The organism is Pedobacter planticolens (assembly GCF_014172375.1).
Taxonomy (GTDB): domain Bacteria; phylum Bacteroidota; class Bacteroidia; order Sphingobacteriales; family Sphingobacteriaceae; genus Pedobacter; species Pedobacter planticolens.
In genome coordinates, this window is record NZ_WNXD01000001.1 from 1557129 (window position 1) to 1672471 (window position 115343).

Annotated in this window: 73 protein-coding genes (2 of these 73 cut by a window edge); 24 read left to right on the forward strand and 49 right to left on the reverse strand. The window is 35.9% G+C overall.

What is annotated here, in order from left to right; genetic code table 11:
* Both GM921_RS06450 and GM921_RS06455 read right to left on the reverse strand, forming a co-directional pair.
* Positions 1–2670, reverse strand: the 5' portion of a protein-coding gene (locus GM921_RS06450; RefSeq protein WP_182921774.1) for a SusC/RagA family TonB-linked outer membrane protein. The gene continues 444 nt to the left of window position 1, outside the view; 2670 of the gene's 3114 nt are visible here — the first part of the coding sequence; the start codon lies at positions 2668–2670; the stop codon falls past the left edge of the window.
* Between the two features lie 51 nt (positions 2671–2721).
* Positions 2722–3942 (reverse strand): ROK family protein, encoded by a 1221-nt coding sequence (locus tag GM921_RS06455; RefSeq protein ID WP_182921775.1) that lies wholly within the window; start codon positions 3940–3942, stop codon positions 2722–2724.
* 302 nt (positions 3943–4244) lie between these two features.
* Between GM921_RS06455 and GM921_RS06460 the strand changes: the two genes are divergently transcribed.
* The 6 genes from GM921_RS06460 (at position 4245) to GM921_RS06485 (ending at position 12768) form a co-directional block, all read left to right on the forward strand.
* Positions 4245–6695: a TonB-dependent receptor gene (locus tag GM921_RS06460; RefSeq protein WP_182921776.1), complete on the forward strand. Its 2451-nt coding sequence runs from the start codon at positions 4245–4247 to the stop codon at positions 6693–6695.
* A gap of 189 nt (positions 6696–6884) precedes the next feature.
* On the forward strand, positions 6885–7763 hold the full coding sequence (locus tag GM921_RS06465) for an AraC family transcriptional regulator (RefSeq protein ID WP_182921777.1): 879 nt from the start codon (positions 6885–6887) through the stop codon (positions 7761–7763).
* A gap of 70 nt (positions 7764–7833) precedes the next feature.
* On the forward strand, positions 7834–8574 hold the full coding sequence (locus GM921_RS06470; RefSeq protein WP_182921778.1) for a (Fe-S)-binding protein: 741 nt from the start codon (positions 7834–7836) through the stop codon (positions 8572–8574).
* Positions 8571–9950: a lactate utilization protein B gene (locus GM921_RS06475; RefSeq protein ID WP_182921779.1), complete on the forward strand. Its 1380-nt coding sequence runs from the start codon at positions 8571–8573 to the stop codon at positions 9948–9950. The genes GM921_RS06470 and GM921_RS06475 overlap by 4 nt, the downstream gene beginning before the upstream one ends.
* Complete coding sequence (locus GM921_RS06480) at positions 9940–10527, forward strand: LutC/YkgG family protein (RefSeq protein WP_182921780.1); 588 nt, start codon at positions 9940–9942, stop codon at positions 10525–10527. Before GM921_RS06475 ends, GM921_RS06480 begins: the two co-directional genes overlap by 11 nt.
* A gap of 84 nt (positions 10528–10611) precedes the next feature.
* Complete coding sequence (locus GM921_RS06485; RefSeq protein WP_182921781.1) at positions 10612–12768, forward strand: alpha-galactosidase; 2157 nt, start codon at positions 10612–10614, stop codon at positions 12766–12768.
* Between the two features lie 735 nt (positions 12769–13503).
* Here the strand turns inward: GM921_RS06485 and GM921_RS06490 are convergent.
* From GM921_RS06490 to GM921_RS06500, 3 genes are read right to left on the reverse strand one after another with little or no spacing between them, the layout of a single operon-like run.
* Entirely contained in the window at positions 13504–14391 is an 888-nt protein-coding gene (locus GM921_RS06490; RefSeq protein ID WP_182921782.1) for a heparin lyase I family protein, read from the reverse strand.
* Positions 14391–16442 carry a glucosidase family protein gene (locus GM921_RS06495; protein ID WP_182921783.1) on the reverse strand — a complete coding sequence of 684 codons (2052 nt, stop codon included), beginning with the start codon at positions 16440–16442 and terminating at the stop codon, positions 14391–14393. Before GM921_RS06495 ends, GM921_RS06490 begins: the two co-directional genes overlap by 1 nt.
* A gap of 24 nt (positions 16443–16466) precedes the next feature.
* On the reverse strand, positions 16467–17600 hold the full coding sequence (locus GM921_RS06500; RefSeq protein ID WP_182921784.1) for a glycoside hydrolase family 88/105 protein: 1134 nt from the start codon (positions 17598–17600) through the stop codon (positions 16467–16469).
* Positions 17601–17829: 229 nt separating this feature from the next.
* Here GM921_RS06500 and GM921_RS06505 point away from each other — a divergent pair, with 229 nt between their 5' ends.
* Complete coding sequence (locus tag GM921_RS06505; RefSeq protein ID WP_182921785.1) at positions 17830–19347, forward strand: hypothetical protein; 1518 nt, start codon at positions 17830–17832, stop codon at positions 19345–19347.
* 671 nt (positions 19348–20018) lie between these two features.
* Here the strand turns inward: GM921_RS06505 and GM921_RS06510 are convergent.
* The 12 genes from GM921_RS06510 to GM921_RS06565 all read right to left on the reverse strand — a co-directional run bounded on the left by GM921_RS06510 (position 20019) and on the right by GM921_RS06565 (position 42397).
* A complete protein-coding gene (locus tag GM921_RS06510) occupies positions 20019–21455 on the reverse strand; it encodes an alpha-L-fucosidase (RefSeq protein ID WP_182921786.1) in 1437 nt (478 codons plus the stop codon).
* 111 nt (positions 21456–21566) lie between these two features.
* Positions 21567–22763, reverse strand: a complete 1197-nt coding sequence (locus tag GM921_RS06515; RefSeq protein ID WP_182921787.1) for a glycoside hydrolase family 88 protein — start codon at positions 22761–22763, stop codon at positions 21567–21569.
* A gap of 3 nt (positions 22764–22766) precedes the next feature.
* Complete coding sequence (locus GM921_RS06520; protein WP_182921788.1) at positions 22767–24632, reverse strand: alpha-L-fucosidase; 1866 nt, start codon at positions 24630–24632, stop codon at positions 22767–22769.
* A complete protein-coding gene (locus GM921_RS06525) occupies positions 24632–25807 on the reverse strand; it encodes an alginate lyase family protein (protein WP_182921789.1) in 1176 nt (391 codons plus the stop codon). Before GM921_RS06525 ends, GM921_RS06520 begins: the two co-directional genes overlap by 1 nt.
* Position 25808: 1 nt before the next feature.
* Positions 25809–27956 (reverse strand): glycoside hydrolase family 31 protein, encoded by a 2148-nt coding sequence (locus GM921_RS06530; protein ID WP_182921790.1) that lies wholly within the window; start codon positions 27954–27956, stop codon positions 25809–25811.
* A 726-nt stretch (positions 27957–28682) separates the two neighbouring features.
* Positions 28683–31226, reverse strand: a complete 2544-nt coding sequence (locus tag GM921_RS06535) for a glycoside hydrolase family 95 protein (RefSeq protein WP_182921791.1) — start codon at positions 31224–31226, stop codon at positions 28683–28685.
* Between the two features lie 4 nt (positions 31227–31230).
* Positions 31231–33705 (reverse strand): glycoside hydrolase family 95 protein, encoded by a 2475-nt coding sequence (locus GM921_RS06540; RefSeq protein ID WP_182921792.1) that lies wholly within the window; start codon positions 33703–33705, stop codon positions 31231–31233.
* A gap of 6 nt (positions 33706–33711) precedes the next feature.
* The gene (locus GM921_RS06545) at positions 33712–35994 is read right to left on the reverse strand and encodes a glycosyl hydrolase family 95 catalytic domain-containing protein (protein WP_182921793.1); all 2283 of its coding nucleotides are present in this window, start codon (positions 35992–35994) and stop codon (positions 33712–33714) included.
* Between the two features lie 78 nt (positions 35995–36072).
* Entirely contained in the window at positions 36073–36738 is a 666-nt protein-coding gene (locus GM921_RS06550) for an outer membrane beta-barrel protein (RefSeq protein WP_182921794.1), read from the reverse strand.
* Between the two features lie 27 nt (positions 36739–36765).
* On the reverse strand, positions 36766–37617 hold the full coding sequence (locus GM921_RS06555) for a hypothetical protein (protein ID WP_182921795.1): 852 nt from the start codon (positions 37615–37617) through the stop codon (positions 36766–36768).
* A gap of 87 nt (positions 37618–37704) precedes the next feature.
* Positions 37705–39267, reverse strand: coding sequence for a RagB/SusD family nutrient uptake outer membrane protein (locus GM921_RS06560; protein WP_182921796.1), 1563 nt, complete (start codon positions 39265–39267; stop codon positions 37705–37707).
* Positions 39268–39277: 10 nt separating this feature from the next.
* Complete coding sequence (locus GM921_RS06565; RefSeq protein WP_182921797.1) at positions 39278–42397, reverse strand: SusC/RagA family TonB-linked outer membrane protein; 3120 nt, start codon at positions 42395–42397, stop codon at positions 39278–39280.
* A gap of 639 nt (positions 42398–43036) precedes the next feature.
* On the opposite strand from GM921_RS06565, the gene GM921_RS06570 reads away from it, so the two are divergent.
* Both GM921_RS06570 and GM921_RS06575 read left to right on the forward strand, forming a co-directional pair.
* Complete coding sequence (locus GM921_RS06570) at positions 43037–44332, forward strand: PQQ-dependent sugar dehydrogenase (protein WP_182921798.1); 1296 nt, start codon at positions 43037–43039, stop codon at positions 44330–44332.
* A gap of 3 nt (positions 44333–44335) precedes the next feature.
* Complete coding sequence (locus GM921_RS06575; protein ID WP_182921799.1) at positions 44336–44764, forward strand: c-type cytochrome; 429 nt, start codon at positions 44336–44338, stop codon at positions 44762–44764.
* 45 nt (positions 44765–44809) lie between these two features.
* On the opposite strand, the gene GM921_RS06580 is transcribed toward GM921_RS06575, so the two are convergent.
* The 15 genes from GM921_RS06580 to GM921_RS06650 all read right to left on the reverse strand — a co-directional run bounded on the left by GM921_RS06580 (position 44810) and on the right by GM921_RS06650 (position 70003).
* Complete coding sequence (locus GM921_RS06580; protein ID WP_182921800.1) at positions 44810–46513, reverse strand: glycoside hydrolase family 28 protein; 1704 nt, start codon at positions 46511–46513, stop codon at positions 44810–44812.
* Positions 46514–46522: 9 nt separating this feature from the next.
* On the reverse strand, positions 46523–47500 hold the full coding sequence (locus tag GM921_RS06585) for a glycoside hydrolase family protein (protein ID WP_182921801.1): 978 nt from the start codon (positions 47498–47500) through the stop codon (positions 46523–46525).
* 3 nt (positions 47501–47503) lie between these two features.
* Entirely contained in the window at positions 47504–49300 is a 1797-nt protein-coding gene (locus GM921_RS06590) for an alpha-L-fucosidase (protein ID WP_182921802.1), read from the reverse strand.
* 24 nt (positions 49301–49324) lie between these two features.
* Positions 49325–50554: an SGNH/GDSL hydrolase family protein gene (locus tag GM921_RS06595; protein ID WP_182921803.1), complete on the reverse strand. Its 1230-nt coding sequence runs from the start codon at positions 50552–50554 to the stop codon at positions 49325–49327.
* Positions 50555–52114, reverse strand: a complete 1560-nt coding sequence (locus tag GM921_RS06600; RefSeq protein WP_182921804.1) for a glycoside hydrolase family 28 protein — start codon at positions 52112–52114, stop codon at positions 50555–50557.
* A gap of 851 nt (positions 52115–52965) precedes the next feature.
* Entirely contained in the window at positions 52966–54513 is a 1548-nt protein-coding gene (locus GM921_RS06605) for a putative Ig domain-containing protein (RefSeq protein ID WP_182921805.1), read from the reverse strand.
* Between the two features lie 12 nt (positions 54514–54525).
* Positions 54526–56568, reverse strand: coding sequence for a discoidin domain-containing protein (locus tag GM921_RS06610; protein ID WP_182921806.1), 2043 nt, complete (start codon positions 56566–56568; stop codon positions 54526–54528).
* Positions 56569–57912 carry a polysaccharide lyase 6 family protein gene (locus tag GM921_RS06615; RefSeq protein WP_182921807.1) on the reverse strand — a complete coding sequence of 448 codons (1344 nt, stop codon included), beginning with the start codon at positions 57910–57912 and terminating at the stop codon, positions 56569–56571.
* Between the two features lie 331 nt (positions 57913–58243).
* Positions 58244–60655 (reverse strand): glycoside hydrolase family 3 N-terminal domain-containing protein, encoded by a 2412-nt coding sequence (locus GM921_RS06620; RefSeq protein ID WP_182921808.1) that lies wholly within the window; start codon positions 60653–60655, stop codon positions 58244–58246.
* Positions 60652–63591: an endopygalactorunase gene (locus tag GM921_RS06625; RefSeq protein WP_182921809.1), complete on the reverse strand. Its 2940-nt coding sequence runs from the start codon at positions 63589–63591 to the stop codon at positions 60652–60654. The genes GM921_RS06620 and GM921_RS06625 overlap by 4 nt, the downstream gene beginning before the upstream one ends.
* Positions 63592–63709: 118 nt before the next feature.
* Positions 63710–65221, reverse strand: a complete 1512-nt coding sequence (locus tag GM921_RS06630) for a sulfatase family protein (protein WP_182921810.1) — start codon at positions 65219–65221, stop codon at positions 63710–63712.
* A gap of 136 nt (positions 65222–65357) precedes the next feature.
* Positions 65358–66602, reverse strand: coding sequence for a hypothetical protein (locus GM921_RS06635; protein ID WP_182921811.1), 1245 nt, complete (start codon positions 66600–66602; stop codon positions 65358–65360).
* 119 nt (positions 66603–66721) lie between these two features.
* Complete coding sequence (locus tag GM921_RS06640) at positions 66722–67063, reverse strand: potassium transporter KefB (protein ID WP_182921812.1); 342 nt, start codon at positions 67061–67063, stop codon at positions 66722–66724.
* A gap of 225 nt (positions 67064–67288) precedes the next feature.
* The gene (locus tag GM921_RS06645) at positions 67289–68311 is read right to left on the reverse strand and encodes a zinc-binding alcohol dehydrogenase family protein (RefSeq protein WP_182921813.1); all 1023 of its coding nucleotides are present in this window, start codon (positions 68309–68311) and stop codon (positions 67289–67291) included.
* Positions 68312–68356: 45 nt separating this feature from the next.
* A complete protein-coding gene (locus GM921_RS06650; RefSeq protein ID WP_182921814.1) occupies positions 68357–70003 on the reverse strand; it encodes an alpha-L-fucosidase in 1647 nt (548 codons plus the stop codon).
* Positions 70004–70180: 177 nt separating this feature from the next.
* On the opposite strand from GM921_RS06650, the gene GM921_RS06655 reads away from it, so the two are divergent.
* Positions 70181–71047 carry a helix-turn-helix domain-containing protein gene (locus tag GM921_RS06655; protein ID WP_182921815.1) on the forward strand — a complete coding sequence of 289 codons (867 nt, stop codon included), beginning with the start codon at positions 70181–70183 and terminating at the stop codon, positions 71045–71047.
* A gap of 262 nt (positions 71048–71309) precedes the next feature.
* Here GM921_RS06655 and GM921_RS06660 read toward each other — a convergent pair whose 3' ends face one another.
* The 6 genes from GM921_RS06660 to GM921_RS06685 form a co-directional block, all read right to left on the reverse strand.
* Complete coding sequence (locus GM921_RS06660; RefSeq protein ID WP_182921816.1) at positions 71310–74219, reverse strand: glycoside hydrolase family 43 protein; 2910 nt, start codon at positions 74217–74219, stop codon at positions 71310–71312.
* A 110-nt stretch (positions 74220–74329) separates the two neighbouring features.
* On the reverse strand, positions 74330–76666 hold the full coding sequence (locus tag GM921_RS06665) for a family 20 glycosylhydrolase (RefSeq protein WP_182921817.1): 2337 nt from the start codon (positions 76664–76666) through the stop codon (positions 74330–74332).
* 486 nt (positions 76667–77152) lie between these two features.
* Positions 77153–77938 carry a hypothetical protein gene (locus GM921_RS06670; protein ID WP_182921818.1) on the reverse strand — a complete coding sequence of 262 codons (786 nt, stop codon included), beginning with the start codon at positions 77936–77938 and terminating at the stop codon, positions 77153–77155.
* A gap of 428 nt (positions 77939–78366) precedes the next feature.
* On the reverse strand, positions 78367–80991 hold the full coding sequence (locus GM921_RS06675) for a TonB-dependent receptor domain-containing protein (protein WP_182921819.1): 2625 nt from the start codon (positions 80989–80991) through the stop codon (positions 78367–78369).
* 15 nt (positions 80992–81006) lie between these two features.
* Positions 81007–82029, reverse strand: coding sequence for a FecR family protein (locus GM921_RS06680; RefSeq protein WP_182921820.1), 1023 nt, complete (start codon positions 82027–82029; stop codon positions 81007–81009).
* A gap of 108 nt (positions 82030–82137) precedes the next feature.
* Positions 82138–82761 carry an RNA polymerase sigma-70 factor gene (locus GM921_RS06685; RefSeq protein ID WP_202985634.1) on the reverse strand — a complete coding sequence of 208 codons (624 nt, stop codon included), beginning with the start codon at positions 82759–82761 and terminating at the stop codon, positions 82138–82140.
* A 503-nt stretch (positions 82762–83264) separates the two neighbouring features.
* On the opposite strand from GM921_RS06685, the gene GM921_RS06690 reads away from it, so the two are divergent.
* A complete protein-coding gene (locus tag GM921_RS06690; protein WP_182921821.1) occupies positions 83265–83639 on the forward strand; it encodes a hypothetical protein in 375 nt (124 codons plus the stop codon).
* Between the two features lie 222 nt (positions 83640–83861).
* On the opposite strand, the gene GM921_RS06695 is transcribed toward GM921_RS06690, so the two are convergent.
* Together GM921_RS06695 and GM921_RS06700 are read right to left on the reverse strand one after the other, a co-directional pair.
* On the reverse strand, positions 83862–85040 hold the full coding sequence (locus tag GM921_RS06695) for a hypothetical protein (protein ID WP_182921822.1): 1179 nt from the start codon (positions 85038–85040) through the stop codon (positions 83862–83864).
* 114 nt (positions 85041–85154) lie between these two features.
* Positions 85155–85910 carry a sigma factor-like helix-turn-helix DNA-binding protein gene (locus GM921_RS06700; RefSeq protein ID WP_182921823.1) on the reverse strand — a complete coding sequence of 252 codons (756 nt, stop codon included), beginning with the start codon at positions 85908–85910 and terminating at the stop codon, positions 85155–85157.
* A gap of 1117 nt (positions 85911–87027) precedes the next feature.
* Between GM921_RS06700 and GM921_RS06705 the strand changes: the two genes are divergently transcribed.
* Positions 87028–87309, forward strand: coding sequence for a helix-turn-helix domain-containing protein (locus GM921_RS06705; RefSeq protein ID WP_202985635.1), 282 nt, complete (start codon positions 87028–87030; stop codon positions 87307–87309).
* A gap of 57 nt (positions 87310–87366) precedes the next feature.
* Here GM921_RS06705 and GM921_RS06710 read toward each other — a convergent pair whose 3' ends face one another.
* From GM921_RS06710 to mnmE, 5 genes are all read right to left on the reverse strand, one after another.
* Positions 87367–89481: an AIPR family protein gene (locus GM921_RS06710; RefSeq protein ID WP_182921825.1), complete on the reverse strand. Its 2115-nt coding sequence runs from the start codon at positions 89479–89481 to the stop codon at positions 87367–87369.
* Positions 89482–89586: 105 nt separating this feature from the next.
* Positions 89587–90531: a hypothetical protein gene (locus tag GM921_RS06715; protein ID WP_182921826.1), complete on the reverse strand. Its 945-nt coding sequence runs from the start codon at positions 90529–90531 to the stop codon at positions 89587–89589.
* A 16-nt stretch (positions 90532–90547) separates the two neighbouring features.
* Positions 90548–93883, reverse strand: coding sequence for a type ISP restriction/modification enzyme (locus tag GM921_RS06720; protein WP_182921827.1), 3336 nt, complete (start codon positions 93881–93883; stop codon positions 90548–90550).
* A 197-nt stretch (positions 93884–94080) separates the two neighbouring features.
* Positions 94081–95082, reverse strand: a complete 1002-nt coding sequence (gene rhuM / locus GM921_RS06725) for a RhuM family protein (protein WP_182921828.1) — start codon at positions 95080–95082, stop codon at positions 94081–94083.
* A gap of 6 nt (positions 95083–95088) precedes the next feature.
* Entirely contained in the window at positions 95089–96447 is a 1359-nt protein-coding gene (gene mnmE / locus GM921_RS06730; RefSeq protein WP_182922251.1) for a tRNA uridine-5-carboxymethylaminomethyl(34) synthesis GTPase MnmE, read from the reverse strand.
* A gap of 340 nt (positions 96448–96787) precedes the next feature.
* Between mnmE and GM921_RS06735 the strand changes: the two genes are divergently transcribed.
* Positions 96788–97912 (forward strand): AI-2E family transporter, encoded by a 1125-nt coding sequence (locus GM921_RS06735; protein ID WP_182921829.1) that lies wholly within the window; start codon positions 96788–96790, stop codon positions 97910–97912.
* A gap of 350 nt (positions 97913–98262) precedes the next feature.
* Here GM921_RS06735 and argS read toward each other — a convergent pair whose 3' ends face one another.
* A complete protein-coding gene (gene argS / locus GM921_RS06740) occupies positions 98263–100038 on the reverse strand; it encodes an arginine--tRNA ligase (protein ID WP_182921830.1) in 1776 nt (591 codons plus the stop codon).
* A gap of 194 nt (positions 100039–100232) precedes the next feature.
* On the opposite strand from argS, the gene GM921_RS06745 reads away from it, so the two are divergent.
* From GM921_RS06745 to GM921_RS06790, 10 genes are all read left to right on the forward strand, one after another.
* Complete coding sequence (locus GM921_RS06745) at positions 100233–101675, forward strand: arginine deiminase family protein (RefSeq protein ID WP_182921831.1); 1443 nt, start codon at positions 100233–100235, stop codon at positions 101673–101675.
* A gap of 79 nt (positions 101676–101754) precedes the next feature.
* Entirely contained in the window at positions 101755–102666 is a 912-nt protein-coding gene (ctlX, locus tag GM921_RS06750; RefSeq protein WP_182921832.1) for a citrulline utilization hydrolase CtlX, read from the forward strand.
* 101 nt (positions 102667–102767) lie between these two features.
* Entirely contained in the window at positions 102768–103118 is a 351-nt protein-coding gene (locus GM921_RS06755; RefSeq protein WP_182921833.1) for a hypothetical protein, read from the forward strand.
* A gap of 66 nt (positions 103119–103184) precedes the next feature.
* Positions 103185–103763 (forward strand): PhnA domain-containing protein, encoded by a 579-nt coding sequence (locus GM921_RS06760; RefSeq protein WP_182921834.1) that lies wholly within the window; start codon positions 103185–103187, stop codon positions 103761–103763.
* 450 nt (positions 103764–104213) lie between these two features.
* Positions 104214–105608 (forward strand): arginine decarboxylase, encoded by a 1395-nt coding sequence (locus GM921_RS06765; protein WP_182921835.1) that lies wholly within the window; start codon positions 104214–104216, stop codon positions 105606–105608.
* A 241-nt stretch (positions 105609–105849) separates the two neighbouring features.
* Positions 105850–106563: a 3'-5' exonuclease gene (locus GM921_RS06770; protein WP_182921836.1), complete on the forward strand. Its 714-nt coding sequence runs from the start codon at positions 105850–105852 to the stop codon at positions 106561–106563.
* On the forward strand, positions 106563–108281 hold the full coding sequence (locus GM921_RS06775) for an ABC transporter ATP-binding protein (RefSeq protein WP_182921837.1): 1719 nt from the start codon (positions 106563–106565) through the stop codon (positions 108279–108281). Before GM921_RS06770 ends, GM921_RS06775 begins: the two co-directional genes overlap by 1 nt.
* A 135-nt stretch (positions 108282–108416) precedes the next feature.
* Positions 108417–110558, forward strand: a complete 2142-nt coding sequence (rnr, locus tag GM921_RS06780; RefSeq protein ID WP_182921838.1) for a ribonuclease R — start codon at positions 108417–108419, stop codon at positions 110556–110558.
* Positions 110559–110561: 3 nt separating this feature from the next.
* Positions 110562–111746 (forward strand): carboxypeptidase-like regulatory domain-containing protein, encoded by a 1185-nt coding sequence (locus GM921_RS06785; protein ID WP_182921839.1) that lies wholly within the window; start codon positions 110562–110564, stop codon positions 111744–111746.
* 3 nt (positions 111747–111749) lie between these two features.
* Complete coding sequence (locus GM921_RS06790; protein WP_182921840.1) at positions 111750–112712, forward strand: polyprenyl synthetase family protein; 963 nt, start codon at positions 111750–111752, stop codon at positions 112710–112712.
* A gap of 83 nt (positions 112713–112795) precedes the next feature.
* Here the strand turns inward: GM921_RS06790 and rpmA are convergent, their stop codons facing one another.
* The 3 genes from rpmA to GM921_RS06805 all read right to left on the reverse strand — a co-directional run bounded on the left by rpmA (position 112796) and on the right by GM921_RS06805 (position 114846).
* The gene (gene rpmA, locus GM921_RS06795; RefSeq protein ID WP_182921841.1) at positions 112796–113254 is read right to left on the reverse strand and encodes a 50S ribosomal protein L27; all 459 of its coding nucleotides are present in this window, start codon (positions 113252–113254) and stop codon (positions 112796–112798) included.
* 57 nt (positions 113255–113311) lie between these two features.
* Positions 113312–113623, reverse strand: coding sequence for a 50S ribosomal protein L21 (gene rplU / locus GM921_RS06800; RefSeq protein WP_136840523.1), 312 nt, complete (start codon positions 113621–113623; stop codon positions 113312–113314).
* Positions 113624–113724: 101 nt separating this feature from the next.
* Positions 113725–114846 (reverse strand): acyltransferase family protein, encoded by a 1122-nt coding sequence (locus tag GM921_RS06805; protein WP_182921842.1) that lies wholly within the window; start codon positions 114844–114846, stop codon positions 113725–113727.
* A gap of 204 nt (positions 114847–115050) precedes the next feature.
* Between GM921_RS06805 and GM921_RS06810 the strand changes: the two genes are divergently transcribed.
* Positions 115051–115343, forward strand: partial view of a GLPGLI family protein gene (locus GM921_RS06810; protein ID WP_182921843.1) — the 5' portion only. Its footprint extends 559 nt past the window's final position; only the first 293 of its 852 coding nucleotides appear in the window; the start codon lies at positions 115051–115053; its stop codon lies beyond the right edge, outside the window.

The following is a 115343-nucleotide window of genomic DNA, read 5'->3' on the forward strand; positions in this document are numbered from 1 at the left end:
AAGTGTACCAGAGAATATTTTTCCACCAAAACGAGCATCAACCAAGAAAGATAAACCTACGCCTTTGTAAGAAAATGCATTTGTAACACCTAATAGACCTGTTGCTTGTTGGTTACCTAATTTGATATTTTGAGGATCTTTTTGTGGTAAACCTGTGTTTCTTAAAATAAGTTGACCATTGTATTGGCTGCTTGGATCGTTTACTCTTAGCAAATGAGATCCGTAAATTTCACCATATTTCTGTCCGGCAACTGCCATAATCTGAACATCATCATATCCGCCAAGGGCGTACGTAGTTACATCTTTACTAATTGAGTTTACTACGTTTTTATTTGCTGAATAGTTTACTGTTACATTCCAATTAAATGAGTTTGGATTATTAAGGATGCGGCCATCTAACATGACTTCAATACCTTTGTTTTCGATATCTCCAGCATTTATTTTTTTGGATGTATATCCGCTTAATCCATCCATTGGAAGATTAATTAATTGTTGGGTTGCATTAGATTTGTAGATGGCTAAGTCGAACCCTACACGGCTTTTGAAGAAACGCATTTCTAAACCAGCTTCGTACGATTTGATTAACTCACTTTTTACATTTGGATCAAAAAGTATGTTTCCTCTTCCGGCTGTTGTACTACCTAGTGGATCTTTACCAATTGAAAACGTGTTATATAATTGATAAGGTGATAAATCATTACCTACTGATGCATAAGATGCTCTTAATTTTCCATAGCTAATCCATGATGGTAATGTTTTGTTCATTCTGCTAAACATTTCTGTAAATACATACGAAACACTTACCGATGGATAGAAAAATGAGCGATTTGCTGGACTTAATGTAGATGACCAATCGTTTCTGAAAGTTCCATCAACAAATAAATAGCCATCATAATTTAAACCTACTGAACCATAAACTGAATTAATTGCTTTTTGACTATAACCTTCGGTTACGCTTGGGCTTGATGTACCGTTATTTACTGAGAATAAATCTGGTACGGTTAATGCGCCAACGCTACTTCCGATTGAAGTATTTTTTTGGCTCATTAAATTTCCACCCAATGTTAATACCCCTCCTAGTTTTCCAAAAACATTATCTTTTCTGGCGGTGATTAAAGCGCTATAGTTACTTTCTGAGAAGGTGCTTTTACTTAATCCATATTTACCAGTAGATACTGCAGTTTGACCTGCATAAGTTCTGTTATCTGCATTGGTAGTATAAATATCTGAACCTGCTTTTATTTCAGCATTAAGCCAATCTGTGAATTCATATTTTAACCCTCCGTTTAATAAGAAACGATCTCTAATATCTTGATTAAGGTTGTATTTAGTTCCCCAATATGGATTAACTTCATTGCCGCCGTTGTACCATAACATTTTGTTGTTTTGATCTGTTGCACCTTTAAAATCTGTTAAAGGAAGTGTGCGTGGAAGCAAGTATAATGCATAAAAAGTATTATCGCCTCTTGGTCCGCCTTGCGGTCTGTTTTGCGCATTAGAGTTAATGTATTGAATTTTAGTTTCTAATGTCCAACGGTCATCTTTTCCAAATTTGCTAACCGCCTTTGCCATTAAGTTATTTCTGGTCAGCTTTGCTCCTGGTATCATACTTTTATCATCTAAGCGATTAAATGAAGTATAAACAGATGTTGATTTATATTGTTGTTGGAAAGAGATACCTTGGTTAGAGGTTAATCCTGTACCAAAATAATCGCCAATATTATCAGGAACTGTTAAAGGAGCAGTTGAACCATCCCATTTTGTTACGGATTGCCCGGTTACTTTAGGTCCCCAACTTGTACGAGATTTTGGATCGTAGATATTATTAGAACCCTGAGCATAATCATTTTGCATGTTAGGGTTGGTAAATAAACTTTCGATACCTAAAGATGACGTAATTGTAATACCTAAACCAGCTTGTGCTTTACCAGATTTAGTAGTAATTAAAATTGCACCATTACCTGCTCTTGAACCATAAAGCGCTGCAGCAGATGGACCTTTTAAAACTGTCATTGTTTCAATATCATCGGCATTGATATCTGCCATACCATTACCCATATCTAAAGTTGGGTTATAGTAATCGTTGTTCGTTGCACCTGTAAAGTTATCCAGAGGGATACCATCAACCACAATTAGGGGCTGATTTGATCCTGTTAAGGAATTATTACCACGCAACGTAATTTTAGATGATCCGGCAGGTCCGTTACTTGAGCGTGAGATTTGCAAACCAGCAACTTTACCTGTAAGTGCATTTACCAAGTTTGGTTCTTTAGCCTCTACTAAGGTTTCTCCCTTTACTTCTTGCACAGCATAACCCAAGGATTTTTTCTCTCTTTTAATACCTAACGCTGTTACAACTACTTCTGTAAGGGTGTTGTTTACGTTTGTTAAGGTAATATCCACGGTAGCCGCCGATCCAATTATGGTTTCTTTAGTGCCATACCCTAGATAGGTAAATACCAAGGTGTTGCCTTCTGTTGCAACAATTGAAAACTTTCCATTAGCGTCTGTTTGTGTGGCTTTGGATGTTCCTTTGACGAAAACACTAACTCCAGGTAGTGGGCCAGATGTTTCCCTTACCGTTCCGGTAATGGTTTTTTGTGCAAAAGCTGTTATTGTTAAAAAAGTTAACAACAATATACTTAAACACTTTAAGTACACTTTTTTCATAATTTTCATTTTTAGATTTAGAATTGGGTTTAATTATTTGGATGATTTAGTTTAGGTTGTTTTTATATGGGATAGTGTAGGGTGTTCTTCAAATTGACTATGCTCAATCATTAGGCTGGCTGCTGCTAATAATTCTGCTTCATCCGTAAGTTTTGATAATTTTATAGTAGTTTGTTCGGCAATTCGAGGAATACAAAACTCATTAATAGCTTGTTGAATAGATGGTAATAACATTTTACCTGCTTTGGCTCCTCTACCACTTAGCACAATGCATTGTGGATTTAAAATATGTATCAGCGTAGCTAAGCCTTTACCTAATTGAAATGCAGCTTTTGATAAAATTGAAATAGCTAATGGATCTTGTTGAGTAACCGCATGTAAAAAGTGATCACCAGCATGTATACTTTTGTCTTTAAACAATTCTTTCATACTTGATTCGGCTCCTTCTTTTAGCGCTTTCTCTGATTTTTCGGCCATTACTAACAGTGAAGTATCTACCTCAAGACAACCTCTTTTGCCACATGAGCATAAGTTATTACTTTCTGATAATGGGATGTGACTAAACTCTCCTGCATAACCGCTGTTGCCACGGTATAACTTTCCGTTAATAATCATACCCAAACCCGTTCCCCATCCAATATTCACTACCATTACGTCTTTCATCCCAATTGCCTCGCCAAAATGTAATTCTGCTAGTGCAATTAAACTTGAGTCATTATCTAAAAAAATGGGTAATTCTATTTTCTCTTTTAAGAAACCTTGCAAAGTCTCACCATTGTTCATTTTAAAATAAGAATTGTTAACACCTTCTGCTGCGTTAATAAAACCTGGCATACCAATTCCTACTCCTAATAAATCTTCTTTTTCAATGCCTGATTTGGTGATGCAATCATTTATAAATTGAGCTAATGTTTCGGCGCCATTTGCTTCATTAGAAATATTAAGATCTAAATACTGAATAGGAAATACGATATTCTTAGACAAATCATAAATGGTTAATCGGGTAATTAACTGATCCATTGCAACGGCAACAATGTGTTTTTTATGATTCGGATTTAATAGATACATCGAAGGTCTTCTTCCGCCAGTAGATGGAGCTAAACCTTGTTCTATAACATACCCTTCTATGATTAATAGATTTACTATTGATGTAACCAAAGGCAAACTTTTTCCGGTAAGCTTACTTAATTCAGTTAAGGATAGTACTTTTTTATAATAAAGGCATTTTATGATATCAGCTCGTAGTCGCTGACCCTTTATAATTACAGACATATATTTGGTTATTTAAAACAAACATAATAATTAAATTCAAAACATAGAATATCTTTTTAATTTTTTTTAAAAGTATATACAGTTAATAAAATTTATTAGAAAGTTCTTTTTATAACAAATCGAAACCGTTACTTATTTTTTACGACAAAATACTTCCTTGTACATTTTAGCAGCATTTATTAGACTTCTTTATAGGTTGAGAACAGTAAGAGAATATTATTTAAAATAAGTCTAAATAAAATTTGTGTTTTTAGAAATCGCTTTTATCTTTGCATCAATTTAGAATTAATCCAAATAAATATATGAGTAGACTATTTACAAAAACACTTAGCTTAATTGCTATTTCGATGGCCCTTTTTGGAGCAGTGCAAGCACAAAATAAAGTAGGAACAGTTTCAGGAATAATAAAAACTAGTGATGGTTTGCCTGTTGCTTATGCAAGTGTTGGTTTAAAAAACACCAACAAAACTTCTCAAACTAATGAAAATGGCAGCTTTTTACTAAAAAATGTAGCGCCTGGAAATTATACTATTAAAATTTCTGCAGTAGGTTTGGTTTCTCAAGAGAAATCAATTATTGTAACAGAAGGTGGAGCAACCGATGTGAATTTCTCTATTTCAGAATCAGCTTCTCAATTAGCTGAAGTTGCAGTTACAGGATATAAAACTCCTAATAAAAAACCTGTAAACTTAGGTAAAGTTGCTATCGCTCCTATTGATTTGCCTCAGTCGGTTCAGATTATTGGCAATCAGGTTATTACCGACCAACAAGCTAATCGTTTAAGTGATGTTTTAAAAAACGTAAATGGTGTTGCTTATGGAGAAAATCGTGGTTCGGTAAGTGGAGAAACCTTTTTTGCTAGAGGATACAGTTTAGGCACTAATAACGTATTTAAAAATGGAGCTCGTGCAAATAGTGGTGGTATGCCAGAAACTAGCACATTAGAGTCTGTTGAAGTATTAAAAGGTAGTGCAGCTTTATTATATGGTGGCGTTACTGGTGGTGCCGTTGTAAACTTGGTAACAAAGAAACCAAAATTTGAATACGGTGGTGAAGTGGCTATGCGTAGCGGTAGTTATGATTTATATAAACCAACTGGTGATATTTATGGCCCTATTACAAAAAACTTAGCGTTTCGTGTAATTGGTACTTTTGAAGATGCTGGAAGTTTTAGACAGAATGTAAATGCTAAAAGAACCTATGTAAATCCATCACTTTTATATAAAATAGGCGAAAAAACAGATATTTTACTTCAAGGAGATTACCTTAAAAGTGATTACACTCCAGATTTTGGTATTGGTACCGTAGATAATAAAATTGTTAATATTGGAAGAAGTACTTATTTAAATGCGCCTGGAGCATATAACAAAACCAATACTACTACCACTCAGTTAAATGTAAATCATAAATTTAATGATAACTGGAAACTGAATGTAATTGCTGGGTTACAAGCTTACAATAGAAATTATTATAGTGCTGAGCGTCCTTTTGCAAATGCTGCAGGAGTTGCTGCTAGAAATCTTACTCGCTCTAAAACAGAAGAATTTACTTACAATGAGCAAATTAATGTAAATGGTAATTTTAAAACTGGTAATATTACTCACACATTGTTAGTTGGTGCAGATGCAGATCAATCGAGAGTAACTTCTAATGGTTTTGCTTACCCAGGCGGTGCAGCAGCTTATAATTATGGCAATATCAATTTGCTAGATCCTGCTAGTTTTAACAATACCGGAGCCTTACCAGCAACCACTATGGTTTCTGAAACATTTGCTCCTATTTATCGCATGGGTACTTTTGTACAAGATTTAGTTTCATTAACTGAGCAGTTTAAAGTTTTAGCGGGAGTTCGTTATACTTTCCAAAAAACACCTAGAACAGTAACTACTAATTTAGCTACAGGTGCAAAAACATTAAGTAATAATATTATTGGAAAATCTAAAGTTGAAACGGCTTTTTCTCCAAAATTTGGATTGATTTATCAGCCACTAAAAACAACGTCTATTTATGTAAGTTATGCTAATAATTTCATTTCAAATACTGGAATGGATATTTATAGCGCTCCATTAGATCCTTCGATAGTTGATCAATATGAAGCAGGTATTAAAAACGATTTATTTGGAGGTAGATTATCTGCAAACCTAACTGTTTATAGAATTACCAATGATAAGTTTGCTCAACAAGCATTACTTAAAGCTGATGGCACTCCAAATGGCGACACAAATGTTAAAGAATTAAGCGGAAAAACTGCAAGTGATGGTGTTGAATTTGATTTAACAGGTACCATTGTTAAAGGTTTAAACTTTATTGCAGGTTATAGCTACAATTACATCCGTTATACAGAAACATTAGATAAAACCACTATTACATCGGGTACAACTACCACAACTATTGGTGGTATTGTTGAAGGACAACGTTTGGTGGGTTCTACTAAAAATACCGCGAACGGAACATTGTTTTACACTTTCCAAAACGGAGGTGCTAAAGGTTTAAAGTTGGGTGCATCGGCTTATTATACTGGCAACAGAAATGGCGGATATAATGATAGCAAAACCGGAACTCCAAGTAGATTAATTCCTTTAAGTGATTTTACAACATTCGATTTATCAGCAGGCTATGCGTGGAAAAAGCTTTCTTTATTAGCTAAAGTAGCTAACATTACCAATGAGCTAAATTACTTTGCTCATGAAAACTATAGTATAAATCCTATCCCTCCTCGTCAGTTTGTAACTACACTCTCTTATAAGTTCTAATTGCAACATCAAAAAAAGCCCCGATCATGTAAAAATGGTCGGGGCTTTTTTATTGTAATTAAATTAATACACGCAACAAATCAAATACTTTCTCAAATTGTCCAAATATTCAGCAATATTGGCATTTCCATGCAAGATAATAGAATTATACTGTATATTTAATTGACCAATTATAAACCAAGTATTAACATGAAACCTCAATTATTAAAAGTTTCAACGGGACCTGCACAATCATTTAGTGTAAGAAGAGATTTAGTTCCTTATATGAACAATAAATGGCATTATCATCCAGAAGTAGAGCTTATTCACCTCAAAAAAGGTGTAGGAACTCAATTTATTGGCGATAGCATTAAAGGCTTTCGTTCTGGTGATATTGTATTGGTCGGCGCCCATTTAGCACATTACTGGAGATTTGATGATATCTATTTTAAAGATCAAACGAAAGCTTGTGCCGATGTAAGGGTTGCACATTTTAGCGAAAACTTTTGGGGTGATCAGTTTCTAAATCTCCCAGAAAATAAGGCTATAAAATCATTACTTGAAAATAGTAGAAGAGGTTTACAAGTAAATGGAAAAGTAAAAATAAAAGTGGCCGATTTATTAGAACAAATGTTAACTGCTGAAGGAACTCAGCGTATTGTTTTATTGATAGAAGCGCTTTCACTTATTGCTAACTGTAATCAAACTGTAAAGCTATCATCAATTGGTTTTAAACAAGATTACGATGAATCTGAAAATATCCGCATTAATGCGATTTATGATTATACCTTAAGCAATTTTAGAAGGAAAATCCATTTAGAAGAAATTGCAAATGTGGCCGTAATTAGTCCAAATTCTTTCTGTAGATATTTTAAATCTAAAACGCGTAAAACGTATTCAAGATTTTTAACGGAAATTAAGGTTGGACATGCTTGTAAATTACTAATGGAAAACAAGTTAAATATTAAGCAATTGTGTTATGAGAGTGGTTTTAATAATTTAGCCAGCTTCCACAAATATTTTAAAATTACAACTGGTAAAAGCCCTTTAAACTATCAAAAAGAATTTATTTCACATCATAATAATTAAAACGCAGCACAGTACAGAATGCCTTTTTACATACTAACCCTTAATTTTCCGTCCTAGCTCTAGCCATTTTATGAAGGTTGCCCTATTTATTCCGTGTTATGTTGATCAATTTTATCCCAATGTGGCAATTGCTACGTTAGAGTTATTAGAAAATTTAGGGCTTGATGTTAGCTATCCTACCTCACAAACTTGTTGCGGACAACCAATGGCTAATTCTGGCTTTGAGCATTTAGCTGGTGGATGTAATTCACTTTTTGTTAAAAATTTTAGCGGTTTCGATTATATTGTTGCTCCTTCTGGAAGTTGCGTTTTGCATATTACCGAACATCTTCACGATGATGATCAGCCTGAATTAGCCAAACACATTAAGGAAACAACTTACGAATTAACTTCCTTTTTAACTGATGTATTAAAAATAAATACATTAAATAGCAGTTTCCCTTATAAAGTTGGAATGCATCAGAGTTGTCATGGGCAACGGGGTTTAAAGCTATCCCAGATGACTGAATTAAACGCTCCTGATTTTTCTAAACCTGGACAGCTTTTAAATTTGGTAAAAGATATTGAGGTAGTAGAATTGGATCGTAAAGATGAATGTTGCGGTTTTGGTGGCACTTTCTGTGTAGCTGAAGAAGCTGTTTCTGTTAAAATGGGGAAAGATCGAGTAAATGACCATGCAAAACACAATGTGGAATATATTACAGGAGTAGATATGTCGTGTTTAATGCACATGGAAGGGATTTTAAATCGACAACAAAGTCCTATCAAAATTATTCATATTGCTGAGATTTTAAACGGAGTGAAAGCATGAAAACATTAGACCATGCTGAAAGAGCCGACATCTTTAACGAAGATGAAAAAAGAGTAGATTGGCACGATGAAACCTTGTGGTGGATTAGACAAAAAAGAGATAAATCCGCACATCAAATTCCAGAATGGGAAGATTTACGCGAGACAGCATCGGCTATTAAGTCAAATACACTTTCTAATTTACATGACTATTTACTAGAGTTTGAAAAAAATGCACTTCAAAATGGTGTAATCATACATTGGGCTGCAGACGCCAAAGAACATAACGAAATTGTTTATCGCTTATTAAAAGAAAAAGGTATTGATAAAATGGTAAAAAGTAAGTCGATGTTGACTGAAGAATGCCATTTAAATGAATATTTAGAACACCAAGGAATAGAAGTAATTGATTCTGATTTAGGAGAACGCATTGTACAGTTGGCAAAAGAACCACCTAGTCATATCGTTTTACCTTGTATCCATAAAAAGAAAGAAGAAATTGGCGAATTATTCCACGAACATTTAGGTACGCCAAAAGGAAATGCAGACCCTCAACTATTAACAGAAGCTGCCCGTGTACATTTAAGAGATACTTTTTTAACTCGCAAAGCTGCTCTAACAGGTGTTAATTTTGCCGTAGCAGAAACTGGAGAAATAGTAATCTGCACTAACGAAGGCAATGCTGATATGGGTGCACATTTGGCTGATATCCATATTGCTTGTATGGGAATTGAAAAGATTATCCCAAAACGTGAACATCTTTCTGTATTTCTAAGATTGCTGGCTAGAAGTGCAACTGGACAGCCGATTACCACTTATTCTAGTCATTTCGCTAAACCACGAGATGGGAAAGAATTACATATCATTTTGGTAGATAATGGCAGAACTCGTCAGTTAGGTAGAGAAGAATTTAGAAATTCGTTAAAATGTATTCGTTGTGGTGCTTGCATGAATACCTGCCCTGTTTATAGACGTAGTGGCGGACACAGTTATCACAATGCGATAGCTGGACCAATTGGAGCTATTTTAGCACCGAATTTAGACATGAAACAATATGCAGATTTGCCTTTTGCATCCACTTTGTGCGGTTCATGTTCTAATGTTTGCCCGGTTAAAATTGATATTCATGATCAGCTTTACAAATGGCGACAAGTATTGGTAAAAGAAGGTTATACCACCACAGCTAAGCAAGTTGCAATGAAAACTATGGCAACTACCCTATCTTCGCCTGCACTTTATAAACTAGCTGGAAAAGCTGCAAGAACAACGCTTAAATATGCGCCATTTATGGTGAACAATAAGTTTAATGCTTGGTATTTGCAAAGAGATATGCCCAAAGTACCGCAAAGTTCTTTTGGCGAATGGTATAAAATCAATAGAAAGAAGAATGAACAGTAGAGATCAGATTTTAGCCGCTGTAAAAGCAAATCAACCTGAGTTAACTCCATTGCCTCAACTTGATTCTTTTTTCAAAGGACAAGAAACAGCTTTAATTGAAAAATTCACTCAGGTTTTAAATGGAATTGGAGGAAAAGTAATTGTTGTAGCAAATACAAATGAGATTATCTCCTTATTAAAAGAAAATTATTCATTAGATCAAATCAGAGTGATTTCTCCACTAGCTAGTATGCAAGAAATTGCCAATAATAACATTGATAATCATAATCCGCATGCGTTAGAAAATGTAGAGCTCGCTATTTTACCTGCTCATTTTGCAGTAGCAGAAAATGGAGCTTGTTGGTTAGATGAATCAATTTTACTAGATAGAGTTTTGCCTTTTATTACACAACATTTAATTTTGATAGTGAACAAAGTTAATGTTTTGCCAACCATGCATCATGCCTATGAAAAAATTGGGAATGAGCAGTATGGTTATGGTGCTTTTATCGCCGGACCATCCAAAACTGCCGATATAGAGCAGAGCTTAGTACTTGGCGCACATGGTGCAAGATCGCTTTGGGTGTTTTTGGTTTAATTGCCAAATTGATTGAGAAACTAGCTCATAAAGGCTATTCAAATACCTTTTAGAATTATTTATTTTATATCAGAACCAAATCATATGAATCCGAGAATTATTCTTCTTACCCTTTCTTTGTTTTGCTCGTCTGTTTTATGGGCGCAAAACCGTAATCCGATTGTTATCGAAACTCAAAATACCAGTTTAGTTTTTGCTGGCGATGAAGGTGGGAAATTATACCAACGTTATTTTGGAAAAACATTATCAAAAGATGCCTACGCCAAATTAAGAAATGGTATGGAAGCGTACATTGGCGCTGGTATGGAAGATGTTTTTGAGCCTGCTATTCGTATTGTACATGCTGATGGAAATCCATCATTAGATTTGCGTTTTATTAAAGTAGAAACCAAAAAATTGGATGGCGATATCACTCAAACCGATATCTATTTAAAAGATCCTGTTTATCAAACCGAAGTTATTTTACACTTCAAAGCTGCCTTCAAATCGAATGTATTAAGTAGTTCGACGGAAATCATCAATAAAGAAAAAAATAGTGTTGTTTTAAGTAATTACGCTTCTTCTATGTTACATTTTGATGCTTCAAATTATTTTCTTACTCAATTTCATGGAGATTGGGCTCGTGAAATGGATATGCAAGAAAGCCAATTAACGAGTGGCATTAAGATTATTGATAGCAAATTAGGTAGTAGAGCAAATATGTACCAAAGTCCGGTATTCTTTTTAGCGCCTAATAAAATAGCGACAGAAACAGAGGGCGAAGTAATTGCCGGAACAATTGCATGGACAGGTAATTTTCAGTTTGTATTTGAAGTAGATAGAACGAATAAGCTAAGGGTAATCTCTGGTATTAATCCCTATGCTTCTACCCTTACCTTAAAAGCTGGTGAACATTTTATGACTCCAGAATTTATATTTACATACAGCGCCAATGGTAAAGGTGAAGCGAGTAGGAATTTACATACTTGGGCACGTGTTTATGGAGTTTTAGATGGTTTAAAACCTCGGATGACTTTACTAAACAATTGGGAAGCTACGCATGTAAAGTTTGATCAAGAGAAATTAGTTGAGTTATTTGATGGTTCAAAAAAATTAGGACTTGATTTATTCTTGTTAGATGATGGTTGGTTTGGAAATAAATACCCAAGAAATGATGATAAAGCGGGTTTAGGTGATTGGCAAGAAGATCGTAAAAAGTTACCTGATGGAATTGGTTATTTAGTAAAAGAAGCTACAAAAAAGGGAATTAAGTTTGGAATATGGTTAGAACCAGAAATGGTTAATCCAAAGAGTGAGTTATATGAAAAACATCCAGATTGGGTTTTAAAACTTCCAAATAGAGCTGAGAACTATCAGCGCAATCAGTTGATTTTAGATTTAATTAATCCGAAAGTACAAGATTTTGTGTTTAATCTAATCGATAAAATGATGACTGAAAATCCTGGTTTGGCGTATATCAAATGGGATAATAATCGGTTTATGTCTAATACGTATTCTCCTTATTTAGGAAAAGATCAATCGAGATTATTTATAGATTATACTGAGAGCTTTTATAAAGTGATGCAACGCATTAGGGCTAAATATCCTCATTTAGGTATTATGTTATGCTCTGGTGGAGGTGGAAGAACAGATTATGGCGCACTTAAATATTTCGATTCATTTTGGCCAAGTGATAATACTGATGCTGCAGAACGTGTATTTATTCAATGGGGGTATTCTTATTTCTTCCCATCAAATACTATTTCTAGTCACGTAACTTCTATGGGTAAACAAACCCTTAAGTTTAGAACTGACGTAGCCATGATGGACAAATTGGGTTATGATATTAGTGTAGATAAAATGACACCTGAAGAAATTAGTTTCAGCAGTGCTGCTATTGCAAATTATAATCGATTAAATCCGATTATTTGGTATGGTGATTTGTATCGTTTAGTATCTCCGTATGATGAAGATAGAGCCGTATTGATGTATACAGACTCTACAAAAAATAAAGCTGTTTTATTTAGCTACAATTTGAATTTAAGGAAGAAGGAAATTTTCGGAAAAGTAAAGCTCCAAGGTTTAAATCCTGATAAGGAATACACCATTACAGAAACTAATTTGATACCTGGTGCGGCAGCAGAAAGTCCTGAAAACGGAAAGGTTTATACTGGAAGTTATTTAATGAATATTGGTTTAAATGTTTCTCCTGCTAAATTGAGACCATTGAGTAGTATAGTTTTAGAGATAACAAGTAAGTAAATAAATAGACAATATTGTGCCATTGCGATTGTTTAATTAAAAACACCTTAACTCCACGTTCGTCATTCCCAACTTGATTGGGAATCGTAATGCAATAAGAGGTTCTTTTTACGCATTACGGTTCCCGTTTTCACGGGAATGACGAGCACAACACGCAACTTACTGGCAAACTGCATCATTCTCAACTTGATCCGATAGCTATCTGATGGGAATCGTAATGCAATAAGAGGTTTTTTAGGCATTACGGTTCCCATTTTCACCTATCATGTGGACACAAATATTTAGTTTTATTTTATGCTCTATGCCGCAGGGCATCAAACTTTTGAAGCATCAAAAGTATGCAAAAATGCTTGTCAATCCACCTGATGTGCCTTTTCACACATCCCCTACACATCAAAAAAACAACATCACTGCGTTTTGTTTGTTAGTGATAAATGAAAGCATTTGCAAAATTGAACACAAAACCACTGCGTTTAAGGTTCGGAAGTGATAGTTGTTCTTTTGTGCACCTGTTTTTTTGATTGGCTGGCACTGGGGATTGACGGTCGTTCTTGGCGGAGGACAGTTTTTTTTGAACGGAACCTTGCAAATAGTCAAAGAAAGATGCTTAAAAAGATGTGCTCACAAGATAGCTTTTTGAAGGAATGACGGGAGAATAACTAAGATGGCGAACAAGATTCAGCTTTGCTATAGTATTAAACCAGACATATAGCTTACAACGTAAAACTTATATCTCTATTGGCAAACTGCATCGCCTTCGGCAATGCAAAAGTCAGCAAATCGTACTGCTTCATCTCTTATGTATGATTTATTATTCAAACTACGATATATTCCCCATTTTGGGCGACAAAAGGTTGTACCTGTTCGCCATAAATCGATATTAGCATTAGCGTAACTTAATAATAAAGCACCATCACTTACATTTTTAATGTTAATCTCATAGGTACCATTGGTTCCGTATTTAATTTTCTCGATTACTTCAACCCAATTCCCTTTAAATGGTGCTAGGTTTACTGTTTTTAATTTCCCTAAACTAGTAGCCGAAGTGCCAGCTGTATGAATAATTTCTAACTGATCAGGATTACCATATCTTGGTGTAATCGTAATCAAAGGTGAACCATCATCTCCGTCTCCAGCTTTAATTTGATGAATGTGTGTAAAACTCGGTGAGGGTTTAAATCCTGCATCTAACTTAAATTTCCATCTATAGGTTACCGTTTCTCCGATTGTTCCCTTTACATTATCAGGCGATGGACCGTAGCTTTTAATTTCATTTCGTTGTCTATCTGTCGATCCATTGCAACGATCATCATCGGGTGTAACGTGAATATAAAACTCGAATACATTTTTCTTCAATACATCATCGAACACTTCTGCAATATGGCGACCAAAAGCAGCATGTCCGCAATCTGGAGTTTCTTCGGCTGTGCCACCTAATTTACTGTTAATTAATTCGTATGTATTTCCAGGTCCATCTGCTTGTAGTGTTACACCTAATTTGGGTGCAGTAACAGGTGGTTTTACAACTTCTGGCTCAGGTTTAGCTTGCGCTGCATTATTCTTTTTACAATAGAGCACAGAAAAAGAACCTATAATCGCTATTAAAACTATTTTTCCTTTCATTACAATACTACTTTGCAGGTAGCTCCGTCTTTAATTAAATACGTTTTAGTTTTCTTTCCCGCTTGGTTTATGGTTACTTTTAATTGATTTGAACCTGCTCTTTGTATCGATAAATCAAATTCATTACCAAAAGCATTAATCTTATTTAAAGCCATCTCATTCCAATCTTTTGGTAAACGTGGTGTACAATCAAATGTGTTAAAACCTGTTGGACGCATACCAAACAAACCTTCCGTATAAATGCGGCAATACAATCCGCTTTCGGCCGATAAATGTCTTTGATTTCCCTCTGGATAAGCTTCAACTGCATAAGGTACATGTTCTCCCAACAATCTTCGTTGAGAATAATATTTTAAGAAGTCCATTGCTTTCTCTGTTTCGCCGGCGGCAAACACTCCACGTAAAGCATAAAGCGTAGAGCGATCCCAAAAAGTAATTTTACCCGCTTCGGTAGCCAAACCATCTGCAGTCCATAAGCGTGGAGAAAACAAAGCATCTATTGTTCCTTTTTTCCTATCGAAAATACCAACAGTTAGTGGCATACAAATCCAAGCTCGTAAGGTAGTATTGGTTTCATAATATTTATAGGTATCAAAGCCTTCTACATTAGCGCCGAAATACTTTTCCATATTTGCTTTTAAATCATCTGCTTGTTTGGTGTAGGTATTTGTTTGACTTGCTGGTTTATTTAATAGTTTACCTAGCATTGTTGCAGAGCGAAGTGCATCGTAATACAAACTATTGGTAGATAAATTTGCTTTACCTGCTGGGAATCTATTTTCCAACTCATCTGCATCAGAGTTTACTACTCCTTCTGCATTTAACTTTCTATGACTATATTCTAAACACCATTCTATTAAAGGCCATAATACTTTAGCTGAATCAATGCTTCCATACGTTAAGGCGTATCTCGAAGCACCATAAGCAATCATCGCTTGATCTCCCCTATCACCTGCACCTTTCCAAACGGCATCGCCTTCGGCAACTATTGAACTTGGGATTGGTTTATAATCTGGGTTCATGTATTTTGCAAACCATCGGTACGCATTCATGGCAGATTGATTCCCTACGTTATCTCCCAAGAAGGCAAAAAACGGATTTACATACTCTGCCTGGTCATTAGCCCAAATTGCAGCGTAATATGCTAGTCCACCGGGCCCATGCATATAGCCACCTTTAGTTTTATAAATGCTTTCAGTCGCTCTTATTTTTGCAAAATCGAATGTGGTATTTAAAATTTTATCAGGTGTTACTAGTTGTAGTTTATCCATTAAACTAGCAACACGCTTCATTCTGGCAGTTTCTTCTGCATCAGGGTTTATGTTTAACGATTGACTAGGATTATCTGTAGCCATATAATAAACGGTAAAAGTTACTGATTTACCAGGTGCTACTACTTTACTACCAGCGCCAACGGTACCCGTAACAATACTATGCTGTTTACCTTTGCTTCTAACGCTATCTGTTCTAATTTCCTTTCTCAAGTATTCCATAGAAAAAGTCACGTCTTTATCCGTTACATTGGTAAAAACGAATTTCTCGAACGCCATAGGCTCCTTTACCGAAGGATAAAATTTGCGTTGTATTTGCGCTAAAACTGGAGTTCCAGATTCTGCGTTAACCGTCATCACTCCTTTTTGTGTAATGTCTGTTATTTTATAAGATAAATCTCCCGACTTACCACTCTTAGCCAAGTTTGTTTTAAGTAATCTGTTGTTAATATAGAAGCGTGGCAAATCATTATCGGTAAATGAAAAAGAAATATGGCTTCTTGTTGCATCAGGTAACATCCTAAATGTTGGAAATACAATAGTTCTATTAATAGTTGATTTACCTACACTATCTACCCCATACTCTACCCACATTGACACTTTTTCGCCACTCATTTCTATGTGATCGGTGTGCGGTAATCGTTTATCTAACTTCCAATTTATGCTACCGTCAGGCTGGATAGTCCAACGGTTTTGCTGTGGTAGTAGCTTTACCTGAGCATAAACAGGCGCACAAAAACCTACATAAAAAGCGAGGGAAAGAACAGTTAATAATCTCATTCTAAATTTATATTGGTTGTACACTTAATTCATTAATGCTGCTGCTGTCCATAAAATTGGTGCCTGACCATGTAAATCACCTACTATTCTTTTTCTATCTAAATAGTATTGTTTATCATTTTTCTTGTTTGTGCCTTCGCATACTTCTTTTACATCTGCATTTTCATCAATGTAAGAAACTAATCCTAACCAAGCTTTTCGTGCTGCTGGTGTATATGTTTTTTTATCTAACCAACCTTTCTTAACACCTACCACCATTGCATAGGTAAACATTCCTGTAGATGAGCTTTCTTCCCAAGCTGTTGGTTCATCAATTAATTGTCTCCACAACCCAGATGGTGCTTGATATTTTAATAAGGAAGCCATCATAGTTTTGTAGCCTTTCATGATGCGAGCACGATCAGGATTGTTTTCTGGTAAAGAACTTAAAATCTCGGCCATGCCTGCTGCCATCCATCCATCTCCTCTGCCCCAAAAGAAAGGAACATCTGGTGCATGGTAAAACAATCCGTTAGGTTTTTGTAGTGAATCTAAATACAACACCATTTCTTTTGCCGCTCTGTTAATGTATTTTGCATCGCCAGTAGCTCTATATGCCTGAGTTTGCAATGCAGTAATCATAAACATATCATCTATCCACATGCGGGTATGCCAAGAATATCCTTTCTCAAAGGCTAACATCTGCTCTGGTTTTACTTTTGCTTTTGCTTTCTCATCAGGCGCAGCCCATTGTTTATCTGCAATGCCTTGTCCTAGTTCTAAATATCTTTTATCCTTTGTTTGCATGTACAATTGCAAGGGAACTGAACCGAAAACAGCCCAATCTACATTTGTAACTGGCGGAATTAGCTTAGCTTCAGTGGTAAACATTGGCTCAAATCTTTTAATCAAATCATCTTTCAATGCATCGTTACCAGTAGCTTTTGCAAATTTTAAGGCACCATACCAAGCACAGGTTTCGGGATAAGTAATTACCGAAGGTGGTGTTGGTCGGTTAAAATTGGTATGTGGTGTAGCTACAAACCTAGCGGCAACTCGCTTGCCTACTTCTTGTGGCGATGCACCTTTTGGCCATGTAGTTAAATTTGCTGATTGAGAGAAACTTGTGCTTGAGCAAGCTAATAGTAAACCTAGAATTACAGGCGTAGATCTTTTCATAATTTATTTAATTTGGTTAATGCAATAAACAAAAATTGATGATGCAGATAGTTTATCGGATTGGCTACTGAATCAGCAATTTTAGCATTAAAAGCTTTTCTTTTATTAGAGAACTGTACTTGTGATTGAATTTTATACCTAAAGATAAAATGACTGACTTTATTGCCAATATTTGGTTCACATTTACCCCTCTTTCTCCCTACATTTAGCTTTAACCAATTATATACTGATGAAAAAAATACTCTTATTAAGCACCGCCGTTATACTACTTGTATCGTTTAAACCTGTACTAAAAAAATTATGGGAGTCGAAATATATTAAGGTAAATGCTGATGGTTCTTTGAACTATATTCCTGATGCTAAGGGAAATATTATTCCAGATTTTAGTCGTGTAGGGTATTACCAGGGGGATAAAGAAATTACAACTGTTGCTGTTGTAAAAACTGTTAATGCTAATGAAAATGGTGATAGTGAGGAGCTTTTACAAAGCGCAATTGATGAGGTAGCTAAATTGCCTTTAAGCAAAACTGGATTTAGGGGAGCTATTTTACTTAAAAAAGGAACCTATAAAATAGCAGGTACTATCAATATAACTAAAAGTGGAATTGTTTTAAGAGGCGAAGGAGAAAATGCAACGAAATTGATTGCTACTGGTAAAGGTCAGCGTTCTTTAATCGTTTTTAGTGGTGATGGAAATTTGAAAGAAGTGGCTGGAACTAGGGTACAAATACAAGATAAATTTGTACCTGTTGGTACTTTTTCTTTTACGGTTAGCGATGCTAGTAAATTTAAAGTTGGAGATGACATTGTGGTTTACAGACCCGGAACTGATGAATGGGTTAAAGATTTGCAAATGGATAAAATTGAAGCTAGAGATGGCACTAAACAATGGGAAGCTGCTGGTTATAATTTACAATTTGAAAGGAAGATTACTAAAGTTGAGGGAAATAAAGTTACTATAGATAATCCTATTGTGATGGAAATGGAACAGAAGTATGGTGGTGCCGAAGTTTTTAAAGCTTCTTTTGATGGAAGGATTAATGATGTTGGGATAGAAAATATGCTCATCGAATCGGAATATGCAAGTGATGTTGATGAAGACCATGGTTGGGTTGCGGTAGAGTTTAATAAGGTGCAAAACGCATGGGTAAGAAATATAACGACTAGATATTTTGGTTATGCTGCTGTGAGTATTAAATCGACTTCGAAACAAATTACTGTTAAGGATTCTAAATGTTTAGATGCTAAATCTGTTATTACTGGCGGAAGAAGGTATTCGTTTAACAACGATGGTCAGCTTAATTTATTTATGAACTTAGAATCTACAGATGCTAGACATGATTATGTAACTGGTGCTAAAACCTTAGGTCCGAATGTTTTTTATAATTGCAAGGCGACTAGAACTCATGCAGATATTGGTCCGCATCACCGTTGGGCAGTGGGTACTTTATTTGACAACATTACTACCGATGGAGAAATAAATGTACAGGATAGAGGTAATTGGGGTAGCGGACATGGTTGGGCAGGCGTTACTCAGGTATTATGGAATTGTACAGTTAAGAGAGCTGCTGTGCAAAGCCCTTGGGCTGGTGGTCAAAATTATAGTTTTGGTACGCAGGGTGGAAAATATGAGGGTAGATTAAAGGGTAGACCTGATGGGATTTGGGAGGGAGAAAATGAAAAAGGGATTAATCCGAGTTCATTGTATGTTGCTCAGTTGAAAAATAGGAAACGAAATATGAAATAATATTTTTTTTACCACATAGACACATAGGTTATACACTCGTCCTTCCCGTGAAAACGGGAACTCTAATGCAATAAGAGGCTTTTTTTTATATCAAATAGTGCATCTAACCTACCCGTCATTCCCAACTTGATTGGGAATCGTAATGCAATAAGAGGCTTTTTTTACGCATTACGATTCCCGTTTTCACGGGAATGACGAGCAAATAACTAACACGCTCGTCTTTGAGAAGGAGGTTTTTCACCGACTGCGGCAACCTCCTCCCCGCCAGTAGAAACCTAGCGCCCGCCAGTAGAAACTTAGCATCCGCCAGCAGAAACCTAGCAAACGCCAGTAGAAATCTAGCACCCGCCAGTAGAAACTTAGCATCCGCCAGTAGAAACTTAGCATCCGCCAGCAGAAACCTAGCATCCGCCAGTAGAAACCTAGCATCCGCCAGTAGAAACCTAGCATCCGCCAGTAGAAATCTAGCACCCGCCAGTAGAAACTTAGCATCCGCCAGTAGAAACCTAGCATCCGCCAGTAGAAACCTAGCAAGCGCAACTTTGCAATTCACCTACCCCTAAAATAAACACTCGTGAAAAACGAAGGAGCCCTAGCGGCAGCGAGTTAAAAAAGAAAAGGACGGATTTATAATCCGTCCTTATTAAACTTAACAAATAGGATCGATATCTCTAATCTATAGCTCCGGTTTTCATTTTCTCTTTACTGGCTTCGCCAAACCAAGTGTGCATTTTACCTTTTACTTCTACTTTAATTACGCTGGCAACTTCATTAGGTGCTGTTGTTGGCAATTTAAGTGTTATTTGGTCGGCGGCTTTATTGATGGTTACTTTGTTTCCGTTGTTTAATAATTGAGCTGATACGACTTCATTTGATAAGCCTTTTACTACCAACTCTCCATTTTTAGGCCATTCGAAAACAGATAAATACAAGGTGGTATTACCATTTGCATGGTCTTTTCTGGTTACTCTGCCCCAAGTTTGGGTTGGAATTGGACTGGCTTGTGTTGCATATATTGCTTCACTATATGTTTTCATCCAGGTACCTAAATCTTTTAGGCGTTCTACACTTGCTTCTGGGAAAGAACCATCGGGTTTTGGACCTATATTTAACAGATAGTTCCCTCCTTTTGAGGCAATATCTATTAAATTATGAATTAAGGTTGGTGATGATTTCCATTTGGTATCTGAATTTCTAAAACCCCAAGTTCCATTCATGGTCATACAGGTTTCCCAATCTTTACCGTCTAACTCACTTAGGTTTGGTATTTTTTGCTCTGGGGTTTTGGTATCTCCAGGGAAATTAGGACGTTTTAATCTATCGTTTGTAATGATATTTGGTTGTGATTTTAAGGCGGCTTGTAATTTTAAGGCGGCTGCATCTGTCATATTGGTTGGTGTATCCCACCATAATACGGCAATATCGCCGTAATTGGTCATTAATTCTTTTACTTGTGGCACGGCTACTCTATCTATATATTGATCGAAAGTTGATGTTTCTTGTGCTGGATCCCAATGGCCTTTGTGTGCTTCGGTATAGCTGTTAATTTTAGTGCTATCTGGGTTTGGCCAACCTTCTGCCATTACTTTTCTGGCTACTGCACCGCCCGCATTTCCCCAATCTTGTGCTTGTGAATAGTAAAACCCTAGTTTAATGCCGTATTTTTTGCAGGCTTCTGCTAATGGTTTTAAGATGTCTTTTTTATATGGTGTTGCATCTGCTATATCCCAGTCGCTTGCTTTTGAATTGAATAGTGCAAAACCATCATGGTGTTTAGCGGTGATAATTAGGTATTTCATGCCTGCATCTTTTGCCATTTTAACCCATTGATCTGCATTAAATTTTACTGGATTAAATTGTTTAGCCATTGATTTATACTCGGCAACTGGTACTTTCATTCTGTTCATAATCCACTCTGCGCCACCCCTAGCCTGTTGATGTCCGTTATATTCGCCTGCCATTTGTGCATAGACGCCAAAATGGATAAACATACCGAAACGGGCTTCTCGCCACCATTCCATTTTTTTATCTTGTGGGGTTTGTTGGGCGTTGCTTAGGGTGTAAACGCTACATAATAGTAATGCGAGAAGTAGAGTTTTAAGTTTCATGTGGTTAGGGTTTTAATGTTATTTGGTTATCGGTTTAATGTTGTATCTAGCGCTTTAAGATTGCTTTCCCGAGAAGTCGGGACAGGCTGTGCCTCGCAATGACGAGGTGCTTTAGTTGATTGTTTTATAGTTTTTATATCTTAATAGGGCTTCTAGGTAATAATAATCGGCATAGTTAAGGGGAACATCTACTTCGCTATTTGATGGTTTTGAACCTGTACTGTGCAATAGAATAAAGCCTTTTGCTGTGCCGATTGGAGCAATGTATGCGGTGCTTAAACTGTTTAGTATTTGATTTGCTTTTTTATAGTAATCGCCGCCTTGTTTGCTGTATTTACTTAATTCGTATAAACCTGAAGCTATTACTGCTGCTGCTGATGCATCTCTTGGTTCGTTAGGGATTTGAGGTGCATTAAAATCCCAATATGGCACTAAATCTTTTGGCATATTTGGATTATTGAAGATGAATTTTGCAATGTTTTCTGCTTGTTTTAAGTAAGCTGGGTTTTTGGTGTAGCGGTAACACATGGTGTAACCATATAAGCCCCAAGCTTGTCCGCGTGCCCAAGCTGATGAGTTGCTATAGCCTTGATGTGTTGTTTTCTTTAACACTTCGCCTGTTTTAGGATCATAATCTACTACGTGATATGAGCTAAAATCTGGTCGGAAATGGTTTTTCATTGTGGTATTGGCATGGCTAACTGCAATTTTATAGAATGATGAGTCTCCAGTTAGTTTTGTTGCTTCGAAGAGTAGTTCTAAGTTCATCATGTTATCGATAATTACCGGGTTTACCCATTTATCTCTGCTATGATCCCAAGATAATATGACGCCAGTTTTAGGGTTGAAACGTGTTGATAAGGTTTTTGCTGCTTCGATAATTACTTCTTTATCGTGTGCGTTTCCTGTTAAGCGGAATGCATTGCCTACACTGCAAAAGACTTTGAAACCCATATCGTGTGTGGTTCCATTGGTTTTTTCTTTTTCCATGTAGGTAGTGAATTTTTGTGCGGTCGATTTCCATTGATCGGTTTTATAATATTCATCTAAATACCACAATACGCCTGGGAAAAAGCCACTTGTCCAATCTCTGGTGGCTACTAGCTTTAGGTTGCCATTTTCTATTGTTCTTGGAGAAATTAGTTCTGGTTTAGCAGGGTTAGCTGATTTCTCTACTTCTGTTAACATTAATTGTGTTTGAGTAGCTGCGTGTTGAAATGCTTTTTTAACGTTTACACTTTGTGCTGAAACAGTAGTTTGTACTGCTAATAAAGCAATTGTGATGATACTATATTTAACTTTCTTCATGGTTTAATTTAAAGGGATTAACTGGACTTCTAAAAGTTTCATTAATTCTGTTTTTAAAATGGTAGTTGGGTTGATGGTGATATGGTGTGTGCCTTTGGCTAATTGTATTTCGCTTATGGTTTGTGTAACGACTTTAGCATCGCCAATTTGTACGTTTTGTTTAATTTCTTGTTGATCTATTTTAAAAGTATAGCTTCCGCCAGCTTCTTTACTTGCTAAATATTTGATAACGATTTTAAATTTTTGTGGCGATGTTGTTCTGAAATCCCATTTAACTTCTTGCTCTTTTTTCTCCCATCCTTCTACATAAAACCGATCTGTTTTTCCGTCGCCAAACTTAAATCCTTTGCTTAAAGTGGCATCGAAAGCTAATAATCTGGTTAAAGGAATGTTTGCACTTACATAACGTGTGTTATCGGTTTTAAGTTGTCCGTTTAAAGGGAGTACAATCACAGTATTTGCGGTATCTGGTGCGTTTTTAGGTAGGTTGATATAGAAATCTCCATCGCCAATAGCTTGTATTGATAGTTTAGTTTTTTTAGAATCGGTTAGGAAATAAGCGTTATCTAGTTTAGATTTTAAACCGCCAACGTATAGTTTTCCGTCTTTAGGCCAATTAAATACGTGTAAGTACAACTTGTTATCACTTTGTGTAGTTACACCCCAACTTTGTAATGGTAGGGTTGTTTTATGGGTTTTGTAAATACCTTCTGAGTTTTTGGTTACCCATTGTTCTATACCGCTTAATATTTTAGAATCCTTTGTATCAAAAGAACCATCGCCTTTTGGACCGATATTTAATAGGAGGTTTCCGTTTCTTGAAGCTGCTTTGGCTAAAAGCTGAATAAAAAAGCCTGGAGATTTATGTGAATCATCGTATTTACTGTAACCATATGATTCGTTTGTGGTTGGAATTGCTTCCCAATCTCCTTCTACAGGATAAAATTCTGCTGGTCGGTCTGCTGTGTTTTTATAATCGCCGAAATTAGCATTGGCGTTTCTTACCAATCTGCCATTTACTACTACATTAGGATCGGTTTCTCTGATGGCTTTTAAAATTCTGATGTTTTCTGAAAGCGGTAATTTTTGTGGTGTATCAAACCATAAGATATCTGGGTGGTATTTCGTCAACAATTCTTTTATCTGCGGAATTGCTTTTTCATCTACATATTTAACTGCTTTTGCTAATAATTCTGGATGTTCTGCATACCAATTTACGCCGCCGTATAAGCCTAAATCTCCACCTGGGTTTTTGTATTCCCAATCATTTCCTGGTGCATCTGGGTGTTCCCAATCGAAAGCATGTGAGTAGTAAAAGCCAAACTTCATTCCATGTTTTTTAGCTGCTGCAGCTAACTCTGCCATTGGGTCTCTTTTGAACGGAGTTTGAGCCATGATATTGAAATCAGACACTTTAGAATCGTACATTGCAAAGCCATCGTGGTGTTTTGCTGTGATGATAAAGTAATTCATGCCTGCTTTTTTAGCATCTAAAATCCATTTATCTGCATTGAAAAGAACTGGATTAAACTGATGAGCAACTTCTAAATAATCTTTTTTAGTTATTTTCTCTTTACGCATTAAATGTTCTGCATAACCGCCTACTTTTTTACCTTTCCATTCTCCGGCAGGTAAAGAATAAATGCCCCAATGCACAAACATGCCGAATTTGGCATCTCTCCACCATTGTATCCGCTGTTCGTGTGTTTTCATGGAAGCTGTCCACCATGTATTTACCGCATCATCAATTGCTTTTTGGTCGCGGGCTTTAGATTGGTTGAACATTTCTTTGTCTTCATCGCCAGTTACCTGACTAAACGCTACGAAATGAACCGATAACAAGATTAAGAGGATAAATATTTTCTTCATTATAGCCATATTAACGGGTTTCTAATAGGTAAGTTTCGTATTACTTCTTCAACTTTTGGTTGATGATCTAGTTTTTTCCAGGTATTTAGCCAAGTTTGGTTTTGAAATTGTTTAGCTCCAAATAGTAAGAAAGGTTGTGCTACTGGCCAGTTATCCCAATACATTACATCTTTTGGAAAAGGCCAAGTAGATTTATCGGCAACAAAAGGATACATGTATTCGATTCCCTTTTTTATGGTTCTTCCGTCGGGTAGTTTGAAAGTCCATAAATCATTCTCTTTGTCTGATAGTATTTGGCAAAGTGTGGTTATTGCATCTAAATTAAACAACGAATAACCATAGGGTTTTGTGCGTTTAAGTTCTCTAGGGAAACTACCATCTGCTGCCATTTGGTTTGGCAAAAACACGGTTTTAAAACGTTCTCTGCAAAAATTAAGCAAGTCTTTGTTTTCTGTAAGTTTAGCGAATGATGCCACTTGCATAGCCCAACAGGTGCCATGATTATTCTCTGCATTCATTTCATCTTTGCCGTATTGATGAGTTGTTAGCCATGTTAAATAGCTGGCAAACCACTTTTTAATTTCTGCAAGTGCAGCTTTATTAGCAGCTTTTGAATGTTGCATTACAAAAACTCCTTGTGCTACTTCCATTAGTTGAATGGTATCGATAATTCCAATACCTCTTCCTGTAAACCGTCCTTGTATGGCTTGTGCAAATAGAAGGTTTGGGTTCATTAATGTTTCTGAATTTACGAACCATGCTTTTAAATGTACAAATGCATGTTTAACGTATTTTTCATCTCCTGTAATTTTATAGGCTGATGCTAATGCTCCTATAATTTTACTGAAACGGATCATTGCTAGGCGATGTGCTACAAAATTATCTGGATTGGTTAATCCGTCTTTTTGAATGTAAGGTCCTTTTGGGTTGCTTGGATCTGGCCACCAATAATCTCCTTCTGAAAAGAAATCGTGTTTAGTGCCTGCACTTCTTGGTGATGTTTGCGCAGTAACTGTTATTGGTGCTTGTGTTAATGCCCAATTTGCTTCTGCTAAGATTTGTTTTCTCAGCACCTTAGTTACTTCAGTGGTGTACTTATTGTTTTTTTCTTGAGCTTTTGCTTGAAAAGCAAACACAAAGCAGAAAAGCAGTAAACAGTTGATTTTTAGCTTCATGTTATTTAGTCATAAATGTGAAACTTACTTTACCAATGGTGTTTGGTTTTCCTTTTTCTGGAGCGCTAATGCTTCCTTTTAATTGTCCGCTTTTTAAGCGTTCTACCTTAATCTTTCTCCATGATAATTGTCCTTTTTCGAAATCAAAGGTTTCTCCATCATCGTCGTATAGGTTATATTCACTTGCTTTTTCTCCGTAATGTCGGATTTCTAGATCTACCTTTTCGCCTAATTTTGGCGCATGTAATAAAGCTGGCATCATTGGGATAATTCCTCCATCTTTAACGTATACTGGTATTTTATCTAAACCAGGTGTAATGGTTATTACTTGTCCATCACCAACAAAAACACCCGTGTAGAAATCGTACCATTTACCTTTTGGTAATATTACTTTCCGTTGTGTTTGCCCTGTAAACATTGGGGCAACTAATAAATACTCGCCTGCCATGTATTGATCTTTTATTTCTTTAGAAACGGCTTCTGCGTAAGGGTTTTCTTCTAAATTAACATTGCCAGCTTCTACTTTTATTTCTTGTTTAAAACCATCTTCTAAGCTCATTGCTCTGAAAGGTGGCGTACCTTCAAAGTGGTATTTTGCAAATTCGGTGTACCAATATGGCATCATTCTCATCCGTAATAATGCATATTCTTTCACTTGTTTTTCTACATCAGGATATGTCCATGGTTTGGTACCACTTGCCCAAGCGTTAATCATCGCCATTGGCGAAAAAACATTAGATTGAAATCTTCTCAACCATTCTTCTCCAGTTTTTGAAGCCCTAACTTCAGGGGTCCACAGTACGCCAGCGAAACCGCTGTTGATGAGTGCTGTGATAAAATCTTCATGATTATAATAATCGTTGTAGATTACATAAGGAAATGAAGTGCCCCCGCCGTTAGATGCTCTTACTAAACCAAAAGTGCGTTTATTGCTATTTTTGAACATCGCTGCAGAGTAACGCTGCATTAAAAGTCCATAAGTCTGTCTCATTTGTTCTGCGCTAATTCCCGATGGGAAAGTTGCTACATCTGGCCATAAATAATGGTCGTAACCATCAACTTCGTCAATTTTATAGCCACTTATACCAATATCTACTTGGTCTTTTTTTAACTGACCGAAGAAAAGGTTTTGTGCTTTAGGCATTGTGAAATCTGGCACAGCCCCTAACCAAACGGTATGTGAGCCAGTTAATGGTCTGATATCTTTGTAAAAAGGTGCATCTGGTGATACATACGGATTGATCCAAAGATTTAAGCGAATGCCTTTTGCTAACATGCTTTTCACAAAGCTAGCAGGCTCTGCAAATCTATTTTTATCCCATGAGAAAGTACCTGGATAGGCTTTACTTTGCCAACCTGGTTCTAAGCCTACAAAATCTAGTGGATATCCTTTTTCTTCAAAACTGTTCACTTCTTTTTCTACATCAGCAGCAGTGGAACGGGTCATTACGCGTTGTGTAAAGCCCAAACCCCATCGTGGTGGTAAATAACCTCCTCCATTAAAAAGGTTGTATCTCTTTATGGCGTCTAAAGGTTTAGGGCCTGCAAACACGTAAAATTCTATTCCGGCAGCAGGAACTAAGATTTCTACTTCATCGCCATTGTTGCGAGACGACCATGTTTTATCGGAGTTTCTATCTTTTGGTGTAGGGAAATTTTTACTGTCTTTTCGCATGGCGGTGCCTGTCCATACTTTGATATATCTGGCAGAGTTGATAAAAACTCCATATCCATTTGAAGAAACATAAAAAGGTGTTGGTGCATGTGTTCGGCCATTATCTTTGCCTCCGTAATGATCTACATGTAATTCTAATATTTTACCACGTTGATGTACGGTTTGAAAATTTAATCCAAAACCATATAACTGTTCTGTTTTATCTAGCGGAATTCTTAAATATGTTTTGCCATCTACTAGTTGTGCTTTAATTGGCTGATCTGCAAATGGAAATGCGGCTGAGCCTAATTTAGTTAATGATTGGTGGTTTGGTGTAGCACCCGATGCTTTTAATAGATCATATGCTTCTGGCGTACCAAATACGCCTTTCCATACGCCAGGTTCTACCTGTGTCCACGCTATTTCTTGTGCGCTTGTGTTAAAAATTGTTGCGAAAAAAAGTATACAGCAGAGTATTACAATTTTAGGTTTCATCACAGGTTTATACATTTGGTTGTGTAACTAAAGATAAGCAAGTAAAGGATTTTTAGGTTCTTTTCATTCCGTCTGCTATACACTTTATTCAACTATATTGGCATTAAATAAAGATGATTTAAAGATAATAGGGGTATATTGTTGAATGGTTAATATGTATGGTTTTGCCATTCTGTTATACGGCTTGTCATCCTGAGCTTGTCGAAGGATCTGTTTTTAGCTCGCCGCCGCACGGGCTTGCCTCGGCTCTTGACAGCCGAAGGGTCAAGTAACTTTTTTCTTGATAAAAAAGTAACCAAAAAATCAAGGCTGTGTATCATCTCTCGGATTAAGCATTAAAACTTTTTTGGCAACAAGCAGCAGGTTCGATGAAGGATCGAACTGGCTCATTGTTTTGGAAGTGGTTTTTGAACGATTGTGGGGGAAGTTTTAATGCTTTCTCCTTCGGGATGCTACAAGGCCGGTCCTCGTTCTTGGCGGTGGGTTGTGGTTTGGGAGAGGTTGTAATGCGGCATTTACAATGGCACAATCGTATAAGCTTTAACTGTAATAAAATCAATTACATAACTTTTATCGATAGGCATGAAAGATTGCTTCGTCCCGATGAAAAATCGGAGACTCGCAATGACGACAGCTTTTATAAAGAGAAAAAATGTGGATAAAGCCGAATTGTTTGCTCTTTTATTCCGTTGGCTGAAGCCAACGGCAATGAAGTGTAAATTTTGTCTACAACGGCACAATTGTGTACGATTTGCCTTTAACCGTACTAAAATCAATTACATAACTTTTAGCAATAGATAAGTCTAATAGTTTTGCATCGCCGTTCTTTTTAAATTCTTCTACTTTTGCTACGCTATTTAGCTGATTTGAGTTAACATCTTTTGCTGTGTGAGCTGTTGTTTCTACCACTTTTACTGGAATGTTAGTTCTTAATCTACAATTACCGCCAATATTAGAAACAATGACTGCTTTAGTTAGTTTATTGTTCTTCCAGCTAATGTTTAATGTAAAATTACCTCTGGCTTTAATACCGCTAATAGCACCGATTGTCCATTCTTTTGGTAAAGCTGGCAACAAATAAAGTTCTCCATTTTGACTTTGTAGTAGCATTTCGGTGATACCTGCTGTTGCACCAAAGTTGCCATCAATTTGAAATGGTGGGTGCGCATCAAATAAATTTGGATAAGTTCCCCCTCCTGTCATGGCTACTTCTGTACTTTTAACAGGATCTATTAAGGTTAAACCTGTTTTTAAAATCTTTAAAGCATGATCTCCATCAAATAATCGAGCCCACCAATTAATTTTCCAAGCCATAGACCAGCCTGTGCTTACATCGCCTCTGTGTAGTAATGACTGTTTAGCAGCAGCTGCCAATTCGGGTGTTTTTAAAGGGTTAATTTGCTGACCAGGATATAAACCGAATAAATGTGATAAATGTCTGTGGGTATCTTTAGGGTTATCTACATCATTAAACCACTCTTGCAATTGTCCGTATTGCCCAATGTGAAAAGGGTATAGTTTTGCTTTTGCTTCGATTAGTTTTTCGGTAAACTCTTTATCTATGTTTAAAGCTTTGGCTGATGCAATGCAATCGGTAAAAAGTTCTTTAATGATACTCATGTCCATAGTAGTGGCCATGCTTATTTCGAAATCTTTTCCGTTTAGATTAAAAACATTTTCGGGAGAAGTTGAAGGATTGGTAACCAAATAACCATTTTTATCTTTTACCAGCCAGTTGAGCATAAATTGGGCAGCGCCTTTCATTAAAGGGTAACCTTTCTCTTTTAAGAAAACTTTATCGCCAGTAAAAAGGTAATGTTCGTATAAATGAGTACTTAACCAAGCACCGCCCATCGGCCATGCCGACCAGCGAGCTGCTGCTTTTGGGTCCCAATCGTACCCACCACTTGGCGATGTTTTAGCCCAAATATCACTGTTGTGATGTACTACCCAGCCATTAGTTATTCCATAATTTACCTTTGCTGTTATTGCTCCATTCTTAGCTAAACGGCCAATAAAATCAAATAATGGCTGATGCAATTCGGACAGATTCGTGTTCTCTGCCAACCAATAATTCATTTGTGTATTGGCATTTACGGTATAATTACTTCCCCAAGGCGGTTGAACAGCATCGTTCCAAATGCCTTGCAAGTTTGTTGCCTGACTGCCTTGTCTGGAACTTGCAATCATTAAATATCTTCCAAATTGATAATACAGCGTTTGTAAACCTTGATCATTTCCTGCTTGTCCTTGTTTTGATAAACGAACATTTGTAGGCAATTTGATTAAATCTGCATTTGCATTTAGGCTAAAATTTACTCGATTAAATAGTTTTTGATAATCTGCCAAGTGCGCAGCTTTGATAGTTGCGAAAGATTTAAGTTCAGCGTTTTTTAGGTTTGCTTTTGCTTCAATAGATGGGTTTACTCCTGCCAAACCAGGCGATTTATCGAAGCCGTTGAAACTGGTTCCATTTGTTAAATAGATGGTAACTGCATTTGCTTTTGAAACTTTGATTTCATTATTTGATGCTGTAACATTTCCACCTTCATTTTTAATTTTAACATGAACTTCGAATGTCATTCCCTCTTTATCATCATACACTATTTGTTGAGGTTCGGTAGCTCTGTGTGCTACGTGTTTAGGTGCTTTTCCTTTTAAAACAAGATAATTTGGTTGAATAGCATTAGTTTGGTAACGCAGTTTACTGGTCAGACTTGTTGTAAAACTGATGGCATTTTTTTGATCGGCAGTAATTCTAATGGCTAGTACACGATCTGGATAACTCACCAAAGTTTCTCTTTTATAGTTTACTCCATTAATTTGATAGGTTACGGTATGAACTGCTGTATTTAAATCTAAGGTTCGGTTATAATTTGTTGTTGTGGAGTCTTTTAATCCAAAATCTAAAAAGAGATCTGCCATGGTTAAATACCTAGCAGAATAAGTTCCCTGCATGTTTTTCCAATAAGTGGCTGCTTGTCCATAATCGCCATCGGTAACTGCCTGACGAACTTTTGGTAAAAACTCTTGTCCTTTAGGATTATTCCCTGCATTAGGATAACCAGACCAAAGTGTTGCGTTATTTAACTGAATTCTTTCTTTATTAACTCGACCAAAAACCATAGCACCAGTTTTTCCATTCCCCAAAGCCAATGCTTCTTCCCAAACTCTTGCGGGTGCAGTATACCATAGTTTGAGCGGGTCTTTCACTTGTGCTGATGCAGAAAGCGTAAAAAATATGAAGGTTAGGAAAAGGTAACGTCTCATCTATTTAAAAATTAAAAGTATACGATTTACCCGCTACAGTTTGTAAATCGTAGTCGGTTGATTTAGGGATAAGCACTTTATTTAGTTTAGCTTCTTTTGAAATTAACGGTGTTTTGATTTGCGGCATTTCATAAAAAGTATTCGAGTTCTTATTCTTCGCTAATTTAAATGGAATTTTACTTTTATCTATTTGAGAATCGTTTAATCTTAATCGACAATTACCTCCCAATTTAGATTTGATTTTTAACTGAGCTATCTTTCCGTTTTTCCAAGCAATCGCAATTTCAAAACCTCCACGAGCAATTAAGCCAGTAATTTCACCATCAGCCCATACATCAGGCAAAGCCGGTAAAATATAAACTGCGCCATCATGAGATTGTAGCAGCATTTCGGCAATACCTGCTGTACAACCAAAATTACCATCAATTTGAAAAGGTGGATGGGCATCTAATAAATTGGGATATGTACCTCCACCCTTTGTGTTTACGGTATCGAGTTTACTACCAACCAATCTTAATTGGTCTGCAATGAGTTTATACGCATGATTTCCATCTAAAAACCGTGCCCATAAATTCACTTTCCAACCCATAGACCAGCCTGTTGCTGGATCACCACGATACAATAAAGAGGTTTTTGCAGCATCGAATAATTCTGGTGTACGGTTTGGCGAAATCTGATTACTTGGATACACTCCATACAAATGGGATACATGACGGTGTTTATCATCAACACGATCTAAATCAGTTAGCCATTCTTGTAGTTGACCATGCTTTCCAATTTGCATGGGTGCTAATCTTGCTATCGTAGCACTTAATTTCTTTCTAAAATTTACATCTAAATTTAGGATTGATGCCGCTTTACTGGTTTTAGTAAACAAGTCAAACAGTAGTTGATTATCCATTGTTGTTCCTGCAGAAATAGAAACTCTTTTGCCTTCTACGTAGGTGTTTTCTGGTGAAACCGAAGGTACTACTACCAACCATTTGTGTGAAGGTTCTTCTTGTAAAACATCTAAATAAAATTCACAAGCGCCTTTTAATACTGGATAATATTGTTTTAAGAAATTTTTATCGCCGGTAAATTGGTAATGATCCCATAAATGTTGACTTAACCAATTTCCTCCCATTGGCCATAAACCTGGAAAAACACGATCAACAGGACCTGTAATTCTAAATAAGTCGGTATTGTGATGTGTAACCCAACCTTTAGCGCCATACATTACTTTCGCTGTTTCTTGTCCAGTGATGGATAAATCTTTTACCATTTTAAATAATGGATCATGCAGTTCGGTTAAATTAGTAACCTCGGCAGGCCAATAATTCATTTCTGTATTGATGTTAATGGTGTATTTGCTATCCCATGGGGGAAGTAATTTATCATTCCATATCCCTTGTAAAGTTGCTGGTTGAGTACCAGGTTGTGAGCTAGAGATTAATAAATACCTTCCATATTGAAAGTAAAGAGCAGCTAAATGCGGATCATTTGATTTGGCAAATTCTAAAATTCGTTGGTCTGTTGGTTTATTTACCGCAGCAGAAACTCCCAATTGTAATTTTACTCTATTAAAATAGTTGCGGTAGAATTGAATGTGTTCTTTTAAAGCTAAGTCGTAGTTTTTGAGCACAGCTTTATCTAAGAATTTCGCTGCTTTTTCTGTTGCATTTCCGCTGAGATCGTTATACTTTTTAAAATTAGTGGCGATGGAAACATAAACAATAGCTGAGTTGGCATTTTTTACTTCGTAGGTGTTTTGTTTAGCTGTAAGTGTACCACCTTGATTAACAACTTTAACTTGCGATTCGAATTTAATCTGACCTTTTTCTCCTTCGTGATCAGATGTGATACCGTTTAAAATTAGTTTTCCTTTATTTATTTTTTGTTCGCTTTTTTGTGGCGAAACCATTGATGTAGTGAAAGATATTTGTCCGGGTTTGCTTGCTGTTAACCTTATAATCATTACCTGATCTATAAATGAAGAAAATATTTCTCTTTTATAGTGTACACCATTCAAATCGTAAGTAACTGTTGCTACTGCTTTTTCGATATTTAAATCACGATAGTAATTAGTAGCTTTTTCATGTCCATTAAAATCAAGAAATAAATCACCTACGGTTTGATAAACCATTCCGCTATTCTTTTTGGGGAACATTTTTACATCTGCAATCGCCTGTGCTTCTTCAAATTTGCCTTCAAAAATCAGTTTTCTCAATTCGGGAATTGCTGCTCCAGACTCGGCAGTAATATTCTGATTAGGACCACCTGACCAAACTGTTTCTTCATTTAACTGCACTTGCTCTTTAGCTGGATTACCAAAAACCATGGCACCCAATCGGCCATTACCAATCGGCAATGCTTCATTCCAATTTGCCGCAGGTGCTGCATACCATAATTTTAAGGTAGCATCATTTTTTTTCTGCTGTGCAAAAATGGAGACAGAAAGGCAAAAGCAGATTATAAAAACTAAGATTTTTTTAAACATGTTGAATTACTTTTGAGTGTGTAAACCCCAATAATTGTTTTTATTATCATTTGCTGCAATGGCATTCATTACAAAAGAAGCGGGTTTAGTTCCAGTATACAAAATCACTTCCTCTCCTTTTTTCAAATCTATTGTAATTACGCCATTATCTTTTGGTGTTACTTTAAATACACGTTTTCCGGTAGCCTTTACTGGAGCAGTCCAATCTGTTTTAACCAAAAGTGGTTGACCAGCTAGGCTTTTAATTTTAACAAATTGTGTTTTACCATTGCTTCTTACTGCACTTACTTCAAATGCTCCTTTTGCTAATAATTTATCGAATGAAGCGGCTTTCCATTCATCTGGCACAGCCGGAAAAACTCTTACTACGCCATTCCAACTTTGCAATAACATTTCGTTCATGGTAGTTACAGCAGATAAAGGAGTTTCTATTACAGGACCAGCTTCCGTGTACATGGTATTAGGTTTAATGCTAAATCGTCCTTTCATCATTTCATTTAAGAGTTGATGCGTTTTATTTCCATTACCCATCATGGCGTAAATTGATCCAGAACCAGTATAAGAATAACCACGCCAAGCGCCGCTATTTTTCTCCCATTGATCTAATGAGCGTTTAATAAGCACTCTATTTTCTAACTGATCCCAGTTGATATCATAAATTGGATATACTTGTAGCAAGTGTGAATAATGGCGATGAGAGAGTGAAAAGTCTGCATCTCTACCTACTCTAAAACCTAATTTATCTTGCGGATATGGCGTTAGATTATCTACAATATCTTGCCATTTTGATGCTAATTGATCCTTTAACTGCAATTCTTTATTCATATAAAGCAGAGTTTTTGCACCCCATTTTAATACAGCCAAATCATAATTTGCATCTCTTGTAATTCCTTTTGGATATTCTGGAGAATAGGTATATGGCAAATGATATTTTCCATCACTTTGTTTATCCATTACGTTGATGTAATAGTTAATTGAGCGTTTTAAGATTGGATATAGTAATTTTAAATTCTCTTTATCCATAGTGTATTCATAAGATTGATAAGCTACATGCAATAACCAAGTTAAATTCCCTAGCTCTAACGATGCTGCACTATTGCCAATGCTATCGTTTCCTTTTACGACTTTTACTCCCCCTGTCATTGCATAAGGACCTGAACGACCAATGGCTGCCGAGTTATGCTGATAAGGTTGTGGTGCATTTTTAGAAAGATTGGACAAATTATCTTTCAGCATAATCAATAATGGTTTCGCTAAATCGACATGGTTGGAACTAAAGAAAGGATAATAGGTTAATTGAATGTTTAAGTTCCACCAGTATTTTGGCCAAGGAGATGTTTTGTACCACGGCCCCATTAAATCTATTGTATAAGCACCAACTCTGGTTGCTGATGCCATTTTATATTGTTGAATCCACCAGAAACTCTGTAAACGACTATCTGGTATAGAAATAAAGCTTTTTTGGTAAAACTGATGCCAGTAATTTCTGTGACTAGCTGTTAAAGTAGTTACGCTTTCTAATTTCAACGGTGTTAAAATAGCTTGCGCTTTTTGTTTTGATGTATTTTGAGGATAGGTATTTGCAATGGTAATTAGTAAAGTTTGGTCGTTAGTATTACCTAATTTTTTCCAAGCTGTAGTATAACTTCCGCCAGCTAACAATGGCTGAATAGTGTAATTGATATTGTTTTGTGTTGATACATTATAAGATGGATTTTCAGGATATTTTGCTGCGCTATCTTTACCTAATGTTAAATATGGGCTAATGGATTTTTCAGGTTTCCAATCCCATTGGTAAATAAGATTTTTAGTTGTAGCATTTGTTTTAAGGATAATTACATCATTTTTTGCTGCAACCAAGCCAGTAAATTGAACTACGCCTTCGGCAGTTGTGATGGTTCCTTTAAGTTCTGCATTCCATAAATCTAATCGAAGATTTACTTTTTGTATTTTACTTTTAAAACGCAAAACAAATTTCCCGATAGGCATTCTTGCTCTTCCAATAGAGGGATTGATTCCTTCACGATGATCTACCACATCGGTTCTACCTAAATCAAAACGAATGGCATTTTCATCTTCTTTGTAAACCATAACGCCCAACAATCCATTCCCTAAAAAAGCACCTTCTTCCCATTTAGTAGAAAGTGAATCAAAAACAAGATCTTGTTTTGCAAAAAAGGTTTTATACTCAATTGCGTTTTTAACTTGTGCAAATGATTGAAAACTGGCGATAATCAGCAAAAAAAGAAGCGTTTTCTTTAATCGGATATTGAAGGATTGATTTTTCATAAATGAAATAAATGTCATGATTGATAGTTAACAAAAAGGCCACCTAAATGGGCGGCCTTTTCTCTAAATATAGTTGACTTAAAAAAGATAGTTTAATGCAAAACCCGCTACTCTATTATGTGATTTGAAGGCATCATTGTTACTAATATTTGCCAAGCCAAAACCATAATTTAGATCAATGCCAATTCCATTTTTCAATCTGAAACCTGCTAAAGCATTAAGGCCATAATCTCCAGACTTTAACTCTGTAGGTTGATCTCCAAATTCTATACTTTCTGCGCTACCTCTTTTAATATAGATATTTCTTTTATCGATAGATCTAATTCTACCTCCAATAGCATACGCACCGTAAAGTCCACCACCTACATGAACAGTTCCTATTTTTACATCTTTATTGTAAAGCAAATTAACAGGAATTTCTAAGTAAGCAAGGTTAATATTACGATCTGTAGTATATGGAACTGGGTAACCGAAAGAAATACTATTATGTTGTTCTACGGATTTATTTCCTTTTACTGAAAAGTTTAAACCCGTTTGTAATGTTGTTGCTTTACCAACAGGAGTGGTTGTAAAAACTCCCAGTAAAAGCTTGGCACTTATTTTATATTCTGAACCTGGGCTAAAACTAGTTCTTGGTTGTAAAGACGGGAAATTTAAACCCGCCTTTACTCCAAATTTAGTCTTTTGAGCCATTAAGCTATTGCTAGCTATTATTATGGTTATGAGGATTAAAAGTTTTTTCATTTGTTTATATTTTATAATTAAAATGAATTATCTAGATGGACGAACTGTAACACCCCAAACATGTATAGTACCATTGGTACATTTGTAGTTAGATGATCTTACGATTAAACCTCCGTTAAAAAACAATTTAGAATCTGCCGTATTGGAAACTTTTAAATTAAACTTTCCTTCTGGATCAAAACCTGTTGGTGCTGTTCCAGTTCCAGTATAATTAAAAGCAAATACTGCTGGCGTACCTGTACTCGCAGTTGTAAAACCAGGAGTAGTTGATGGTGTAACCATATAACCTAATCGCGTTTCTTTAGTGGCAACACTACCTGCCGGAAGTAGCGATTGTATATCTACACCAGCTGGAGGTATATTATCATAATTATAATCTCCTAATCCAATTAAATACAATAGATATTTTCTTACCGTTTCCTTATCGTAATCTTTCCAGCTTTTAGTACCTGCTGAAGTAGTTGGAATTCCAGATGTAGGTGTAGTGAACTTTATAGATCCATCTGGATTTTTAACGATTGTAGGGTAATCAATAAAAAAGCAGTTTGATTGTAAGGTTTGTGAACCATTTACTCTTCTAATAGCCTCATTATGTAGAAAAATATACGTTCTATTTGGTTTTGTATACTCTAACGTATCAATTCCAGAATAGTCAATTGCTTTTTTCATCCATCTAAAAACGGTATCATTTGGATTATTTCCATCAGCTCGTTGTTTTAGATAAGCCCATGCAGTCATGTTTACATTTTCTGGTAAAATTGATTTTTTATAATCGTAATCTTGTTGAAGATCTAAACCAAACACGCTACATCCTGAGATAAATAAACTAATGGCAATCAGTACCAATAGTCCATTAAGTTTTGTTTTTATTTTTTTCATCATTATATGATTTATTTTTAATGGTGATGAAGCTATCATGAGCATTCGAAATTGATATGCTCATGATGGTTTCATGCTATAAATTTCTTAATCTGTATAAGGTGCGTTTTGAGTTAATAAAGAATTTGAGTTTAGCACGTTTCTGTTTAAGGGCCACAGATATTTTCTTTTATCGGTACCAAAACCTGTAGCATCTGCAGGTAATACTCCAGCTCTAACTTGACGAGCTTTGATAATTGGATCCATTATTTGAATTACTCTATCGGTACGCACTAAATCGAACCATCTTTTACCTTCTCCAAAAAGCTCATATTGTCTTTCTTGGATAATTGCATCTTCCAATTTAGTTTCATCTAAAACTCCAGGTGTTACAGAAACTTCTGGACTAGCGGTCGTATAATTAGCTATTCCAGCTCTAGTACGTATGAAGTTTAAATATTTTAAAGAATTTGTTTTATCACCAGTTTTATTTAATAACTCTGCATATAATAAATACATATCAGCTAATCTGTACATCGTAAGTAATACATTCGAAGTGTTAGGATCTCTATCTGCTGCATTTACTATATAACCTGTTGTACCTATAGTTCCAGTTCCTTTATAAAATTTCCAAAGACGATCTCTAGCGTCTGTTTTAGTAATATCATAAGTGGCTCTGAGTCTAATATCATTTGGATATTTTAACGGCCAATCGTAAAAGATACCAAAATCTATAACCAATGGTGTATTATTTGGGCTAGCAGAAACACCTGCCATACATGGACAGCCATTTACAACATTATCCCAATGAATACTCCAAATAGCCTCAATACTATTAGATGGATCGGTAAATATTCTATTCCAATTTGCAGCAGGTTCTAAATCTGTTATTGCAGTACCGCCATAAGTTGCCTTTGCAGGTGCTTTAGTGGCTCCTAATAAGGTAAACCATTTTTTTGCATTTACATAATCTTTACGCCACATATACACATCCATTAAAGCTGCACAAGCTGCTGCTCTTCCCATTTTAAAAACACTGTAATTTGCATTATTAACGTTATTGTAAGCAAATTCTAAATCAGGAATAATTACAGTATCAAAAATTTTGTCAACTGGATCTCTAGCTTGTTTTGCATCTAAATTAGCATCTTCAAAGGGCGCTAATTTAATAGGTGCATCACCCCAAGTTCTCACAATATAAAAGTAAGCCATTGCTCTAAGCGCTCTACTTTGTGCTAAATTATCTGTAATAATTAATGGTGTAACTAATGCTGGGTTAATCTCTGTTTTTGCAATACCAGGTAAATATTTAAGGTTTAAATTCGCAATATTAATTACCTTATACATGCTCGACCAGTCTGAAAATGGATTACCAGCAGTTAATCCATTTAATTGCAATTCTGCATAGGTAGAATTAGAGTTACCCCCTCTTTCATAATTATCCGAACGAGCTTCACCCCACATCGTGTATTTATTGTTAAACTGAGATTCTCCAACCATTGCTTGTTGAAAATTGCCATATAATGAAGCCATCGCACCAGTCATATCCTTAGCAGATTTATAAAATTCTTCTGCTCTAATGGCAGTTACTGGTGGAACTTCTAAAAACTTTTTACAGCTTCCTAACGTAATCAGTACTGTTAAAAAAGCAATACTTAATATCTTTTTCATATTCTAATCTTTATAAGCTAATGTTTATACCAAAACCAAACTCTCTACGCTTAGGGTATTTACCGCCATCGGTTCCTGGTGATAAAGGGTTGTCGTTGCTAAATTCTGGATCAAAGCCCGAGTAATTTGTCCACGTTAACAAGTTAGTTCCGTAAGCAAATACCGAAAGAGTTTTTAATTTAAATTTATTAATCAACGCAGGTTGGAATGAATAATTGATTCTTGCACTCGATAATCTCACAAAAGAGGCATCTTCTAAATAGTAGCTATTTACACCTCGTTTTTGATTTCCGTTATTATCTTTCGTTGGAAAATATGGATAAATCGCGATATCGCCTTCTTTTCTCCAAGCACCATAAATAGCTTCTGGGAATGCAGTTCCATTACTTGACCCAAAGGTTGAGAAGTTTTCTTTAAATGCGTTATATATTTGTCCTCCAATAGTAGCATTTACCATTACGTTTAAAGAAAATCTTTTATAAGAAAACGTATTTGATAAACCAAGATAAAAATCTGGTGTTGCGTTACCAATAATTGAACGATCTGCATCATCAATAAGACCATCTTTATTTACATCTAACCATTCTGTATCTCCACCTTTAAGAAAACCAGCAGGACCGCTCACTTTTTGAACTGTACCATTATAACGTTGTCCATTTAAGGTATAATATTCTGCTGTTTGCCCATCTGCAGCAACATTTACCGGCTCTAATCTTGTCCAATCTGCAGAATAAGCGTTAGATGCAGTCCATCTATAAATGCCTAACTGCTTGTAGCCATAAAAATCTCCCAATCTACCACCTGGGCTAATCAAATATCTAGTACCTGTAATAAATGGTTCATTTTTGAATAAACTTTTAACTCTTCCTTGCTCAAATGAGATATTTGCATTTACAAACCAAGTAAAGTTAGGTTTTGCTACTGGTGTACCAGAAATTGAAAATTCAGCACCATTAGTGTATAAATCACCAGCATTAACACGTACATTTTGGAAACCTGTCTCTTTAGGCAATAAGTTATCCATTAGTAGTTTATTAGTCGCTTTATGATAGTAATCTACTACCAAGAGTAATCTTCCACCAAACATACTAATATCAGTTCCTATATTGGATTGAACTGTACTTTCCCATTGAATTTTTGGATTACCTAATCTATTTGAAATTACAGCACCTGCATCTCCTAAATAACTTACATCTCCAAAACTTACCAAAGTAGCATCTTCATTGTCGCCAATACCATTATTACCTTGTTGACCAATACTTACTCTTATTTTTGCATCGTTTAGTACTTTTCCTTTAGCCCACGCCATGAATTTCTCATCAGATAAGCGCCATGCTAATGAACCAGATAGGAAATTACCCCACTTATTTTCTGGACCAAATTTAGATGAACCATCTCTTCTAAATGTGCTATTAAGAATGTATCGTCCTTTATAATTGTAACCAACACGAGCTAATAATGACGCCAATGAATTGCCACCACCACCAGAGTTACTATTTCTAATATCAATATTACTTAAGTTAAAATTTGTTACTTGCTCATTCACAAATGAACCTGGCAAAGCTTGAAGTTTTAAAGATCTATTGTTGTTTCTTGAAGATTCAACACCTAATGTTGCATTAAATTTATGATCTGTTCCAATTGTTTTATCATAATTAAGGAAAGACTGTAATGTCCAGTTAAAGCTTATTGAAGAACTTTGATTTCCTCTATTCTCATTTCCATTATCATCTAAGAACTCAGGCTGAAAATATTTATTATTGTTATTGTTTAATGATCCACTTGCTACAGTAGTAAACCTCAAATCCTTGTAAATTCTATATTCAAGGTTATTTGTAAAAGCTGCACCATAACCATCTGTTATATTAGTTTCTAACATAGCATTTGCAATCGGATTACGTTTACTAGAAGTATAACTTGTAAAAGTACCATCCGGCAAGTAAAGTCTTAAGTTGTTGGGTCTATCAAATACTGGGTTTAAAGATCCACCTGTACTCCAAGTAGATTTTTTATTCCAATTAAAGGTAATGTTGGTGTTATTTCTAAGCTTAGGACTTACTTGGAAATCAATATTCATTCTTCCTTGTAATCGTTTTGCCCAAGTATTTAAAACACTACCCTTATCGTCTAAATAATTTAAACTCGAATAGTATGTTAAACCTTTCTGTCCACCACTAATACCCAATTTTACATCATTTAAAATAGCAGTATTATCCAATAACAGTTCCTCTAAATAGTTATCTGCATTATAAGCTACGTTTAATGAATCTGTACTACTACCAGAAGTTGTGTTGTTGTTTTGAATTCCTCTCCATAAACGCAAATCTTTTGAGTTTGCTTGTTGTATGGTGTGAGCAATGTTACCTATTTTACGACCGTAAGAAACATCAACTCTAGGTTTTCCTACCTGACCTCTTTTGGTTGTTACTAAAATAACTCCGTTTGCCGCTCTAGATCCATAAATAGAGGTTGAAGCAGCATCTTTTAAAATTTCGATATTTTGAATATCATTCGGGTTAATATTAGAAATCCCATCGCTAATTACACCATCAATAACATATAATGGATTATTACCAGATGAACTAAATGTAGATGCACCACGGATTTGGATACTTCCTTCTGCCCCTGGTTCTCCATTGTCGTTAATTACTAATACTCCAGATGCTTGACCTTGAATCGCATCGTATATATTTGTTGGTTGACGTTCTGCTATTTGAGCAGCATTAATAGAAACAGTAGATCCGGTTAAATCTGATTTTTTTGACGAACCACCATAACCTTGAACTACAACCTCTGTTAATGCGCCCACATTTTCTTGTAAAACAATCGTGAGTACTTTTCTATCGCCTACAAGTTCTTCATAAGGATTATATCCTATATAGCTGAATATTAACCTTGCTTTTTGATCAGGAACTTTAATGGTAAATTTACCATCATTATCCGTTAGTGTAGAAGCGGTGCCTTCTTTAAGCTTAATACCTACTCCCGGAATGGTCTCTCCTTTAGTATCTTTAACAGTACCTGTAACAGTTATTGTTTGGGCTAAAGAAACAAGTGGAGACATAAGCAAAAGGAAAAGCAATGTTTTCCAAATGTTATGATTAATTAGTTTAGTAAATGTCTTGTCCATATAATGAATGTTTGTAATTGGTTAAATTTTGATTTTGTTGAAGTTTATCAAAATTAATTCACGTTGGATAAGGGTTTAACGATGCGATTAAACGCATGTTTGTGCGGTTCGGTGTCATATCTGAATAGTTTATAATTGGTTATACAATAGAAAGAAATTATCGACTTCCTTTAGTGAATGTTTTTAGCGTATTAATCAGTTATTTTGGCATCGCTTAAATAGATTTTAAACTAAACATGCTTAAAAAGTTGATATCTATTTGCTTTAGTCACCAATAATTTGAGGACAGATTTGAAATTTTTAAAAATTAAAATCTATTGATATATAAGCTAATACACTAATATTATCCAATAATTAGCAAAATTTAACCCAACTTAATCACTTGAATTTTAATCGATAAATACTTTATTTTCCATAGTAAAAACCAATCCATCTCTTCAATTGTATTGATAGTTTATCTCCTTTTTATGCCAATTTTATTGTATAAAAAGCCAATTATTGCCAATTATGACTTCTACTATCCATTAGCTTTGAAATAGAGATTTTATACTTTAAACCTTCAACAAAATGCATAATAAATTATCGTTATGCTAAGTTTATATGTATAGATTGATTAAAAATTTATAATTTATTAACCAAATGAGAAAAAATACAATCATCCCAATCTTTATTGCATGCCTGCTATTTATAGGCACATTGTTCTCTTTTATGAATAAGTATGCTAATGAAATTACACCATTTAAAGCCGATGCTGATAACGCTGGTTTAAAATTACCAGATGGCTTTGGTGCAAATAAAATTGCTGATAACCTAGGCAGAGCCAGACATATCATAACTACCAAAGACGGTAGTATTTATATTAAACTGATGAGATTGGTAAACGGGAAAGGAATTCTGTTTCTTCAGGATAATGATAAAGATGGAAAATATGAAACTCAACTAGCATTTGGTGATTATTTAGGAACTGGAATCACAATTAAGAAAGGCTATCTGTATGCCTCATCAGATAAAGAGATTTTTCGTTATAAATTAGATGATGCAGAAAAAGTAATTGATCCACTAAAACCTGAGAAAATCATAACTGGTTTAATAGCAGGAAAGCAGCATCAAACCAAATCTATTGTATTAGATAACGATGATAATGTGTATGTAAATATTGGCTCTCCTTCTAATTCTTGTCAGGAAATGGATCGTGGTTTAGAATCAAAAGGTAGAGCAGGTTGCCCTATTTTAGATTCTGCTGGCGGAATATGGCAGTTTAAAGCAGATAAATTAAATCAAACCTATGTTGATGGAGTTAAATATGCTACTGGATTAAGAAATGTGATGGGTTTAGATTGGAATACCCAAAATAATACATTGTACGTAATGCAACACGGAAGAGATAATTTAAGTTCATCATGGCCTAAATTATACACCGATAAACAATCTGCCGAATTACCTGCCGAAGTAATGTACATGCTAAAAAAAGGAGATAATGCAGGTTGGCCATATACCTATTACGATCCTTTTTTAAACAAAAAAATTCTTGCTCCAGAGTATGGTGGCGATGGTAAAAAAGAAGGTAGTAAAGAATTTATAGATCCAATAGTAGCTTTTCCAGCACACATGGCACCTAATGGATTGTTATTTTATACTGGAAATATGTTTCCAGAAAGATATAAAAATGGTGCTTTTGTAGCATTTCACGGTTCTTGGAATAGAGCACCAGAAAAACAAGCTGGCTATTTTGTAGTCTTTGTTCCATTTAAAGATGGTAAACCTGCTGGTAAATGGGAAGTATTTGCCGATGGCTTTTCTGGAGTTAATGAGGTTATTGTTCCTAAAGAGGCACAACACAGACCATGCGGATTAGCGCAAGGCTCAGATGGCTCTTTATTTGTTACTGATGATGTAAAAGGAGCTGTTTATAGAATTGGATACACTAAAAAATAAGATATGAAGAAAATAATATGCGCCGCAATTTTAATGATTGGATTTATATTGAATTCAACTGCGCAAACAACAAAAAAGACTGTAGCTAAAGCTCCTGTAAGCCCATCAATCGTAAATGGTAAATTGGTTTACACTAAATATTGCATGGTTTGTCATCAGATAGATGGCGGTGGTGTAATGGGGTTAAACCCTCCATTAAGTAAAACGGAATATGTTTTGGGAGATCAAAAAAGATTAATCAATATTGTTTTAAAAGGTTTCAATACAGAAATTGAAATTGATGGCGATACCTATGCTAATCCAATGCCTGGCTTAGGTCATTTAACCGATCAGCAAGTAGCAGATGTGCTAAGTTTCGTTCGTAATAGTTTCGGAAATAAAGCAAGTGTAATTACTCCTGCACAAGTTAAAGTAGTTAGGGCTTCAAAATAAATAATAGCATCTAAAATTTAATCCCCGCTCAAAAACGGGGATTTTTTACGCTCTAATTTTTATAGCTTGAATTGTAGCTCCATTTTCAAAAACAACAGCTTTGGTTGCTTTTCTTAAATCACCCCCATCCAACATTAATCCTTCATTAGTTTTTCCATCTATCTTTAAAAAAGCATTAGCCGGCGTTAATAATCTAGCCGAAGAAATCATTACATCTTTAGAATTTGTAAATCTTACTGTACAATCTGCAGTTTTACTTCCTTTTACAGCTAAACCAGTGATAGTGCAATCCTGTACGTTATCAAATATTAGTGCAGGTCTGGCATCAGCCTGATCAAATTCAAGTCGTACGTTTTGCAATGTTAAGCCTTTCACATTTCGGGCATACATCCCATACGCTGGTGGACCTGATGGCGCTGGATCCCAAACCGTAAAATACTCTTGTGCAGTTTGTGGAATATCCTTTTTTGCTGCCAATTCTTTTGATCCACCACCTGCATAACTTACATGAATATCAGTAAAACTTACGTTTTCAATGTAGTTATTGCCTAAAGCATTTAATGTAATACAGCTAAAATGCTCTCCTGGATATACTTTTACATCAAAAGGAATATCTGGATGATTTACAGGAACAGGAACAACAGTCGCTCTAATTCCATTAAAAATAAGGTTTCTAACAAAAGTTGGTTGTGAAGTTGCTTGTGAGGCATCATTAGCTCCTCTTTTAGATGGGCCACTAAATCCAATTCCGATTGGACCAGTTACATTTCTCATGATAATGTTTGAAAAAGTAAGGTTTTCTAATCGGGCATTACCAGAACTAATTTTTATCGGACAACCATACGTATCGTAAATTAAACAATTTGATATGGCAATATTTTGAGCATCACCACTACCAAATCTAAAAATAGAGCAACGTGTACTAAAAGAGCAATTAGTTACGGTTACAAATTGGTTACTTCCAAATAAAGCACATGCATCATCCTGACAACGAACATCACAATTTACAATGTGCACATATTTGCAATTGTTAAAATGAAAGCCATCGTTGTTTTTGTTTACACGATTATAAATTTTTATCCCGTCGATATTTACCTGCTCACAATTTAAAATTCTAAAACAGTGATAAGCACTTTTGGTATAAAATGAATCACGTAAAAGCAGATTATAACATTTGTAAAAAATCAGTAGGTGCGGTCGATCAAAATATCCTCCACCTTGTGAATTTGGCCCCGTATTATCACCTTGTCCCGTAAAAAATGCTGTTCCATTCCCATCAATTGTTCCCCTACCTTGTATAGATACATTTTCTGCATTGGCAGCATAAATCATTACAATATTTCCATTTCCGGCAGGTACTCCTTTCCCAGCAGAATAATCTTCTTTTTTAGGGCTTCCCAACAACTTACCTTGATTAGAAAGATGTAAGGTTACATTGCTTTTCAGTTCGATAGTACCAATTACAAAATCACCAGCAGGCACCATTACAGTTCCGCCTTTTTCTTGAAAACATAAGTCTATTGCTGCCTGTACTGCCGCTGTATTTAGGGTTTTTCCATCGCCTTTGGCACCAAAATCTTTGATATTGTAAATTTGAGCGCCAAACATTTTTTCATCGGTAGCATTACCTTCTTTTGCTTGTGCCGAATTACCAATAAAACTTGCTCCAATAACTGCAACAGCAGGAACTGAAACACTTTTCAACCATTTTCTTCTCGAAAAAGAGGTTTCATTTTCTATTTGATCCATGTTAGAGATTTATTTGATTTCTTTTGGTACGTATTTATTAACTGGATTCACTTCAATCCACGATTTCTCACTACCATCTTTAGCTTGAGTTAAACAAGCCGTAAAAAATGCCGTTACTTGTTCTTTTTCATTCACAAAAACAAATGGTCTTTCCCTCCTTCTAAACGTTTGCTCAGTTCCATCATCATAAGTTACCGTTTTGGTATAAACAGATTCTTTAGAAACCAATGTGTAATTAATTCCATCTTTAGAAGCATATTGTGCTCCATTTTTACCAGTTCCAGTAGCATCACCTCTAAAATCACTTAATATCACATTGTATTGATTTTTTGCCCACCATATAGTTGGGTCTTCTAATTGATTTTTATCCGGCAGTAAATTATACTGATTGCTAACAAGTGTATAATTTCCGTTAAAAGATGGCGCCTGATATCCTTGAGCGATGCGGATATTATCTACCGATTTTCTACCAAAAACATACACACTACCATCTTTTTTAACTAGCGGAGCAGGATTAGAAAAAGGCATTGCTACTTTATCAGTTCTTGTCCAAGGCCCAGTAATGGATTTACTGTAGGCATAACCAGTTTCGTTTGCCGATGAAATATAATACAACACATATGTATCTCCTGCTTTTACAATTTTCGGATTATGCGCTCTGTCATTATCCCAGAAATCTGGTCTTTTTTGAATAACTACTTCTTGAAATTCATAAGGACCATACAAATTTTTAGAACTTGCTCTAACAATTTCAGAATGAGTTGTCCACCCTCCTAAACCATATTTATCTGGCCAACGAGATGCAAACATGTGATAAGTATCTCCTACCTTTATTACCGATGGACACCATAAAATATAGCCTTCCATTTTAAAGCCTCCCTTTTTAACGGCTGGTTGCATCGCATCTTTCAGCGTTTGCGCTTTGGCTGTATAATTAAACAGCAAGCAAATTAAAAGTGCGGCTGTAATAGTTATTATTTTCTTCATATCTTATTTAACAGGTTCTAGTATAACTGATTTTAACTTAAAAAGCTCTTTTCCATTTTGCAATGGATGAATTGCGATGTGATATATTCCAGGTTTTGAAAAAGTAGTGGTTGCAACAGTATGTTTAATAAATAGTAAAGGTGAACTTTTATCAAATTCTGATGTACGCAAAGTCCTAAACAAAAACTCTTGGTTATTAATACTCAGACTTCCTTCTAACTTCACACTTTCTTGTGGACAACTATACTCGGCTTTAACATGATAATCTCCGGGTTCGGTTACATTAATAGTAAATGTAGCTCGGTCTGTACTATCTTTCATATTAGTAATGCAAGTAGTATGCTTCCAATCGCCATAATAATGGCTATACGTTAAGGATTGAATTTTTGCATTTCCTGTAGTCTGAGCAAAAACAGCATCAACATTGTTTTCATCAAATTGAGAAGAAACTGTAATGGGAGTTTGTAAGCTATAATCGGGCACAGTTCCAGCATACTCAATCACAAACACAGTATTTACAGCATCCTGATTAAACAAAGGCAAATCAATCCATACCTCTTTTCCAATTTTTTTAAACGGTAACTCTTTTTTATCAGTTAGCTCATAAACCTTTTTTACGTTTACATTAAAATCTGGAATTAATAGTTTACCATTTTTTGGTCTAGTTAGTACATGTAAATATTGTTTTCCAGGTTTTGAAGTGCTTACTCCCCAAGGTTGGGCAGCAATTAAACCATAGGTAGTTCCATAAATACTTTCGCCATTTACTTTAAGCCATTTACCTGTTTGTTGCAAAAATTTAACTGAGTATTCCGGTATTTTTCCATCACCATCTGGGCCTACATTTAACATTAAATTACCACCTTTAGAAGCTACATTGGCAAGCAGTTGAATAATTTCTTTACTGCTTTTAAAATTCATATCGTGTTTAATGTAACCCCACGAATCGTTGTGTGTATAAATTGATTCCCAAGCTCCTTTTATTGGTGTACTTGGCACTTCAGAATCTCCAAAATCTTTATAATCGCCTAAACCTTGCCCAACCCTACTACTAAATAAGGTTTTTGGTTGCAATACTCTTAATTCGTTTACAAATGTTTGGGTTTGTTCTTTGGTCATCCCGCCAGGTGTATCGAACCAAACTATACCTAACGGACCATAATTTGTTAATAGCTCTTTTAATTGAGGGATTGCTTTCTCTCTATAATAGGTTTGATAATCTTTTTTCGCTTCATCAAAATCCCAACTATTTCTACCGCCGTTAGGTTCATGCCAATCTTGAAATTGCGAATAATAAAACCCGAATTGGATACCACGTTTGCGATTGGCTTCTGCCAGCGCTTTCATCGGATCTTTTTTATAAGGGGTAGCATCAACAATGTTAAAATTGCTCACTTTAGATTGATACATGGCAAAACCTTCGTGGTGTTTAGCCGTAATCACCATGTATTTGATGCCAGCATCTGCTGCCAACTGCGCCCATTCATCTGCATTAAACCCTGTCGGATTAAAAGTTGAAGCTACCTTATTATAGTCTGCTACTTTAATTTTAGCTTGGTTCATAATCCACTCTCCACTGCCATAATAACGCTTACCATTCCATTCTCCCGCTATTTTCGAATACAATCCCCAATGGATAAACATGCCGAATTTTGCATCCTTAAACCATTGTAAGTTTGGATTTTCTTTACCAGACACATTACTATCCCACATTTGATCCATTGTTTGGGCTGTAACACTTTGGCTAAAAAGAGTTGATATAATAAATAGATTAAGGATAAACCAATGGTTCAATTTCATAATGTGGTTTTTGTTTTTAATGTTTTATTGATCCTTGTTCACTAAAAAATGTACAATTCTACAAGCATTGCCTAGTGATTTATCATTATGATTTGCGGAAATCTTTATAGTCAAAATATGTTCACCTGTCGAGAGTTCATCACCCAATACCAAATACCAGGGCAAATGAAGGCCTTTACTCCACTGCGTAAAAAGATCTATTGTTTTTGGATTTTTTCCATCAATGGTATAGCTAATTATTCCAGCATCTGGCCCTGCTAAAGCAGCAATCCCAACGGCATTACCTTTAAATGAAAACGAGAGTTCTGCACCAGCAGTTGTACCCGATAAAACTGGAACATTTACAAAACCCGGACGAGTGTTTACTTTATCTTGTGGTTTCCAAGAAGGATCCAAAACAAAACCATTTTTCACTATTGCTTTTTCTACGCCAACATAATCACCTTTGGTATACGCAAATTTTTGAAGTGCAGTAGGCAATTTAAAAGCCGTTAATTGTGTAGCTGAATTATCCTTTATGCTTTTTCGAATTAAGGTTTTGATTTCAGAAAAATAGATTTCTTGTCCAAAGGGCGATGGATGAAGATTTTTAAAGTCACCACTCCAAGTAAACTCTCCTGCATCAATGCGTTTACTTACTGCTTCGGCTAAATTGATAAATGGAATTTGATACTGTTTAGCAATATCTTGATGCACTTTTACCTCTATTGGGATTTTGTTTGCTTTATAATCGGCTAGCTTATCTTCATCAGCAAAAGCCATCATGATCATATTCATAGTGGAATTAGCCTGGTAAGCATGTCGCACAATTCCCTCTAATGCTTTTCTTTGCTGTTCTTCTGATGTTCCATTCACATGATCGTTTACAGCCGATTCGATAAATAGTAAATCGATGCGACCTTTATCCAAAACATCATTTTTCAATCGAAATACATGGGGAACACTACCTAATGATGGAATACCAGCATTGATAAAGGTAAAATCTGTTTCAGGATATAATTCTTTTAGATAGGTATAGACTTTATCTCGCCAACCCTTCATATTCGTAATTGATCCACCTAAAAAGGCAACAGTAGCTTTCTTTTCTTTTTTAATGCGATAAGCGATATTATTAAGCTGACCAAATTCATCTATAAAATCTTCGTCCTTTAACTTATTCTGAGGTGCTTTTTGTCCTTCAGAAATTGTAGCCTGCGCAAAAACAGTATGGTTCACCAACAAAAGTAGGACTAAGATTTGAATGTATTTCTTCATCTATTTTATCGTTTCTACTTCTTTTTTAATAGATGGAGCATTATTATTAGCAACAGTAATCGATGCACTTTTTGTTCTTTCCACTCTTACTAAAGCCTGTGCTTCGCCTTTTGCGGTTATTCCATTAACGTTTGCACTCACCACATTTTCTAAACGGATAATAGCTTCTGCACCTTTAGTTTCTGGTAAATTCCAATTACTTACAGTTACATCCTTCCCATCTTCACAAACCAGTGCAGGGCGGACATCGTTACTTCCTAAATTAAATTTCACATTAATTAACTTAAGACTTTTTACATGTCGAGCCCAAACACCATAAGCTGGAATTTTAGGACCAAAAGTTTTTACTTCTGGATATTGATCTATCGCTTCTGGCACCGCCACTCGTGAATCTTCCGCAGTCCCACCTCCAGCTAAAGTAATTTCGATATTCTCTAAAGTTAAATTGGTAATATCATGCCCTGGTACACCTGTAATTAAAATGCCCGATGGTGGCGTTAACTGTGCCTGATCTGCTGCTTTAGCTTTTACATTTCTAATCACTACATTTTCGAAAGTGCCTGTAGGTTTTTTAGTTTCCGTATTTTTTCTGAAAACATTTAATCGTGAACCTAAGCGAAATAACATTGGAGTTCTCACTTCATCCATTGTAATGTCTGAAATTAATACATTTCTAATGTGCGCACCATCAACCGTTAACAATTTAATTCCTCCATTTTTGGTGTCATAAATATGGCAGTTGGTAATTTTAATATTTTCGAAATCAGCAATAGACTCTGTGCCTATCTTTATGCCTGCTTGACTACTTTTCAATCTCAAACCTGATACTTCTATATCTTTACATGCCATTAAACTCGATGTTGTTTTAAACACCAAAGCATCATCGCCACTTACCACGTCACAATCTTTAATGCGTACTTGCTGACAACCATCAATCCCAATTCCATCGTTATGCGCAACACCTACACTTTGAATTTTCACATTTTCAATTAAAATCTGTTTGCTTTGGAAATAGTGTGAAGTCCATGCTCCCGCATATTTTAAGGTTACACCTTTTACAGTAACACCAGTACATCTTACAATACGAACTAAAAACGGTCGTAATCCCCAACGTTTCCCCTCAGGACGGGTATCGGTTAAAATATGCTTTGCTTTTATCGCCGATCCTTGTCCATCTATTGTTCCTTCGCCTTCAATACCGATATTTTTTGCATCAACTGCAACCAATAAAGCCCAACCCACATCAATGCCTAAACCTTCGGTAAATGGATCTAAATTTTGATAGTCTTTTAAATCTATGCTACCCAATAAAACGGCATCTTTTTGTAGATAAAGCGTAACATTATCTTTTATGGCAATAGTACCAGATAAAAACTTACCTGCCGGGATAACCACCTTGCCTCCGCCACTTTTGTAACAGGCATCAATCGCTTTTTGGATAGCTTGAGAATTTAAAGTTGTTCCATCACCAACTGCACCATATTTGGTAATATCAAAATCTGCCGCTTTTACATTGACCAGAACGAATAGGAAAAACAGAAGTGTACCTAATTTCTTCATACAATTTATTCTAAAATTAAAGAATTGAACCGATTGGTGGTTTATATTTGTTTATGCAACTACGTGATAATTCGTTAAGTTTTACGCAGTTGAATTAGCTGTTTATTCAACAATTTTGACATCAAGAGGACTGGTTTTTACTTTTTAACGTATATCCAATTGAAATTATATGCTTCCTTAACTTGTCATTTGCATATAGCGAAGCATGCGGAAATTTCGTTTTTCTCGACGAGAAATGTCAATCTCCTTAAAGTCGAAGAGCATTACCTTAAGAAAAAAGCCCTTCTACTTCGATGCAAAGCCCTTTTACTCCGACGCAAAGCCTTTTTACTCCGACGCAAAGCCCTTCTACTCCGACGCAAAGCCCTTCTACTCCGACGCAAAGCACTTCTACTCCAACGCAAAGCCATTCTACTCCGACGCAAAGCCTTTCGACTTCAACGCAAAGCCCTTCGACTTCAACGCAAAACTCTTTTTCCGTTAGGAAAAACCGACAAATGCAGGGGAAAAACATCTTTCATCTAGTGTTTGGCATCTTACCTATCATCAGAGTTAGGCCTTATTTCGGTAGGCGGAGACACCTGCGGCGGCAAAAAGGGTAAAGCGCTAAGGTTGCCGTCTTTGGGAGGCTTGTTCTTCTCAAGCCGTGGCAATCTCCTATTTGTAATTTACCTTTGTTATTGTTTTAATAGCGTGAAGGAGGTTGCCGCAGTCGGTGAAGGCCTCCTTCGCAATGACGAGCGTTTTATTTAGCGAGTATTTAAATTTCGGCAGGTGGAGACACCAGCCGATAGCTGCAATATTCTTTTCTCTGTGAAAACTCGGCGTTCTCGGTGGTAAAAACCTGATTACTACTTAACAGCTCTTAAACTAATCATTACCACTCCATGTTGCGCCACATCCGCTTTAAACTCTTTATCAAAAATACCTAAATCTTTCTGGCGCCATAAATCGCGAACAATGTATTTTCCTTTGATTTTTAAATCTTCCCATTTCAAAATCACAGGTTGTGTTCCGTTATCAGAAAGATTAAATAGTCCTGCTGCTTTAGTACCATCTTCTAAATCTTTTGCTAGTACGCCTATATCTTCATTTTGTGAAATAATCATAGCTTGTTTACCTAATGGATCTTGATTTACATCCAACACTTCCTGATTAGTTAATAAACTAAACGTAAACTCATCCAGTTTAGAAATATCATTACCTAACAATAAAGGCACCGACATTAAACACCAAGCAGTCATGTGGGTATATTGCTCATCTGCTGTTAGTTTAGATGGCCATTTTTCGGCAGTATTCCATCCCACAACACCTAAAATCATCATATCTGGATCATTCCAATGACCAGGACGAGCATAAGGAGCCCATTTATCCTGCGTAAAAATTCTACTCTTTAAACTTTTCCAATTATCCTTAATATCACCACCAGTACGCCATGCGTTAGACACAGTCGATAAATCTTTTATCGTTGCAAAAGGAGTACTATTCGAAAGACTAAATACTATATCTCTACCACTATTTCTCAATGCATCAAACATGGCCTTTGTTTCAGGCATCTCTATCGGATTCCAATCATATTTTAAATAATCAAAGCCCCATTCAGCAAATTGTTTGGCATCATTATTCCAAAAATGATAAGTTCCAATGGCAAAGGGAATTAGCTTCTTATTTCTGGCAACGGTTTCTTTGGTTCGCTCAAAAGTTCCTTCTGGGTTCATAGCCGATCCACCAACTCTATGCCCATAAGACTCGATCCAAGGTGTTGAATACGTTCCAATCTTTAATCCCAAATCATGTACTTCGTTTACCAAAGCTTGCATATTCGGAAAGCGAGTACTATCAGGCAAAATAGCAAAGTTTTTACCGCCACGTTTACCTTGCCATCCATCATCAATATTCATGTACGACCAGCCATAGTTAATTAAACCTGTACTTGCCATCGCTTTTGCTTGGGTTAGTACTTGTTCTTGCGTAATTCTAGTTCCATAAATATTGTAATGGTTCCATCCCATTGGGGGAGTTAAAGCAATTTCTTCACCCACCACCAATTTAAACTCCTTAGTAGCTTTACCCAATGAGTTACTTGCTTCCAAAACAATCTTGTATGTTCCTTTTTCAGCAACAGATCCAGCTATTTTACCAGTTTTTTGATCTAAAGTAACTCCCTTAGGCAATCCTGTTGCCGAAAACGTCATTGGTCTTTTACCAGATGCAGGTATCGTATATAAAATAGGATGATTTGGTCGCACACCAAAAACCTTTGCACCGTTTATCTTTGGTTCAGTACCAGCCTTTGGCGTTAAAATAGCATCGGCACTTATGCTTTGAGCACTTACCCCTAGTTGAGCAACAACTAACAAAAACCCCGTTAATAAAATTTTAAAAATATTCTTATTCATAATCTACGTATGCTATTTAACAAAGTATAATCCAAAACTCTTTAAAGTCGGATAGTCATTAAACTTACTAATGGTCAATTTTACTTTCCATGCTACTATGCTCGGAAACTTTACCGTTTTATCTGCACCTATTGATGTGCCTTTATCAACCAAAATCCATTTACTATCTAGCTGTACTTCTACCTTGTATTCTTCAATTCTATTACCTAATGCCTCACTCATTTTTAGTGCATTAATTAGTACAGGGCCTTCCATATCTACTTCAAAAGTGGCTTGTTTTAAATCGTCATTAATAGCCCAATACGTTTTATCATTTCCATCTAAAGCTCTTTCTCCTCCAAATTCTCTAGTGGTACCTCGTACGTTATTCGTATTTACAGGGCGTTCAAATGCTAAATTAATACCTAGTTTAGGATCACGATCTGGATTAAATGGTGTTAAGGTTATTGTTTTGTTAGTAAACTCTTTGCTACTATTCGCTTGATAGCCAATATTCTTTAAACTCTTATTCCCTAATCTTTCTTCTAGCTGTGCTAAATATAAACTCTGAATGGTTACAGGCTTACCATGCGAATCAAAAGTTCCATCGGGTATAATTGGACTACCATCAAATAATCTAGCTGTTTGTTCTCTTTGTCCAATACAACCAATTGCCCAGTTTACAGTTCCAGGAGGGTTTTGAATGATATAACTTTTCGCAATACTGTTCCAAGTTACGCCCCAAGCCATACTCCAACCATGTCCAGAACCTGCAATACCTCTATTCAGAAAATCTATATTGCCATCGGCGATGGTACAGTTGTCTACCAATAAACCTGTAGCCCAACGTTGGTGTGGTTGTATGCGACTTCCTATTCCCTTAAACGTAGAATTTAGCACCACATTGGGTCCAGTTATTAAACTCGATGTCCATACAAAATAAGTGTTTCCGCCAGTAGCTTCACATCGGTCTATTAAGTTCATACTGCCCTCTAAACTAAAATCTGCAGGTTTAGATGCACCTAAATTAGCATAGGTATGTTTAATTTTCACCCCTTGCATGGTTATCCTATCCCCTGCTAAAACGGTGGTATTCATGGTTTCCTCAGCAAAAACATTTTTAACCCAACAATCATCACCACCAACCCTAATACCTGCATAAGGAGCATCGCCATAGGCTGATTCTAAAGGTTCACATTGTATATGTAAATCTTCTACACCAACATTAGTTACCCTATTTAGCACTTTAATTTTGGCTACTTTTACCCCCATAGGTAGTAGAAACTTTGCATCATACGAATCTGCCAAGGGCACATCAACTGTTATGAGATTACCAGCAATCGCTTTAATTATTCGTTTAGAAATCTCTTGTCGCCCTGTACCTACCCAAGTTTGTTTTTTACCCTCTCTGTACATATTATCCATTTCCATAAAATGAACCCAAGCATCAGTAGTAGGTCTATAAATAGCAATCGTATCTCCTACTTTAAAGCCTTTTGTAGTAGCAACTTTAAAAGATGTAGCGCCAAACGGAACATAACTATCTACAAAACGAGTAGTTATTTGCTCAACTTGTTCATTATTTTCCACAGCACCTAAAGCTACTTTTGTATTTCCTTTGCCTATTACAATGGCAGTATGCGGTGCACCGCTCATTTTAATTGTAGTTCCAGCTATATCACTTCCTTTACCACGTAAAACGATGCCAGTTTCTGAAATGATAATGGAGTTAGCGCAGTTAAATACCCCTGCCGACAGCTCTACTGCTCCTCTAAAACCATTTCGCAAAGGCATTTTTGCTACTTGATCTATTGCAGTCTGAATTGCTTTGGTATCATCGCCAGTTCCAGCTGGTTTTACTACGATTGTAGTTGCTATTAGTGGTAAAGCTACACCTCCACCTTTATAACCAGCATGTGAAAAATCCATAATCCGATCTCCTGCAGGTGTAGTTTTGTAGGTTAGTTTTCCGTTTTCGTATTTAACCCATTCGCTTTTGCCTTTATTTTGTGCAAATGCTAGGTTACTGGTAGAAAAGATAAAAGTGATAAAGAAACTTAGTTTTAGTTTATTCATTTATGGTTTAGCTAAATAGCCTACTTGACTTGGTAATAAAACAACAGCTTTACTTGCAACCTGTACATCTGGGTACTGACCAATTGTATTGTTAATTAAGGGATTGTTTGCTGGTAATTGATAAATACCCGCAGCATCTTTAACTAACTTAGGGTCTACATTCTGATATGAACCTTGTGGTAAATCACCTGCTCCTGCTGTATTAAAAATAATGTTGCCTTGCCATTTAGCATTTACCATTGGACCAGAAATTTTAGTGGCTTCACCACCGCCTTGTATAATATTATTGGCTACAGTAACGTATGTAGCACCCAATCCGTCTTTTCTAGGGGTTTGTACTATGTTTTCTTTATTGTTTACCAATGTATTAAAAACAATTAAAAGCCTGTCTGGTCTATCGTGAGATACTAAAGGAGCACCATCAGCAACTTCTGCACCACCATTTCCAATAGTAATTGCAGGCTTACAGTCTTCAAAATAATTGCTGAAGACTTTATGGTCATCGCCAAAAATTCTTAGCCCTGGTGTATTTTTAAAATAATTACCATACACCAAGTTTTTGTTACCATGGCGCAAAGTAAACTGTGCCGGGCAATCTCTAATCGTATTATATCTTAAAGTAACGCCGCCAACTTTTACAGAAATGAGTTCGTTTTCGCCTTCACACTTCTCAAATAAGTTATATTCTACAATGCTATTACTCAACGACATACTAAAGCCGCTTAAACCAAACTGAAAGGCTTCTGCTCCGTTTTTACCTCCTTGACTAGCGGCTGTATTGAAATAGTTATGGTGAATGTGTAAGCGTTCGGCAATTTGTTTTCCCTCTCCTCTAATGGCTACAAACCTACCCATGGCATTTTTGTTCTGAAAAGTATTGTAATCTATTTCTTGATCTGAACCTGCAACGGTTAAATCCTCACCATCACCTGGTGTTTCGAAAATATTTTGCGTAAAACGACAAAAACTTGTGCCATTACCTGTTTTAGCTTTCGATGCTAAGTGAGTAAACTTAAATCCTTTAATGATGATGCACTTTGCAGGGCTTACTACATTAAATCCTCCTTTACCTGTAATCTCTGTTGTACCAATCTTCTCTGCTGCAATGGTAATAGGTTGTTGTGCTGTACCTTGTTTATTCACAACAATATCTTCTGTGGTGGTATAAACTCCAGTTTTTAATAAAATAACATCGCCCGGTTGGGCTTTATTTATAGCAGTTTGCAGTTCTGCTATCGAAGCAACGGTTATTGTTTTAGCAAATAGCGTAGCTGAGGTTAGTAATGTGATTAAAAAAGCGCTTAGTATGGCTTTTTTAAAGCTAGGTAGTTGTGTGTGGTTCATCTCTTAAAGTATATTATGTAATGCCTAACCTAGTTATAAAAATATAGAATGTTATATGGAAGTTTAGCTTTTAAATCAGATATTTTGGCGTACAATAATTCTATAATCTAATTGTTGCTCGCATACTTCTTTTTGTCGCTTACATACTTCATTGCCGTTGGCTTCAGCCAACGGAATAAAAAACAAAACCCCAAAAAAAACCTTTATATGTTCCGTCAGCTAAAGCAGACGGCAATAAGCTTAGAATGCCAACCTTAAAAAATTCAAACCTTAAACAAGCTAAACATTATGCTTTCCCCTCTCCAAAGGAGAGGGGTCAGGGGTGAGGATCTTATTTAACCACAAACTCCTTTTTCAGTTTAATATCTTCCGATGAATTACCTATCATTACCTCAAACTTACCAGGTTCTACAGTCCATTTCATGTTCTTATCTAGTAAAGCTAAATCACTAGGTTTTAGCGTGAACTTTACAGTTTTGGTTTCGCCTGGCGCTAAGCTTACCCTTTCAAACCCGCGTAAAACAGACTCGTAAGTAGTTACACTACTCACCACATCTTTAAGATACAATTGTACTACTTGGTCGCCTTTGCGTGTACCTGTGTTTTTAACATCGACAGTTATATTTATATCGCCTTGCGGATGAATTTCTTGCGCACTTAGTTTAAGGTTAGCAAACTCGAAAGTGGTGTAACTTAATCCATAACCGAAAGGATAAAGTGCACCTAGCACTCTTGTTTTACCTGTTCCGTTTGGATCATCGCTTTTACTCTGCCCTGCCTGAGAACCTGGTTTAAAAGGGAAGTTGAGTTCTATTTGACCAATAGATTTTGGGTAAGTCATGGTGAGTTTACCGCCTGGATTGTTATCACCAAACAAAGTTTCGGCAACAACAGTACCTGCAGATGGACCTGGAAAGCCTGCTTGAAGAATTGCTGGGAGATAACGGTTTTCCCAGTTAATAGTTAACGGTCTACCATTTACCATTACCATTACCACAGGTTTGCCTGTTGCATATAATGCTTGTAGTAATAAAAGTTGTCGCCCGGGTAAGTTTAAACTTGTTCTCGATTTACTCTCTCCTACTTGATTATCGGTTTCACCAACTACAGCAATTACTATATCGGCTTTATTTGCCGCAGCTACTGCTTCATTTATTTGAGCTTGTTCTTCGGATGTTAAGGGAGTAGTAATAATTTCACTTTCTGGCCAAGTTGCATCAATTACATCGCAGCCTTTGCTGTAACTTACATTGGCAGATTTACTAGCATAGGCTTTTATTCCATCTAAAATAGAAACAATAGGGTTGTTAGATGGACCGTATCTGCTGGTTGTATAGTTTGTTTCGGCTGCTAATGGACCTGTAACTAAAATATTTTTGTATTGTTTTACATTTAATGGGAGTATATTCTTATCGTTCTTTAACAACACCATTGATTCGCGGTTAAGTTGTACGGCTAGTTCTTCATCTGCTGTGGTATGTACTTTTTTATCAGCTGCTGCTGGATCATTTACATAAGGGCTATCGAATAAACCGAGTTTAAATTTCACTCTCAATACATCCGCCACGCGTTCATCAAGTGTTTTCATAGTTACTTTACCTTCTTTAACCAATTCACGCAGTGGGAGGATAAAGTTTTCGGGCATAGTAAAATGAGTACGCACATTTAGTCCAGCATCAATGGCTTGTTTTATGCCTTCTTTATAATCATTTGCAACGTGGTGCTTGCTTGCAATAAATTCTACAGCTTCACTATCTGATACTACATAGCCTGTAAAACCATATTGTTTGCGTAGGAGTTCTGTTAAGAAATAATGGCTGCTTGTTACGGGTTCGCCATCCCAGTCGTTGTAACTACTCATTACGCCCATGGGTTTAGCTTCCTGTATTACTCTCCTAAAAGGATAAAGGAACATTTGATGTAATTCTCTAGGTGCCACATGTGGGTCGGTACGAGCCTGCCCATCTCTACCTCCTTTTGGTACGCTATATACTGCGTAATGTTTTAAGGTTGCAGCTACGCCTTGGTTCTGAATACCGAGTGTCATTTGCTTGCCTAGCTCGGCAATTAGGAAAGGATCTTCTGCATAACATTCTACTACCCTGCCCCAACGTTGATCTCTTGCTACATCGAGTATGGGTGCATATACATTGGTGTATCCTAAGGCTTTTGCTTCGCGACCAACGGTGCTGCCTGCTCTGTACACTAAATCTTTATTCCAGGTAGTACCGATATTAATTGGTGCTGGAAAAGGTGTTGCTCTATCGTGGCAAAGTCCGTGGATGCCTTCGTTGGTAAAATCGACAGGGATGCCTAAACGTGTTTCTTCTACAAACCACTTTTGCACTGTATTAATGGCATTGGCGTGTTTACTAAAAGGAAATGAATATTGTGTTACTGCTTTCTTGTTATAAGGTAGGCTGTTTAGTTCTTCATCTATGTTAGCAATGCCGTCTTTCCAAATCTGTGTCTTCCATTCGGCTGTTGGCATCTCGTCTTTAAGTACCCTGCCGTAGCCATATAGTGTAGCGGTTTGACAAGTCTTTTCATTTAAGTTCATTTGGCTCAATAGATCTTTTACTCTACTATCTATCGGTTTAGATGCATCTTCAAAGACATCCATTTTACCGTTCTTGTTAAAATCTATCCAACCTTTATGGTAAATTTTATCTTTTTGAGCCTGTGCATTTATTGCTAGTACTATTAAGGCAATAGAAAATGTGATGTTTTTGTACTTAATCATTTGTATTGTTTGGGGTTTTTACCTTTTTCATCGTCGTTGTAAATTATGTTATTGGTTTTAATGCCTGATACGTTCTTTACTCCTATTAATGTTGGGTTATCTGTTGGTTTTACCATCTTCAAGTCTGAAAGCTGTGCGCCTATTACGTCTTCTAAATAAATCACATATCTGCTATCTCTCTTCTCGTAGTTAAATGTACTTTGCTTAACGGTTAAACCCATTACATGGCGAGCCCATAACCCATACGATGGCTGTGTTTTTAAATTGGCAACGTTGTATTGCCCTACACCTAACTCTGGAGATGTTTGTAGGGTATCGGTAACTGGATTACCTCCTTTTACTAGGATATTAACATCTGTAAATGATACGTTTTTGATGTAACCTGTATGTTGTCCGTTTGGTAGTTTGAAGTCTAAACCGCCTTCTACAGTTTCATTATCGGGTAGTTTATAGCCTGCTATGATGGGACTTGATTTGCGTTGTTTGCCATCGTAAGGTTTCCAACGGTTTGTTGCATCTCCATAAGAACTTCCTCCATATACTTCGGCTATATCTACACCGTTGATGATAATATTCTCTACCACACCAATGTTTACATTCTTCACTAATAGTTCGCTATGCTTTTCGCCGTTATCGGTAAAGTTGTATTTGCCTACATCGGCTCCTAAAATTCTTCCACGATTAGAAATGGAGATAAAGAATGGAGTGGTGGTGCGAAACATTTTAGACCGAGAATGCAATGCACCTGTATGACCACAGTTTAAATGGATGTTTTTAATGTGTGCACCATCATTGGTGGAGATAGAGAAACCTGCTTTGTTGGCGCCTAAAACATAAATATTATCTACACAGATATCTGTGATATCATCGGCAGTTTCTGAACCTATTTGAAATAGGTTGCAATTGGTATCGCCTATAATGTTGCGTACTTTATAGTTGTGGGCAGGTCTGGTGAAACCCAATGAGCAATCGGAACCAGGTTTAACGATATCATCTGAGCTTACTTTGCAATAAATATTGGTTACTGTTACTTCGTTACACTCCATAAAGTCGTAAATATCTCGAACGTTTGCTGTACTGTTTTTCCCGAAATAGGTATTGTGTACGTTGATGGAGTCTGTGCCAGTTGCTAACAATGCAAAATGCCCTGCTCTATCTATATTGAGCATGTCTTCGGTGTTATAATTTTTACTACCATCTTTGGCGATATAGTATGGCTCGTCTTTAGTTGGGTCGTACCATAAATCTTCTGTTTTGGGTAAGCCTCCTATTTCTAAGTTAGTGCACAGCTTAAGCGTAAACATTTTATCGGCTCGGTTATCGGCTGTATTGTTCATCACGTTATCGCCATTCACTAAATTGCCATCTCCTGTAATTCTTCCGTTGCCTATAATCTTAATGTTATCTAATCGTTCGCCAAAAAACATGGTGTTGTTAAAATAATGATGCCCTACATCCTGTTTAGTCATGTAGTTTTCTGGATCTGCATAGGGGCCGATGGCTGTTGGGGATAATCCGGAGCGGTATTTTTTATCGCTAAACCAAGTACTTTCGGGTGCATCGGCTCCTTTTATAGCTTTTATGGTAGCGTCTTTATCGATAAACAAATACACGTTGCTTTGCAAATGAACTGTTTTAACTAAATATGTTCCTTTGGTGAAGTGTAATGTTCCACCTCCAATTTTATTTAAATAAGCTAATGCTTCATTAATCTTCTGAGTGTCGTCTAGCTGGTCATCGGCGTTAACACCAAACTTCTTAACGTCCATTTTGCCAGTATAAAACTGCGCTTCGTTAGAGTAACCTTTTTTCTCTCCTTCTTTTACGAGTAATCTAAAACTATACAATAGGTTAGACTTTAGGTTGCTCACTTTAGCTGTACCACTTTTGGCATCTAGTACCGCAACAGCGGATGACCACGTTTTACCATCATTTATAGATGATTGTAATTGGATGTTTTTAGCATCACCAACAAAAGACCATTTAAAGCTTGCAGAAGTATAAGTGCTTGGTGTTTCTTTATACGCCATACTACGATTAACTACACGTACAAAGTTTGAAATAGTTTTGGTAACACTTAAGGTTGTGGTTTCATTCCCTGTGCCTGCACTATTTAAAACACTTGGTTGCGATGTAGTGTAAACTGCTTTAAATGTAACATTGCCTAGCATTTTTAGATTTACATCGTTTATTTTGAGGACTATATCTGCTCCATTGGCGGGTCTGAAATCTAAATGATTAAGGGTTAGTATTGTTCCGCCATTGGGCGATTTAGTAAGCGTAACTGCTCCCACTTTTGAATACGAATAGAGTGAGCCTACTCGACCAATTGATTGGGTGTTTAACTCGCTCAGTTTTACAAAACCTCTGCCAATTACATTTACACTAGTATTGTTTAGTGTAGGTGCTATCCCTATCGGGAAAAACAACTGAACTCTTGCATTAGGACTTCTTTGTCCTGCAGTATATGAAAGCGTAATGCTTTGTGTAGTATTTTGCGTGATTTGATTTTGCGCTAAAGTTAGTTTGCCACTCAGCGCCATTGATTTGAAGGTAATGGTGTATTTCTTTGTGGTTTTGCCATCTTGAGCGGTTACTTGTAACACATCTCCTTCGGCTATAATTCCTGTAGTTTTTAGTGTTCCATTGTTAGCTGTAACCTGATACCGTTGTTTAGAACCATCTGTTGCTACAATTTCGTTGAGTAGCTCTTCAACCGTAGCTTGGGTATTGACTAAGCCTTTATCTTCTGGTGTATCAACCGTAAAACGATACGTTGTTCCACTTACTAAAACCAATTGATTAGCATTGATTTGAGCAATGTGTGAACTTTTATCATTGTAAGTTACCGTTGTATTTGAACTTACAGGCTTTGCAACGGCTGAATACGTAATTAATAAAATTGCAAATAAAAGGAGGACTATCAGTTTATTCATTTTTAAAATTGCAAGGTTAATTAGTCATGCATGTGCATGCCTTTACATTTTAAAGATACTTTATAACTATATACAGGAATTAGCTATTTAATAAATAAAATTAGCATAGCATTGCGTATTATTTTTTCTGTTTGATAACCAATAAAATGTCACTCAATTCTTTCACTTTTAAAGGATATTTCTCTGCTAGATTATTTTTTTCACCAGCATCTTCTTTTAAATTATACAATTGCGGGCTAGGTGAATTACCCGTTTCTATGCCTACTAATTTATCATAAGCTTCTCCTTTGGATGCTGGAATGTATTTCCAACCATCTTTAATTACAGCAAGACCTCCACCCTGTTCAATAAACACTGATCTACCTTTTACAGATTTACCAAGAAATGCATCTAACAAGTTTTCGCTATCAGGTGCATCTCCCTTTGGGATAGGTTGATTAATTAGTTTAGAAAAACTAGCCAACAAATCCATTTGACTAACTAACGCTGATGAAACTTGTGGTTTTACTTTTGTTGGCCAACTTAAAATAAAAGGTACACGAGTACCTGCTTCTAACATGCTATACTTTCCACCGCGAAGATTTCCAGCAGGTGTATGTCCGTTGAGTTTGGTTACTGCTTCATCTTGGTAGCCATCATCTAATACAGGTCCATTATCACTTGTAAAGATAATGATGGTGTTTTTATCAAGATTAAGTGCTTTAAGTTGTTGCATAATTTGACCAACCGTCCAATCTAATTGCAAAATTGCATCTCCGCGTAAACCTAAACCACTTTTACCTCTAAACATAGTTGCTGGCATTCTGGGTACATGTGGTTCTGTTAAAGCGAAATACAAAAAGAAGGGAGATTTTTGATTTGTTGTGATAAATTGCTGCGCCTTGGTTAAAAAAGTAGTCGAGAGTTCTTCATCAACCCAACGAGCAGTTTTACCTCCACTCATATAACCAATGCGACCAATTCCATTTACAATAGTTTGGTTATGCCCCTGACCCGGAGAAGATTGAAGCTTTAATAATTCAGGATGTTCTTTTCCTGTCGGGTCATTTCCAACTTTATTTTTATAATCAACTGCTATTGGATCATTCGCATCCAGCGCAATTACGTTATGGTTTTCTAAAAATACAGTGGGTACTCTATCCGCAGTTGCGGGAAAAATAAAGGAATAATCAAATCCCACTTCATTTGGACCAGGTTTTATTTCTCCGTTCCAGTCTTTTTCTACTTGCTCACCTAAACCTAAGTGCCATTTACCCACTATACCAGTTTGATAACCCGCTCTTTTAAAAAGCTTAGGTAAAGTTGTTTTATCTGTCGGAATAATTAGTGCAGCATCTCCAGGTAATATTCCTGTACCTTGTTTACGCCAAGGATATTGCCCTGTCATTAATGCATAACGTGAGGGAGTGCAGGTAGCTGAAGTTGCATGACCATCTGTAAAACGAATACCTGATGCAGCAAGTTTATCAATATTTGGTGTTTGGATCTTTTTAGCGCCATAACAGCTCAAATCTCCGTAGCCCAAATCATCCGCATAAATATAAATAACGTTTGGTTTTACTGGTTTTTGCGCAAAGCTATAGTGGCAAATAAGTATACATAAAATGGTTAGGGCTTTGACTTTATTCATTTTCGTTAGTTATGCTATAAAACTACTATAAATGAAGATAATATCAATAAGTATGTTGGTTTGATTATATAAAAAATGAGAAACAGTTAGTCTGCTTCTCATTAATTAATTTGTTACTATAAATTATAGATCTGTTTTACTTAAACCCAAATAAGAAAGGGAATACAAAGGTTACAATTATTGCCCATATCAAATAGATGGGTAAATAATAGGCAATGGTTTTACCAACTGCACTTATATTAACTTTTCTTTGAGTTGTTTTAAACAGTTGAACAGTTACCAATAAAAGGTTAATTAATATCAATGCATTGCTACCTAAAACCGCAGCTCTATTAGGTGTAACTCCCCAATTGATAATACGGAATATAATGGCAGAAAATGCAACACCGTTTACTATAATGGTTACTATGGAAAGTAGAAAAAGGATCCATATTTGTGTACTATTTTTAGTTTCCTTACTCGTTTCTGCAACTGAAAAGAAGATAAGCGCCATTACACCGACTAAAAGTGCATTAAAAATAAGTAGGAACTCACGATCATTGTATGGATTTTTAGCTGAGTATATTATCGCTACTAGATAAACAACCAACATCACTAAAACCAGCGGACTGAATAACTTGGCAATTACTGGTGAAATTTTACCTACCAATTGCGGATTGGTTTGAATAAGATAAGTGGCTACTAGTGGTGCAGCACAAAGCCCAAAAATTCCGATGTAATCAAAATAAAACTTCTCAATATGAATACCAATTAATAAAAACAGATTAATGGTTAGGGCTGTCATTATTCCACCAGCTATACCAATTAAGCCAGTCATTACTACTAAATCGCCTAGGTATTTTAAAAAGCCAAGTCGTTTATCCTCGATGTTTTTATAATCACCAACAAATGAAAAGCATAGTATCGAACCTAGAAACAGGACTAAGTGAATGCACGATAAAATTAAGGTATCGCTGGTTTTTACATTAGGTAAATAGTTAATGAAAATTACTCCCGCTAGGGTTGCGCAAGCAATAAAAGCAATTTTACCTGTTGATAGTTTGTTTTTCCAAGCGAAGTAAGCCGTTAATGCTGGAAAAACGATAAAACCAATATTTCTTTGATAGAAAAAATCTTCATTAATGCTTAACAATGCAGGCAACTTTGCAATGAGACCTGCTACGAGGGAAGCAATAATTACAAATACTAATTCTTTACCTGTTCCCCAGTTAACTGCTTCACTTTCGTAATTCAGTCTTTCATCCCAAAAATCTGCTACTGTATTTCCTTTAAGCTCTGGATACAATTCATTAAAAGCTTGCTTAAATTGACTTTTATTAGTTCGGTAAAGTTTTTCGAGGTATTTAGGATCGTTGATGTGGGTTACTATTTGATCTTTCATTGGAGTATAATTTGTTTTTAATGATAATGAAGCTATCATGAGCATTTTATTGCTATTTGTAAGCAGTATGCTCACGATGGTTTCATGAGTTTGTAATTTAAACTGTTAATCTTCAATGATTAATTCCACAATGTACCTGCAAAACCTAATACTGTACCCAGCCAAAGTGAAATTAAAAACCCTATGATGCTAATGATTACTGCTATTATTTTGCTCCAACCACCTTGATAGCCTAAAAGATATTCCATAAAATAAGTACCTAAGCCTCCGCCAGCAGCTGCTAATGGAGTTACTATTAAAGGTCTAATCATCCAAAACTGTCCCCATTCTGGTCTAGCGTGTGTAGTTGCAATTAGAAAAAATGTAACTAAGGCTAAGCCAATTCCTGCTCCTACCAACATTCTGGTGATTAATGAACGGGTATTAATTGGTCGTGATGTAAAGTTGTTTTGTAGTGTCATGATGGTTTGATTTAATAAGTTATGAATTTTTTAAGTACTTCTTTTATTTTTATTTGGCGATCAGGTTCTCCATTTATTTAATCAATGAATAAAAGTGCTTTGCAAAACAAAGTTAAACAAAAGTACTTTGCATTTCAAAGTAAAATGATAAAAAAATAATTCTTTTTAGAATTTGTTGAGTTAAAGTAGTTAAAACGGCTACATATGGCTCACGATTCCAATGTGTTACAATGAAACCATTGCTTTAATTACTGCATTTTCAGGATCTAACCAGGATTGAAAATCAGTAGCAACATGATTAAAAGAACTTCTGTGGGTAATGTATGGAATGGGATCGATAAGCTTATTTTTTATCGCTGAAATGACTTGGTTAAAATCGTCAATCGTTGCATTTCTACTACTCATCAAAGTGGCTTCTCTTTTATGAAACTCGGGGTGACTGAAAGAGATATTACCTTTTTGCAATCCAATCAAAACGTATCTTCCACCATGAGCCATGTATTGGAACCCATTGTTAATGGCATTCAGATTCCCTGTGGCATCTATCACTACAGAAGGCATGTCTCCACCCGTGATGTCCATGAGCAAACCATTTACATCATCATAAATGGGGTTAATAATATATTCTATTCCTAGCTTTTGCTGGCAAAAGTCTAGCCTCTTTGCATTAGTATCCATGGAAATAACTTTTGCACCAGAAATTTTTGCAAACTCCATCGCCCCTAAACCTATAGGGCCTGCGCCAATTACCAATACATATTCTCCTTGAGCTACTGCTGCCCGACGGATACCATGTGCGCCGATAGCAAGGGGTTCTACCAGTGCAAGTTCATCCAGATTTAATCCATTACCTTTAATGACTAACCGAGTGGGGACTTGCAGATATTCTGCCATACCTCCGTTACGATGTACTCCAAAAACCTGCATAATTGAACAGCAATTGGTTTTGCCTGACCTGCAGGCTAAACATTTCCCACAGTTCATATAAGGCATGATTGTAACCAGCTCACCTGCCTCAAATTCTTCTGGGTCACTGCTACTAACCACTTCTGCTGCAAGCTCATGGCCTAAAACCCGTGGATAAGTAAAATAAGGCTGCGAACCGCCAAAAGCATGAAGATCGGTTCCGCAAATGCCAATACGTTTAATTTTTAACAGAGTATGATCTGTTGCAAGCTCACTAATCGTTTCGACAGCATAAACCAGTTCGCCAGGTTTTCTGCATACCAGTGTTTTGTATTCCGTCATTGCAATTGAACTATTTGATCCATCAGCAGTCTTTTTTATCCGTGATTAAACAAAAGACCCTTCCAATTTAAGTACAAAGGCAATATTTCCAGTAGGTTGCTCTGGCAGACTGACTTTCAACCCATCGGCTGTTTGGCTGAAATCAAGTTTCTTACCATGACCCATCAGACTTACTTTTTCTACCTTTCCATATGGTCCCGCTTTTAAGGTTTTGATAAGCGCTGTCTGATCTGTAGGCCATCCCAATAGTGTTGCATAGAGGGTTTTGCCTTTAGTTACAAAGCGTATATCAGCAGAGCCGAAGGGTTTTCCTTTACCTTCATTGAAGCCTTGTCCACTTAATGGGGCGGCAGCTTCCATGGCAGGACCTTCACCAAAGACTTTCCATGGACGTGTTCCATATATGGCCTCACTATTTATCGCCATCCATTTTCCGATGTCTTCAACAACAGAAAGTTCCTTCTCATCAATTGAACCATCACCTCTTAACGGAACATTGAGCATCAGATTTCCATTTTTACTAATGACATCAACTAGGGTATGGATAACTGTTTTCGCAGATTTATAGCGGTTATTATCGTAAATCCTTCGATCGTAATGCCAGGAACCAATGCAGGTATCAGTTTGCCATGGCAGTGGTTCTATTCTATTACTTTGACCACGTTCAATATCCCAAACCATACATTTTCGCTGTTGAGCATCTAAAATTTTACCACAGATCACTGCATTAAGCTTTCCGTTTTTACGAATACTCTTGTTATATAGATGTGCAGCAATGCGAAGTCCTGCATCACTCACTGGCCAAAGCGGTAGCGCAGTATCATCGAAATATATCAGATCGGGGTTATATTTTTCAATCAGATCAATTGTACGATCATAGAAGTTTTCACAATATGCTTTTGATGGCGGGTATACACCACCACCCCAGTTCCACTGATCATGAATTTCACGATCGTTATTACTGCCTTTACTTAGCGGATGATTTTGGGCATACAATTCCTGTGGATTATACCCCTGCCACCAAGTTCCATTACCTTGTTCAGCAGTTATATTCCCATCATAGGGAACTCCTGCTAATGGACCTTTTTTGTCTGAGCGCTGAGCAGTTTCATACCAGCTCCAGGCATGCGCCGAATGAACGCTTACACCAAGTGGTAGTCCTTGTCTTTTGGCGGCTTTTGCCCAGCCAGCCATCAGGTCTTTTTTAGGTCCCAGGTTAAGTGAATTCCAGCGATGGTGCTTGCTATCAAAAAGATCAAAGTTATCATGGTGGTTGGCAAGCGCCATAAAGTACCTTGCCCCTGCTTTTTTATATAAACTAACAAGGTATTCGGGATCCCAGCGCTCAGCTTTCCATTCATTAATAACATCCTTAAAACCAAATTTAGACGGATGCCCGTATTTTTCGCAGTGGTAATTGTACTGATCACTACCTTCTTGGTACATACCACGTCCATACCAATCACCACGCTCGGGCTGGCATTGAGGTCCCCAGTGTGCCCAAATACCAAACTTGGCATCCCTAAACCAATCCGGAACCTGGTATTGTGCAAGGGAATCCCATGTCGGCAGAAAAGTTTCTCCTGCACCAACGGGCAGAGCATTAGGTAATTGTAAATGTGCAAAAGTTCGGGAGGTATATAAAGAGGCCAGTCCTACAAGACCGCTTTTGATTAAGGTTCTTCGTTTCATTTAGTTATACATTTGGTTTGCACACTCTCCTATTTAGGCAATGGATTGGTTTGCTTTAGTAGATTTAACAACATCTTTCAGCTTATCAAATGTAATCAGTAGAATTTTGTTTATTTTAGACAAAAACAGACATGTTTTTTATCAAAACAGACTTTATACTACTTGTTACTTTAAAATATGATCAAAAGAATACTTACTCACAGTTTCTCATTGATGAATGTTGATTTGGTTAAACTGGACTCGAAATGGAACTATAGAAATGTGGTCAGCCCTTATCATCGCGTCTATTATATTACGGGAGGTGAGGGAGAAATATCTCACTTTGAAAAGAAATTAAAACTCGAGAAGGGCTATTTGTACATCATTCCGAGCTTTACATTATGCAATTTATCTTGTGATAGTTTTTTGGAGCAATATTTTATACAGTTTTTCGAAGAGTCTTCTGATGGGATGTCACTATTTGCTTCTAATAGATCAATATTTAAAGTAGAGGCACAAGAAGTTGATGTTATAAATTTTAAACGACTGCTGAGCATTAATCCTGGGCGGGGGATAAACAGATCAGATGATCCGAAAATTTACGAAAAGGATGTTTATTATAAGGAATATCAGGAATTGAACATGAAGCAAAACACTTCACAATTTCTAGAAACTCAAGGAATTCTGCTACAATTGGTCGCTCGGTTCACTTCACCTGAAATTATTGTACAAAGGAAACGGGAACACATTCCTGTTAAAATATTGGATACAATAAGTTATATCGTTATAAATTTGCATACGCCATTATCGGTTAAATCAATGGCAGAACGGGTTTATCTCAATCCTGAATATTTTTCTAGACTTTTTGAGCAATACACTGGTATGCGCCCTCTTGCCTATATTAATGAAAAAAGGATTGAAAGAGCTCAATACCTAATCATGACATCTCGATCAAAATACACAGAAATAGCAAAAATGACTGGGTTTGAAAGTCTGTCTCATTTCTCCAGAACTTTTAAAAGAATAACAGGTATGAGTGCCAAAGCCTATGAAAAGTTTCTTTAGCTTATTTGGATGGTGCTAGTTTTTGAGAATGGTTGTAAGGCGGCCGTTTTTGCCACCATGTCCGTCTTTGCGATACCGATATTTCATCGGGAGTGGCAATCTCCTATTTGGTTGGCTTTATTTATCTATTTGTATGATGGAGATTGCCAAAGTCGACGAAGGGTCTCCTTCGCAATGAAGAGCGTGTTATTGGATGCTGATTTATATAATGAAAAGTCGAGATGTCTTGCAGAATATTTTGAACAGCTGATATGAGTATTTTTTAGTCATTGTTCACCATAGGCTTATTATCATACACGGCTGGCACTTGTTGTTGCAACCATACGGTCATCCATGCAGAACCCATTCTACTGGCAATTGCTTCTTCTTTTCCTAGATAGCTGTTTTCGTGATCATCAGCATAGGTATGCTTGTCGGCAAAGCGATTTTGTTGCGCTAACACTTTTTGTATATGGAGTTTGGCCCAATATTGCCCTTTATGCTTTTGTGCTAGCTTATCCCAGCCATAGGTAAAGGCAGCGACATCGAGATTGGCAAAATTATCGTACACGCCAAAACCCCAATCAGAACCTTCGGGATAATAAACTTCGGGCGATCCTTCTTGATACATGGTACCGCCTGGCGCTTTATAAGGCGGGGAAGAAAATCGATGTGTTGTTACGGAGTAGTAAATTTTATCGAGGTTGAAACGTGCTGCTTCTGGTGTTGGTTTTTCGGCCAATGAGAATACAATCGGCGCATTGATCATGGAAGCCAATGCATTGTACTGTGGATGAATGATACCATGATTGATGACAAAACCAGGTTCTTCCATGTTATAGCCTTTTATCCAACTGCTCACTGGTTGTCCGTGTAATATTTTCGGATTGGTTAAATCGGTTGGTAAAGAGGTTGCCGCAATTAAATATTCGACTGACTTGGATAACCATTTGTTGGAGTTAGGGTGGTTTGGCAACATGACTGCTGCTAAGTACAATAATTCGGCATTCCAAGCATCTTCTTCAATTTTAGAGTCGCCTACAAAAAGTACTTTCCCTGTGTTGTCTTTATAATATAGTGGTGCTGTGGGTAGAAAACGATCTGCTTCTGCAACCATCATTTTTATAATGTTTGCTTGGTCTTTGGTTGAAAGTTCATCCCATAGTAGCCATGCCGAATAACCTGTATAATATGCCCAATGTGCTGCTTGCCAATCGCCACCCCACACTTTGTTGGTGCCATTAACTTTATGGTCGTACGCTACCGAAGTTGCTAAAAGGATGGCTTTTTCTTTCGCTTCTTTTAACGATACTCCTGTTATAGTAGGGTTGTATATTCCTGTTTTAATGGATATGGCTAAACCAAATGCCATTGCAGCAGGAAAACGATATCGATATTCATTTACTTTAGATTTGCTTTTTAGGTCTAGGTACCCACTTGAATCTAGCTGATATTTTTTCACGTTGTGGAACCATGTGCTGAGTGCATATCTATTGGCGTTGAGCAAGGTAGTTTTTACTGTATTCGCAATTTCGGTGTTCGGTACCTTTTTTTGAAACTTGTTCCAATTAATAGGCGTTACAAAGGTTGAGGGATCGGATTCTAAGCTATTTTGTCCGTTAAAGTGAAACCAATTAAAATCTGCATAGCCACCCTCTCCTTCTTTTTTGGTGCTGAAATTTAATAGCGCAAAGCGATTGGCTGTCCAGTCGTAACCAAGATCCATGTTTAATTGATTGCCAAATGGGATAAACGTATTTCCATCTACACTGTAAGAGAATGTAGCTTTATAACCTATGTGTGTGGCGTTAGCTTTTAACCAGATTTTGTTGGCTGTAAAATTTTTAACACTATCTATCACTTTGTTATCATTGACCATGATGAGTATTTTCTCATTGCTCACTTTCTTTACAGCGATATAGGCATGTGGCTTCTGAAAAATTCCAAATCCTGCGCTATTCCCATCTTTTAAACCTGACACTTCCATTTCAATAATACCTTCTGAGGCTGGGCCTTGAACGCGTTGGGTAAGTGTATTGCGTGCCATTGTGATATCATTTGCAACTGATGCATGTAAACGCATGTAGCCTTTTCGTTCTTTTAACGACCATTTTTCGTTATCGGGATTGTGGTTCCATTGCCATTGTAAACTTAATGTGGGTTGATTAAATTCATCGGATGTGGCAGGTACTTTTACAGGATAGGTTTTACCAACGTTTGGTTTTGTATAACTGGCTACTCCTTTGCCATCTACGCCTAACATTGGCCAACCATCTACCCAAGTAACAGGTTCTAGGTTAGGCACACGACCTATTGCTCCGCGATCTTGCATAATTATAAACCACCACGAACCATCTTTAAGTTGCAGCATTCCGCCTTGATGTAGAAAATTTCCAGGATATAGCTTATCGTCTTTAATGACCACTTTCGATTCGTAAGGGCCGTATACATTGTCGGATCGTAAACAAATTTGTCGACCTTTCGTACCTCCAGTTGTGGCCAAAATATAATACTTCCCATTCACTTTGTACATGTGAGAACCTTCTAAGTAGGGATAACTCTTATTGTTATAGATTTCTTTTTGTGGTGTTTTTACCGATAAAGCATCGGCATTTAGTTCGGTGATGAAGAGTTTTTCTTGTCCATGTGCTACATATACTTTTCCATTATCATCAAAAAACAAACCCGGGTCGTACATATACTCTGGGAAAATAGTTCGCTTCCAAGGGCCTTTGATATCTTTTGCGGTACAGATAGAGAAATGACCATCTTTAATGCCTTGTCCGTATGGTGTACAAAACCCTACGTAAAATAATCCATTATGATAACGGATGGTTGATGCCCAAGAGCCATTGCGGTACAATGAACCTCCTTGTAGATTATAACGTGGGTCTTCATCGTATTTATTAATGGCATAACCAGCCATTTCCCAGTTTACTAAATCTTTAGAGTGTAAAATAGGAGCACCGGGCACATATTGCATACTGGTAGAAACGAAATAAAAATCATCGCCTACTCTAATCACATCTGGATCTGCCCAATCGCCCCAAAGTAAAGGGTTTTTGTACGTGCCATCACCTTTATCGGCTGTCCATGCTTTAGCAGTTGGTTGTTGACTACCTGTTTGAGCTTTGCTGAACTGAACAATTAACAAGCCAATGCTTACCATTAGCAGTTTAGTTTTTAGCGACATGATTTAGTATGATATTTGGTTGTTCTAAACTAGAATTATTTGATTTAACCAATGAAATTAATATAGCACAAACGTTTGTTTATGTGTAATTCATCCACTAGATGTGCCTACTACATCCCACTTAAATTGGTAATTGATAGTTCGTTTAATCGCTTGTTATACACTTTTAGGTTTGAAATTAAGTTGTACACTTGGTTTTTGGTATCGCCTACCTCATTTAAAGGAAATACCAAAGTTTGCATCCTACTTATTTTATCTTTTGTGTTTGGAAAGCTTAATTTTTTATCTTCCATTTTCTGGACTAACTTTCCATCTATATATAACCATGTGCCTTTTTCATTTCCTGTGAGCACAATTTTATAGGTTTTATCTGGTTCAAATACAAAATCGAAAAGATCGGTATAGTTCTCTCTACTGAACCCTAATTTTAATCCATCATTCTTTAAAAGGAATACTCGGGCATTTTCAGATTTAAACAAAGTAATATCGTCTTTGCTACCTATAGCTGGCTGCAAGGTGAAAGCAACTGAATAAGGATAGCCGATTTCTTTTAAAGGTAATTGAATTGATGTTGATGTTTTAGTACGCAACTCATTTTTCAAGACTAGCGAATCGGTTGTCGTAGACTTCACGATAGCCCGCATGTTTAGTCCAGGCCCCTCGCCTATTTTAGTGCTGTTTTTAGCAAAGTCATCCCAGTTAGCCAATGTTGTTTTTCCTGTCCACATTTTTTCTGCTAACACTTGTAGCGCAGGAAAAACCCGTTGATGCACATCTTTCATGGTAATGCCGTTGCCTACATGGTCGTTCCATACGGCAAACATACCGCCTCTTATTTTAGGATGTCCCATTGGGAAGACTACATTACCAATTTGATTAGGTTCCCAGCTTTGGTAAAGACGTTTTACATTGAGGAAATCGTAATAATAACCTGCGGCAGGCACAATGTACAACCAACCATCTGGTGTACTAATTTGATCGTAGCCCAAGCGCACCATTTCTTTAGGTTCTGCATAGCCATTATACCACGCGTTCATGGTTACCCCTTTTGCACTTACTGGTGTTTTACCTTGCGCATGAGTTAATGCACCCCATAGGCGTACTTTTTTACCGAAGCTTTGTACAAAACGGATGTAATGATCGGTGAATGCTCTAAAGCTTTCTGCTTCTTTTTTCGCATATTCATCGGTTCCAATATGGACTTCCGGATCTACAAATACAGGATCTTTTCCGCTTATGTATTCTTTAAACACATTGTCTATAATTTCATAGGTTTTAGGGTTATTGATATCCAGGTGATCCATTCCATATGCTTTGCTTCCTATTTCTGGGAAGGCTTTGGTAAACGCCAATGCGTGTGCAGGCACATCAATTTCTGGTATAATGCGCATGCCGTATAATTTAGCTGTTTGCTGGAGTTCTTTAAATTCTGCTTTTGTATAGTGTCCGTCTGTTGCGGTTAATTGAGGATAAGTGGTACTCTCCAATCTAAAGGCCGAATAGGTTTTATTCCAATCGCCATCAAAAAACTGCTTAAAGCCGTTATCGTTTAAATGAATGTGGAAATCGCCCATTTTGTAATAGGCCATCATCTTTACGTAGTGTTTCAGAAAGTCGAGCGTAAAAAACTTACGACCTACATCAAGCACCAAGCCTCTCACTTCGTATTTCGGATAATCGTGTGTTTTACCTTTCACTAGCTGAGCATGCGTAGGGTCTTGTTCTAAGAGTTGTAAAATAGTTCTAGTTGCCCAAAAAGCACCTTTATAATATGGGGCTTTAATATGCACTGTTTGATCTATATCAATGGTATAACCTTCGTTACCTAAGTTTTTTTGTATAGGATTTAGACTCAAGATGATATCTCCAGGTTTTGCTTTACCACTTGCGATGCTTAAACCAGTATAGCCTGTTGCTAGTTTCAGGTCTTTTAAAAAGATTTCGGCTGCTGGTTGTAAAACTTTTTTTGCCGTTGGGTTAATGATAATTCTACTCGTTTTTAATAGCTTAAAATAACCGCTTCCACCCTTCCATTCTTGCAATGCAGGAATTACAAAGGGTTGTTTGTTTATACCCGACTGTGGGCGAAACTGCCCTGCTACTTGTATTGTTTGTGGGAATTCGTAGGCCTTGTTGTTTTGTGTGTTTTTTAATTTAAATACTAACTGAACTTCGCAATCAATTAATGGTTGAAATACTTTTCCATCTATAGCTATAACTGGTTTTCTACTCGATCCGTACAAAAAAAGTTGATATCCTGTTGCCGGTTTTGGAAGCACCAACTGGTGAGTACTTTGTTCTATTTTACTCGGGAAAGATAATCCTGAAATTACTGCTTTAAAAGCTATTGAATCTGCACTGTTTAGTTTTTCTTCTTGTGCGTAAGCGCTGCTGAATTGAAAATTTAACACCGCAATGCAGATGATAAGCAGTTTTTTTAAAGACATGATGTATATGTTAGTGCTGGTTTGGTTAGTGATTGCTCTAAACTATTAATTATTTGATTTAAAGGAAGAGATTAATGTTACACAAACGTTTGTAAGGGTATAAAAAGGGTGCTAACACACTGGCTTGCCTCGGCTAGAGTTTGGTTTTGATTGATGTTTTCGGTTCGCCGCCACCTATGGCTCTTTCTTTTCTCTTGATAGAAAAGAAACAAAAGATCAAGGCTTAGTATCATCTCTCGGATTAAGCAATCAAAACTTTTTGGCAACAAGCAGCAGGTTCGATGAAGGATCGAACTGGCTCATTGTTTTGGGCTGTGATTTTTGAAAGTATTTGCACAAGTTTTAATGCTTTCTCCTTCGGGATGCTACAAGGCCAGTCCTTGCTTTTGGGAAAGGTCTGTGGTTTTATTTGAGATTGTAAAGCGGTCGTCATTCCCAACTTGATTGGGAACCGTAATGCAATAAGAGGTTTTTTAAACTTTATTTTTAATGAATTTGTTTAATTAACCAGCTTGCGATATCATTTGCTGCTTTATCATTCTCGTATTTTACGGGCAATCTTCCGTTTACATATTCATTGTATAACCATGGATCGCCAACAGCTAATACCGTTCCTTTGCCGTATTTAACGCTCACCATTACATTCTTTCCATCTGCTGTTTTTAAGATCGGTTTGGCTGAATTGTTAATGGCAATTGAAGATGCATCTTTAATAAAAATGGTCTTTGCAGTTTTTAGAATTGGGTTATTCTCAATGGTTAATTCACCATCGGCAAAATGCTGATCGTCTATAACGTGAAGAATTAAGTCTTTATTAAATGTGAAACCGAATTTAGTGGTCAATATGTTGGTGTGCTCCAAATCAGCATTTACTTCGTCGTTTGCCATGATCAATAACACACCTCCTTCTTTTACCCATTTTGCAATTGCTGTTGCTTCTGTTTCCGTTACATAATTAGGTTTCGGGTTGTCTTTTAAATTATCTGGATCTACAATGATAAAAATATCTGTTCCTTTCAATTTATCTGCATTTGGTGCGGTGCTTAAGGTTTTTAGTTCTTTTGCTCCATTTCTTTTAAAAGCTTCGCCAAAAATCGAAAATCCAGACGATGCTTTTTCATCCCATAGGTAATGAAAACTAACCATATTACCTGATTTGTCTTTTTTTGTTTCTTGGTTGTAGTAATTATCTAGTGTAATGGTTTGTGCATTTGCTTTTAAGCCAAGGAAGATGATTAGGGTTATGATCCAGGTTTTTGAAATGTTGCTCATAGTTTGGGTTGTTTTATCAATTTGTATTGACAAATATATAATTTCAAACTTCTATTTAATATTGCTTTTTATCAATATCATCAACTGTTTACACGCAAACGCATAGGCTTGCCTTGGCTAATAGTTAACACCAATCGTCTTTGTGAAGCTGATTTTCATCAGCTGTGGCTCCGCAGGAGTATCCTTGGTGTAATCTCATTGCTGCTCTGCTTGCTGAAGCACAATAGTAAAGATGCCAACGCACTGGCTTGCCTCGGTTTGCCGCCACCGAAGAGGCTCTAAACTTTTTCTTGATAAAAAGTTTAACAAAAATCAAGTCAGGAACGATGCTTCCACGCTCTAGGCTTACGCATGGCCCGCCGTTCCTGTCTACCCTACGCTCTTTGGGACAGTGGGATTTGACAAAAGATAATGTGTTAATGAATAAATTAATTTCCTATCCTTCGTTTTTCTTCGTCGTTACTTTGTTCGATTTTCTTATTATTGAATTTTTTACCGGAACTAAATGTGTAATTTAATGATAAGTTGATGGTTCTTGTTTGTCTCTTTTGGTAAAAATCTATGCTAGTTCCTAAATATTCGGTATAGCTCTTTTCTCTAGCGGTGTTAAAGATGTCGGCAAAATAGGTACGAATTTGTAGCTTTTTATTTAATAAACGCTTTGTAAGTCCAGCATCGATATTAAATTGATCCGAGGATTTTGTGTTTGCATTTACAGAGGGCGAACGGTAATAACCATATACATCTAAGTCTATAATATTTTTAATCATTACGGTATGCTGAAGTGAAGCAAATAAAGTAGATTGTGAAATCTGATAGTTATCTAAATTATATCTCAAATTATATCCCGCTAAGGACGTATTCATTATCCACCACTTAAAAAATTTAATTGGTGCATATATGGAGAACCCGTATTCTTTACTACTGCTAAAATTGCGATTTTGGTATTCAATTACATTGCCAGCACCTGGCTGCGCTAATTGTGCAACCCGATCTGTAGTAATTGAATAATACAAATCTGCAGCAATCTCTTTCCAAAAATAACTTCCTACTTCAAATTTATGTGTGTATTCTGGGGTAAGATCTGGGTTTCCTATTTGAGCTAGGTAATCATCAAACTGTAAACGATATGGGTTTAAATCTGCAAAAGAAGGTCGTTGCAATCTTCTTGAATAACTAAAATAAATGGCGCTTCCTTTTGCTTCATCCAATTTTTGGTTTACAAATACTGAAGGGAAAAGCCCGAGGTAGTTTCGTGTAAACTGCTTATTCAATGTAATTGAATTTCCGTTCATGTGCGTATGTTCTGCTCTTAGGCCTGCTTTGATGCTTAGTTTTTTCCAACTCTTTTCAATTGAAGCATATGCCATAGAAAGGTCTTCCTTATAGATGAACTGATTACTTAGATTGGTATTCAGCACCCAATTTCCCCCGCTATAATTTTCGTTGATCACTTGATTATCTCGTGTTGTTGATGCAAACTTTAAGCCCGCTTTAATAGAAATTTGTTGCTTTAACATTTTTGTATAATCGGTTTGAAGGCTATACACATTAGTAGTATTTGGGGTATTATTGCGGTAGGTAGAATTTTTTGAAGGTACATCGTACATCGAAGAAAAGTTATTTACTTCCTTTCTTTTACTGTAAATATAATCGCCTATTACTTTAAAGCTCGAACCTAAGCTGTCCAGTTTCCATACATAATTTATCGTGGTTCCACTAAGAATAGGTCTTCTGAACCATTCGGATCTTGCAGTACCTGAAAGTGGTTGAGCACCTATAAACTTATTGTAGGTATTGAAATATTGGTTTAATCGGGTACCTGTTTGCACGGTTTGAATGCCGAGCGATTGATTTTTGCCCAAGTCGTAACCTATGCTAAATTGATATTTAGCAGCGTTATTATTATTATAACGATCTGTATTACTCGAATAAAAATCCTGATTGGGATAGGTAACTCGGTTACTGGCAATGGATTCGCTCTTTTCATTCCCAGCTGATACACTACCAAAGAGATACAAGTTTTTCACTTTATAGTTAAGCGATAACCCTGCACCATATCCAAAACGGTTTTCAATTTTACGGTATTGAGTATTCACACTTCCCACTAATCCGTCTCTTCTCGATTTTTTAAGTATGATATGGATGATGCCTCCAGAACCTGAGGCTTCAAACTCTGATGGTGGACTAGAAATGATCTCAATTTTACTGATATCTTCTGATCTTAACGTACGCAGGTAATCTGCGAGGTCATTTCCCGACATGCGTTGAACTACATCATTAATCATTACCATTACCGATTGATTTCCTCTTATTTTAATATTACCATTGTTGTCTACCCAAATTCCTGGCGATCGTTGTAATACTTCAAGTCCATTGCTCCCATTTGCCAAAAAGCTTCCTTCCACATTTACAATATAACGATCTGTTTTTCTTTCCATCAAAGGCTTGGTTCCTGTTACGTTTACCGTTTTTAGCGCTAACTGATCATCACCCAAAACAATTTGCTTTGCAGTAAGTGTATCAGGATAGGTAAAATCAATTTCTTTTGATTTAAAACCAACTGATGTAATTTTTAAACGATAGGTATAGTTTGGTAAAAAGTTAAATGCCAATTGATAATCTCCAGTTTCATTACTAATGCTGCCTCCTAAAAGTACCTTCTCATCAAATAATCCTATAGAGGCGAATGGAATGCCTTTTCCTTTTATATCTACTATTTTACCATTTAATGTTGTTTTATAAATCGACTTTTCTTTCCCCAATTGTTTTCTACTCCCAATTGCAATTAACCTGCTGGTAATCATTTGATGATAGAGCCGTTGTTCGGGCAATACTTTTGTTAACACTTCAGCAACTGGCATATTAGTTACATTTAATGATACTCTCATGGTATCTGAAACCACATCATCACTGTAAATGAAACTATATTTGCTCTGTTCTTCAATCTGCTTAAATAACAAACCAATAAACTGTTTATTGAGATTAAGGGTTACCACTCTATCTTGTGCGCAAAGTAGAACAGGTAAACTAAGCACAATGAGTACTATCATTATTTTTCTCATCCTTTAATCTTTAATGATTACCAGCTTATTGCTAATGGTATAAGTTAACGGATAAGAGAGTTTTAGTCCATCTAAGGCCTGTTTAATGGTTTCAGTGGTGAATGTTCCACTAAAGCGGCGCTCTTTTAATTGTGCACTTTGGATTTCAATTTTTAGTTCATATTTCTTCTCTAAGCGGATAGCCAGATCCTTTAGTTTTTCTTTGCGGAATATCAGCGTATCAGAAGTCCATTTGGTTTCATTTAACAAGTCCAGTGTACTGATCGGTTCTATATCAAATTTTGAAGTATTACCTTGCACTAAGGCTTTGGGGATGATTAGTTTTTGGTTAGGTTTAAGTAGTATCCTATTTTCGGGATCCGATGTATGGCTAACTTGGATTAGACCTCTTATTAAAGCTACTTGAATGTACGGTTTACCACTGTAGGCATTTACATTAAATGCTGTACCCTTTACTTCTATAGTGATATTGCCAACATGAATGAATAAAGGAATGGCGGAGTTTTTCACGACATCAAAATAAGCCTCACCCTGAAGAGAAATTTCACGTTTTTCTTTTCCAAATGAGCTGTTATAGCTCAGTTCAGAGTTTTTGTTCAACCAAATTTTCGTACCATCTGCTAGTAGTTTGAAAGATTTAGTAGTACCTGTGTTAAAGGATTGGATTTCTTGCTGACTACGTTTTTGTAAGGTATAAACGACTAACGTTGAAGCTAATGCTAAAATAAGTACTGCTGCGATTTTAAGGAAGCTGAAGATATTGAATTTGCTTTTTGGTGCAGCATAATCAAATGTTCCTTCAAAGTTCTCTTCTTCGGCTTTAGCAATCATTGTCCAAGCAGCTCTTAGCTTATCGGTTTTTGAGTTTTTAGCTTTCCGTTGGTTAAAATATTTTGTTAGCTTATCCGCCAGCTGCTTATATTCATCACTAGTATTGATAGCTAGGGTTAAAAGCTCATTTTCCTCAACGGAAATATCATTGCTTAGCTTTTTGGATAACAAGAATAGAAACTTATCTTTTTTCATTTATTTAAATTTTCTTTCTTCACCTTTTTCAATGGTGATGAAGCTGACATTTTCATTTAGCTTTATACGTTAAGGACACCTGAATTTTAGTTTATACTTATCTGCTTACTAAAAAAATAAAGAAGTGATTAAAGAAAGCTTTTGTGTTTTACTAGTTTTCTTGCGTGGATCGTACCCTAAATAACCGCTAATGGCATCTGCAAGTGTAATTATAGCTTTATGTAATTGGTTTTCGACGGTTCTAATAGAGATACCTAATATTTCGGCTACCTCATGTCGTTTCATGCCTTGCTCTTTAATCAATTTAAAAATCATTCGACGTTGATCAGGTAACTTAGCTACTATTAAATCGAGTATTCTTGAAAGTTCTTTTTCTTCGGCTAGGCTAGTTTGGTAAACAGAAACTATATCGAATGACTGCTCATCTGAAGGAACAGTAACTAGTTTGTTTTTTCTGTGATTTGACCTGAGCCAATTTAAGCAGGCATTTTTAATAGAAACAAAGAGATAAACTTCAGGATTGATGATGTTCGAAAGCATGGCACGCTTAATCCATACCTTTACAAAAAGCTCGGATGTAATTTCTTCGGCACTTTCCAATTGTTTTACATACTGCAGCGCAAATGCCAATAATTTATCGTGGTAACGCAAAAAAAGTTCATCAAATGCATGAGTATTCCCACATTGGATTTCCTTAAATAACACGATAAGGTGATCTTTCTTCTCCGGCATTAATGAGTTTTTTTTATAGCTGATAGATTGGTTTTATTAAAAGACACAAAAAATTAGTGGTATACTCACTCAAAGGTAAAATTTATACATTCAATGAGTTAAATCGATACCAAGAAAAAATATACCCTTGAGAATCTTTACCAGCTCCGCCGAAAGATAGATAAACCACTTTCCAAATTGATATGGTATAGCTGATTGTTTTATCATCAGCTCGATTTAACGTTGTGGCTAAGGAGGATAGGATTAATCCTTAAAAATAGTTGATTAAATACCTCTGTTAAGGTCTGCTTCGGGACTTCTTCGAGTCTTCTTCGAGACTTGTTCGAGAAAAGAGGTGTTTTCTCGAACATGACCCGAACAAGACCTTAACAAGACCTAATGAAATGGGTAGTATCAAAAGCTCAATTAGGGATTAAGCCGATGGCCTTTTGTTTTTCGTTTAAGTTAAATAATCTTTTGTAGCGTTTTGTAGAACAGATTCGTATAGGTACGAAAAGCAAAACATGAAAAACTTCTTATTCGCCAGTGTACTAATATGCACCTTACTGATTACTGCCTGTAAAAAAGATGATCAAACTACAGGTGAACTATTCGGAAAATGGGTATTGACCGAACAATATGCAGATCCTGGCGATGGCAGTGGGACATATCAAAAAGTAAAAGAACTGAAAACAGTAACCTTCCTTCCTACCGGAGAAACTACGGGCGAAGTTTTTGAGCCACTTACAAAGTTTAAGATTTTGGATAGTGTGCGCCTAGAAATCACCACCAAAAATATAAATCAGCCTCTTATTTATTACTATAAAGTTACCGCTAAACAATTGGTACTCAATCCGCCATGTATTGAAGGCTGTGGATTAAAGTTTAGGAGAAAATAGTGTGAGATTGGTTGGTTATTGAAGAGTGCGAAATACAAATTCACTTAAAAGAAAAGTTCGAGGTATTTTGTAAACATCTCGAACAGCTGGCCCTTTCGTTTTTAGAGTGTAGTTTGTTAGTGAGCTTCAGATAAAGAAATATAATTATAAGAATGTTAGGGATTGTAAATCTCTTTAATTTGAATTTCGAAATGCCTTGCAAAACATTTCGAACAGCTGGGTTTATTCTACAATTACCATGATACCCACTTGTTTTGCCTTATACATAATTTTCTCCTTCACGCTAAAATAGCTCCAATTTTGCAATATAAATTCATCGTGTTTGGCAATTGCCTCTTTGTCCTGCTGGCCCACTAAAATTAAGGTAGCCGCTTTATTCTTAAGGCATAACTCAATTAAACGCTTGCTGTATAAATGTAATTTAGTGTTCACATAGTGATGCTCCTTCTGCTCATAATGTTCAGACCCTTTCATTTTACGCTTCCGTCCGTGGCCACCATGATTGTAAGTGATCCCTCTTTGCAATCTTTGTCTTGCCGCCTGTATTGCCAAACGCCGATGTAAAAACTCTTCTTTATTACCAATTTGGTACTGCTGTTGTCCAATATTTACCGTAATCGGATAGTTAAGCGAAAGCGAAGCTTCGGCAATTATGCTATTGTCTAGCTCTTGTGGTAATTCTCCCACTTCAAAATTGGCCAGTAAATAGATCTTGCCCTTATCCAGCACAATGCTACTAGAACGTAATTTAGCTGGGTAATGAAAAACCCTCGACAGTAATGTTCTTTTTTGATTGTCCTTACCTAAATAAGTACGAAATGGAATCTTAAATAAGCTAAAGGTATATTCTTTTCCGTCAGGTTTAAAGTCTTTAATACTCCGCCCCTTAAATGGCAAGGGCTGCTTTCGCTGGTGGCTCCTGAGCGATTTCTCTCCGTTTCGGTAATCCTTAATCTCTTTCGCAAAGGCGGATGATAAGCTGTAATTTAAGCAGCATAGAATGTCGTTCGGAATTTCCCCTTTAAATAGCTTCGACAACAACCTGCCCGTTGCATTCAATTTGGAGGTGTTCAATACACCCTCTTCATCTTTGGCTTGATTACTTAATTTCAAATGAAATTCTTCCGTAAAATAGAAGAAGTCTTTTAACTGTTCCTGCACATAAAGGTGACTCGTAACCATGTTCAATGCCCTAAAAACAATATACCGCCATCTATACAAGGTTTTATGATGCAACTCAATCACTTCAGCATCTTTACTGTGAATAAACAACTGTATTTTCCTGGTAAGTACCATTTGTTTAAGATTTTTGTAATCAAGATTAAAAATTAAATCCTCAGCATAAGCAACAAATACTAAACTGGATTTTTGTTGTATGATCTGATAATCGAGTTTATTCAAACACCAACCAAATCTTAGTGCGTACAAACAATGGTCGCACCCTACGGCTATACAAGTAGCCTCAAATTTTTATCTACCCTTTTCATTTAGCAAAAAAGGCATTATCAATCTTATTTATTTACACACCTGATAAGCCTTTACATAGGCTAGCTTTACCTGCGTTTCTGCCATGTTAAGTTCACGGGCAATTTCTTCAAAGCTATATTGAAGCTCATAACGCATCCTCATTACGTTCTTTTGCAAATCATCTAATGCTCCATTAAAGGTTAAACCACTCTTTTGTGTAGCCTGTTGCAACTTCTGTTCGTTCGTTAATATCTGCTTCATTTTTTTTAAAAGATCTTCAACTTGCTTTGCCACTACATAATCAGATATGCCGCCTAAATAATAAGCAATCCGATCATAATTGAAATCGTATTTGAGACAAAGCCTAATCATCTGTTGCTGCGCTTCTGATAAATTAGGAATCAGTTGTTTAACCCGCAACCATTGCTCCTGGTATTTGACCAATAAGTGATCATACGTCTCAAGGGGCTTATCCTCTTCCCCTATCTCTGGGTCTGCTATCAGTAAAAAATCAGGATGAGCTAAATCGTCTAAGCAAAAAAGATTAAAATGAAACCTGTTTTTTGCAACACTATAATAATTGTAAATCGCTTTATTTAATTGCTGCTTCAAAAACGTATAAATATCAGCCGCTTGTAGCTGATCACGTAAATGCCAAACATTTAAAAAGGCATCATGCACCATTCCGCTAGCCACTACATCATCTTTCACCGCTTTTGTACAACGCCAAGCGAACATAGCATAATATCGACTATAGAATTGATTGAAAACATACATTTGCTGATTTGAGGGCGTCTCTTCCATATTTAGGTATTTATTGATGGTTTATTAAAATTATTAGTCCAATGAGGCATTCCTGCTCCACCTCCCATATAGTCACTGTCCCCCCTTCCGCGACATTGCGAACCCAATCCTTTGCCGAAATTTTGGGATGGTAATTTCCTTCCATTCCGCGTCATTCCGCACTTGATGCGGAATCGTAATGCTTTGGGTTTTCTTTGCCTCATGACCGGCAGGTCTATTGTCTTTTTTCTCTTTGTTTTTGTTTCGTGTTTCTCCCTGCAACCCCTCAAAAATCCACACCCCTATCCATTTACCACTGCCCAAAAGAGCGCTGGCCTGAAAGAACGGCGGGCCATGCGTTTGCCTCGAGCGGAGAAGCATCGTTCTTTCTTGACTTTTTGGGTTCTTTTTCGTCAAGAAAAAAGAACCTTGCCCCCGCGGCAAAGAGCGGATCAACCGCTTGCTTCTATCACCCCCCAACCCTTTTACCAAAGCCAAAAATCACTGACCTAAAAGAACACCCTTGACCAAAATCACATAACAAAAAAAGCGGGAACGCTCCTCTTAAAACTTAAAAGGAAGAATTAACCTATTAACCATAACAACCTCCATTCTTTGTTCCCGCTTATATCTTCTACACCGGGTTCTTCGGCTTTAAAGCAAACAAACGATCAAAAGGAAAAATACAATAGAGATGATTGGGATTTGAAAAAACATAAGCTGTTGCATTCGCTTTTGGAGAAAGCGACAGTAGATTACATACAGATTTACTTATTTTTTTCATTGCTCGTATGGATTATACGAGTCTTGATTGGGGTAGCTACAATACATGTGGGACTACCAACCATAACTACATTAAAGTTCTCAGGCCTTACGTTGAAAAGGATTTACAGCAGCCCCACATCTATTTCGATGCACAAATATATACATCTACACATAGATATGGGCATTAATTCTGCTGTCTTGCTTCAACGGCCTGAGATTTTTGTAGTTGCAAGACTCGGATTAATACCTAATTATAAAACGAATATAAAAATAAAAGTTTAGATATTCTAAAGTATTCTTTAAATAATCAAATGAAAAATAGAAAAATTATCAAGTAAACATTTCACTTGGTATGTTTATCAAAACGATAAGAGTGAAAAAGAAGTCGGAGCTTACAGAACTTGGTAAATACTTAATTTTGAAATCTGCTAACAAAGCAGAAATTTACAGGAAGACGAGTATTACTGAATCTCGTCTAAGTCTGCTAAGTAACGACCCAAAAACTAAACTTTCTGGAGAAGAATTATACTTGATAGCTCTTGCACTGGACGTTGACCCTGGCGATATGGCTAAGACAATTTATACGGGAGTTAAGCTAAACACTATTGCAGAACAAGAAGCTTTAGCTGCTAAGAGCAGAAAAAACAAGCTATAAACAATAACTCCAATTGATTTTAGGCTTGACTAAGGTGGTTGCTGTTATGAAACAATATTAAGTCTTATTTTTAAAGTTCTTTAAAGTGTTACCATCTGAATCTTTCCAAGTGATACGGCCATTAGATGAATACCCGTTAATTACATTGGCAGCTAAAGACGAGCTAGAAAACACATAATCTTTTATAAAAGTGTATTTTCCGTTCCCTAAAGTAACTATATTTTTTTCTACCAAAACTCCTCTAAGTCTGGTTTGACTGCCAGTAAGAGATTGAGAACTCTCTATACTCATATCGCTTTTTGCAAGGACTTTGAACCCATTAATGGTTGGAATACCAAATGCTGTCAAGCCTTTAATTTTATTCTCTAATTTATATTGATTAAAGAAATTTGTTTCGACAGAATCCACATTTTCCAAATCAACCTCTTGATTTAGAGTTTTAAAAATAGTTATAGGCAAAGGCGATTTATAAAAAGTATTAAATGCGAAGCTTCTATTCTCTGTTTTAGCTCTTGCTTTTCCTACCTTATTAACTTTTTCAATAACTTCGATTGCTTTAGGATAAAGCCCTAGTAGCAGGTCTAAATTTTTATATTCAATATCGATATTGTTTTGCTTTGCAATTTCCTTTATGAAGTAAAGAATATATAAGCTAGCATAAATTATATATGATTTTTCTTCGTAAATAACCTCATTTATAAAGAGTTCTGGTCTCTTTTCGTTTTTATTAGCCTCTATAAATTCAAATAATTTATATGCTAGTAAAACCTTATCCGTATCAATATCTTCTGTAAACACGTTATCATACTCCTCCGCAAATATTGACGCTTTTGAATTTTTAGCTTCGTATGGACTGTTGTTGTAAAAACTCATTAACACCTGACCAACTTTTTCAGAATCTAACCTAACGTTCTTGGCTTCGTCAGCATATTGATTTTTCTTTCTTTCATAAAAGTATCCCCGAAGTTTAAATTCTTGCTCTAATTTTAACTGAACATAATCAATTGATTTTATATCACGGTTATTTACGGGGTTTTGACTATTTGTAAACTGAGCAATTTTTCCACTTAATTCTTTGTTTTTAATCTCATATATCCTACATAAAACACTTGCATTCTCAAGTTTGTTATAGTCTTCTTTAAGTGCGTCGTATAAAGCATGAATGGTTTGACTTCCATTAACTACCTGAATATCTTTCAGCTCAATTAATGGAAATTGAGGGTTTAAATTATACATGAATTCATTACATGTAATTGTGATTCCGTTATTGTAATAGAAAAATTTTGAGCTATCATCCGATAGCACGGTTCTCTTGATATTTTGGTTAATTCGTGGTCTCTGCTTTAAATAAACCCTGACATTATCATCAAATGCATCTTCACAAATTTCGCTATTAGTCAATTTCGAGATGTCATCTAAATTAGTTTCTAGCCTTAAATCCTCCCTGTTTAATACAATTCTGATACAATCAACCACACTAAGATTGACAATTAATGCCCTCGTATCTCCCCCTGATTGTTCAAATAATTCCTTTTTACTTACTTGAATTTTTGCGTCAACGATTTTTCGATGCTTACCCGTCAATTTAAGAACTATATCTTGAGCCAAAAAATTCCTAAGCTCTATGTTGCTATAGGCATCTAATTGCTTTTGAAATCTATGCTGCTCATTCTTTTCTAATGGGAGTGAACCATTTGACACCAAGTGAATAACAAACGCGGGATGCTTTACGTTAAAAAGTTCCCAAATCTCTTTAACCTTCTCGTACAAGAACTGGTTAATTGACGCTTTAAAAACATCATCTTCTATACCTTCAAATAAATGGCTGAGAAAGCTTAAAATCTTATCAATTTCACTACTTGGAAAGTTAGAGAGAGTTTTTTCGAAGGTTCCAGAATATTTAAAATTGAATAGATGAATAATTGGATCTTTACCAGTTTCTTCAATATAAATAGCATCAATTCCTCTATCATTACCTTTCGGCCCGTTATTTTGTGATAGATAATGGGTATCTGTTATACAATTCTGAATTTCGTCTAATTGAAGATTAAATAGATTACCAAGAACCAAAAAATAAAATGCTTCATTTGAAGCAGATGCATTTATATCTTCTTTAATCTTTTCAACAGATGTTTTAATTAGTGAATAATCTTGCCTAGTATATTTTCTCATTATTTGTTCTTAAAATCCAATTTCGTTTTTCTTGTTTCCAATGCCATATAATATTTCTCTCAACAATCATATACATTCACACATACCTAATAATGACCAGATGTTTTATCTCATATGCATAATATCCATCGGTTTGTAGTGTTCGCAATAAACATTGATGCCAAATTTTATAATCAATGCACTTACCATCACTATAACAGTTCTAATACCTATATTTAATTTATGAAATGCATCTGCAACAATAGTTGTGATTAGGCTAGTTATGCCCGCTAAGCCACCTGTGTACCAACCTTTATAAACTTCACTATCTTTATCGCAAATCGACTTATAAATAGTTCTCTTAATAGATTTAAATAAGGTCTTACCTATTTTTTTGTCTTCCAACATTTCTTTCCCGGATGGCAGTGCTATCCTCTCTGCTGTAGGCAATTGCTTTTTTGAAAACTCGTCGACCTTTAACAGGACATGTTTTGCACTATTTGGCACTACATTACCAATATTCTCAAAATATTTATCTTCTAATTGATTAGACTGGATGAACTTACTTACTTCATGTTCAATTTCGTTAGAGTCAAATCTCTGCACAGGAACAGATCCTTTAAGTGCAAATAGCAAACCCTCTTCGTCAAAACGTTCAATCATATTTTTTCTAAAAATTGCTCGTTTTGTTACTGAAGAGATAACTTTATCGTTTATTAAAACCTCTCTAATCAACGGTTCAGCTTTAAGAAGATCCTTCATTCTTAAATAGCATATAGCTAACAAAGCAGTAGCTTCTAGGAAAGTCCGTGTATGTTTATTTATAATAGTGCGTATACCTATAAGTCCACTAATAGCTATATTTACTTCGCCTTGTTCCATATTAGCTTCAAAGAGCCTAGTTTTAGCCTGCATTAATCTGGCTGTATTACCAGTAGAATTAAAAATGGGCTGCAAGTCTAAAATTATTATTTTAGCAGAATTGACATCCCCTTTTGAGGCGGCAATTTCAAGTTGGTTTTCAAGCCTCTCAACTCTTTCTTTTTGAATAGGAGTAAATTTTTGTATCATATTATAATTAAATTCTTTAAACCTCCATCACCTGATCAATCTCCATAATCAATTCACTTGTCTTAGTAAGCGCTACAATAATCTTTTGGTAGTGTAAAATATCATCAAACTCTAAAACTCTACCTTTGCGGTCTTTTAGCCATTTTTGGGCGGGTTGGTAACCACCTATGTAAAAGTTCCAAGCTATTTCGGGTACGTTGTTGAAGCATTGGGTTTCGTTGATGTAGACTTTGCCGAACACCCCGCCTTTCAGGCACCCCTCTGAAAGAGGGGAATTTGGTTCGTGGTTGGTTTTTCCTTCGACAAGCTCAGGATGACAAACACTTTCTGGATGACAAACATAGTGGGGTTTTATGACTTCATTACTGCCATCTATTGGATATTGAGTAATGTATTTTTCGGTGTCTTCGCTTTCTAATAGATGTAGTTTTCTTAGCTGACTACCCAAATTAGCTAGAGGCATAAAATTTTTAAATGTTGGATACGGAACTCGAGGAAAATCTATTTTTAAAAACTCTTTGTATTTATCTCTATAAGCTGGACTGTGTAAAACCGCATAGATGTAGTCTAAAATATTTATAGGATAGAATTGCATGGTTTCAACCATACAATCATCATTTGGCTCTTCTGGAGCAAAGTAATAACCTGCACTTTCTGCAATTTTGTTAACGATTTCCATATTGAGGTTTGGAACTCTTTCTATTTTACCATCTAAAGTTGTTTGGTTGGTTTGTTCTGGATAAATGTATAATGGAAAGTTACTAGTTATTTCACTCGTCTTATTTGATACATAAGAACTTTCTGTGATTGTATTTGAGATAAAGACGTGATGATAGTTATTTCCTGCTTTGAACTGTTTGCAACAACATAATCCGACGTTGTCACCAAGTATATAATTTTTCATTACATGATTTACAGGCCAACCAATAAATCCTTTTGATTTTCCTGTATAGTATGTCCATTTTTTATCAAATAATCGATAATCACATTTGATAAAAAAATTTTCAGAAGTGCCAAATTCCATTACGTTTTCTTTTACGAACTCTGCCTTTCCATCTCTGCTTTCCCATCCAACTTTATCATATTTTTGCTTAATCTCGGATATGGATAAATGAAATATATTATTAATGACATCTTTTATTTCATCTACATTCTCTTTAAATGCTAAAGAATCTCTCTTACTAACAATCCCTGTTCCATTAACTGGATATAAATCATCTATCTTGAACCCTATTTCATAATCTGATTGCATTCCAAAATCGGTTTGTGTCAATATGTAACTTGGTGGGTTGGGTACTAGCCTTTTGAAAAGGATAGCATTCAAATTGTTTTCACTTAGAAAATTATACTTGAAGTCTCTCTTTCCAAATAGATCAAAATGAAATACCTCTCCTAATTCAGTAGCAGTTTTTTTCCCAGTCTTTATAAATAGATTAATGCTAACACCTTGCATTATATCAAATACATTTTGATCTAAAGAACCATCAAGTGCGGTCTCTTTCTTTTTGCTATTTCCATGCAAGTCTATCGTATAAATCTTATCATACGTTTTTAATAAGTTCCAGCGCATCCCACGAAATGTGGGGTTATCTAAAAAGCCATGTGGGTTAATGAAAGCTAAAATTCCTGTCCCATTCTTTTCTATAAAATGTTGTCCGAAGCGAATAAATTTTACATAATCATCATTTATCCACTTAGGGTTACGTTCCTTTAATTTCTCTTTTCCTCCTGGTTCTTTTTTATAATCTTCCATTAGATTCATAATCCATTCACTTTTATTGGCACTTTCGCCACTATAAGGAGGATTACCCATAACTACCATAACTGGCGCATCTCGTTTTATGGCATTGGCTTGGTCGGCTTCATCACTTAACCAAGAGCTAAATAAGGTTCCAGTATCTGGGTGTGCTTCTTCTAAGCTGTTGGTTAAGAAAATACGGAAACGTTGGTCTGTAGTGGCTTTATAACCAGTTTCGGTTAAAAGCATATCCATTTTAAGATGCGCCATTGCATAACTTGCCATTAGCAATTCGAAACCATTTAAACGAGGTATTAAATGTTGGTTTACATAATTGCTCCAAATGCCTTGTTGCCCTTCAAACTTTTTATGGATGTGTTTTACTACTTCTGCCAAAAAGGTGCCTGTACCAGTCGCAGGATCTAAGATTTGAACTTTGTGTACTTCATGTTCTGTTTCTACCTCTTTGAGTTTAGAACGTTGGTCGGCAGTTGCTTTGGTAACGTGTTTAGTTTTTACTTTTATTTTGCTGGTGTCTGCTAAACCTTGTGGCAGGTTAAATTCTGTTTTCAGGATATCGTCTACCGCACGAACAATAAAGTTAACTACGGGTTGTGGCGTATACCAAACTCCCCTAGCCTTGCGCAAGGCAGGGTTATACGTTGCCAAAAAGGTTTCGTAAAAGTGTACCACTGGGTCTTCTTGTTTGGTGCTTTTACCAAAGTTCTTCATGATATCGGCAACATCGGTAGCTAAAAAGATGTTTACGAGTTCATCTACCATCCACACTAGACGATCATCTAAATCGTAACCTGCAATGTCTTGAAATAACTTGCGTAAGAAAGGATTTGATTTTGGGATTAAAGTTGCGGCTTCTTGTCGGCTAAAGGTTGGTAAGGTTGGATCGTGGTAACGAGCAGCAAACATACCGTAAGCTATGGTTTGGGCATAAATATCTGCAAAGGCAGAGTTATTGATATCATGTATCAGCATTTGCTTAAAGGAAAGCATTTGCTGTTTTAGGCTTGTTTTGGTTTCTGTTTCATCATCGTGATTGAGGGTTTTCTCTATCACGTCTGCCATCAGCTTTGCTTTACCCGCCATCATTTCTGCCAGCTTTGTTGGGCTTTTAATGGTTTGGGAAATGGTTTCGGCAAAGTTTTTAATTAGGTTTTGGAAGGTATCGAAGTTTTCGGGCAAGGGAACAATTTGACCACCCTGTCCTTCAGACACCCCTCCAGTGGAGGGGAATTGTAAACGTGCTATTGCTATGCTAGTAGTAAAAACACCGTCTTTATAAAAGTGAAAATCGAGGTAATCTGTAAAAATTAGATTGCTTAACCCAGAGCGGTAGCGATCAAATTGTTCTTTTAGCGTTTTGCTATGTAAATCTACTCCAATATCTTTTGCTTCAATATAACCAACTGGTATATCTTTACGAGTAAGCATATAATCTGGTGCACCACAGGCTACACGAGCAGGTTCATTGGTTACCAAAATATCTGGCAACATTGCCATTAAGAGCGTTTGTAGGTCTCCTCTGTAAGTATGTTCGCGACTTATTCCAGTTTGATAGCGTAATTGTAAAGTACTGAGATACGTTTGAATGGTCATACTTCAATATTACTAAAATTAACATTCGAAAAGAAATGGTTATTAATGGAAGCTTTCTATAACCAAAAAGAAGGCTAATGAAATTACAATTTGTATGGCCCTACTATTTACAGATGCAAAACATATTAAATATATTCTCCAATAAATTATCTGTGGCAACTGTATTGGTAATTTCTCCTAAATAATGTAACGCCTGTTTAATATCCATTGTTCTCCCTTTTAAGCTGTTTGGTGGTTTGCTCTAAATGCTGAACAAAGTCTTGTTCTACTTTAGAGAGTTCGTTTTGTAAGCTTTCCTTATAGTTGGAGTATTCTTCTTTCGCTTTGTTTAAGGCTTGTTGGTGGCTAACGGTTCCAGCATGGGTTAAAATATCGTTGCCTGTCATTTGTAAAAAGTCGTCAACACGTTGTAGCCAATCTTGCATGTGCATGGGTTTGCGGTTTAAAGCTTGTAACTCTGCTACCTCTAAATAAGCTGTAACTATTCGGTTCAATAAATTGAGTTCTTGCTCGTTTAAATAATTTTTGGCTACGGCAATTTCTTGTTGGGTAGGTTGTACGCCTATAAAGTTGGTTAAGCCTAAAAAAGGTTTTGCGGCATCTATTCGGCTATAAACAATTTCTGCAGCGGTTTGTCCGTGTGCTGCCCAATGCATTTTATTTTGTATGGTTTTAAAAAAGGTTTGCGAGGTTTCGGTATGTGGGTCGTAATCTATACTGGTGGCATACACATCCAATACCTTGCGCCAAAATACTTTTTCAGAAGAACGAATGTCTCTAATACGAGCCAATAGTTCTTCAAAGTAATCGCCACCACCTGCTTGTTTCAGCAGTTCATCATTCATGGTAAAACCCTTTACCAAATATTCGCGTAGCCTAGCCGTTGCCCATTGTCTAAACTTGGTTCCCTGCAAACTTTTTACGCGATAGCCTACGGAGATAATTACATCGAGGTTGTAATGATTAGTTTGATAATCTTTTCCGTCTGTAGCAGTTATTCGGAAATTCCGAACAACTGAATGTTCGTTTAATTCGCCCTCCTCAAAAATATTTTTTAGGTGTTCGCTAATGGTAGATTTAGCTTTACCAAACAATTCCATCAACTGTGCTTGCGTAAGCCAAACAGTTTCATCCTCTAATCGGGTTTGTATTTTGGTTTGCCCGTCTTCGGTTTGATATAATATTAATTCAGAATTCATATTACACTATTTACCGATGCAAAACTTACTAAATATATTTTCCAGCAAATCATCTGTAGTCACTGTACCCGTAATCTCTCCTAAATAATGTAGTGCCTGTTTAATATCCATGGCTAAAAAATCTGAAGTAACAGGGTTATCGATGTTGTTAAGCACATTATGCAATGCCTTCTCTGTATTCTTTAAGGCTTCTACATGGCGGATGTTGCTCACTAAAGTTTCACTTGTATTGATATGATGCAGGTTTACTTTCTCTAAAAGCGCTGTTTTCAATTCTTCTACCCCTATCCCGTCTTTGGCAGATAAAAACAATACTTCTTGTTTGGCAAAGGCTTCCTTTTGTTCGGGTGTAAACAAATCTGCTTTATTAACGATGGCTAAATATGGAATGTCAATTTTCCTCAAATCAGTTAATTGCTCTGCTAATTCATCGGGCGTTTGTAAAGCATCAACCATGTACATAATCAATTTTGCTTGTTTCATTCGCTCTAGGGTACGCTCTACCCCTTTTGCTTCAATAATATCTGCGGTATCGCGAATACCTGCCGTATCTATAAATCGGAAAATGACCCCATTGATATTAAGTTCGTCTTCTATGGTATCACGGGTAGTGCCTGCAATATCTGATACGATCGCTCTTTCTTCGTTTAATAAGGCATTTAACAAGGTTGATTTACCTACATTCGGTTTACCTGCTATCACAATTGGAACGCCGTTTTTTAACACATTTCCCATCTCGAAGGAAGATATTAAACGGTATAACACACTATTGATTTTTAAAATTAAAGCTCTTAATTGGTCACGATTGGCGAATTCTACATCTTCTTCGGCAAAATCGAGTTCTAATTCAATCATAGAAGCGAAATGAATTAACTGCTCCCGTAAATCTTTTAGTTCACTAGAAAAACCACCACGCATTTGTTGTAAAGCCACATCGTGGGATGCTTTGCTATCTGATGCAATTAGATCTGCTACTGCTTCTGCCTGACTTAAATCGAACGCACCATTTAAAAATGCCCTTAAGGTAAACTCGCCTGGTTTTGCTGCTCTAGCTCCTTTTTTAATCAAAAGATTTAAAATCTGTTGAATGATGTAATTAGAGCCATGGCACGAAATCTCGACAACGTTTTCTTTTGTATACGATTTTGGCGCAACATATAAACCTGCAACAACCTCATCTACGATGAGTTCTTCATCTTTAATTAAACCAAAATGCAAGGTATGAGATGCCTGTTTTGTTAAATCTTTACCTGCAAAAACCTGATTGGTTAAGTTGATGGCATCAGGGCCTGATAAACGAATTACGCCAATAGCGCCGCTGCCTGGGGGTGTAGATAAAGCAATAATGGTATCTGTTGTATACATTTCTTTGTCAGTGAAAGACAAAAATAAGTATATTTTTATTAGCGCTAAGTCAAATTGCTGGCGTTTCCTCTTTAATCAGATTTAATGTCCTGAAATGTCTGAAAATGTCCGAATATGTCAGTATAAAAGTTAATTTGTCCTAGTGTTGTTCTAGGTTTCCCCTATGTTTGTTCTTCTCAAACGGCATTTAGTAGGAGAATACTAGGAGGAATATGGGAGAAAAGAGGGAGAATTTAAGATAGTGAAGAATTAAACTGCATGGGCAAATCACTTCTTTCTCCTATCAGCAAAACAAATTCCTTATCTTAGTGTTTAACACCTGAAAACTAACAAACGATTGATGAATCAACTTCCACTCACCGTAAAACGGTCTATAGAATTATTAGGTATTGCGCTTATTGTTGTCATTTTAGTGGTTGGACGAGACATTATTATGCCTGTAATTATGGCATTTTTCATCAGCATTATGCTCTTGCCTATTTATCGTTTTTTAAGGAAACGTAATGTACCCGAATCGCTTGCTATCATTTTACCTATTTTATTGGTACTCCTATTTATTGGTGGAATTGTGTGGTTTTTATCTGCACAGGTAGGTATTTTGGCTGATGATTTTCCGCAGATTAAGCAAAACGTGGCCAAGCACTTACAAAGTTTAAAAGAGTGGATTAGCAGTTTCACTAAAATGAGTGTTACTAAGCAAGAAAACTTCATTAAAGAAAAAAGTGATGATATGCTCGGTATGGCTGGAACTGCTGCTAGTGGGGCTTTTGTAACGTTAAGTGGGGTATTTGTTTTTGTTGGCTTATTACCGATTTATATTTACCTGATTTTATTTTACAAAGATATTTTATTGCGTTTTGTGTTCTTGTGGTTTAAAACAGATGATCATCCTAAAGTTAAAGACGCAGTGTATGAAACTGAATCTATTATTAAAAACTATCTTGTTGGTTTGTTGATTCAAATATCTTACATGACCATCCTTTTAGGTGGAATTTTACTATTAATTGGTATTAAACATGCACTTTTAATTGGGGTTATTTTCGCCATTTTAAATTTGATACCTTATGTTGGTGCCTTAATTGGAAACGTGATAGGTGTGTTGTTAACCTTAACTTCTTCTACAGAATTATGGCCAGTTGTAACTGTACTAGGGGTTATTGCGGTTGTTCAGTTTTTAGATAATAATATTTTGATGCCTCGTATCGTAGGGTCAAAAATTAAAATTAATGCGTTGGTTTCTATTCTCGGGGTATTTATTGGAGGAAGTATTGCAGGCATTTCTGGGATGTTTCTCTCCATGCCAATTATTGCAGTGCTGAAAATCATTTTCGATCGCAGCGAATCGTTTAAACAATGGGGTGTTTTATTAGGTGATGAAAGACCAGGTAAAAGCCCTTTAACTTTCGCAAAGTTTAGAAAAATTAGTACCGTAAGTACAAAGTCTGGAACTATTGATAAGGAATAAGAATTTAGTTAATAGTTGATAGACAATAGCAAGTAGCTTTGGTGCCTTAAAAGGAAATAATGAACAAATGATACCAATGAACTGATTCTCTTTTAAGGGTTCCCTACGGGGTGTAACTTTTTTCCAGTAGCTGAAAAGTCACCAAAAAAAGCCACGCCTGCGCCTGATGCTATTAAAGTTTGTTGGTATAGGCAGTTGCTAGATTCCGCACCAGCCAAGGGCGATTTTAGTAGCACAAAATTGATGCTTTGGCCTGACATAATTTTAAAGTCCTGACTAACTCTTCAAAAGGGGGCAACGATTTACCAAATGAACCAATGATACTAATGAACCAATTCCCTTTTAGGGAATTACATTCGCTCTGGCACGTTGATACCCAAAATATTAGTACCACTTTTTAAAACATCAGCTGTAAGCTTACAAATGTTTAAACGATGCTGTTTTAAAGCTGTATTTTCTTCTTTTACGATAGGTGGTACTTCGTGATAAAACTTATTAAACAATTTGGCCACTTCATATAAATAATTAGCCAAAAACGCTGGACTGTATGCTTTCGCTGCATTTGCAATTTCTTCTGGATATTTAGCCAACAACATGATCATTTCTAACTCTGTAGGAGATAATGCAACGTTTAACTGCTCCTCACCAACGGTTAGCTTATAATCAGCTTTGCTTAACAACGATTTAATACGAGCATGTGTGTATTGAATAAACGGTCCTGTGTGGCCTTGAAAATCTATAGATTCTGAGGGATCGAACAATAAACGTTTTTTAGGTTCTACTTTTAATAAGAAATACTTTAAAGCGCCTAAACCAATGTTGTAATACAATTCTTCTTTTTCCTCAGCGGAGAAATCGTTTATTTTGCCTAGTGCTTCTGTCTTTTGTTTAGCTGTTTCAATCATTTCAGCAACCAAATCATCCGCATCAACTACTGTTCCTTCTCTACTTTTCATTTTCCCGCTAGGTAAATCTACCATACCATACGATAAATGGTGTAATCCTTTAGCCCAGCTTTTACCTAATTTCTCTAAAATTAGAAATAGCACTTTGAAATGGTAATCTTGCTCATTACCTACCACATAAATAGATTGATCCATGTGATAATCATCATATTTCATTTGTGCAGTTCCCAAATCTTGGGTAATGTAAACTGAAGTTCCATCGGCACGCAATACCAATTTCTGGTCTAATCCTTCAGCTGTTAAATCAATCCATACCGAACCATCTTCTTTTTTAAAGAAAACTCCTTTTTCCAAGCCTTCATCAACAGTATCTTTTCCTAATAAATACGTATTGCTTTCGTAATAGTATTTATCAAAATCGACCCCTAAATTTTTATAGCTTACTGCAAAACCATCATACACCCAGCCATTCATCTTTTTCCAAAGTGCAATTACATGTTCATCGCCAGCTTCCCAAGCCAATAACATTTGTTGCGCTTCTTTAATTAATGATGCGCTTTTTTTGGCTTCGTCTTCAGTTTGTCCCTCAGCTATTAAGGCTTCAATCTGTTTTTTATATTCTTTATCAAAGATGACGTAGTATTTCCCTACTAAATGATCGCCTTTTAATCCCGAACTTTCTGGTGTTTCTCCGTTGCCCCATTTCTCCCAAGCCAACATCGATTTACAAATGTGAATTCCTCTATCATTTACCAAATTCACTTTAAAAACTTCGTAACCATCGGCTTTTAACAACTCGGCAACTGCATAACCCAATAAATTATTACGCACATGACCTAAATGCAAAGGTTTGTTGGTATTTGGTGAAGAATATTCTACCATTACCTTTTGCCCGTTTGGTTTAACTTTAGCAAAATCATCACTCAATAGCTCGTTATTGAATAGATTTAACCAATAACTATCAGCTATGCTTAAGTTTAAAAAACCTTTAACTACATTAAATCCAGTTACTTCTTTTACATTTTCTACTAAATATTCGCCAATTGCAGTCGCGGTTTCTTCTGGAGATTTCTTTGAAAAACGTACAATCGGAAAAACTACAATAGTAATTTGACCTTCGAATTCTTTACGGGTTTCTTGTATATTGATGACACTTTCCGAAATTTCTTCGTTGTAAATTTGTTTAATTGCGTTAAGTGTTTCGGTAATGATAAAATTCATGATGCGAAAATAGGGAAAGAAGTCGGGAAGTCAAAAGAGTCGGGAAGTCCGATGAAAGATAATTAACCACCGAGAAAAGGAGAATACACAGAGAACGTGGAGTTCATATTAATACGCTGTGTAAAACTCAGTGTACTCTGTGGTAAAAACTATTGACTTTTTTGAATAGCTTTGTGTCATCACATACCAAATATATGAGTGAAAAGAACGAGCATTTTAAAGTACAGGTTAATACTGAAATCGGGCGCCTACGTAAATTATTAATCCATAGTCCTGATAGTGGAATAGGCAAAGTAGTGCCTTCTAAAGCGCAAGACTGGCTTTTTGAAGACATTGTGCATTTAGATACCATTCGCAAAGACGAGTACGATTATTACGTTAAATTGTTAATGTATTTCTTAGATCCTGATAAGATAAAAGGTAAACTGGCGGATATTGATTCAGAAAAAGCCGAAAGAAACTTCTTTAAGCCAGATAACAAAGATTTCCATGCTTCTGCCAATGTGATTGAACTACAGCAATTACTCGGAGAGGTTTTAGCAGATACAACCATCAGAAAAAAATTGGCAGCTTCGGTTTGTGCGATAGAAGGATGTACGTATAAATTGCAACTTCAATTAATTGATACCGATCCAAAAGAATTAGCAAAAACACTGATTTCTGGCTCATTACCTGATGGAAGAATGATCTTCTCTCCTATTCCGAATTTGATTTTTACGAGAGATGTTGGTACGACGATCAACAATTTCATTCTATTAAATAAGCCTGCAAAAAAAGCAAGAGTACGCGAAAGTTTATTGATGCGTTACATTTTCTTCAACCATAACTTATTCGAAAATTACAGAGATAATATTTTGGAAATTCCTGATGGCGAACATCATTTTTTACGTCCGGGAGAAGAAATGGAGAACAGAACTACGTTAGAAGGTGGCGATGTAATGATGATTAGCAAGAACCATGTACTTATTGGTTGTAGTGAACGTACTTCGCCTTATGGTGCAAATGAAGCTATGAAATTGTTGTTCGATAACAATGTAGTAGAAAAAGTTACCGTAGTTCGTATTCCGAATAAACGAGATTTTATGCATTTGGATACTGTATTTACGCAGGTAAAAAGAAATACTTGGGTTTTATTGCATTCTATTGCTAGTGTTGAGGAAAACAAGCAACAAAATCCGATTGACTTTTTAGTACAACCAGAACCAAAGGAACAGACAGAAATTATTCAGTTTTATAAAGATAAAAGCGCTCCAAAGCATTATAAAAGTATGGAAGAGCTTTTTGAGGATATCAGTAAAAAAGACTTAAAAAGCACCGAGCCAACCAAATTTATTTATAGCGGTAGTGGTGTATTTCCTTATGATGCTCGTGAGCAATGGACAGATTCATGCAATTTATTAGCTATTAAAGAAGGTGTTGTGTTAGGTTATGATCGTAATGATAAAACGGTTGAGGCTTTTAAAAACAATGGATTTAACGTGGTAAATGTTAAAGATTTGATTAACGATTTAGAAAGTGGAAAAGTGAATGCTGATGAATTAACAGATACCTTAATTTTGATGCCTTCGGCAGAATTATCCAGAGCTCGTGGCGGATTTCATTGTATGAGTTTTCCGATTTTGAGAGATGACATTTAGCAGAAAAGGGTTAATGGACAATGGTTGATAGACTATAGCCATGGTCTATCAACTATCGACCATAAACATTTAAAAAGAAATGCAAACAACAAACCATATTTTAATGATCCGTCCGGTTGATTTTAAATTCAATGCACAAACGGCGGTCAATAATAAATTTCAACAAGCATCAGCACAGGGCGATGTACAAAATCAAGCCTTAAAAGAGTTTGATGGTTTTGTAGCGATGTTAAAATCAAATGGGGTTGATGTAACTGTAATTGATGATACTTTAAAACCAGAAACACCCGATTCTATTTTTCCCAATAATTGGGTTTCTTTTCATGCAAATGGAGAAGTTATTTTGTATCCTATGTTTTCAGAAAACCGCCGACCTGAACGCAGAGAAGATATTTTAACAACCATTGGAAATAATTTCACTATCAATAAAATCACCGATTTAAGTACTTACGAAGCACAAAATATCTTTTTAGAAGGTACGGGGAGTTTAGTTTTAGATCGCGAGCATAAACTAGCTTATGCCTGTAAATCGGTAAGGATGGATGAAAAAGTGCTAGCCGATTTTTGCGATAAAACTGGTTATACCGCTATCGTTTTTAACGCAGTAGATTCCGAAGGTTTTCCTATTTACCACACCAATGTGATGATGTGCATTGGCGATACATTTGCAGTAATTTGTTTCGATTCAATTCCTAATCAACAAGAAAAAGAAAACGTAAAACAGAGTTTAATTAGTACTGGTAAAGAAGTAATAGAAATTAGCTTCGATCAGATGAATCATTTTGCTGGCAATATGCTTCAAGTTCAAAACAAAAATAAAGAAAGCCTGTTAGTGATGTCAGAACAAGCTTATTTATCCTTAAAAAAAGAACAAATAACTACATTAGAAAAACATAGCAAATTGATTTACGCACCGTTATATACTATAGAAAAAAATGGTGGTGGAAGCGCAAGGTGTATGTTAGCAGAAATACATTTGCCGGTAAAGTAATTTGAGTTCCGTCATCTTGTCAAATTATTAAAAATTTATAAGTGTAGCGTTTTTGAAGAGTTAAACGTATAGCCTTATAAACCTAAACTAATTATTAAAAGATGAACCAGAAATTCACGGCTATTAAAACTTTTATCGCTCTTCTTATTATTGCTATTTTCTTGTTAAGTAGCTGCAAGAAAGATCAACTTACAGTTGACCAAGAAAAAATATTTTCACAAACAGATTTCAAAGCAAGTACGAACCCGTATGATTCAGGGTGGCAACTCACTTTAAAGCCAGATGGCGTTGCGGAGATATTACCTGGCGGAGATGTTTGGTGGCGAGGTACGTATAAAATTAGTGGCAGCTTGATCACAGTCAAAGCAGACAATGTTACCTACAAGTTCGAAATTCTATCTAAAACAGAAATCAAAGATAAAACTTATGGCGTAGTGCTAAGATTGAAATAAATAGCTTTCCACTCATCAAATACCCTTTAAATTAATTTAGTATTTTCGCAGAAAATCTAAATTCAAATGTCTTTACTACAACAATTATTAACACGCTCTAATCATCAATGCGAATTATGCACTGCAACTACTAATTTGTCTGTGTATGAAGTTCCACCAACAAGTAATGCTAACGCAGATAATAGCATTCTAGTTTGTAAAACTTGTTTAGACCAAATTGAAAAAACAGAGCAAATTAATCCTGAGCATTGGAAAGTATTAACCGAAACCATGTGGTCGGAGTTTGCACCAGTACAAGTTGTAGCCTGGAGAATGTTGAGCAGATTAAGAAATGAAGGTTGGGCAGCAGACAGTCTAGATATTTTATATCTTGATGATGAAACATTGGAATTGGCTAAAAAAACTGGCGACCACGAGCAAGATGGAACTGTAGAGTTTCACCAAGATAGCAACGGCGCACGTTTATTGGAAGGTGATACCGTTGTTTTAATTAAAACTTTAGATGTTAAAGGTTCTACAATTAGCGCCAAATTAGGTACAGTTGTTAAAAATATTCGTTTGGTACATGATAATACTGAGCAAATTGAAGGTAAAGTAGAAGGACAAACCATTGTCATTTTAACTAAATATTTGAGAAAAGGGTAGTTTAATTAGTTCGTCATTGCGAGGAGGAACGACGAAGCAATCTTTCCTGCTGATTTTGAAACCATAAAGAACACAAAGATTTTCTGTTCATATTGTCAGTCTGAGCTAGCTTGCACTGAGCATAGCCGAAGTGAAGACCTAAATTTAAAATAAATAAAAAGTCCTTCGACAAGCTCAGGATGACATTTTTTTTTATTTCTTCCATCATGCAAACCCCAAATAGAACCACTACCCTCGCCACTTAAACCTGATGGTAGTGAGCACGAAGCGTAGCGAGTAAAACGTACAGCAGGACAGAAATTCCCAATGAAAAACAGTTTCGGCTTTTCAAATGTTATTAACCAATTATATCCTTTTCGTAAAACTTTTAGTTATTATGTCGAATAATTTTAAACTACTTCATCAATTCTCAATTTAAAATTACATTTTTGCAAAAATTATTTGATATAAATGCAGAGTTACTCCGAATTTCTTGATCTAAGTGTTGGCTTTCCGCAAGAGGGTTACAGCGTTATAGACGATGAATTATATTTTCAGGATCTAAATTTAATGGAAATGATAGAAACATATGGTACGCCATTGCGTTTCACTTATTTACCAATGATTAGTAAGAAGATACAACAGGCTAAGTTGTTGTTTCAAACCGCTATTATCAAGAATAATTACCGTGGCGATTATAAATATTGCTACTGCACTAAAAGTTCTCACTTTAAGCATATTGTTGAAGAGGCTTTAAAAAACGGAATTCACTTAGAAACGTCGTCGGCATTTGATATGCCAATGATTGAAGCTTTGGAGAAAAAAGGTGCGTTAACTAAAGATATCACAGTCATTTGTAATGGTTTTAAAACCTATCAATACAAACAATATATCATTGATATGTTGCACGATGGCTATAAAAACATCATTCCAATTTTAGATAATAAGGAAGAATTTAACTTGTACGATGATGAAGTAGAAATGGATACGCCTTGTAATTTAGGGATCCGTATTGCTGCAGAGGAACAACCAGATTCGCAATTCTATACTTCACGTTTAGGGGTTCGTATGGAAGATGTAATTGATTTTTACAACAATAAAATCGCTGCAAATCCTAATTTCAGAGTTAAATTACTGCATTTCTTCATCAATTCTGGTATTACAGATTCACCGTATTATTGGAACGAGTTAGAGAAATATGTTACGCTTTATTGCAAGTTCAAAAAAATAAATCCAGAGTTAGATACTTTAGATATTGGTGGCGGAATGCCATTTAAAGATAGTTTAGTATTTGATTTCGATTACGAATACATGGTAAATGAAATCGTAAAACGGATTAAAGAAATTTGTGCTGAGCATGATGTTGTTGAACCAGATATTATTACCGAATTCGGAAAATACACTGTTGCAGAAGCATCGGGCATTTTATACAAAGTATTAGGTCGTAAACAACAAAACGACCGTGAAAAATGGTTAATGTTAGATGGTTCTTTCATCACAAATTTACCAGATGTTTGGGCTTTGAATCAGAAATATATTCTATTGCCAATTAATAATTGGGATGCCGAATATGAGCGAGTAAACTTAGGTGGTATTACTTGCGATGGTCAGGATTATTACAACCAAGAAGCCCACATGAATAGTGTATTTATGCCAAAAACGCGTAAAGTACAATACCTTGGTTTCTTTAATACAGGCGCTTATCAAGAGGTTTTAAGTGGTTATGGTGGTATTCATCACTGTTTATTACCAAGTCCGAAGCATGTAATTATTCGTCGTAATAGAGATGAGACTTTCAATTTTGAGGTTTTTGGGGAAGAACAAAACAGTAAACAGGTATTAAAAATTCTGGGTTATACTTCTTAAGAGATTAAGGATAAAAGAGCAAAGAATAAAGATTTAAATCCTTTCCAATAAATTGGGAAGGATTTTTTTATATGCCCAACTCGTCATTCCCGTGAAAACGGGAATCGTAATGCGTTAAAAGGTTAACTTCATTAAGATTCCCAATCGAGTTGGGAATGACGAGTATGAATCAATATAAACTCAACTATTTTCTCTATCTTCAAATTCCCTATTTAAATTTACATCATAAACATTTACGCTTATGCTTAAAGACGTTAACTTAAATAAGGTTTTTGTAATTGACATCGAAACCGTTCCATTATACGAATATTTCGAGCAGATGCCTTTACAAATGCAATCCTTATGGGATAGCAAAACTCAATTTCTTCGAAAAGACGATAAAACTCCTGCAGATTTCTATGAAAGAGCGGGCATTTGGGCCGAATTTGGGAAAATCATCTGTATCAGCGTTGGTTTATTTCACAGCCAAAAAGGTAAACTACATTTCAGAGTAAACTCTTACTTTGGTGACAATGAAGTTGAAGTTTTAAATCAGTTTAACGCATTACTTTCAAAACAACCAAAAGACTTGGTTCTGTGTGCACATAATGGTAAAGAATTTGATTTCCCCTATTTATGCCGTAGAATGTTAGTGAACAGCATTTCAATTCCATTACAATTACAAATTGCTGGAAAAAAACCTTGGGAAATTAACCACATTGATACTATGGAATTATGGAAGTTTGGCGATTATAAGAACTATACTTCCTTAAACTTATTGGCAGCAATTTTTAATATCCCTACACCAAAAGATGATATTGATGGAAGCATGGTAAAAGATGTGTATTACCAAGAAAAGGATTTACAACGCATTGTAACCTACTGTCAAAAAGATGTAATTACCACTGCACAAATTCTGTTACGTTTTAAAGGATTAGATGCAATTCCAGCAGAAAATATTACCTTAGTGAAGTAATGTTAGAAGTAAAAGAACTCGCCATAGAATTTTATAACCGAGAAGAAAAAACTTGGTCTGAAGCTGTACACAAAGTCAGTTTTAAACTTGAAAAAGGTAAAGTTTTAGGCATTGTTGGCGAATCCGGCTCAGGGAAATCAGTTACTTCTTTTTCTATCATGCGTTTGCATGATTCTAAAAACACCAACATTACGGGCGAAATAGATTTTGATAATATCAGTTTATTGAATTTATCTGATAATGAAATCAGGAATTTTCGTGGCAATAAAATCTCCATGATTTTCCAAGAACCAATGACCTCTTTAAACCCTGTGTTTACTTGTGGTTATCAAGTTCAGGAAGCAATCATGTTGCACCAAAATGTAGATAAAGCAACGGCAAAAGCACAAACTATTGCACTTTTTAAAGAAGTGCAACTCCCCCGCCCTGAAAATATTTTCGAAAGTTATCCGCATCAATTATCTGGTGGACAAAAGCAACGGGTAATGATTGCAATGGCTTTAAGCTGTAATCCGGAACTATTAATTGCTGATGAACCGACTACTGCTTTAGATGTAACTGTTCAAAAGACCATTCTAGATTTGTTGCTTCGACTAAAAAATGAACGCAACATGGGTTTGATTTTCATCTCCCATGATTTAGCCGTAATTAGCGAAATAGCCGACGAACTTTTAGTGATGTACAAAGGTGATATTGTAGAACAGGGCCCAGCGAAACAATTATTTAAAAACCCACAGCATCCCTATACAAAAGGGCTTTTAGCTTGTCGACCAGCTCCGCAAAGACGTTTAAAAAAACTGCCTATTGTTGCAGATTTTTTAAATGAAGATAAAAATGTAGCGGTAAGGCATTTGCTTGATATTAATAGCTACACTAACGAAGAAATTGAACAACGAAGACACGAATTATATACTCAAAAACCTTTATTGCAAGTGCAAAATTTGTGCACTTGGTATCCCATAAAAAAAGGATTATTTGGTAAAACTACTTCTTTTGTAAAAGCGGTTGATGATATTACTTTTGATGTTTTTCCTGGAGAAACTTTAGGTTTGGTTGGCGAATCTGGTTGCGGTAAAACAACTTTAGGAAGAAGTATTTTGCGTTTAGTAGAACCTACTTCTGGTAAGATTATTTTTGATGGAACTGATTTAATCAAAGCTAGCAAAGCTGATTTAAGAAGAATGCGTAGAGATGTGCAAATCATTTTTCAAGATCCATATTCTTCACTCAATCCAAAAATTACGGTTGGTAATGCAATAATGGAACCTTTGCAAGTGCATAAAGTTTTTAACACAGATCAGGAACGAAAAGCGCATGTTTTACATTTATTAGAAAAGGTAAACTTAAATCCTGAACATTTTGATCGCTATCCGCATGAGTTTTCTGGCGGGCAACGCCAACGTATTGTAATTGCTAGAGCATTAGCTTTACAGCCTAAATTTATCATTTGCGATGAATCTGTTTCTGCATTAGATGTTTCAGTTCAAGCACAGGTTTTAAATTTATTAAGAGAATTGCAACAAGAATTTGGTCTAACCTATATCTTCATTTCTCATGATTTAGCGGTTGTAAAACACATATCAGATCGAATGATTGTGATGAATAAAGGAAAAGTGGAAGAAGAAGGTTTTCCAGAAGTCATTTACAATTCTCCGAAAGCTGAGTATACTAAGAAATTAATTGAAGCAATTCCTGGTGCTGGTAGCATAGCTATTTAATACTCTTTAGCAATATATTTCTCCTAAATAAAAATCAAATTACAGTTCAATTCTGTTATAGAAACGTTATTTCTCATAAAAAATAACCCTTCGTAAACTTACAATTACTATCTTCGATAGTATACATCAATAGCTATGGCAAAAAACAAAAATTCTCAATTCAAACTCGTTTTAACACAGATGATTAGTGATATATTCGAGAAAAATAAAAATGTGGCACTTAACCACAAACAAGTTGCTGCCAAGCTAAATTTAAGTGATAAAGCTGCGGTTGATACTATTTTAGAAGTATTAACAGAGCAAACGGAAAATGGATTATTCATACGCCCAGAACGTGGTAAATTCAAATTAAAAGACCAAAAAGTTTTTATAATTGGTAAGGTGGACATGACTGCTGATGGTTCGGCTTTTATTGTACCAGATGATGAGTTTGAGAAAGATATTTTTGTAGCGCCACGCAAACTGCGCAATGCTTTACACGGAGATATTGTTAAGGTTCATGTTTTTGGTAAAAAAACGAGTGGACGTAGAAATGAAGGTGAAATTGTAGAGATTATAACCAGAGCAAAAACAGATTTCATTGGTGTTGCCAAGGTTTCTGAACGTTTTGCTTTTATTATACCAGACGATCGTAAAATGTTGCATGATATTTTTGTGCCATTGAGCGATTTAAATGGTGCTAAAAATGGTCAGAAAGTACAAGTTAGCATTACTGACTGGCCGGAAGGAGCAAAAAATCCGATAGGAAAAGTCATAAATGTTTTAGGTACGCAGGGCGAAAATGATACCGAGATGAATGCCATCTTGGCCCAATATGGTTTTCCTTTAAGTTTTCCTACCGAAGTTGAAAAAGAAGCCAACGCTATTCCAGAAACGGTAAGCGAAGCTGAAATAAACGAAAAAGGAAGAAAAGATTTTAGAGAAACCGTCACTTTTACCATTGACCCTGCTGATGCAAAAGATTTCGATGATGCGATTTCCTTCAAAAAACTACCTAACGGAAATTATGAAGTAGGCGTTCACATAGCTGATGTTTCTCATTATGTAAAACCTAATAGTGCACTAGATAAAGAGGCTTACGAACGTGCTACATCTGTTTATTTGGTGGATAGAGTGATACCAATGTTGCCAGAAAGACTAAGCAATGGCGTTTGTTCTTTGCGACCAAATGAAGATAAATTATGTTTTGCCGCTGTTTTTGAATTGGATAACGAGGCCAACATTAAAAGTGAATGGTTTGGCAGAACAACTATACATTCCGACCGACGTTTTAGCTATGAAGAAGCTCAAGAAGTGATCGAAACTAAAGCAGGAGATTACGCTGAGGAGATTTTAAAACTAAATGAACTTGCTTACATTTTACGCGATAGAAAATTTAAAAATGGTGCCATTAGTTTTGAAAGTACAGAGGTTAAATTTAAACTCGATGAGCGTGGAAAACCGATTGGCGTTTATGTAAAAGAACGTAAAGATGCACACAAACTAATTGAAGACTTTATGTTATTGGCGAACAAAAAAGTAGCCGAATTCATTGCGAAAAAGGGCAATGGAAATAATAAATACACTTTCGTTTATCGTTCTCATGATTCTCCCAACCTAGAAAATTTGAACAATTTTGCAGCTTTTGCTTCTCGTTTTGGTTATAAAATCAATACCAAAACCGATAAAGACATTGCCAAATCTTTAAATTATTTAATGGAGGATGTGGAAGGTAAAAAAGAACAGAATATGCTAACACAATTAGCCATTCGTTCTATGGCTAAAGCAATTTATACGACTAAAAAAACCAGTCATTATGGCTTAGCATTTGACCACTATACGCACTTTACTTCTCCTATTCGCCGTTATCCCGATGTAATGGTACATCGCCTATTAGCTTTGTATTTAGATGGTGGTCGCTCGGCAAATGCAGAAGAATATGAAACAGCAAGTTCTCATTCATCTGCCATGGAAAAACGTGCTTCTGATGCAGAAAGAGCCTCTATTAAATATAAACAAGCCGAATATTTAGAAGATAATATTGGAAGTTTATATACTGGAATAATTTCTGGTGTTACCGAATGGGGAATGTATGTAGAAATATCAGAAAACAAATGCGAAGGAATGATTCGTTTAAGAGATATAACTGATGATTTTTACGTTTGGGATGAGAAAAATTACTGCATTGTTGGTCAGCGTAAACATAAAAAATACCAATTGGGAGATGAAGTGCAAGTAAAAGTTAAAAAAGTAGATCTTTCTAAGCGTCAAATAGATTTTTCATTGATACAAGATTAAGCGATGAGGAAACTGTTTTTATTCGTTTTTTTTATTTCATTTATAGGTATTACTAAAGCTCAAGTTTTACAAGGAAAGATTGTTGACGAAGTAACTGGAGTAGGAATCCCTTTTGCGTCCATTGGGATAATAGGAACTAATAATGCAACTGTTACCAATGAAACAGGTGGTTTTATACTTAGGGTTAGTACTTATCCAGCAAAACTAAGGTTTAGTCATGTGAGTTATTTATTAGCCGAAATAATAATTACTGAAAGCTCCAACGATTTAATTGTTAAACTTAAACCTGCAACGATCAGTTTAAGTGAAGTAACAATAGATCCTTTTAAAGGGCAAAGAATTGTGAAAGCTGCATTAGAAAAAGCAATAGCAAATCAAGCAACTAATTTTTACACTAATGCTTTTTACAGACAACTTACCACACTTAATAACAAACCCAATCAAATTTATGAGTTATTTTACGATTTAAAATGGAATGCAAAAGGAATACAAGGTTGGATAGCTAAACAAAGTCGCCTTGCAGAACAGCACGATCAAATAGCATTCTCGTTTGACAATCAATCTTATTTCACCTTCTCTTTTGGTGGTCAGCTATCTCCAGAAAGAAAAGGAAAATTAATTACTTTAACTAACTTAAACGAATACGAAATTGTAATAGAAAAATATATAGAACAACCAGCGCAAAACATCGCGGTAATATCTTGTAAATATAAAAGCACTAAAAAAAACCAATTTTATGTTAATACTACCTATTATATAGGTATTGATAATTTGAATATTTACAGATTAGAAAATAGTTTATTTAATTTACCAATGCGATTTTCTGGTGCCAGTAAAAGGTATCCGCCTCTGGCAACAACAATTTCTACTTTTAATGGAAATGATCATATCATTCCTGTTTTAGAAAGTATCTCCACCAAATTACAAGTTAGCTTATCAGTTTCTGGCCAAGAAAATAATTCTACAGTTCAATCTTTATTAACTGTTTATAATATTGATGAAAATTTAAAAAAAGAACAATTCCAGAACTTAAATATTAAAACTAAAGATAAAAAAGTTAGAGAATCTATAAAATACGATGCTATATTTTGGAAAAACAACCCGATAGTGAAGCAAACTACGTTAGAAGATTCTTTTATTAAAATGATGGAAAGCAAACAAGCTTTTGGCACCATGACTAACCCTTAAATAATGCATAGTTCTACAGAATTACAAGAAATAATAGAGAAAGCGATACCTCAAATAGAATATCCAACACACCCGGCAAATTTATACGAACCTATTCGTTATATCATGAGTTTGGGTGGTAAACGCATAAGACCGGTAATGGTTTTAATGGCCACAGAACTATTTACTACCGAAGTTAATAAAGCAATTGATGTGGCTTTAGCCATAGAAACCTTCCATAATTTTACGTTGGTACATGATGATATTATGGATAATGCCCCTTTGCGTCGTGGCAGGCAAACCGTACACGAAAAATGGGGAAATAACAATGCCATTTTAAGTGGAGATGTGATGATGGTCGAATCAAACAAACACTTATCAAAAGTAGATATTAATGTACTGAAACCTGTTTTAGATACATTTAATGCTACCGCTCAAGGAGTTTGCGAAGGCCAGCAATTAGATATGGAATTTGAGCAGCGAAGCGATGTGAGTATTCCCGAATATTTAGAAATGATTCGTCTTAAAACAGCTGTTTTATTAGGTGGAGCAATGAAATTAGGTGCAATTGTTGGTGGCGCAAGTTCAGCTGATGCTGAATTACTATATAATTTTGGCGAAAATTTGGGAGTTGCATTTCAATTACAAGATGATATTTTAGATGTTTATGGTAATCCAGAAAAATTTGGAAAACAAGTTGGAGGAGATATCATTGCTAACAAAAAGACTTTCCTACATTTAAAAACATTGTCTTTAGCACATGAAAACGAAAAAGAAAGTCTGATAAGTACTACTGATAATAAAATTGACAAAATAAATGCAGTGAAACAATTGTACGATAAATATAAAATAAAGGAATTAGCTGCCTTAGAAATGAATAAATACTTAACAAAAGCCAATTTTGCATTAGATAGTTTAGCTGTAGCTGATGAAAAGAAAGCTAATTTTAGAGAATTAGTGCAACAAATTTTAGATAGAGAAAAGTAAAATTCTTCTTGCAAATTTTAACTTAACAAAAAAAGCCTCGATAAATTATCGAGGCTTTTTTTAATGTAATCTAGTTACAAATATTATTCAGCTGTTTTATCGTCAGCTTTAGCTGCTTTTTTAGCTGGTGCTTTTGCCGCCGCTTTAGGAGCTGCTGCTTTTTTTGCAGGTGCTTTTGGTGCTGCTGCAGGTTTAACTGCTACAGGTTTTGCTTCAACTGCTTTTTTTGCAGGTGCTTTTTTAGCTACAATTTTCTTTGCTGCTGTTTTCACAGGTGCGTCTTCAGCAACAACAGGTAATACAGAAACGTAAGATTTGTTATCTTGTTTCTTTTTAAAAGTTACTACACCAGGTACTAAAGCGAATAAAGTATGATCTTTACCAATACCTACTCCTTTATCTGGATGATGTTTAGTACCACGTTGACGAACGATGATATTTCCAGCGATAGCTTCTTGACCACCAAAGATCTTGATACCTAAACGCTTGCTATGCGATTCACGTCCGTTTCTAGAACTACCGGCTCCTTTTTTATGTGCCATTTGATTTTATATTTTTTAAACTGGGAAACCCAATTTTACAATTAAACAAAAAATTAACTACAGAGTGATACTCTCAATCTGGATTTTGGTGAAATACTGGCGGTGACCATTTTTCTTTTTGTAACCTTTTCTACGTTTCTTTTTGAAAACGATTACCTTATCACCTTTTAAATGAGACACGATTTTAGCTGTAACCGATGCACCTTTTACTGCAGGAACCCCTACTGTAATTTTACCATCATTATCAACCAACAATACATTGTCAAATTCAATACTAGCGCCTTCATCTCCTTGTAAACGGTGTACAAAAAGGTGCTGGTCTTTTGCAACTTTGAATTGCTGTCCTGCTATATTTACTATTGCGTACATTGTTAAATAATTATTTTTTAAATTGTATATTTTTTATCGAGGTGCAAATATAGAATAAATACTATTCAAACACAAATGGATAGCGAAAATAAATTAAGTTATTAAACTACTCTTGCCTTAACTTGATCTTCTGGACTAAACTTTCCCTTTAATTTAATAAAGAATTTCTCAAAAACATGGTAAGATATTACTGCAGTTAGAGAAAGTACAAAGAGTTTTAACCAAATCGAACTTGTTGGCATTATATTATGATCATTATTCAAAAATAATTGTTGCCAGATGTAAAGACTATATGAAAGTTTACCAATATATCGGAATATCCATAAATTAAGGACTTTTCCCATCAAACTATTCCCACTCAAATTAAGTACAATCATAGTAGCCATTAAAATGGGAAATAAAAATAAAGAGCAGTGTGGTATACGTAAAGGAAATGATTCTGTATGAATAAGAACACCACATACAAATAATATCAACCCTGCATAACGGGTATAAATATTATCTTTAATTACAATTATTTTTTTAAAAAGCAGAATTGCAAATAACGACCCTATTAAAATACAAACTGTTTTACCTAATGCATTAATGAGCAAAAAAGCAATAATATGCACTGTACGATTAGTATAAAAAACACCAACCTTGGCATAACCTAAAGTTCCAATTATTGGAACAATTAGTACTATTAAGAGTAAGATCTTTATATAAGTATTTTGATTATAAACAAGTAATAAAGGAAAAACAAGATAAAACTGCTCTTCTACAGACAAGCTCCAAAAATGCGCCACATACCAATGGTTAAACATGGACAAAGGTATATTGTTAAAAAATAACCCTGCAGAAACAAAAGGTAATACCCCAATACCTAAATTCATCAGTTGATTTAGTAAGGCCAGTGTAGCTAAAAATAAGTAGGCTACTGGGATTATTCTCAAAAACCTACGAATATAAAATTGTTTAAGAGAAATTTTATTTGTACTAATTTTTTCTTTTAATAAAAGTGTTGTGATTAGAAACCCACTTAACACAAAAAATATCTCAACCCCAATAGCCCCAGCAAAACTATTTTTAAAGGGAGTAGTCATAAATATATGGCTAAGCATTACAATAATAATCGCTATTGCCCTTAGCCCATCTAAACTTGGCAAATGGGTAGATTGTAAGATTGCTGGAACTTCCCTACTTTCAGAAAATAATTTGTATTTGAGCTGGTGAAAATACTTCATAGAGTTGAGTTACGCTAAAACAAATATATCTTTTTATCCTACATTCTCGGGGAACACAACATCAAAATAAAATGATTTCAACGATACCTTAATTCTCTCCTTTTGGGATTAAAAAATTCAACAATATAGTATTACCTAAAAATAATTTTTATATTACGAAATATTCGTAGATTTACGTAAACGTAATACTTAAAATTAGATTTTATGAAAACTCTTTTAACAACCTACTTTGTAATTTTATTCAGCACAATTTCATTTGCTCAAAAACCAGATAAAGTACTGGCCAGAGTGAAATATAGTTTTATCCATATACGAGATACTACTCAAAAGAATAATCCATATACAGAAAATATGTTACTGGTTATTGGAAAAAATGCATCGGTATTTACTAGTCTTGATAGGTTAGAAAGAGAATTAGATTTACCAAAAGCCAAGCGAGCACCAGGTTCACCCTTTAAACCTATCAATCAAGTTGATCTTTATTTTTTTGCCAAGGA

What these genes read in the sequence shown, in the direction of transcription:
- rplU (WP_136840523.1), bottom strand. Translation starts at nt 113,623, where the DNA reads ATGTACGCAATAGTAAATATAGCAGGACAGCAATTCAAAGTTGCAAAA.
- rnr (WP_182921838.1), top strand. Translation starts at nt 108,417, where the DNA reads ATGGCAAAAAACAAAAATTCTCAATTCAAACTCGTTTTAACACAGATG.
- GM921_RS06565 (WP_182921797.1), bottom strand. Translation starts at nt 42,397, where the DNA reads ATGGACAAGACATTTACTAAACTAATTAATCATAACATTTGGAAAACA.
- GM921_RS06625 (WP_182921809.1), bottom strand. Translation starts at nt 63,591, where the DNA reads ATGAATAAACTGATAGTCCTCCTTTTATTTGCAATTTTATTAATTACG.
- rhuM (WP_182921828.1), bottom strand. Translation starts at nt 95,082, where the DNA reads ATGAATTCTGAATTAATATTATATCAAACCGAAGACGGGCAAACCAAA.
- GM921_RS06610 (WP_182921806.1), bottom strand. Translation starts at nt 56,568, where the DNA reads ATGAATAAACTAAAACTAAGTTTCTTTATCACTTTTATCTTTTCTACC.
- GM921_RS06575 (WP_182921799.1), top strand. Translation starts at nt 44,336, where the DNA reads ATGAAGAAAATAATATGCGCCGCAATTTTAATGATTGGATTTATATTG.
- GM921_RS06515 (WP_182921787.1), bottom strand. Translation starts at nt 22,763, where the DNA reads ATGAAGAAAGTTAAATATAGTATCATCACAATTGCTTTATTAGCAGTA.
- GM921_RS06480 (WP_182921780.1), top strand. Translation starts at nt 9,940, where the DNA reads ATGAACAGTAGAGATCAGATTTTAGCCGCTGTAAAAGCAAATCAACCT.
- GM921_RS06755 (WP_182921833.1), top strand. Translation starts at nt 102,768, where the DNA reads ATGAACCAGAAATTCACGGCTATTAAAACTTTTATCGCTCTTCTTATT.
- GM921_RS06675 (WP_182921819.1), bottom strand. Translation starts at nt 80,991, where the DNA reads ATGATAGTACTCATTGTGCTTAGTTTACCTGTTCTACTTTGCGCACAA.
- GM921_RS06665 (WP_182921817.1), bottom strand. Translation starts at nt 76,666, where the DNA reads ATGTCTTTAAAAAAACTGCTTATCATCTGCATTGCGGTGTTAAATTTT.
- GM921_RS06775 (WP_182921837.1), top strand. Translation starts at nt 106,563, where the DNA reads ATGTTAGAAGTAAAAGAACTCGCCATAGAATTTTATAACCGAGAAGAA.
- GM921_RS06595 (WP_182921803.1), bottom strand. Translation starts at nt 50,554, where the DNA reads ATGAAGAAATACATTCAAATCTTAGTCCTACTTTTGTTGGTGAACCAT.
- GM921_RS06545 (WP_182921793.1), bottom strand. Translation starts at nt 35,994, where the DNA reads ATGAAAAATCAATCCTTCAATATCCGATTAAAGAAAACGCTTCTTTTT.
- rpmA (WP_182921841.1), bottom strand. Translation starts at nt 113,254, where the DNA reads ATGGCACATAAAAAAGGAGCCGGTAGTTCTAGAAACGGACGTGAATCG.
- GM921_RS06465 (WP_182921777.1), top strand. Translation starts at nt 6,885, where the DNA reads ATGAAACCTCAATTATTAAAAGTTTCAACGGGACCTGCACAATCATTT.
- mnmE (WP_182922251.1), bottom strand. Translation starts at nt 96,447, where the DNA reads ATGTATACAACAGATACCATTATTGCTTTATCTACACCCCCAGGCAGC.
- GM921_RS06555 (WP_182921795.1), bottom strand. Translation starts at nt 37,617, where the DNA reads ATGAAAAAAATAAAAACAAAACTTAATGGACTATTGGTACTGATTGCC.
- GM921_RS06605 (WP_182921805.1), bottom strand. Translation starts at nt 54,513, where the DNA reads ATGAATAAGAATATTTTTAAAATTTTATTAACGGGGTTTTTGTTAGTT.
- GM921_RS06615 (WP_182921807.1), bottom strand. Translation starts at nt 57,912, where the DNA reads ATGAACCACACACAACTACCTAGCTTTAAAAAAGCCATACTAAGCGCT.
- GM921_RS06505 (WP_182921785.1), top strand. Translation starts at nt 17,830, where the DNA reads ATGAAAAAAATACTCTTATTAAGCACCGCCGTTATACTACTTGTATCG.
- argS (WP_182921830.1), bottom strand. Translation starts at nt 100,038, where the DNA reads ATGAATTTTATCATTACCGAAACACTTAACGCAATTAAACAAATTTAC.
- GM921_RS06720 (WP_182921827.1), bottom strand. Translation starts at nt 93,883, where the DNA reads ATGACCATTCAAACGTATCTCAGTACTTTACAATTACGCTATCAAACT.
- GM921_RS06560 (WP_182921796.1), bottom strand. Translation starts at nt 39,267, where the DNA reads ATGAAAAAGATATTAAGTATTGCTTTTTTAACAGTACTGATTACGTTA.
- GM921_RS06660 (WP_182921816.1), bottom strand. Translation starts at nt 74,219, where the DNA reads ATGTCGCTAAAAACTAAACTGCTAATGGTAAGCATTGGCTTGTTAATT.
- GM921_RS06500 (WP_182921784.1), bottom strand. Translation starts at nt 17,600, where the DNA reads ATGAAAAGATCTACGCCTGTAATTCTAGGTTTACTATTAGCTTGCTCA.
- GM921_RS06495 (WP_182921783.1), bottom strand. Translation starts at nt 16,442, where the DNA reads ATGAGATTATTAACTGTTCTTTCCCTCGCTTTTTATGTAGGTTTTTGT.
- GM921_RS06745 (WP_182921831.1), top strand. Translation starts at nt 100,233, where the DNA reads ATGAGTGAAAAGAACGAGCATTTTAAAGTACAGGTTAATACTGAAATC.
- GM921_RS06785 (WP_182921839.1), top strand. Translation starts at nt 110,562, where the DNA reads ATGAGGAAACTGTTTTTATTCGTTTTTTTTATTTCATTTATAGGTATT.
- GM921_RS06630 (WP_182921810.1), bottom strand. Translation starts at nt 65,221, where the DNA reads ATGAATAAAGTCAAAGCCCTAACCATTTTATGTATACTTATTTGCCAC.
- GM921_RS06530 (WP_182921790.1), bottom strand. Translation starts at nt 27,956, where the DNA reads ATGAAACCTAAAATTGTAATACTCTGCTGTATACTTTTTTTCGCAACA.
- GM921_RS06715 (WP_182921826.1), bottom strand. Translation starts at nt 90,531, where the DNA reads ATGATACAAAAATTTACTCCTATTCAAAAAGAAAGAGTTGAGAGGCTT.
- GM921_RS06760 (WP_182921834.1), top strand. Translation starts at nt 103,185, where the DNA reads ATGTCTTTACTACAACAATTATTAACACGCTCTAATCATCAATGCGAA.
- GM921_RS06645 (WP_182921813.1), bottom strand. Translation starts at nt 68,311, where the DNA reads ATGACGGAATACAAAACACTGGTATGCAGAAAACCTGGCGAACTGGTT.
- GM921_RS06600 (WP_182921804.1), bottom strand. Translation starts at nt 52,114, where the DNA reads ATGAAGAAATTAGGTACACTTCTGTTTTTCCTATTCGTTCTGGTCAAT.
- GM921_RS06620 (WP_182921808.1), bottom strand. Translation starts at nt 60,655, where the DNA reads ATGATTAAGTACAAAAACATCACATTTTCTATTGCCTTAATAGTACTA.
- GM921_RS06735 (WP_182921829.1), top strand. Translation starts at nt 96,788, where the DNA reads ATGAATCAACTTCCACTCACCGTAAAACGGTCTATAGAATTATTAGGT.
- GM921_RS06700 (WP_182921823.1), bottom strand. Translation starts at nt 85,910, where the DNA reads ATGGAAGAGACGCCCTCAAATCAGCAAATGTATGTTTTCAATCAATTC.
- GM921_RS06490 (WP_182921782.1), bottom strand. Translation starts at nt 14,391, where the DNA reads ATGAAAGGAAAAATAGTTTTAATAGCGATTATAGGTTCTTTTTCTGTG.
- GM921_RS06535 (WP_182921791.1), bottom strand. Translation starts at nt 31,226, where the DNA reads ATGAGACGTTACCTTTTCCTAACCTTCATATTTTTTACGCTTTCTGCA.
- GM921_RS06455 (WP_182921775.1), bottom strand. Translation starts at nt 3,942, where the DNA reads ATGTCTGTAATTATAAAGGGTCAGCGACTACGAGCTGATATCATAAAA.
- GM921_RS06585 (WP_182921801.1), bottom strand. Translation starts at nt 47,500, where the DNA reads ATGAAGAAAATAATAACTATTACAGCCGCACTTTTAATTTGCTTGCTG.
- GM921_RS06640 (WP_182921812.1), bottom strand. Translation starts at nt 67,063, where the DNA reads ATGACACTACAAAACAACTTTACATCACGACCAATTAATACCCGTTCA.
- GM921_RS06650 (WP_182921814.1), bottom strand. Translation starts at nt 70,003, where the DNA reads ATGAAACGAAGAACCTTAATCAAAAGCGGTCTTGTAGGACTGGCCTCT.
- GM921_RS06525 (WP_182921789.1), bottom strand. Translation starts at nt 25,807, where the DNA reads ATGAAGCTAAAAATCAACTGTTTACTGCTTTTCTGCTTTGTGTTTGCT.
- GM921_RS06540 (WP_182921792.1), bottom strand. Translation starts at nt 33,705, where the DNA reads ATGTTTAAAAAAATCTTAGTTTTTATAATCTGCTTTTGCCTTTCTGTC.
- GM921_RS06670 (WP_182921818.1), bottom strand. Translation starts at nt 77,938, where the DNA reads ATGAGCAACATTTCAAAAACCTGGATCATAACCCTAATCATCTTCCTT.
- ctlX (WP_182921832.1), top strand. Translation starts at nt 101,755, where the DNA reads ATGCAAACAACAAACCATATTTTAATGATCCGTCCGGTTGATTTTAAA.
- GM921_RS06570 (WP_182921798.1), top strand. Translation starts at nt 43,037, where the DNA reads ATGAGAAAAAATACAATCATCCCAATCTTTATTGCATGCCTGCTATTT.
- GM921_RS06460 (WP_182921776.1), top strand. Translation starts at nt 4,245, where the DNA reads ATGAGTAGACTATTTACAAAAACACTTAGCTTAATTGCTATTTCGATG.
- GM921_RS06770 (WP_182921836.1), top strand. Translation starts at nt 105,850, where the DNA reads ATGCTTAAAGACGTTAACTTAAATAAGGTTTTTGTAATTGACATCGAA.
- GM921_RS06580 (WP_182921800.1), bottom strand. Translation starts at nt 46,513, where the DNA reads ATGGATCAAATAGAAAATGAAACCTCTTTTTCGAGAAGAAAATGGTTG.
- GM921_RS06685 (WP_202985634.1), bottom strand. Translation starts at nt 82,761, where the DNA reads ATGCCGGAGAAGAAAGATCACCTTATCGTGTTATTTAAGGAAATCCAA.
- GM921_RS06510 (WP_182921786.1), bottom strand. Translation starts at nt 21,455, where the DNA reads ATGAAACTTAAAACTCTACTTCTCGCATTACTATTATGTAGCGTTTAC.
- GM921_RS06765 (WP_182921835.1), top strand. Translation starts at nt 104,214, where the DNA reads ATGCAGAGTTACTCCGAATTTCTTGATCTAAGTGTTGGCTTTCCGCAA.
- GM921_RS06690 (WP_182921821.1), top strand. Translation starts at nt 83,265, where the DNA reads ATGAAAAACTTCTTATTCGCCAGTGTACTAATATGCACCTTACTGATT.
- GM921_RS06805 (WP_182921842.1), bottom strand. Translation starts at nt 114,846, where the DNA reads ATGAAGTATTTTCACCAGCTCAAATACAAATTATTTTCTGAAAGTAGG.
- GM921_RS06475 (WP_182921779.1), top strand. Translation starts at nt 8,571, where the DNA reads ATGAAAACATTAGACCATGCTGAAAGAGCCGACATCTTTAACGAAGAT.
- GM921_RS06470 (WP_182921778.1), top strand. Translation starts at nt 7,834, where the DNA reads ATGAAGGTTGCCCTATTTATTCCGTGTTATGTTGATCAATTTTATCCC.
- GM921_RS06520 (WP_182921788.1), bottom strand. Translation starts at nt 24,632, where the DNA reads ATGAAGAAAATATTTATCCTCTTAATCTTGTTATCGGTTCATTTCGTA.
- GM921_RS06590 (WP_182921802.1), bottom strand. Translation starts at nt 49,300, where the DNA reads ATGAAATTGAACCATTGGTTTATCCTTAATCTATTTATTATATCAACT.
- GM921_RS06635 (WP_182921811.1), bottom strand. Translation starts at nt 66,602, where the DNA reads ATGAAAGATCAAATAGTAACCCACATCAACGATCCTAAATACCTCGAA.
- GM921_RS06485 (WP_182921781.1), top strand. Translation starts at nt 10,612, where the DNA reads ATGAATCCGAGAATTATTCTTCTTACCCTTTCTTTGTTTTGCTCGTCT.
- GM921_RS06655 (WP_182921815.1), top strand. Translation starts at nt 70,181, where the DNA reads ATGATCAAAAGAATACTTACTCACAGTTTCTCATTGATGAATGTTGAT.
- GM921_RS06680 (WP_182921820.1), bottom strand. Translation starts at nt 82,029, where the DNA reads ATGAAAAAAGATAAGTTTCTATTCTTGTTATCCAAAAAGCTAAGCAAT.
- GM921_RS06710 (WP_182921825.1), bottom strand. Translation starts at nt 89,481, where the DNA reads ATGAGAAAATATACTAGGCAAGATTATTCACTAATTAAAACATCTGTT.
- GM921_RS06550 (WP_182921794.1), bottom strand. Translation starts at nt 36,738, where the DNA reads ATGAAAAAACTTTTAATCCTCATAACCATAATAATAGCTAGCAATAGC.
- GM921_RS06790 (WP_182921840.1), top strand. Translation starts at nt 111,750, where the DNA reads ATGCATAGTTCTACAGAATTACAAGAAATAATAGAGAAAGCGATACCT.